Source organism: Inquilinus sp. KBS0705, assembly GCA_005938025.2.
Lineage (GTDB): Bacteria > Bacteroidota > Bacteroidia > Sphingobacteriales > Sphingobacteriaceae > Mucilaginibacter.
Genome location: VCCI02000005.1, coordinates 57,672 through 173,014, shown reverse-complemented (window position 1 = coordinate 173,014; position 115,343 = coordinate 57,672). Strand labels below are relative to the sequence as shown.

General features: G+C 43.0%; 90 protein-coding genes and 1 riboswitch (2 of these 91 cut by a window edge). Of the genes, 58 read left to right on the top strand and 32 right to left on the bottom strand.

The window, feature by feature from the left end; genetic code table 11:
- The 6 genes from FFF34_018900 to FFF34_018875 form a co-directional block, all read right to left on the bottom strand.
- Positions 1 to 1,015: the 5' portion of a hypothetical protein gene (locus FFF34_018900; GenBank protein ID TSD63019.1), read on the bottom strand. The gene continues 758 nt to the left of window position 1, outside the view; 1,015 of the gene's 1,773 nt are visible here — the first part of the coding sequence; its start codon is at positions 1,013 to 1,015; the stop codon falls past the left edge of the window.
- Between the two features lie 120 nt (positions 1,016 to 1,135).
- Entirely contained in the window at positions 1,136 to 2,419 is a 1,284-nt protein-coding gene (locus tag FFF34_018895) for an MFS transporter (protein TSD63018.1), read from the bottom strand.
- A 57-nt stretch (positions 2,420 to 2,476) separates the two neighbouring features.
- A complete protein-coding gene (locus FFF34_018890) occupies positions 2,477 to 3,862 on the bottom strand; it encodes a M20/M25/M40 family metallo-hydrolase (protein TSD63017.1) in 1,386 nt (461 codons plus the stop codon).
- A gap of 49 nt (positions 3,863 to 3,911) precedes the next feature.
- The gene (gene recG / locus FFF34_018885; GenBank protein ID TSD63016.1) at positions 3,912 to 6,017 is read right to left on the bottom strand and encodes an ATP-dependent DNA helicase RecG; all 2,106 of its coding nucleotides are present in this window, start codon (positions 6,015 to 6,017) and stop codon (positions 3,912 to 3,914) included.
- A 12-nt stretch (positions 6,018 to 6,029) separates the two neighbouring features.
- Positions 6,030 to 6,410: a RidA family protein gene (locus FFF34_018880; GenBank protein TSD63015.1), complete on the bottom strand. Its 381-nt coding sequence runs from the start codon at positions 6,408 to 6,410 to the stop codon at positions 6,030 to 6,032.
- 217 nt (positions 6,411 to 6,627) lie between these two features.
- Positions 6,628 to 8,004, bottom strand: coding sequence for an OmpA family protein (locus FFF34_018875; GenBank protein ID TSD63044.1), 1,377 nt, complete (start codon positions 8,002 to 8,004; stop codon positions 6,628 to 6,630).
- 147 nt (positions 8,005 to 8,151) lie between these two features.
- Here FFF34_018875 and FFF34_018870 point away from each other — a divergent pair, with 147 nt between their 5' ends.
- On the top strand, positions 8,152 to 9,441 hold the full coding sequence (locus FFF34_018870; protein ID TSD63014.1) for a M24 family metallopeptidase: 1,290 nt from the start codon (positions 8,152 to 8,154) through the stop codon (positions 9,439 to 9,441).
- Positions 9,442 to 9,458: 17 nt separating this feature from the next.
- Here the strand turns inward: FFF34_018870 and meaB are convergent, their stop codons facing one another.
- The gene (gene meaB / locus FFF34_018865; GenBank protein ID TSD63013.1) at positions 9,459 to 10,352 is read right to left on the bottom strand and encodes a methylmalonyl Co-A mutase-associated GTPase MeaB; all 894 of its coding nucleotides are present in this window, start codon (positions 10,350 to 10,352) and stop codon (positions 9,459 to 9,461) included.
- A 115-nt stretch (positions 10,353 to 10,467) separates the two neighbouring features.
- On the opposite strand from meaB, the gene FFF34_018860 reads away from it, so the two are divergent.
- The 5 genes from FFF34_018860 (at position 10,468) to FFF34_018840 (ending at position 16,448) form a co-directional block, all read left to right on the top strand.
- Positions 10,468 to 11,346: a glycosyltransferase family 2 protein gene (locus FFF34_018860; protein ID TSD63012.1), complete on the top strand. Its 879-nt coding sequence runs from the start codon at positions 10,468 to 10,470 to the stop codon at positions 11,344 to 11,346.
- Positions 11,347 to 11,361: 15 nt separating this feature from the next.
- Positions 11,362 to 12,345: a glycosyltransferase family 2 protein gene (locus tag FFF34_018855; protein TSD63043.1), complete on the top strand. Its 984-nt coding sequence runs from the start codon at positions 11,362 to 11,364 to the stop codon at positions 12,343 to 12,345.
- Positions 12,342 to 13,277 carry a glycosyltransferase family 2 protein gene (locus tag FFF34_018850; GenBank protein TSD63011.1) on the top strand — a complete coding sequence of 312 codons (936 nt, stop codon included), beginning with the start codon at positions 12,342 to 12,344 and terminating at the stop codon, positions 13,275 to 13,277. Before FFF34_018855 ends, FFF34_018850 begins: the two co-directional genes overlap by 4 nt.
- Before the next feature lie 364 nt (positions 13,278 to 13,641).
- Positions 13,642 to 14,553 carry a glycosyltransferase gene (locus FFF34_018845; protein TSD63010.1) on the top strand — a complete coding sequence of 304 codons (912 nt, stop codon included), beginning with the start codon at positions 13,642 to 13,644 and terminating at the stop codon, positions 14,551 to 14,553.
- 65 nt (positions 14,554 to 14,618) lie between these two features.
- A complete protein-coding gene (locus FFF34_018840) occupies positions 14,619 to 16,448 on the top strand; it encodes an ABC transporter ATP-binding protein (protein ID TSD63009.1) in 1,830 nt (609 codons plus the stop codon).
- Positions 16,449 to 16,512: 64 nt separating this feature from the next.
- On the opposite strand, the gene FFF34_018835 is transcribed toward FFF34_018840, so the two are convergent.
- Positions 16,513 to 17,187 (bottom strand): PorT family protein, encoded by a 675-nt coding sequence (locus tag FFF34_018835; protein ID TSD63008.1) that lies wholly within the window; start codon positions 17,185 to 17,187, stop codon positions 16,513 to 16,515.
- A gap of 196 nt (positions 17,188 to 17,383) precedes the next feature.
- Between FFF34_018835 and FFF34_018830 the strand changes: the two genes are divergently transcribed.
- A complete protein-coding gene (locus FFF34_018830) occupies positions 17,384 to 19,108 on the top strand; it encodes a glycoside hydrolase family 3 (protein TSD63007.1) in 1,725 nt (574 codons plus the stop codon).
- 60 nt (positions 19,109 to 19,168) lie between these two features.
- Entirely contained in the window at positions 19,169 to 19,501 is a 333-nt protein-coding gene (locus tag FFF34_018825; GenBank protein TSD63006.1) for a hypothetical protein, read from the top strand.
- On the opposite strand, the gene FFF34_018820 is transcribed toward FFF34_018825, so the two are convergent.
- Complete coding sequence (locus tag FFF34_018820; protein ID TSD63005.1) at positions 19,498 to 21,087, bottom strand: S41 family peptidase; 1,590 nt, start codon at positions 21,085 to 21,087, stop codon at positions 19,498 to 19,500. The genes FFF34_018825 and FFF34_018820 overlap by 4 nt on opposite strands.
- 108 nt (positions 21,088 to 21,195) lie before the next feature.
- Here FFF34_018820 and murQ point away from each other — a divergent pair, with 108 nt between their 5' ends.
- The 6 genes from murQ (at position 21,196) to metF (ending at position 29,228) form a co-directional block, all read left to right on the top strand.
- Complete coding sequence (gene murQ / locus FFF34_018815; protein TSD63004.1) at positions 21,196 to 22,014, top strand: N-acetylmuramic acid 6-phosphate etherase; 819 nt, start codon at positions 21,196 to 21,198, stop codon at positions 22,012 to 22,014.
- A gap of 2 nt (positions 22,015 to 22,016) precedes the next feature.
- Positions 22,017 to 22,664 carry a DUF4240 domain-containing protein gene (locus FFF34_018810; GenBank protein ID TSD63003.1) on the top strand — a complete coding sequence of 216 codons (648 nt, stop codon included), beginning with the start codon at positions 22,017 to 22,019 and terminating at the stop codon, positions 22,662 to 22,664.
- 11 nt (positions 22,665 to 22,675) lie between these two features.
- Positions 22,676 to 23,242 (top strand): hypothetical protein, encoded by a 567-nt coding sequence (locus tag FFF34_018805; GenBank protein TSD63002.1) that lies wholly within the window; start codon positions 22,676 to 22,678, stop codon positions 23,240 to 23,242.
- 110 nt (positions 23,243 to 23,352) lie between these two features.
- Positions 23,353 to 24,084 carry a Bax inhibitor-1/YccA family protein gene (locus tag FFF34_018800; protein TSD63001.1) on the top strand — a complete coding sequence of 244 codons (732 nt, stop codon included), beginning with the start codon at positions 23,353 to 23,355 and terminating at the stop codon, positions 24,082 to 24,084.
- Positions 24,085 to 24,214: 130 nt separating this feature from the next.
- Positions 24,215 to 24,328, top strand: a riboswitch (SAM riboswitch).
- A 138-nt stretch (positions 24,329 to 24,466) separates the two neighbouring features.
- Positions 24,467 to 28,186 (top strand): methionine synthase, encoded by a 3,720-nt coding sequence (metH, locus tag FFF34_018795; GenBank protein TSD63000.1) that lies wholly within the window; start codon positions 24,467 to 24,469, stop codon positions 28,184 to 28,186.
- Between the two features lie 85 nt (positions 28,187 to 28,271).
- The gene (metF, locus tag FFF34_018790) at positions 28,272 to 29,228 is read left to right on the top strand and encodes a methylenetetrahydrofolate reductase [NAD(P)H] (protein ID TSD62999.1); all 957 of its coding nucleotides are present in this window, start codon (positions 28,272 to 28,274) and stop codon (positions 29,226 to 29,228) included.
- A gap of 40 nt (positions 29,229 to 29,268) precedes the next feature.
- On the opposite strand, the gene FFF34_018785 is transcribed toward metF, so the two are convergent.
- From FFF34_018785 to FFF34_018775, 3 genes are all read right to left on the bottom strand, one after another.
- On the bottom strand, positions 29,269 to 32,571 hold the full coding sequence (locus FFF34_018785) for a T9SS type A sorting domain-containing protein (GenBank protein ID TSD62998.1): 3,303 nt from the start codon (positions 32,569 to 32,571) through the stop codon (positions 29,269 to 29,271).
- Positions 32,572 to 32,742: 171 nt separating this feature from the next.
- Positions 32,743 to 34,383 carry a S8 family serine peptidase gene (locus FFF34_018780; GenBank protein TSD62997.1) on the bottom strand — a complete coding sequence of 547 codons (1,641 nt, stop codon included), beginning with the start codon at positions 34,381 to 34,383 and terminating at the stop codon, positions 32,743 to 32,745.
- Between the two features lie 26 nt (positions 34,384 to 34,409).
- Positions 34,410 to 35,951 carry an aldehyde dehydrogenase family protein gene (locus FFF34_018775; GenBank protein TSD62996.1) on the bottom strand — a complete coding sequence of 514 codons (1,542 nt, stop codon included), beginning with the start codon at positions 35,949 to 35,951 and terminating at the stop codon, positions 34,410 to 34,412.
- A 236-nt stretch (positions 35,952 to 36,187) separates the two neighbouring features.
- On the opposite strand from FFF34_018775, the gene FFF34_018770 reads away from it, so the two are divergent.
- Entirely contained in the window at positions 36,188 to 37,591 is a 1,404-nt protein-coding gene (locus FFF34_018770) for a tetratricopeptide repeat protein (protein TSD62995.1), read from the top strand.
- Positions 37,592 to 37,769: 178 nt separating this feature from the next.
- Complete coding sequence (locus FFF34_018765; GenBank protein ID TSD62994.1) at positions 37,770 to 38,528, top strand: phosphosulfolactate synthase; 759 nt, start codon at positions 37,770 to 37,772, stop codon at positions 38,526 to 38,528.
- Positions 38,529 to 38,690: 162 nt separating this feature from the next.
- Here FFF34_018765 and FFF34_018760 read toward each other — a convergent pair whose 3' ends face one another.
- Positions 38,691 to 42,347 (bottom strand): FtsX-like permease family protein, encoded by a 3,657-nt coding sequence (locus tag FFF34_018760; GenBank protein ID TSD62993.1) that lies wholly within the window; start codon positions 42,345 to 42,347, stop codon positions 38,691 to 38,693.
- Between the two features lie 239 nt (positions 42,348 to 42,586).
- Here FFF34_018760 and FFF34_018755 point away from each other — a divergent pair, with 239 nt between their 5' ends.
- The 3 genes from FFF34_018755 (at position 42,587) to FFF34_018745 (ending at position 44,499) form a co-directional block, all read left to right on the top strand.
- Positions 42,587 to 42,838, top strand: coding sequence for a hypothetical protein (locus tag FFF34_018755; GenBank protein TSD62992.1), 252 nt, complete (start codon positions 42,587 to 42,589; stop codon positions 42,836 to 42,838).
- Between the two features lie 125 nt (positions 42,839 to 42,963).
- Complete coding sequence (locus FFF34_018750) at positions 42,964 to 43,866, top strand: sensor histidine kinase (GenBank protein TSD62991.1); 903 nt, start codon at positions 42,964 to 42,966, stop codon at positions 43,864 to 43,866.
- 3 nt (positions 43,867 to 43,869) lie between these two features.
- Positions 43,870 to 44,499 carry a response regulator transcription factor gene (locus FFF34_018745; GenBank protein ID TSD62990.1) on the top strand — a complete coding sequence of 210 codons (630 nt, stop codon included), beginning with the start codon at positions 43,870 to 43,872 and terminating at the stop codon, positions 44,497 to 44,499.
- Positions 44,500 to 44,708: 209 nt separating this feature from the next.
- Here the strand turns inward: FFF34_018745 and FFF34_018740 are convergent, their stop codons facing one another.
- The 9 genes from FFF34_018740 to FFF34_018700 all read right to left on the bottom strand — a co-directional run bounded on the left by FFF34_018740 (position 44,709) and on the right by FFF34_018700 (position 60,942).
- Complete coding sequence (locus tag FFF34_018740; protein ID TSD63042.1) at positions 44,709 to 45,482, bottom strand: prolyl oligopeptidase family serine peptidase; 774 nt, start codon at positions 45,480 to 45,482, stop codon at positions 44,709 to 44,711.
- Between the two features lie 117 nt (positions 45,483 to 45,599).
- Positions 45,600 to 46,952, bottom strand: coding sequence for a DUF3131 domain-containing protein (locus FFF34_018735; GenBank protein TSD62989.1), 1,353 nt, complete (start codon positions 46,950 to 46,952; stop codon positions 45,600 to 45,602).
- A gap of 57 nt (positions 46,953 to 47,009) precedes the next feature.
- On the bottom strand, positions 47,010 to 48,665 hold the full coding sequence (locus FFF34_018730) for a beta-glucosidase (GenBank protein TSD63041.1): 1,656 nt from the start codon (positions 48,663 to 48,665) through the stop codon (positions 47,010 to 47,012).
- A 110-nt stretch (positions 48,666 to 48,775) separates the two neighbouring features.
- The gene (locus FFF34_018725) at positions 48,776 to 49,609 is read right to left on the bottom strand and encodes a LamG domain-containing protein (GenBank protein TSD62988.1); all 834 of its coding nucleotides are present in this window, start codon (positions 49,607 to 49,609) and stop codon (positions 48,776 to 48,778) included.
- A gap of 19 nt (positions 49,610 to 49,628) precedes the next feature.
- The gene (locus tag FFF34_018720) at positions 49,629 to 51,095 is read right to left on the bottom strand and encodes a RagB/SusD family nutrient uptake outer membrane protein (GenBank protein ID TSD62987.1); all 1,467 of its coding nucleotides are present in this window, start codon (positions 51,093 to 51,095) and stop codon (positions 49,629 to 49,631) included.
- A 20-nt stretch (positions 51,096 to 51,115) separates the two neighbouring features.
- Positions 51,116 to 54,133: a TonB-dependent receptor gene (locus FFF34_018715; GenBank protein TSD62986.1), complete on the bottom strand. Its 3,018-nt coding sequence runs from the start codon at positions 54,131 to 54,133 to the stop codon at positions 51,116 to 51,118.
- Positions 54,134 to 54,392: 259 nt separating this feature from the next.
- On the bottom strand, positions 54,393 to 57,278 hold the full coding sequence (locus FFF34_018710; protein TSD62985.1) for a transcriptional regulator: 2,886 nt from the start codon (positions 57,276 to 57,278) through the stop codon (positions 54,393 to 54,395).
- A gap of 64 nt (positions 57,279 to 57,342) precedes the next feature.
- Positions 57,343 to 58,314: a rhodanese-related sulfurtransferase gene (locus tag FFF34_018705; protein ID TSD62984.1), complete on the bottom strand. Its 972-nt coding sequence runs from the start codon at positions 58,312 to 58,314 to the stop codon at positions 57,343 to 57,345.
- A gap of 147 nt (positions 58,315 to 58,461) precedes the next feature.
- Positions 58,462 to 60,942 (bottom strand): carboxypeptidase-like regulatory domain-containing protein, encoded by a 2,481-nt coding sequence (locus FFF34_018700; GenBank protein TSD62983.1) that lies wholly within the window; start codon positions 60,940 to 60,942, stop codon positions 58,462 to 58,464.
- A gap of 125 nt (positions 60,943 to 61,067) precedes the next feature.
- Here FFF34_018700 and kbl point away from each other — a divergent pair, with 125 nt between their 5' ends.
- The 6 genes from kbl to FFF34_018670 are packed head-to-tail and all read left to right on the top strand — an operon-like array spanning position 61,068 to position 65,027.
- On the top strand, positions 61,068 to 62,258 hold the full coding sequence (kbl, locus tag FFF34_018695) for a glycine C-acetyltransferase (GenBank protein ID TSD62982.1): 1,191 nt from the start codon (positions 61,068 to 61,070) through the stop codon (positions 62,256 to 62,258).
- Between the two features lie 46 nt (positions 62,259 to 62,304).
- On the top strand, positions 62,305 to 62,589 hold the full coding sequence (locus FFF34_018690) for a hypothetical protein (GenBank protein TSD62981.1): 285 nt from the start codon (positions 62,305 to 62,307) through the stop codon (positions 62,587 to 62,589).
- A complete protein-coding gene (locus FFF34_018685; protein ID TSD62980.1) occupies positions 62,579 to 62,998 on the top strand; it encodes a PIN domain-containing protein in 420 nt (139 codons plus the stop codon). Before FFF34_018690 ends, FFF34_018685 begins: the two co-directional genes overlap by 11 nt.
- Positions 62,995 to 64,032: a phenylalanine--tRNA ligase subunit alpha gene (gene pheS / locus FFF34_018680; GenBank protein ID TSD62979.1), complete on the top strand. Its 1,038-nt coding sequence runs from the start codon at positions 62,995 to 62,997 to the stop codon at positions 64,030 to 64,032. The genes FFF34_018685 and pheS overlap by 4 nt, the downstream gene beginning before the upstream one ends.
- Positions 64,029 to 64,442, top strand: coding sequence for a hypothetical protein (locus FFF34_018675; protein TSD62978.1), 414 nt, complete (start codon positions 64,029 to 64,031; stop codon positions 64,440 to 64,442). Before pheS ends, FFF34_018675 begins: the two co-directional genes overlap by 4 nt.
- A 3-nt stretch (positions 64,443 to 64,445) precedes the next feature.
- Entirely contained in the window at positions 64,446 to 65,027 is a 582-nt protein-coding gene (locus FFF34_018670; protein ID TSD62977.1) for a TetR/AcrR family transcriptional regulator, read from the top strand.
- A gap of 12 nt (positions 65,028 to 65,039) precedes the next feature.
- Here the strand turns inward: FFF34_018670 and FFF34_018665 are convergent, their stop codons facing one another.
- Positions 65,040 to 65,753 carry a hypothetical protein gene (locus FFF34_018665; protein TSD62976.1) on the bottom strand — a complete coding sequence of 238 codons (714 nt, stop codon included), beginning with the start codon at positions 65,751 to 65,753 and terminating at the stop codon, positions 65,040 to 65,042.
- 114 nt (positions 65,754 to 65,867) lie between these two features.
- Between FFF34_018665 and FFF34_018660 the strand changes: the two genes are divergently transcribed.
- The 5 genes from FFF34_018660 to FFF34_018640 all read left to right on the top strand — a co-directional run bounded on the left by FFF34_018660 (position 65,868) and on the right by FFF34_018640 (position 71,955).
- Positions 65,868 to 66,500, top strand: coding sequence for a hypothetical protein (locus tag FFF34_018660; GenBank protein TSD62975.1), 633 nt, complete (start codon positions 65,868 to 65,870; stop codon positions 66,498 to 66,500).
- The gene (locus FFF34_018655) at positions 66,497 to 66,802 is read left to right on the top strand and encodes a transcriptional regulator (protein TSD62974.1); all 306 of its coding nucleotides are present in this window, start codon (positions 66,497 to 66,499) and stop codon (positions 66,800 to 66,802) included. The genes FFF34_018660 and FFF34_018655 overlap by 4 nt, the downstream gene beginning before the upstream one ends.
- 49 nt (positions 66,803 to 66,851) lie before the next feature.
- Positions 66,852 to 68,204, top strand: a complete 1,353-nt coding sequence (gene creD / locus FFF34_018650) for a cell envelope integrity protein CreD (GenBank protein TSD62973.1) — start codon at positions 66,852 to 66,854, stop codon at positions 68,202 to 68,204.
- Positions 68,205 to 68,546: 342 nt separating this feature from the next.
- Complete coding sequence (gene rlmD, locus FFF34_018645) at positions 68,547 to 69,968, top strand: 23S rRNA (uracil(1939)-C(5))-methyltransferase RlmD (protein ID TSD62972.1); 1,422 nt, start codon at positions 68,547 to 68,549, stop codon at positions 69,966 to 69,968.
- A gap of 199 nt (positions 69,969 to 70,167) precedes the next feature.
- Positions 70,168 to 71,955 carry a response regulator gene (locus FFF34_018640; GenBank protein ID TSD62971.1) on the top strand — a complete coding sequence of 596 codons (1,788 nt, stop codon included), beginning with the start codon at positions 70,168 to 70,170 and terminating at the stop codon, positions 71,953 to 71,955.
- A 182-nt stretch (positions 71,956 to 72,137) separates the two neighbouring features.
- Here the strand turns inward: FFF34_018640 and FFF34_018635 are convergent, their stop codons facing one another.
- A complete protein-coding gene (locus FFF34_018635; protein ID TSD63040.1) occupies positions 72,138 to 73,109 on the bottom strand; it encodes an NAD-dependent epimerase/dehydratase family protein in 972 nt (323 codons plus the stop codon).
- Between the two features lie 152 nt (positions 73,110 to 73,261).
- Here FFF34_018635 and FFF34_018630 point away from each other — a divergent pair, with 152 nt between their 5' ends.
- The 4 genes from FFF34_018630 (at position 73,262) to FFF34_018615 (ending at position 78,427) form a co-directional block, all read left to right on the top strand.
- Positions 73,262 to 74,137, top strand: a complete 876-nt coding sequence (locus FFF34_018630) for an alpha/beta hydrolase (protein ID TSD62970.1) — start codon at positions 73,262 to 73,264, stop codon at positions 74,135 to 74,137.
- 464 nt (positions 74,138 to 74,601) lie between these two features.
- A complete protein-coding gene (locus FFF34_018625) occupies positions 74,602 to 75,783 on the top strand; it encodes a formimidoylglutamase (GenBank protein ID TSD62969.1) in 1,182 nt (393 codons plus the stop codon).
- A 51-nt stretch (positions 75,784 to 75,834) separates the two neighbouring features.
- Positions 75,835 to 77,010 (top strand): AhpC/TSA family protein, encoded by a 1,176-nt coding sequence (locus tag FFF34_018620; protein ID TSD62968.1) that lies wholly within the window; start codon positions 75,835 to 75,837, stop codon positions 77,008 to 77,010.
- A 286-nt stretch (positions 77,011 to 77,296) separates the two neighbouring features.
- Positions 77,297 to 78,427 carry an AhpC/TSA family protein gene (locus tag FFF34_018615; GenBank protein TSD62967.1) on the top strand — a complete coding sequence of 377 codons (1,131 nt, stop codon included), beginning with the start codon at positions 77,297 to 77,299 and terminating at the stop codon, positions 78,425 to 78,427.
- A 122-nt stretch (positions 78,428 to 78,549) separates the two neighbouring features.
- On the opposite strand, the gene purD is transcribed toward FFF34_018615, so the two are convergent.
- On the bottom strand, positions 78,550 to 79,824 hold the full coding sequence (purD, locus tag FFF34_018610; GenBank protein TSD62966.1) for a phosphoribosylamine--glycine ligase: 1,275 nt from the start codon (positions 79,822 to 79,824) through the stop codon (positions 78,550 to 78,552).
- 76 nt (positions 79,825 to 79,900) lie between these two features.
- Here purD and FFF34_018605 point away from each other — a divergent pair, with 76 nt between their 5' ends.
- From FFF34_018605 to FFF34_018585, 5 genes are all read left to right on the top strand, one after another.
- Positions 79,901 to 80,449 carry a hypothetical protein gene (locus FFF34_018605; protein ID TSD62965.1) on the top strand — a complete coding sequence of 183 codons (549 nt, stop codon included), beginning with the start codon at positions 79,901 to 79,903 and terminating at the stop codon, positions 80,447 to 80,449.
- A gap of 125 nt (positions 80,450 to 80,574) precedes the next feature.
- Positions 80,575 to 83,883, top strand: a complete 3,309-nt coding sequence (gene secA / locus FFF34_018600) for a preprotein translocase subunit SecA (GenBank protein ID TSD62964.1) — start codon at positions 80,575 to 80,577, stop codon at positions 83,881 to 83,883.
- Between the two features lie 127 nt (positions 83,884 to 84,010).
- On the top strand, positions 84,011 to 84,487 hold the full coding sequence (locus FFF34_018595) for an SPOR domain-containing protein (protein ID TSD62963.1): 477 nt from the start codon (positions 84,011 to 84,013) through the stop codon (positions 84,485 to 84,487).
- Positions 84,480 to 85,664 carry an amidohydrolase gene (locus tag FFF34_018590; GenBank protein TSD62962.1) on the top strand — a complete coding sequence of 395 codons (1,185 nt, stop codon included), beginning with the start codon at positions 84,480 to 84,482 and terminating at the stop codon, positions 85,662 to 85,664. The genes FFF34_018595 and FFF34_018590 overlap by 8 nt, the downstream gene beginning before the upstream one ends.
- Positions 85,664 to 86,599 (top strand): hypothetical protein, encoded by a 936-nt coding sequence (locus FFF34_018585; GenBank protein ID TSD62961.1) that lies wholly within the window; start codon positions 85,664 to 85,666, stop codon positions 86,597 to 86,599. Before FFF34_018590 ends, FFF34_018585 begins: the two co-directional genes overlap by 1 nt.
- 29 nt (positions 86,600 to 86,628) lie before the next feature.
- On the opposite strand, the gene FFF34_018580 is transcribed toward FFF34_018585, so the two are convergent.
- The 3 genes from FFF34_018580 to FFF34_018570 all read right to left on the bottom strand — a co-directional run bounded on the left by FFF34_018580 (position 86,629) and on the right by FFF34_018570 (position 89,318).
- Positions 86,629 to 87,111: an SRPBCC family protein gene (locus tag FFF34_018580; GenBank protein ID TSD62960.1), complete on the bottom strand. Its 483-nt coding sequence runs from the start codon at positions 87,109 to 87,111 to the stop codon at positions 86,629 to 86,631.
- A gap of 41 nt (positions 87,112 to 87,152) precedes the next feature.
- Positions 87,153 to 88,589 (bottom strand): asparagine--tRNA ligase, encoded by a 1,437-nt coding sequence (gene asnS / locus FFF34_018575; protein ID TSD62959.1) that lies wholly within the window; start codon positions 88,587 to 88,589, stop codon positions 87,153 to 87,155.
- Positions 88,590 to 88,832: 243 nt separating this feature from the next.
- Positions 88,833 to 89,318 (bottom strand): hypothetical protein, encoded by a 486-nt coding sequence (locus FFF34_018570; GenBank protein TSD62958.1) that lies wholly within the window; start codon positions 89,316 to 89,318, stop codon positions 88,833 to 88,835.
- Positions 89,319 to 89,459: 141 nt separating this feature from the next.
- Between FFF34_018570 and FFF34_018565 the strand changes: the two genes are divergently transcribed.
- From FFF34_018565 to FFF34_018545, 5 genes are all read left to right on the top strand, one after another.
- Complete coding sequence (locus FFF34_018565; protein ID TSD62957.1) at positions 89,460 to 90,323, top strand: EamA family transporter; 864 nt, start codon at positions 89,460 to 89,462, stop codon at positions 90,321 to 90,323.
- 257 nt (positions 90,324 to 90,580) lie between these two features.
- Complete coding sequence (locus FFF34_018560; GenBank protein ID TSD62956.1) at positions 90,581 to 91,255, top strand: hypothetical protein; 675 nt, start codon at positions 90,581 to 90,583, stop codon at positions 91,253 to 91,255.
- A gap of 49 nt (positions 91,256 to 91,304) precedes the next feature.
- Positions 91,305 to 93,248, top strand: coding sequence for a DNA primase (locus tag FFF34_018555; protein ID TSD62955.1), 1,944 nt, complete (start codon positions 91,305 to 91,307; stop codon positions 93,246 to 93,248).
- The gene (locus FFF34_018550; protein ID TSD62954.1) at positions 93,249 to 93,617 is read left to right on the top strand and encodes a YraN family protein; all 369 of its coding nucleotides are present in this window, start codon (positions 93,249 to 93,251) and stop codon (positions 93,615 to 93,617) included.
- Between the two features lies 1 nt (position 93,618).
- Positions 93,619 to 94,704, top strand: coding sequence for a glutaminyl-peptide cyclotransferase (locus tag FFF34_018545; protein ID TSD62953.1), 1,086 nt, complete (start codon positions 93,619 to 93,621; stop codon positions 94,702 to 94,704).
- Between the two features lie 143 nt (positions 94,705 to 94,847).
- Here the strand turns inward: FFF34_018545 and FFF34_018540 are convergent, their stop codons facing one another.
- Entirely contained in the window at positions 94,848 to 95,834 is a 987-nt protein-coding gene (locus FFF34_018540; GenBank protein TSD62952.1) for a helix-turn-helix domain-containing protein, read from the bottom strand.
- Between the two features lie 152 nt (positions 95,835 to 95,986).
- Here FFF34_018540 and FFF34_018535 point away from each other — a divergent pair, with 152 nt between their 5' ends.
- A complete protein-coding gene (locus tag FFF34_018535) occupies positions 95,987 to 96,550 on the top strand; it encodes a dihydrofolate reductase (GenBank protein TSD62951.1) in 564 nt (187 codons plus the stop codon).
- A gap of 8 nt (positions 96,551 to 96,558) precedes the next feature.
- Entirely contained in the window at positions 96,559 to 97,146 is a 588-nt protein-coding gene (locus FFF34_018530; protein TSD62950.1) for a dihydrofolate reductase, read from the top strand.
- On the opposite strand, the gene FFF34_018525 is transcribed toward FFF34_018530, so the two are convergent.
- Positions 97,121 to 98,767, bottom strand: a complete 1,647-nt coding sequence (locus FFF34_018525) for a glucose-6-phosphate isomerase (GenBank protein TSD62949.1) — start codon at positions 98,765 to 98,767, stop codon at positions 97,121 to 97,123. The genes FFF34_018530 and FFF34_018525 overlap by 26 nt on opposite strands.
- Positions 98,768 to 99,016: 249 nt before the next feature.
- Between FFF34_018525 and FFF34_018520 the strand changes: the two genes are divergently transcribed.
- The 3 genes from FFF34_018520 to FFF34_018510 all read left to right on the top strand — a co-directional run bounded on the left by FFF34_018520 (position 99,017) and on the right by FFF34_018510 (position 101,722).
- Complete coding sequence (locus FFF34_018520; GenBank protein TSD62948.1) at positions 99,017 to 99,454, top strand: hypothetical protein; 438 nt, start codon at positions 99,017 to 99,019, stop codon at positions 99,452 to 99,454.
- 86 nt (positions 99,455 to 99,540) lie between these two features.
- A protein-coding gene (locus tag FFF34_018515) for a peptide chain release factor 2 (protein ID TSD62947.1) occupies positions 99,541 to 100,633 on the top strand; the annotation gives its coding sequence in 2 pieces (ribosomal slippage) (positions 99,541 to 99,600 and positions 99,602 to 100,633; 1,092 coding nt in all).
- A 183-nt stretch (positions 100,634 to 100,816) separates the two neighbouring features.
- Complete coding sequence (locus tag FFF34_018510) at positions 100,817 to 101,722, top strand: alpha/beta hydrolase (protein ID TSD62946.1); 906 nt, start codon at positions 100,817 to 100,819, stop codon at positions 101,720 to 101,722.
- 70 nt (positions 101,723 to 101,792) lie between these two features.
- Here the strand turns inward: FFF34_018510 and FFF34_018505 are convergent, their stop codons facing one another.
- Positions 101,793 to 102,650 carry a hypothetical protein gene (locus FFF34_018505; GenBank protein TSD62945.1) on the bottom strand — a complete coding sequence of 286 codons (858 nt, stop codon included), beginning with the start codon at positions 102,648 to 102,650 and terminating at the stop codon, positions 101,793 to 101,795.
- Between the two features lie 45 nt (positions 102,651 to 102,695).
- Here FFF34_018505 and FFF34_018500 point away from each other — a divergent pair, with 45 nt between their 5' ends.
- Positions 102,696 to 103,481, top strand: a complete 786-nt coding sequence (locus FFF34_018500; protein TSD62944.1) for a class I SAM-dependent methyltransferase — start codon at positions 102,696 to 102,698, stop codon at positions 103,479 to 103,481.
- A gap of 108 nt (positions 103,482 to 103,589) precedes the next feature.
- Here FFF34_018500 and FFF34_018495 read toward each other — a convergent pair whose 3' ends face one another.
- Positions 103,590 to 104,726: a polymerase gene (locus FFF34_018495; protein TSD62943.1), complete on the bottom strand. Its 1,137-nt coding sequence runs from the start codon at positions 104,724 to 104,726 to the stop codon at positions 103,590 to 103,592.
- A 115-nt stretch (positions 104,727 to 104,841) separates the two neighbouring features.
- Between FFF34_018495 and FFF34_018490 the strand changes: the two genes are divergently transcribed.
- The 8 genes from FFF34_018490 to FFF34_018455 all read left to right on the top strand — a co-directional run.
- Positions 104,842 to 105,822: a deoxyhypusine synthase gene (locus FFF34_018490; protein TSD62942.1), complete on the top strand. Its 981-nt coding sequence runs from the start codon at positions 104,842 to 104,844 to the stop codon at positions 105,820 to 105,822.
- Between the two features lie 254 nt (positions 105,823 to 106,076).
- Positions 106,077 to 107,348 carry a c-type cytochrome gene (locus tag FFF34_018485; GenBank protein ID TSD62941.1) on the top strand — a complete coding sequence of 424 codons (1,272 nt, stop codon included), beginning with the start codon at positions 106,077 to 106,079 and terminating at the stop codon, positions 107,346 to 107,348.
- Positions 107,349 to 107,389: 41 nt separating this feature from the next.
- The gene (locus tag FFF34_018480) at positions 107,390 to 110,467 is read left to right on the top strand and encodes a 4Fe-4S dicluster domain-containing protein (protein ID TSD62940.1); all 3,078 of its coding nucleotides are present in this window, start codon (positions 107,390 to 107,392) and stop codon (positions 110,465 to 110,467) included.
- A 22-nt stretch (positions 110,468 to 110,489) separates the two neighbouring features.
- Positions 110,490 to 111,959, top strand: coding sequence for a hydrogenase (locus FFF34_018475; protein ID TSD62939.1), 1,470 nt, complete (start codon positions 110,490 to 110,492; stop codon positions 111,957 to 111,959).
- A gap of 1 nt (position 111,960) precedes the next feature.
- The gene (locus FFF34_018470; GenBank protein ID TSD62938.1) at positions 111,961 to 112,497 is read left to right on the top strand and encodes a DUF3341 domain-containing protein; all 537 of its coding nucleotides are present in this window, start codon (positions 111,961 to 111,963) and stop codon (positions 112,495 to 112,497) included.
- Positions 112,481 to 113,065 (top strand): cytochrome c, encoded by a 585-nt coding sequence (locus FFF34_018465; GenBank protein ID TSD62937.1) that lies wholly within the window; start codon positions 112,481 to 112,483, stop codon positions 113,063 to 113,065. Before FFF34_018470 ends, FFF34_018465 begins: the two co-directional genes overlap by 17 nt.
- 12 nt (positions 113,066 to 113,077) lie before the next feature.
- Positions 113,078 to 114,358 carry a quinol:cytochrome C oxidoreductase gene (locus FFF34_018460; GenBank protein ID TSD62936.1) on the top strand — a complete coding sequence of 427 codons (1,281 nt, stop codon included), beginning with the start codon at positions 113,078 to 113,080 and terminating at the stop codon, positions 114,356 to 114,358.
- A gap of 49 nt (positions 114,359 to 114,407) precedes the next feature.
- Positions 114,408 to 115,343 carry the 5' portion of a cytochrome c oxidase subunit II gene (locus FFF34_018455; GenBank protein TSD62935.1) on the top strand. It continues 258 nt past the right edge of the window, so 936 of the gene's 1,194 nt are visible here — the first part of the coding sequence; the start codon lies at positions 114,408 to 114,410; its stop codon lies beyond the right edge, outside the window.

Sequence of the window (115,343 nt, the reverse complement as noted above, 5' to 3'; positions counted from 1 at the left end):
CATAATATTTTACCCTTTGCCCAAGCACATCCTCGGGTGTTTTAAGCAAAATGGCATCGGTAGTATCAAGTTGCAACTCTGCTTTTTTAAGCTGGTTCCTATCAATGCTTATTTTTACCAAACGCAATAAAGCGATAACCGAATTTTGCATCTGCCTATATTTTAACGACTGACGATAATCGGTTTCAATCAAGGGCACCGCCTTATCATATTGCTGTAGGTTAAAATATATCGACCCAATGTTGCCCGACGTTATAGCTATCCAAACACTATCTTTTTGAGTAGTAGCCAACTTTAAAGCATCATTAAAGTACCTCATGGCGGTAGTATAGTGGCCATCGTTGCGGTAAGTTAGCCCTATCGTATTTATAATGTTTATACGATTGCCAGTACCAGGCTTTAGGTATTTTAAGGCGAGCGAAAGGTTATAGCGCGCATCTTCAAAATCGTTTAGAGAATAGTAGAAATTTGCTGCTTCGGTAAAAAGTTTGCTTACAAAGGGCACTTTTTCAAATCCAACTTCCCTAAAATTAGCCTCAGATAATAGAAAATAACGGCAGGCCTCGGTATTACGCTTATAGCCAAAATAATAAACAGCTTTACGGTGCTGGTATATGCCTTTTTCTAAAGTCAAGCCGTTTTTATCGGCAAGTGCTATAGCTTTATCAAAATAGGAGGTGCTTAAATTATTGTATCCCCTGTTTACCGAATAATAATCGGATTTCATGTCAAATACGGCACATTCCAGTGAAAGATTATTAAGATCGTGTGCGATGGCCGTTAAATCGCCGAGGCTTTTTAAGGCATCTTGTTCGGACATTTTTCGGCAATTACCTTTGTATAATTTGCGGGCAGCTTCAACCTTATCACTATCCGGCAGGGTTTTTACTGATGCGAAGAGATTAGGATGGTATATGGGTGTAGCAATGTCCTGTGCCTGGCTGATGAATGGAGACAAATAAAATGACATCCATACCACTACAGGGTACAGCAACTTTGCAGAGTTAATATTCAAACGCCTTACAACCAATTGGTTTAATTAATAGTTATTAAAGGTAAATATTATTTCCTGCTTTAATGATGGAATAATCCATATAAAACCATTGTTTAAAAATAAGCTGCAATTTACTAAAGGTTATTCAACAGCCGCCGGAACCTGTATTTGATTAAGCGAAAGTGGTATCAACTTTTTAGTTTTGAAATAGGTGATGGTTACAATGGCTAAAGTCATGCTGCCGCCAAATAATACGGCCGGTACAGTACCTAAAAGCCGCGCTGCCGTGCCCGATTCAAAGGCACCTATCTCGTTAGAAGAGCCGATGAACATGGAGTTTACTGCAGATACCCGCCCGCGCATATGATCGGGAGTTAGCAGTTGCATAATTGTGCCACGTATAATAACGCTGATGCTATCAAACGCACCCTCGGTAAATAAAAACACCAACGACAGATAAAAGCTTTTTGATAAGCCGAAGCAAATAATAGATAATCCAAAGCCGGTTACTGCTATAAGTAAATTGCGCCATGGTTTACCCATGGGCGAAAACCGCGCCATGGCCAGCATAGTTAAAACTGCGCCCAATGATGTAGTGGCACGCATAATGCCCAACCCTTCGGCACCTACTTTTAGTATCTCGTTGGCAAATACGGGGAGTAATGCTACTGCACCGCCAAAAAATACCGAGAACAGATCAAGGCTCATGGCACCTATCATCATTTTATTATGAAACACAAAATGTATACCTTCTGATAAGCTTTTCCAGATACTTTCTTTGGGTACAAAAACAGGCGGATATGATCTTAACAAGTATATCAGCACTAACGATACCACTAAAAAGAAGAGTATAACTAAAAACGTTACGGTAATGCCAAAAAAGCCATAGATAAGGCCGCCTGCCGCAGGGCCTAAAATAGAGGCAATTTGCCAGCTGCTGCTGCTCCAGGTGCTGGCATTTGGGTAAATTTCTTTTGGTACGCTTTGGGTATAAATTACAAAGGTTGCCGGGCCGTAAAAAGCACGGGCTATGCCATTGCAAAATATCATTACATAAATTACAGGCACTATCCAGCTTACATTTATGTAGTTGCCCGCCTGCTTTAGCGTAACCAAAAACATAACAAACGACGATATAAACACCCCGATAAATATCAGCAGCAGCATTTTGCGCTTTTCAGATTTGTCGGCAATATAACCGCCATATAAGGCAATACCCACCGCGGGGATGGCCTCGCATAAACCAACCAAACCTAAAGCAAAGGCGCTTTTGGTAAGGTGATAAATATAAAAGCCAATAATAACGGCTTGCATTTGATAAGCAAACGTAAAGCAAAAACGCATACCTACATACGAGCGAAAATCTTTGTATTTGAGGGCTGCGAATGAATCTATACGTTGGCTTATGGGTTCGGAGTCTGGCACTATTAAATGTTGTTTTTAAATTTAACGTTATGTTTTAAGCGGGTAGTGTAGCCTGCTCTAAAAATTTAAACCATGCTGGTCTATCAGATACACCAATGCTGACATGGCGGCCGCACCTAATTCCAGCTCGCGTTTATTTACATTCTCAAACACATCGTTTGGTGTATGGTGAATATCAAAATAACGTTGCGAATCGGGGCGGAAACCAATTAACGTAACGCCAGGGCCAGTTGTTTTTAAAGGGCCAATATCTGCACCGCTGCCACCGGCAATTAAGTGGTCGGCTTCGTATGGCTCAAATAAAGGTTTCCATTCTTTGTTCAGGTTTTTAATGAATGAGGATGATGCGCCTTCAAAGCTAAAGCCACGCGGGGTAAAGCCACCTTCGTCGCTTTCAATAGCGGCAATGTGCTTTTCTTTGTTGGCAATTGCAATTTCGGCATATTTTAAACCGCCTTTGCCGCCATTTTCTTCGTTCATAAAAAATACGGCGCGTACCGAATTTTTAGGCTTATAGCCGGTAGCCTTAAATATCCTTAATACTTCTAAGGCCTGTATTACACCGGTGCCATCGTCGTGCGCACCTTCGGCCAGGTCCCACGAGTCCAGGTGACCACCAACGGTGATAAACGAATTGGGGTTTTTACTGCCTGTTATTTCGCCAACAACGTTGTATGATTTGGCATCGGGCAAGGTTTCGCAGTTTTGTTTAAAGTAAAATTTGATCAAAGGCAGTTTGCGCAATTTTAGCATGGCGCTCAATTTATTTGCCGCCAGGGTTGATATAGCAGCTGCGGGTATTTGTTTGCCATCTTTTGCATAAACAGTTGTACCTGTGTGCGGGTAATCATCTAATGCAGGTGTGATCGAGCGTACAATAACGCCAATAGCACCATATTTGGCAGCAGCAGCAGGGCCGGCAAAGCGCTGTATGCCCGCAGCACCATATCCATTACCGGTTTCGATAAACCGTGGATCGAAAGCACCGTTAAAGAACACTATTTTACCCTTTATCACACTTTCGCCCAGTGTTGCCAGCTCTTGTAAGCTTTTAACCTCAACAATGTTTGCCGTTAGGCCAGCCTTTGGCGTAGCTACCGACATTCCCAAAGCAGCAATTGGTACAGCAATGCGTTTATTGCCATCAATAATATAGCCTTGTTCTTTTGCCCCGCGTACCCAATGCGGTACCATTACTTCTTGCAGGTAAACCTTATCAAAGCCGTAGCTTTCCATCAGTTTTTTGCTCCACTCTACAGATTTTTGCGCACCGGCCGAGCCGCTTAAACGCGAGCCTATTTTTTTACACATATAACGCAGGTTTTCGTAGGCCTGTCCGTTAACTAAGGCTTCGTCATATAGCTTGCGAATTTGTAACGAATCCTGGGCTTTTAAGCCGGTAACCGAAAATAAAATTGTGGCAAATAGTAAAATTTTTTTCATTGATGAGGGAGTTTGAACAAATGTAATATTTGTAGCCGAAAAATTGCTATCAGGATATTTTATCCCAGCTTAATCCTGCGTTTTTTGGCTGAAAGGCGATGTTCAGTATCTGGTTTTCGGGCGCGGTCAGCTGTGGGTCTTTCTCAAAAATCTCTTCCACACACTTGCGTGCCTGTATTAGTATATCCTGGTCGGTAGTCAGGTCGGCTACCTTTAAATCGAGTACGCCACTTTGTTGAGTGCCCTCTATATTACCCGGGCCACGCAGTTGCATATCAATCTCGGCTATCTCGAAACCATTGTTAGTTTTTACCATCGTATTAAGGCGTATACGGCCATCATGGCTTAACTTTTCGTTGCTCATTAAGATACAATACGACTGCTCGGCACCGCGGCCAACCCTACCGCGTAACTGGTGCAGTTGTGATAGCCCAAAACGCTCGGCATTTTCAATGATCATAACCGATGCATTGGGAATGTTTACACCCACCTCTATTACAGTTGTGGCTACCATTATTTGCGTTTCGCCTTTTACAAAGCGCTGCATTTCAAATTCTTTTTCGGCAGGTTTTAATTTGCCATGTACAATGCTAATGCGATACTGTGGCAGCGGAAATTCGCGCGCCATTGTATTGGTGCCGTCTTCCAGGTTTTTCAGGTCGAGCTTTTCGCTTTCCTTTATAAGCGGATATACTACATATATCTGTCGGCCTTTAGCAATCTCCTGTTTCATAAAGCCAAACATCCGCAGTCGTTGTGCTTCGTAATAATGCAGGGTTTGTATAGGTTTGCGCCCGACGGGTAATTCGTCAATAACAGATATATCCAGATCGCCGTACATCGTCATGGCAAGGGTACGTGGTATGGGGGTGGCCGTCATTACCAAAATATGTGGTGGCACTAAGTTTTTACGCCAAAGCCTGGCCCGTTGCTCTACACCAAAGCGGTGCTGCTCGTCTATCACCACTAAGCCTAAATTTTTGTATTGTACCGCATCTTCAATTAATGCATGGGTGCCTATTAATATATTGAGGCTACCATCTTCTAAGCCCTCATGAATAGCTTTCCGTGCTTTTTTTGGTACCGAGCCAGTTAGCAGGGCTACGTCTACAAAACCATCGCCTACCAAACTTTTTATAGTTTGATAATGTTGATTAGCCAAAATTTCGGTAGGCGCCATTATACAGGTTTGGAATCCATTATCAATAGCTATTAGCATGCTCATTAAAGCGACTACCGTTTTACCGCTGCCCACATCGCCTTGAAGCAAACGGTTCATTTGTACGCCGCGCTGCGTATCAATACGTATCTCTTTAAGCACCCGTTTTTGTGCGTTGGTAAGGGCAAATGGTAGCCTGTTGTGATAGAACTCGTTAAAATGGGTACCTACCGATTCGAATATATTGCCCTTGAATTTTTGAGTGCGAAGCAATTTATTCTTTAATAGCTTTAGTTGTAAAAAGAAAAGCTCTTCAAACTTTAAACGGTATTGCGCCTCTTTTAGCTGGTTAGCATTATCGGGGAAATGAATATTGCGATAGCTTTCGGCCCTGGGGGCAAGTTTAAAGCGGTTGAGTATATAAGCCGGTAAGTTTTCATGTATATCTTTAGCGCATTGTTCAAGTAAACCGGCGATCAATTTTTGCAGGCCTTTACTGTCTAAGGTAAACGTTTTTAATTTTTCAGTTGAGCTGTAGGCAGGTTGCAGGGTAAGGTTGCCTTTTTCCTTTATTGCGGCCGGGTTATACAGATCAATTTCGGGGTGTGCCATTTGGGCCTTGCCATTAAAAAAGCCGGGTTTGCCAAATATCACATATACCTTGCCGGGTAGCAATGTCTTCTCGGCCCATTTAATGCCCTGGAACCATACCAGTTCTATAACGCCGGTATCGTCTTTTGCTTGTGCAACCAGGCGTTTTGTGCGTTTATCGCCAATAATTTCTTTACTGCTTAGGCGTACCAGTACTTGCACGTAGGGCAGGTCGGGCTGTATATCTTTTATTTTATAAAACCGGGTACGGTCTATATACTTATAAGGGAAGTGTTTAAGCAGGTCTTCAAAATTGTATATGCCCAGTTCTTTTTTAAGAACTTCCGCACGGGATAGTCCCACACCTTTTAAATACTCAATGGGTGTTTGAAACTGGCTGTTCAATTTTTATTCAGATCAGGGCTTTAGGGCAATTACAGATATTTCTACATTTACCCCTTTTGGCAAGCCCGATACTTGTACGGTTTCGCGAGCGGGAAAATCGGTTGTAAAGTATGAGCCATACACCTCATTTACCTGGGCAAAGGCTTGCATATCCGTCAAAAAAATAGTGGTTTTTACTATTTTATCAAAACCGCTGTTGGCCTCTGTTAAAATAGCTTTTAGGTTTTCCATTACCTGTTTAGCTTCGGCTTTGATATCTGTCGAAATGATATCGCCGGTAGCTGGGTCCATAGGTATTTGGCCCGAAACAAATAAAAGGTTGCCGGTAGCTACTGCCTGGCTGTATGGGCCAATGGGCGCCGGTGCGTTAACGGTATTAATAATAGTTTTCATTTACTTTTTTAAGATAAACCACTGAATAAGTTTCCAGATAATGCCAAGCAAAAACATGCTTATTGCAATGGCATTAATAACATGCATTACCTTAAGGTTAAAGCTGGTGGGCCGGTTAGGATCCTTTTTTCTGAAAAAGTACATAATACAAAAATAGTTAAAAAAAAGAAAAGCCTCCGGGTTATCCGGAGGCTTTCTTAATATTATCTGTTAGATATTATTTTTGTTTGAAAGAAACACGACGGTTTGCGATACGTCCTTCTTCAGTTGAGTTATCAGCTATCGGGTTAGTTTCACCGTAACCTTTAACTTTTAATTTTGATGCAGCAACACCAGAGTTAACTAAGTAAGTTTTTACTGAGTTAGCACGGTCTTTAGATAAAGATAAGTTGTGAGCAGCAGTACCTTCTGATGAAGCGTAACCATCTATTTCAACAGTTTTACCAGATGAACGTAAGTCAGCAGAAGTAGCATCTAACACTGGGTAAGATGAAGTACGTAATACTGAGCTATCAAATTCAAATTGGATGTTAGAGTAAGCTACAGCAGTAGTTGCAACAGTATCCGCTACTTTAGGGAATACAATAACGCAACCAGAACCGTCAACTACGCTACCAGCAGGAGTGTTAGGGCATTTGTCAAATTGATCAGATACACCGTCACCATCAGAATCTTTCTTAAGATCAGTAACTGCGTTTTCAACGTTAGTTACACGGCCTTTAAGAGCTTCAACTTCCTGACGTAAAGCTGCATCGTATAATTCGTCATACATCATAGCAACTGGGTTAACCCAATCCAGGTTCGGTTTGTCTTTGCCACCTAAAGTGAACTCTAAACCACCGTAAGCGTAAGACCATTTGTCTTTGCTTGGAGCAGTTCTGTATAAAGCGTCAAAGTTGTCACCGTCTAAGAAGTTAACAGTGTAACCAAAGTTAAGGGCTACAACATCGCTTAAGCGGAATTTAACACCAGCGCCTACAGGTATAACTAATTCTTTAACCATTTTGTCGGTTTGATCTTTGTATTTGATCAAAGTACCACCTGGTGTAGTAGTGTAACCTGGGTTGTACCAAGCTAAACCAGCACCTGCGTTGATGAAGAAGTTAACTGCATTCTTACGACGGATAAAGTCGATAGTTGCAACGTTAACAACACCACTTAAAGTAGCACTGTAAAAATCTGTTTGGAAAGAAGCTTTACCATTACGAACGCCGTTTGGAGCACCGCCAACGCCAACAACACTGCTGTTGTCACCTTCAACGCGACCACCACGTACATCTAATTGTAAACCGAATGAGTGAGCTAATTGCTCTCTGAAAGAGATACCGTAACCGTAAGATACTTTCCAGTCAGTGTAGTCCATAGTACCACCAATTGCAACAGCTGGTGAAGTAACACCACCGTTGATACCGATACTGAAAGTTTTGTACTGTCCTCTACCGCCAAATACCTTAGCAGTAGTAGTTCCAGATGACATCATTGTTGTATCAGTAGTGGTTGTTTTAGTAGAGTCTGTTTGGGCAGATACCATACCAGCAACCAGCAAAGAAGCAAACGATAATGCAGCTGATTTCTTTAATGTAGAATAATTCATAGTTTTAAGATTAAACGATTTAATTGTGATTTTTTTCAAAATTAGTAATTATGTTTGAACCATTACCAAACTTTGTTCCAATTTTTATAATATCTACTACAAACAATAAAATAAAATTGTTTTTAAAATTCTAAAAATACTTCAAGTATGAAATATCTTCCCATTGACGAACAGTTATTTACAATTAATAGAAAAAATTTCGTTTCTCGAATAAAATCCAACTCTATCGCTATATTTCATTCTAATGACGAATATCCGCGGAACGGAGATCAAAACTTTTTATTTAAACAAAACCCTGACATTTTTTACCTTTCAGGTATAGATCAGGAGCAAAGTGTACTGATTTTATACCCTGATTGTCCTAATCACCAATACAAAGAAGTACTTTTTTTAAGACAAACCAATGAACATATTGCTATTTGGGAAGGACACAAGTACACAAAAGAAGAAGCACGTAAAGCTTCGGGCATACAAAATATACAGTGGCTGCACGATTATGACAGTATATTACATACTATAATAAACTACGCAGATAATATATATATAAATACAAATGAGAACGACAGGTATGTACATACGGTGCCTTACCGCGACCTTAGGATGTATGAAGCCTTGCGGATTAAGTACCCGTTACACAACTACGAACGATCGGCCCCTATACTGCGCGATCTGCGCGTGGTAAAATCCGAAATAGAGATACAACTTACCCAAAAAGCGTGTGATATAACAAACGATGCCTTTAAACGTGTACTTAAATTTGTACACCCTGGTGTAACCGAGTACGAAATTGAGGCCGAAATAAGCCACGAGTTTTTAAGGCAGCGTGCAACAGGCCATGCCTATAGCCCAATTATAGCATCGGGCAAAAATGCCATAGTATTACATTATACCGAAAATAACCAGGTTTGTAATGATGGCGATATTATTCTTTTTGATTGGGCCGCCGAATACGCTAATTACAATGCTGATATGAGCCGGTCAATACCGGTTAACGGCCGTTATACCAAACGCCAACGCCAGGTATATGATGCCGTTTTGCGTGTAATGCGTGCCGCTACCGCAATGCTGGTGCCGGGTACCGTATGGAATGACTATCATGATGAAGTTGGTAAGATAATGACAGGCGAACTAATAGACCTTGGCCTGTTAAAGAAACACGAGGTAGAAAAGCAGGACCCTAAAAATCCATTGTATAAAAAGTACTTTATGCATGGCACATCGCACCACTTAGGTTTAGATGTGCACGATTATGCCAGCCGCTACAAAAAATTCGAGGCTGGTAATATATTAACCTGTGAGCCGGGTATATATATACCAGAAGAAGGATTTGCTGTACGTATAGAAAACGATATACTAATAACTAAAGATGGTAACCGTGATCTGATGGCGGATATACCGGTAGAGGCAGAGCATATTGAAGAGTTGATGAATGCTTAACGGTAAGAGGTTGTAAATCAACTTTTATATCTCTCAGCAAATTCATAAATATTAAATCCGGGATCTTTTAAAGCTTTAGCAATATCTTGCTGAAGCTTTTTTTTGTTGATACCGGCCATTTTTCGTTGCTGTATTATACTGTATACTTTTTGGGTAAGCAGTAGCTCGCGGCGGGTGTTTTTTATTGGTGGGCTGGCCAAAATAAAATCAGTAACCGCATCAATACCTTCGTTGTTTGATGCTATAGTTTTGTATACCGGTATGGTAGCATCCTTATTTTGATGCAGTATCTTTTTTAGGTTGTTTACAAAAAGGTCGGCACCATCACGGTCGGCTTTATTAATAATAAAGGCATCGGCAATTTCCATTAAGCCCGATTTAATGTTTTGTATCTCATCACCGGCCTCGGGCACCAGCATCACAAAAGTGATATCGGCAAGGCCTGCAATTTCAACCTCGCTTTGGCCAACGCCAACCGTTTCAATAATAATATGATCAAAGCCTGCCGCACGCAGTACATCCGTCATTTCGATGGTTTTGGCAGACAGCCCACCAAGCGAGCCGCGTGTAGCCAACGATCGTATAAAAACATCGGGATGGTTAAAGTGTGACGCCATACGTATCCTATCGCCCAGTAACGACCCAAAGTTAAACGGAGATGTAGGATCAATAGCCAGCACGGCCACCTTTTTATGCTGTTGTACCAGGTTAGTAATAATGGCATTTACAAAGGTGCTTTTACCAGCCCCGGGCGGGCCGGTAATACCTATAATAGTAGCACCTATATTATAAGTAAGGCTTTTTAACAAGTCGACAGAACCGTTAAGATTGTTTTCTACTACGGTTAAGGCACGCGCAACCGAGCGAAAATCGCTGCTGCTAACTTTAATATTTTTGCTGCCGGCCGCCATATAATAGGTATGGTATAAAGTAACAAAAATAGAAGTTAAATAAACAAGCCGTAATATTATAAAATGGGCAGGCTTAGATAATTATATTTGCCCTGCAAAACCATACATATATTAAATGAAGGTATCGGGCTTTACGTTTATTCGCAACGCGGTAAAAAATGATTATCCAATTGTCGAGGCCATAACCTCGATATTACCGCTGTGCGATGAGTTTATTGTAGCCTTGGGCGATAGTGAGGATGATACCGAAAAAATGATAACCGGTATTAATTCGCCAAAAATAAAGGTCATACGTACTTTATGGGATACAAGTGTGCGCGATGGAGGTAAAGTTTTTGCCGATGAAACTGATAAGGCTTTTGCTGCTATAGCGCCAGATACCGATTGGGCCTTTTACATACAAGGCGACGAGTGTGTGCACGAAAAATACCTGCCATTGATAAAAAAAGAAATGCAGGATAACCTTGCCGATAGTAAGGTAGAAGGCCTACTGTTTAAATACCTGCATTTTTATGGATCGTACGATTATTACGGGCACTCGCGCAGGTGGTACCGCCGCGAAATACGTATACTACGTAACAATAAAGCTATCCATTCTTACCGCGACGCTCAAGGTTTTAGATGGGCCGGGCGTAAAATTAACGTGAAGCTTATTGATGCGTATATATATCATTATGGTTGGGTAAAGCCACCAGGAGGACTAAAAAATAAGGTGCGCAACTTTAACCAGTTTTACCACGATGATGCCTGGCTGCAGCAAAACCTCCCTGAAACCTTCGAGTTTGATTATAAAAATGCCGACCGTTTATTACCTTTTAACGGCGACCATCCGGCGGTGATGAAAAAGCGCATAGCCGCTACCAACTGGAAAATTGATATAGATATGGACGCCTTGCGCAAAAAAATGACGTTTAGGCGCAAAGTGCTGCAAAAAATTGAGGACCTTACAGGCTGGCGCATTAGCGAGTATCGCAACTATAAAATTATTAAGTAAGCAACATTGGCCGATATTAAAAAAAGTGTTTCGATAATTATACCTAACTATAATGGCAGGCAGCTGTTAGAGGCCTATTTGCCGTATACAATAGAGGCTATCAAAAACGCCGGCGTTACTTACGAAATAATAGTAGTAGACGATCAGTCGAAAGATGAATCGGTAAGCTATTTGCAAAACAATTACCATCAGGTAAAACTTATTGTTAATGCCGAGAACAAAGGATTTTCTTACACCTGTAACCGAGGCATAGATGCGGCACAGTACGATTTAATATTGTTACTAAACTCGGATGTAAAACTTACTGCCGATTATTTTGAGCACCAGTGGAAGTACTTTACAAAACCCGATATCTTTGGGGTGATGGGTCGTATCATTGATATGGAAGGCGACCACATACAGGACGCTGCACGCATCCCCAAATTTAATGGCCTTAAATTAAAAACAGCCTACTTTTATTATTCCGACAAGCCCGGTGATGAATTATATACCTTTTACCTATCGGGTGCTAATGCGCTGGTAGATGCCAAAAAGCTAAAGCAACTGGGCGGGTTTTACGAATTGTTTTCTCCGTTTTATTGCGAGGACATTGAGCTTAGTTTGCGTGCCTGGCGCATGGGGTACAAATGCTACTACGAGCATCGGGCTATTTGCCGCCATCAAATGTCGGCAAGTACCAAAAATTACCAAACCGCCCGATGGGTAAAAAGCGTGTACTATCGCAACCGATTTTATTTACATGCCTTGCACTTAAGCGGGTTGGCCCGCTTAGGTTGGTTTATGCAAATTACATTTATTGATTTGCTGCCTAAACTACTTGTTGGCCAAATCTGGATATGGAAAAGCTATACCGGATTATTTAGAAATAGTAAGCAAATAAAAAGCTATCAAAACCGATTGGAAAAGTTATTGGGGGATAAGCATCAAAGCATATTTGATGTGGTTAAATACCTGAAAAAATCAGTTGAAAGCAAACAGATAACGCGTTTTAAGCCATGAACAAACCACTGGTATCAATAGCTTTATGTACCTACAATGGCGAGCAGTATCTTAAGCAGCAACTCGACTCGTTGGTAGCGCAAACCTATTCCAATGTAGAAATTGTGGTGGTTGATGATGGTTCTACAGACCAAACTTATACCATACTTGCCGATTATGCAGCACGGTTCCCACAGTTTAATATCTATCAAAATGAGCGAAACCTGGGCTTTGTAAGCAACTTTGAACGAGCGGTTAAACTATGCAAAGGTGATCTGCTGGCCCTTTGCGACCAGGACGACATATGGCACCCCGATAAAATTGCCTTGCAGGTTGATGCTATAAAAGATAATATGTTTGTTTATCACGATTCGGAATTTATACATGAGGATGGATCGCCAATGAGTAAAAAAATGTCGGATGTGGTTAACCTTTATCGGGGCGACCAACCCGAAGTGTTTTTGTTTTTCAACTGTGTATCGGGCCATACCATGCTTATTAAGCGCGAATTGCTTGATGCAGCGCTCCCCTTAAAAGTAGGCTATTTTCATGATTGGTGGCTGGCATACGTGGCTACTAATATAGGTGCTATTGATTTTATACCTGAATGCCTGGTACAATACCGGCAGCACGATAAAAGCGACACCAATATATTACGCTTACAGCGAAAGGTAGATAAATACAAATTTTCATCGGGCGAAAGGTTTGAGCGCAACAAACAATGGCTCGAGCTATGTTTAGCCTTCCCTCGCAATAAGCACCCCGAATTTATAGCTCAACTTTATAATGCCTTTGTTAAGCGGGTTACTTCATACATTAGTTTTGAATTTGCTTCCTTACTCTATAAAAAGCGCGAATGCATTTTTTACGTTCAAAAAAAGAGTACCCTAAGTAAGCTTAATTATATATACAAGCAAATTTGGGGTGCTAAATTTAAAAAGGCGGGCAAATAGCTCATCTATATCCCTGTCTCCAACGCACGTTATATTCCTTTACCAATTTCACCTGTTCCTGGGTGATTTTTTTAGACTTTATATTCCTTCATAGAAGATGATTAAGCCCGAGGCAAATTGGTAGAAACTATAGTTATATTTTTTATCCTTTAGTTGTCGCAAAAGCAATATTTGCCTCGTAATTAATTTATACGATAGAACAACAAGAAAAGACTTAAACGTTGGCATGTTTTTAGTGCTATTATATTTTAGTTGCAAAAAAATCGTTAAAGTGTTGTATCATTTTCATAAATTGTACGTAATTGTTATAAATAGCCTAATAAAAAAGGCGTTTTGTAAACAATAAAGTAATAGCTATCTACATATGGACCCTACTACAGTATCAATAGCATTATGTACTTATAATGGCCGGCTTTTTTTACCGGAGCAGTTGGATAGTATTATAGATCAAACACATCAGCAACTCGAAATTATTATTATAGATGATTGCTCTACCGATGGCACCTGGCAGATAATTGAAGAGTATGCCGCTAAAGACAGTCGCATAAAGTATTATAAAAACGAAACCAACCTGGGGTTTAATAAAAATTTTGAACGCGCTATAAGCTTATGCACCGGCTATTTCATAGCTATTAGCGATCAGGATGATATTTGGGAACCCTTTAAAGTAGAAAGACTGCTGGCTAATATTGGCAACAACTGGCTTATTTTTTCAAACTCGGCATTAATATATCATAACGGTGCTGTTAAACAAGGCAAACTGCTTTATAAATTTAAGTACGGTAAGCGCAACTACCGTAGCATACTGCTGCAAAACTTTGTAACCGGGCACACTTGTTTAATGACACGCGAATTTGTGCAGCGTATTATACCCTTTCCGGCAAATGGATACTATGATTGGTGGATTGGCTTTATTGCCTTATACCACAATAAGCTGGTTTACTTAAAAGAGATGCTGACCAAATACCGTGTGCACGAAAACTCGGTAACGCAAATTGAGTTTAACGACGAAGAAAGGCAGCGTATACATTTTAACCACTCCATAACAATGCTCGATAGCTTTTTGCAGTATAAAAACCTGCAGGCAGACGGTAGTAAGTTTATAAAGAAAGTACGCGATGCCTATATCAAAAAACAGGAGCGATCTGGCGGCTTTAACTTTGCTTTGATGCATATTGTAGGGAAGTATTACCGCGAACTTTTCCCTAACATGAAAGAGCGGACCTTTTTATCTAAATACAATTACGCGCGTAAGTTTGCCCGCCGCTTTACTTAGCTTTTATTAATCCGCATTATATCAAAATGGGTTTAATAAATTTAAACACTAACTTTGGTGATTAAATGAAAACCTATTTTCGCCTGTTATCTTTTGCAAAGCCAATTGAAAAATTTGCTATACCATATATAATAGCTACTTTATTTGCTGTCATATTCAGCACTTTAAACCTTGCTTTGCTTGCGCCATTGCTTACAACTCTTTTTGCCGGTAAACAAAGTAGCATAGTTACGCCTTTAGGTGCAAAGCCGCACCTTATAGATATTATGGGCACTTTTAGATATTACGTGCAGTATGCCATAAATAATTACGGTACATGGGTGGCGCTACAGTTTGTTTGTGCAAGCATTGTTGTTTCAGCCCTGTTGGGTAATCTTTTCCGCTACCTGTCGCAGCGAACAATGGAAAACTTACGAGTATATACTCTTTTAAACCTGCGCCGTACCGTATTTAATAATGTAATGAACTTGCACCTGGGGTTTTTTAGTAACGAGCGAAAGGGCGATATCATTTCTAAAATAGCATCAGACGTGCAGGTAGTGCAATATTCGGTTACGGGCACCCTACAGGTCATTTTTAAAGAGCCATTAACACTTATAGCGTTTTTAGCCACGCTGTTTGCCATATCGCCTACGCTTACCTTATATTCATTTTTAATTATCCCTCTTTCTGCGTTTGTAATATCGCGTATTGTAAAAAGGTTAAAGCAGCAGGCCATTGCCTCGCAGCAAACCTATGGTAACATGATAAGTTACCTTGATGAGGCACTCTCGGGTATAAAAATTATAAAAGCCTTTAATGCTACTAACTTTATTAAAAACAGGTTCGATAAAGAAAACACCAAATACTCCTCCATTACCCGTTCTATGGCGCGCAGGCAGCAATTGGCATCGCCGGTATCTGAGTTTTTCGGCGTTACTATGGTTGCAGGCATCGTATTATATGGCGGGCATTTGGTGTTAAATAATACATCCGAATTAACTGCCCCCGAGTTTATTACTTACATCGCGTTATTTTCGCAGGTAATGCGCCCGGCAAAGGCCATATCCGATTCGTTTAGCAATATACACCAGGGTATAGCAGCCGGCGAGCGCGTATTAGAGCTGATAGACGAAAAACCTTTAATTACGGATGTCGCTAACGCTACTGATATTGACGGCTTTAATGATGCTATCCGTTTTGATGATGTAAGCTTTGCTTACCAGGAGAAGACGGTGCTTAACCATATCACCTTATCGGTGCCAAAAGGCAAAACGGTAGCATTAGTTGGCCCTTCGGGTGGTGGTAAATCTACCATGATGGACCTGATCCCCCGCTTTATGGACCCCCAATCGGGAGCTATTTTGATAGACGGGCATAATATTAAAGATGTAACAGCCGATTCGTTACGCGCCTTGATGGGTATTGTTAACCAGGAGTCGATCTTATTTAACGATAGCATATATAACAATATAGCTTTTGGTAAAACAGATGCAAAGCCCGAGGATGTGGAGGCCGCAGCACGTATAGCCAACGCCCATAACTTTATTTTAGAGACCGAGAATGGTTATGAAACCAATGTTGGCGATAGGGGTACCAAACTATCCGGCGGGCAAAGGCAGCGTATTTGTATCGCACGTGCGGTTTTAAACAATCCGCCTATCATGTTGTTAGACGAAGCTACCTCAGCCCTGGATACCGAATCGGAAAAACTCGTGCAGGAGGCTTTGAATAACCTGATGAAGAACCGCACATCGCTTATTATAGCTCACCGATTAAGCACTATACAAAATGCCGATATTATTGCGGTTTTAGAGAATGGTAAATTAGTAGAGCAGGGCACCCACACTGAATTAATAGCCCAAAACGGATTATACCGCAAGCTGATAGACATGCAAACCTTTACCGAAAATTAAGGAAAGGCAAAACCATAAAAAAGCCCGCCAATGTGTATACCGGCGGGCTTTTTATTTATACTGTTTATTGTATCCTAAAGTTTAACCCCAGTTGAAATACCTGGTTGCGGTAATCAGGTATTTCCGATCCGTACTCGGCACGGCTTTGGTTTAAATCAATGGTATAGCGTCCGCGCAATTCAATATTACGGTTAAGCTCGATACCCACACCTAAAACACCGCCAATAAAAGCCCTATCGCCACGGTTGTTATAGCTTTCTTCATAAACAGTGTTAAACCCGTTGTCGTAAATGTTTTTGGTTGATGTTAAAAAACTAACCTGAGGGCCAATAACAAAGTTAAAGCCGGGCACCAGTTTAATTTTAGCTAAAAGCGGTATATCAATAAAATTGGTACGTTGCTTAAAGTTGCCATAAGTAGTTTCGGCCTCATATCCTTTTTGCGAAAACAATACTTCGGGTGCAAAAGATACCTGGCGTGCCAGTGGTACATCAAGCGTTAGCCCTACATGTAAGCCAGCAATGGTACTGGTACTAAAATTAGAATTATAAGCATCTACAGTGTTTGAAAAGTTTACACCACCGGCAATGCCAATTTTAACCTGGTTATCGTAAATAGGGCGGCGTGGCGGGGCCTGCCTAACATAAACACGGCGCGGCGGGCGGCGCTGATAACGTTGCGCGCTTGCCGTACCTGCTACAAATAGCGTTGCTATTGCCAAAAAGAGAATTTTTTTCATGGTATTTGTTTAGTTTGATAATAATGAACTTACTGTAAGAATGTTTCAAATTCTAAATCAGTAATTTCACTTTAGTTATATTTATAAACTATAGAGCGATTTCTGCATCAAAAGTTTATTCGCCTTTTTAATAATATTTCCAAAATCGCTAAAACAATTATTAAAAATTTAGATTTAAGCTACATTTACAACCACAATGCAGCCTAAAAAGTACCTCGTATCCCTCCTGTTTTTTGCACTTAGTTTTATAACCGAAACCAGCCTTGCACAAAAGGCTGATTTTATAACCGCTATAAACCAACAAAACAAGTGGGTAGATTCGGTATATAACAAACTGAACAGGCGCCAGCGCATTGGGCAATTGTTTTTTGTGCGCGCGCATACCAACCTTGGGCAAGCCTATGAAGACTCGGTAGGGAGGGTAATAAAGGATGAACATGTAGGCGGCCTGGTGTTTTTTCAGGGTGGGCCGGTAAGGCATAGTAATTTGATAAACGTTTATCAAAAGCTGTCGCGCGTGCCATTGCTTATTGCTATGGATGGTGAGTGGGGGCTGGGTATGCGTTTAGATTCTACTGTGTCGTACCCTTATCAAATGACACTGGGTGCCATACAGGATAATACATTGATATATAAAATGGGCCAGCAAGTAGCTTACGACTTTAGGCGATTGGGTATGCACATTAATTTTGCACCCGATATGGACGTAAATAATAACCCTAATAACCCGGTTATTAACTACCGTTCTTTCGGCGATAACAAATACAACGTTGCACAAAAGGGTATAGCCTACTTTAAAGGCATGCAGGATGGCGGGGTAATTACTTTTGCCAAGCACTTCCCCGGCCATGGCGATACCAATGTTGATTCGCATTTTGATACCCCGTTGCTTCCCTTCACAAAGGGCCGCTTAGATTCATTGGAGGAATATCCGTTTAAAGAAGCGGTTAAGGCAGGGGTAAGCGGTATAATGATAGCCCACCTGGCCATACCGGCTTTAGATACAACCAAGAATTTACCATCCAGCTTATCAAGGCCAATTATAACCACCCTGTTAAAAGATTCGATACGTTTTAAGGGTATAGTAGCCTCGGATGCGATGGAAATGAAAGGCGTTACCAAATACTTCCCTAACGGCGAGGCCGACCTTAAGGCATTTTTAGCGGGCATGGATCTGATAGAACTATCAGTAAATTCAAAGAACGCAGCAAAGCTGATACGCAAGGCCGTGCGGCAGAAAAAAATATCGCCCGAGGAATTTGAAGCTAAAGTGAAGAAAATATTAGCCGCCAAATATTGGGCAGGCTTAAGCGAGTATAAAGAAACATTGCCAACCACCATAATGGCCGATATTAACCGCCCGGCAACCAATACCTTGATACAGCAGCTAAGCGATGCCGCAATTACCGTGTTAAAAGGTGATGAACGCAGCATAAGGCAAGACCCTATCCGCAAAACGGCCATCGTTAGCGTGGGGGTTGATAAGGCAACCGTTTTTCAGCAGGAGCTATCGCGCTGGTACCCCAACAGCAGGCTTTTTATAGTAAATAAAAACACCCCCCTAAACGAGTTGAACCAAATGCTGACTAACCTAAAGCAGTACGAGCAGATATTTGTAAGCATACATGATACCCGCACCCGCCCTGCCAGTAAATTAGATTATAGCAGCGATGTAAAGCTTTTAATAGCCGAACTGGCTGCAAGGCAAAATGTGGTGGTTAGTGTTTTTGCAAATGCCTATACAATTGCAGGGCTGCCCGGTATCGAAAAAAGCACGGGGCTTATATTGGGGTATCAAAAAGATGATACTATGCAGCGCTCGGCTGTAAAAGTAATTACGGGCCAGTTAAAACCCGGTGGCCGCTTACCGGTGAGTGTTAATATGTTTTTCCCTACAGGTACGGGTGTGCGTTTTAATTAAAAATGCGTGTAGCGTTTGGCTATCACTTAGCGTAATTATATCATCATCAAAATGCTGATCATGAAGAAAGCGATATGTTTTTTGTTGTCCTGGCTATTGGTTACTTCATGTGCTAAGGTATTGTTAGATAGCGAAAGCTGCATTAGCGAAATAAAACGCACGTTTAGCGTGCTAAACCCCGATTTGCAAAATCAACAGCAATCAGTTACGCTGCAACATGCCAATTCAGTGCCTTTGTTTAATACTAACCTTGGCTATAACTTAAAAGGCGATGTATATCCAACCAATATCAATGCAAAACACAGCAGGGTTTACTTTCCGGTTGCTGTCATCATAACCGACAACAGCAAAACGCAGCCCTACTTTAACGGCATATTTACCCCTACGAATTAGTTTTGTGCTATTGCCGTTTTAAACGTGGCATCATCGTTATTTACTACGCGGTAATAGGCATTGTTGCCCCACTTAAAGCGTGCTGCATTTGCCTTTAGCAAGGTTTTTATATTTTGGCGGGCCAACACTACCTCTTGCTTATCAATGTTACCCAACGTTTGCGACGAATACGCGATAAAGGATTGCAGGGTATCGTCGGTAACCGAATATTGTTGTATAAAATCGGCTTGCATAGGGTATTTGGCCAATACAGGTTGCAGCTTATCTATTACATAAGCAGTAAAAAGTTGGTTGTCGGTTAGGTCATCCAGCAACTGCGAGTTTAGTGTGGTATCGGCTGGTACAAAAACATCGGGCATAATACCACCCTTGCTAAATACCTTGCGCCCTTTTGTGGTATGGTAAGCCGATGAGCCTAAAAAGGCGCTATCGTTTAAGTTACTGCCGGCGGTTAATAGTTCGCCTTTGCGCACACGGTCGGCCAATTCATTACGGTAGTTTTGAACACCATTTTTATATGATTTTTGAATGGAGCGGCCCGAGGGGGTGTAGTACCTGGCTACGGTTAAGTTTACCGCTGTACCGTCGCCAAACGGAAACTGCTGCTGCACCAGGCCCTTACCAAACGACCGCCGGCCTACAATGGTGGCCCTGTCCAGGTCTTGCAAAGCGCCTGCCAGTATCTCACTTGCCGATGCCGAATATTCGTCGATCATCACAGTTAAGGGGCCCTTTTCGTAACTACCCGAGTCGGTGGCAAAGTAGTCGGTGCGGGGCTCGTGTATGCCCATGGTGTAAACTATCAGTTTGCCGCCGGGTAAAAATTCGTCGGCCATTGCCGTAGCAGTGTTAAGGTAGCCGCCGCCATTGCCACGCAGGTCAAGTACTAGCTTTTTCATGCCGTCTATCTTTAGCTTGGCTAAGGCATCCCTAAAGTCCTCATCGGTGGTTGATGCAAATTTGCTTATTTTTATATAACCGGTGTTACCTACTACATAGGCAGCGTCCAGGCTGCTTAAGTCAACATGCCCGCGTTTAATAACAAAATCTTTAACGGTGTTACTTTTATCGGTTGCAATGCCCAGCGTTATGCGGGTGTCTTTATCGCCTCTAAATGTTTTGCTAACGCGCTTTATGGTAAGGTTGGTGCCCGAAAACGGTTTGCCATCTACATTAATTACCTTGTTGCCAACGTTGATGCCCGCTTTTGCCGCCGGCCCGCCTGCGTTTACCTGGGTTATTACCAATGTATCGCGCAGCAACTGGTACTCCAGCCCAATGCCGGTAAAGCCACCCTCTAACCGTTCGTTAATTGATTGCGCTTGTTGGGCAGGTAGGTAAACCGAGTGAGGATCGAGGTTTTGCAGCATCTCGTTTACGGTAACACCTGCTACACTATCGGTATTTACCGAATCGACATATTTGTTGTTTACCAGGTATAAAACTTTTGATATTTTATCAGGCGTTGTAAAGTTAAGGCCCAGCTTACGCCCCGTAAAATTATCACCACTTATAAATAACCCAATCCCTACCCCTATCAGTAGCAGTATTAACGTCCTGAAAATAATTCCCGCGGTCCTTTTCATCTAATATTTAACAGTACAAATCTAATCATTAGCCTTTATTGCTTTATAATTTATATCACCTTCTTTGCTTTAATGTTTTTTATTCAATTTTGCTAAATAATAAAGCATATGGAATTTACTACCGAGAGAGATTCGAAATACAACGGCCTGGAAAACATGGCGGTAACCGAGTTGCTTAAAAATATAAATAACGAAGATAAAACAGTGCCATTAGCGGTAGAAAAAGCCCTGCCACAGCTGGCCGAATTGGTTACTGTAGTTACCGACCGCATGCGCAATGGTGGCCGCCTTTTTTACATAGGCGCGGGTACCAGTGGTCGCCTGGGCGTGGTAGATGCATCAGAATGCCCGCCTACATTTGGTGTGCCTTTTGATATGGTAGTAGGTATAATTGCCGGTGGTGACGGTGCCATACGCAAAGCTGTTGAATTTGCCGAGGATGATGCCGTGCAAGCCTGGAAAGATTTGCAGGAGTATGATATCAACAGTAATGATGTTGTGGTAGGTATAGCGGCATCGGGCACTACGCCATATGTTATTGGCGGCCTTAAAGCAGCAAACGATAACGGCCTGGCTACCGGATGCATAGTGTGCAATAGTGGCAGCCCCGTAGCAGCCGAAGCCCAATATCCCGTTGAAGTAGTTACCGGCCCCGAGTTTGTAACCGGATCTACCCGGATGAAGGCGGGTACCGCGCAAAAGCTGGTATTAAACATGCTTAGCACAAGTGTAATGATACAACTGGGCAGGGTAAAGGGTAATAAAATGGTGGATATGCAGTTAAGCAATAATAAGCTGGTTGACCGCGGAACACGGATGATAATGAGCGAAACAGGGATTGACGAAGCTACTGCCGCTGCATTGTTGAAACAGCACGGAAGCGTTAGAAAAGCGGTAGAGGCATACACAAGTAAGGAATTAAAATGAGTATGAAATATTTTAAGCTTATTTTAATTTCGATTATGTTTTTTAACGTAGAGTGTTCATCATCTCAAGAAAAGCATATAGCTAATATAATCCCCGAGTTTACAAAGAGCAATATAATGGACGAGAAAGAGTTTTGGAAAATAATAGATTATTCATATAATGTTGCCGGTGATGACAAACACCGGCAAGATGAAATTATAACTCAAAAACTCTCAGCATATACGCCCGATCAAATAGTAGAATTTGAAATAATATTAAGGAAGAAGGTTATAGAAGCCAACGATTTTAAGATTATGGCAGCTGATAAAATCATTGACGGGGTAGTTACCGATGATCCCTACCTTTATTTCAGGTTTTGGCTGATTGGGTTAGGAGAAAAAGCATTTAAAGAAACATTAAAAAATCCTGATTATTTAGCTGGCTTTATTGAAAAGGGAATTGAGCCGGATTTTGAAAGCTTATTATACGTATCCACAAAGGCGTATATGAATAAAACAGGGAAAAAGACTGAAGATGATTCATTCCCCAGAAATGTAGCATTCAAAAAGGGCCTTGACTACGATTTTGGCAGCCCTGCCACTACTGGTAAAGATTGGAAAGAAGAAGACCTGCCGAAGTTATATCCAAAGCTTTGGAGTAAATTTAACTGAGAAGAGGACAAATGCACGAGATAGAACCATATTACAAATGGCGCGATGATTATGTAGCAGCAGAAGACGAGTACTCGCCTTTTTATGCAACGCAATACAACGAGTTTGAATTTGATAAGCAGATATATAATTACCTGTTGCATCCGCAGTGGGATTCATTTGGATCAAACACACTGTACCTGAAAATATTGTTTGTTGATTATGACCGGGGGTATAGCATTATAGAGTTTATAGGCGAATGGAACGATGCCATTAACAACGATATAATGTTGATGAAGCGGGAGTTGTACGATTTGATGATAGACCAGGGCGTAAACAAGTTTGTGCTGATAGGCGAAAATGTGCTCAACTTTCACTCGTCAGACGATTGCTACTACGAGGAATGGTTTCAGGAGGTTGAGGATGGCTGGATAGCCGGCGTTAACTTTCAGCCGCACGTAATAGCCGAATTTAAAAATAGTAACATTGATTATTACATTAACTTTGGCGGCCAGCTGGACGAGCTGAACTGGCGCGCGCTTAAACCATTGCAAGTATTTAAAAAGGTAGAAGAGCAGCTTCAAAAACGCTTAAATTAGCATATGCTACATCCAATTGTAAGCTTTATTAATACCTACAACATTTATTGGCTTTATAACGTTTTCAAGCTAAAACAACTATATTCGTACTAAAATAATCCTGATTAAAAATGGAAACTAAAACAACTGATTACACTTACGATAATGTAATTCAAATAGGAGATGATGCAGCTGCCCGGAAATATTTAGGAAAAGTATTTACATGGATGTTTGTTGCATTGGGCGTTTCAGCACTGGTCGCTTTTGAATTTTTTTCGAATGCCTGGCTAATGAATTTAATCATTGATCCAGTAGTTGGCGGATTTACAACCTTAGGATATGTTGCCGTGTTTTCGCCTCTTGCCTTTAATCTAGTACTTAATTTTGGTTTTAACCGTATATCCTATCCGGTTATGATTGCGCTTTTCTTTGGCTATTCAGCTGCTATTGGTGTTACATTAAGTATTCTTGGCCTTATATATACTGCCGGGTCAATAGGGGCAGTGTTTTTAAGCGCTTCGTTGATTTTTGGCATTATGGCTGTTGGAGGGTATAAAACCACAATGGATCTTTCAAAATTCGGCACAATACTTTATATGCTATTTATCGGAGCATTCGTTGTTGGTTTAGTCAATTTCTTTATCGGCAGCTCACAGCTTGATTATATAATTAGTTTTGTGTTTGTTGCAACTATGATAGGTTTAACGGCGTTTTATATCCAAAAATTAAAGCGAATAGGCGAGGGTTTAGAATATGGATCGGCCGAGTCTAAAAAGTTAGTAATAATTGGGGCTTACATCCTTTATACTACTTTTATCAATCTATTTGTATCTATGTTGCGAATATTTGGCAACAGAAGATAATAAACAATATTTCAATCAGAAAGCCATCCGCATACCGGGTGGCTTTTTTTATAAAGTTGTCATAAGGCAACTTCAATGCGGCGTGCTATGCACCTATTGCACAATACAACATTAATATTCATATTTGTAATGCTTATGGAGAAAGACGGAGGGATTAGACCCTGCGATGTCTTAGCAACCTGTTACTTAACAAGGTGCTACATTCTACTCAGATCAACAACAATTGATTTGAGACAGATAAGTGAAAGTCAATAATTGCCCGCCCGACTTTTCGAAATAAGCTTTTTTGCGATTACACAGATTGTATTTGATTACACCGATTGACCGGTTTAATTATTATGAATGATCTGTGAAATCATCAAAAATCGGTGGAATCATAAAAATGGATATTAGAAAAGAATTACAGAAGCGTATATTGGTTATTGACGGAGCAATGGGTACCATGATACAGCGGTACGAACTTACCGAGGAGGATTTCCGCGGAGAGCGTTTTCGCGACCATGCATCGGACCTGAAAGGTAACAACGACCTGCTGAACATTACCCGCCCCGATGTGATAAAGGCCATCCATGCCGAATACCTGGATGCCGGTGCGGATATTATAGAAACCAACACCTTTAGCACCCAGCGCATATCCCTTGCAGATTATCGCCTGGAAGAACTGGACTACGAACTAAGCTACGAAGGTGCCCGCATAGCCCGCGAAGTAGCCGACGAATACACCGCTAAAAATCCTGCCAAGCCACGCTTTGTAGCCGGTGCAGTTGGTCCAACTAACCGCACGGCATCGCTGTCGCCCGATGTAAACGACCCGGGTTACCGTGCTGTTACTTTTGACGACCTTGCCCAAGCCTACTACGAACAGGTGAGAGGACTCGTAGACGGCGGATCGGACGTATTGCTGGTAGAAACCATATTTGATACCCTTAACGCCAAGGCGGCACTGTTTGCCATACAGCGTTATAAAGACGAGTGCAAAGCAGCCGGAAAAGATTACCCGGCCTTTAGAGATACCGGCGGCATTATGATAAGCGGTACCATAACCGATGCATCGGGCCGCACGCTTTCGGGCCAAACGGTGGAGGCTTTTTGGAATTCTATCAGCCATGCCAATCTGTTATCAGTTGGTTTAAACTGCGCTTTGGGAGCCAAAGAGATGAGGCCCCATTTAGAGGAACTTTCCGAAAAGGCCGGCGTATACATATCTGCCTACCCTAATGCAGGCTTACCAAACGAATTTGGCGCTTATGACGAAACCCCGCACGAAACTGCCCACCAGGTTGACGATTTTATAAAAGCCGGGCTGGTAAATATAGTTGGCGGTTGTTGCGGTACTACGCCTGAGCACATTAAGTGCATAGCCGATAAGGCTGCGAAATACCCGCCGCGACAGTTACCCTATATTGAGCCTTATTTGCGCTTAAGTGGCCTGGAAGCTGTTACCCTAACCCCCGAAACGAATTTTGTAAACATAGGCGAGCGTACCAATATCACCGGGTCGCCAAAATTCTCTAAACTCATCCTTGCCGAAGATTACGAGGCTGCCTTAACCGTTGCTTTGCAACAAGTTGAAGGCGGCGCGCAGGTTATCGATATCAACATGGACGAGGGCATGATAGACTCGGAAGCGGTGATGGTGAAATTCCTGAACCTTGTTGCCAGCGAGCCGGATATTGCCAAACTGCCCATCATGATAGATTCATCAAAATGGACGGTGATCGAGGCGGGACTAAAATGTTTACAAGGCAAGGGTATCGTAAATTCTATCTCGCTAAAAGAAGGCGAGGAGAAATTTAAAGAATACGCCCGCAAAATATTAAGCTACGGTGCCGCCGCAGTTGTTATGGCCTTTGACGAAACTGGCCAGGCCGATTCGCTGGAGCGCCGTAAAGAGATATGCGAGCGCAGCTACCGTATTTTGGTTGATGAAGTTGGTTTCCCTCCGCAGGATATCATCTTCGACCCGAATATATTAACCGTAGCTACCGGTTTAGAGGAGCACAACAACTATGCGGTAGACTTTATTGAAGCCACCCGCTGGATAAAACAAAACCTGCCTTACGCCAAAGTAAGCGGTGGGGTAAGTAATATTTCGTTCTCGTTCCGTGGTAATAATGTGGTGCGCGAGGCCATGCACTCGGCTTTCCTTTACCATGCCATAAAGGCTGGTTTAGATATGGGTATTGTAAATGCCGGTATGCTGGAAGTATACCAGGAGATACCAAAGAATCTGCTGGAGCTGGTGGAAGACGTACTACTAAACCGCCGCGATGACGCTACCGAGCGATTAGTAGAGTTTGCAGATACCATAAAAAGCAAAGGTAAAGAGATAGTACGCGATGAGGAATGGCGCAAAGGGACTGTAGAAGAACGACTATCGCATGCGTTGGTAAAAGGAATTATTGAATACCTGGACGATGACGTAGAAGAGGCCCGACAAAAATTCGCCAAACCTTTAGAGGTAATAGAAGGCCCGCTAATGGATGGCATGAACGTAGTAGGCGACCTGTTTGGCGCCGGTAAAATGTTTTTGCCGCAGGTGGTAAAATCCGCCCGTGTAATGAAAAAGGCGGTGGCTTATTTATTGCCTTTTATCGAGCTGGAAAAACAACGTGTAATTGATGCCGGCGAAGATAGCAGCGGCAGCCGTGCCAACGCGGGTAAAGTATTAATGGCCACCGTTAAGGGTGATGTGCACGATATTGGTAAAAATATAGTGGGCGTGGTGCTGGCGTGTAATAACTTCGAGGTGATAGACCTTGGGGTGATGGTACCAGCCCAGCGCATTATCGAAGAAGCAAAAAAACACGATGTAGATATTATAGGCCTAAGTGGTTTGATCACCCCGTCGTTAGATGAGATGGTGCACTTTGCCAAAGAGATGGAACGCCAGGAATTTACCATTCCGCTTATTATTGGCGGGGCTACCACATCGCGCATACATGCGGCGGTAAAGGTAGCACCAAACTATTCGGGCCCTGCTATACACGTGTTAGATGCATCTCGCAGCGTAACAGTTTGCAGTAGCCTGATGAATAAGGATGGCCGGGATGCCTATATACAAGGCATAAAAGACGAATATGCCAAAGCCCGCGAGGCACACCTGAACAAAAAATCGGATAAGCGTTTTGTAAGTATCGAAGAGGCCCGCGCCGGTAAATTCCAGATCAGCCTGGATGGTGATGTAGCGCCGAAACCTGCCATTACCGGCACCAAAATTTTTGAAGCCTACCCGCTGGAGGAACTGGTGCCTTATATCGACTGGACGCCTTTTTTCCATACCTGGGAGTTAAGGGGCAGTTATCCGAAGATATTTAACGATAAGTATGTAGGCGTTGAGGCCAAAAAGCTTTTTGATGATGCGCAGTTATTGTTAAAAAGGATCGTCGACCAAAAATTACTTCGTGCCAATGGTGTGATAGGTTTTTGGCCCGCCAATAGCGTAGGCGACGATATTGAGATATATACTGATGATACGCGCAAACATTTGCTCACCCGCATCCATACACTGCGCCAGCAGGCCGAAAAGGCCAAAGGCGAGCCCTATTATGCCCTGGCAGATTTTATCGCCCCTAAGGGCAGCGGAGTGCCTGATTACTGGGGTGGCTTTGCCGTAACTACCGGTATTGGCTGCGACGAACTGGTGGCCGAATTTGAAGCCGACCACGACGATTATAACAGCATTATGGCTAAAGCCCTTGCCGACCGCTTCGCCGAGGCATTTGCCGAAAAAATGCACGAGTTAGTACGTAAAGAATACTGGGGCTACAGTAAAGGCGAGCAATTAGGCACCGAGGAATTGATAAAGGAAGAATATCAGGGTATACGCCCGGCGCCGGGTTATCCCGCCTGCCCGGATCATACCGAAAAAACAACTTTGTTTGAAATACTGAAGGCCGAAGACAACGCCCGTATGCACCTTACCGAAAGCCTGGCCATGACACCGGCCGCATCCGTAAGCGGGTTTTACTTTGCGCACCCGCAGGCAAGATATTTCGGGCTTGGCAAGATCAGCAAAGACCAGGTAGAAGATTACGCGGAACGCAAAAATATGAGCGTTGATACTGTTGAAAGATGGCTTGGGCCGAATATTAATTATTAAAAGCCCCCCGCCCCTGAAGGGGAGCCATTATAAATTATATATTTGAAACTAAAACAAAATTCCCCCTTTAGGGGGTAGGGGGCTAATGAAAATTACCGAACACATCGCAAATGCCAACGGCAAAACGCTTTTTTCTTTTGAACTGATACCGCCATTAAAAGGCCAAAGCATACAAGGTATTTATGATGCTATAGACCCGCTGATGGAGTTTAAGCCGCCTTTTATTGATGTAACATCGCTGCGCGAGGATTATATTTATAAAGAGCAGGATAACGGCTTGTTAGAGAAACTGGCCTACCGCAAACGCCCCGGTACTATAGCCATTTGCGCGGCTATCATGAATAAGTATAAGGTAGATACCGTGCCGCATTTACTGTGCGGTGGCTTTACTAAGGATGAGACGGAAAATGGCCTTGTTGACCTGCAATTTTTAGGTATCGAAAATGTGCTGGTGTTGCGTGGCGATGCCCGCCGCGGCGACTCATCATTTGTGCCAACACCAAACGGGCATTGCTACGCCACCGACCTGTTGCAGCAAGTAGTAAACATGAACAACGGCATATACCTGCACGAGAACTATGAAGATATCATGAAAACGGATTTCTGCATAGGCGTAGCTGGGTATCCCGAAAAACATTTTGAAGCGCCAAACCTAAAAACCGACTTTAAATACCTAAAACAAAAGGTGGATATGGGCGCTAATTTTATAGTGACCCAAATGTTTTTTGATAACCAAAAGTACTTTGATTTTGTAAATAACTGCCGGGCCAATGGTATTAATGTGCCTATTATACCTGGGCTAAAACCTATTACTACCAGCAAGCAATTGGTTAACCTGTCAAAAACCTTTCATATTGATATCCCCGAAGATTTAAGCGACGCAATACACGATTGCAAGGTGGAAAAAAACGTAAAAGATATAGGGATAGAGTGGATGATAAACCAATGCAAAGAGCTGGTTAAATTTGGCGCGCCGGTACTGCACTTTTATACCATGGGTAACCCCGGCCCTACAAAACGAATAGCAGAAGCTATATTTTAACAAAAAAGCCGGACATGATGCCCGGCTTTTTTGTTGAATCTTAATTTTTCTTGATGATCTTGTACATGGTGAGCACTCCATCCAGCGTAATATTAAGCGTGTAGGTGCCATCGTTAAGCATCGACAAATACAACGGTACAACGCCGGATTGGTTACTTAGTGTTTTTGAATAGATTACCTTGCCGCTGGAAATATTGTATACTCTGGCCGACATTGCCGTAACCACTTTGCTGCCAATATTTACATATAAAACGCTTTGAAACGGATTAGGGTAGGGTGCTATTGATGTGTTATCTGCTAATATGTAGTTAAACCCGGCTATCGCATCACTTCCATACGGTGTGGTTACGCTAATTTTACCGGTAGCACCATTGCCAACCACGGCAGAAATAGTAGTAGCTGATAATACTTTAAATGATGCTGCAGGCGTATTACCAAAGCTAACAGCAGTGGTGCCTGTAAAGTTTTTACCCTTTATTGCAACGGTAGTGCCTTTTTTAGCACTTGCGGGTGTAAACGCCGTAACTTCCGGCAAAGGCAGGTAGGTAAAACCGTTTATGCTGGCATTGCCTTTTGGTGTTTTAATTGCTATGGCACCTGTATTTCCATCACCTATTACCGCCGTGATACTGGTAGCCGAATTTACGGTGAATGATGAGGCAGCCGTGCCCCCAAAACTAACCGCGGTAGTGCCGGTAAAGTTGCTGCCTTTTATAGTTACGCTGGTACCTTTTGCGCCGGATGCAGGCGAGAACGAACTGATAGAAGCAGTAAGATCAGGAATGGCAGCATCGGTAACGGCTAATGAAAATATTCTTAGCGCAAGTATATTGGTCCCGTTCATTTTTGCCACTACTGTTTTGGTACTGCCGGTGGTAACCACCTGCGGTTGCTGCCAGTTGGCGGCACCTGTGTAGGAATAATTGTAGTTGCTATGTATAAATCCTATGTGATTTGTTGCCGGCATGCCCGGATAAAATGGTACTTCCAATTTGGCATCCAATGTACCGGTTTCGTTTTGGTAGGTATTAGGCTCAACCTGCCAATTGTAGTAGTAAAGGTTAGATTTTACAGCTACACCATTTATTTTTGTATTGCCAAACTGGGGTGTACTTGGCGGAGGCACCATTTTTAAAGTAATGGAAGTGGTTGTGGTATTGCCCGCAAAATTTAATGTAAGCGGCGCGTAAATATCGTTTTTAACCGGGAAAGTATAGGCTCCCTCATTACCCACCGCGCGTGTTATAGTTGAGCTTATAAAACGTGCGGCGCTGTAACCGCTCAGCGCATCTGGCGAATCACTTAACACAATTACCGATGCATTGTCCACTTTATCAGGATCGGTAAATATCGAGCCGCCATTCATTTGAATCTCGTTAGCGGTCATGGCCGAACTTAAAGTTATGCGTGCAATATTATTTAATACCAGTTTTTGCCTTATTATAGCAGTTGCATCCCAGTTAAGCTCATTTTTGCTGTTTATGTTGGTTACTCCGCTGCCTTCAATATCAACATCTGAATAAAAAGCACCTTCCGTTAGGTATGTAAGCTCGCCGTTGTTGCGGATGATACCTTTTACCTGCACGGTTTGCGGCAGTGTTAAGGTTGCCTTGTTAGCTATTTCAAGGATGCCTGCATAAAACACTGCTGGATAAATTTTAGGGTAGTTAGTTAAGCCTGCGGGTATAATAGCATGGCTTAATACCGTAGGTACGCCATTGTTCCAGTTGCTGCCAACGGCCCAACTTTGGCCACTTTTCCCTGTCCACGTTGTTGTGGGTGTAAAGCCAAATCCTTTAGGATCAATAGACAACAAAAAGCCATCATACTCATTAGCGCTCTTATAAGTTGCGTTGCCTATTGTTATTGGCTCTGCCGGGCCCGATTCCGGGCTATCCCGCGGAGTAGGGCCTGCCAAACCTGCCAGTACCAGGTTGCCTGTAGGGGTAATCGATAATGACGGTACAGCCACAGCCGCGGCATTTTTAATGCATATAAGACCCCCAGCTTCGGTAAGGTTGGTGCTATATTTCAGCATAGCAATATAATGCAGGTGATCTTCGGCAAAAAACGTAAAATCGCCGTGTACTAATGCCCCGGTCTTTTGCGAGTCGTAAAAATATTTGTCGGTAAAGTCAGTAGCCAGGTACACTTCGCCATTAACCTTATTAACAGTAAGCAGGGCATTTCGGGTAAGGTTAATATTAATGTATTTACTACTAATAAGGCTGCCGTTAGCTCCAATTTTTATGATTGGAGATTTTCCAAGCCTGAAGTCCACGTCAACGCCATATGGGTTTTTACCAATTTGTTCCTCATAGGCATTTGCTTGTATAAAATATCCGTTGCCGGCATTGTCTATCAAAGGCGCGGGTAGTTCACTATTCTTAAAAATAGTGGTGAAATTTGCTTTACCGGCAGCATTAAAATTATACAACAAAGCTTCTTGCTCCATCCGCCACGAGTATGCTTTTTTATCGATAATATAATTTACGGTATCAAAGTCTTTATGATAACTTAATTTGAAGCCGATAAGCATAGTGCCCGAAGCATTAACGCTGCCGCCTAATACATCCACGGCTTTGCTTAAGCCTTTTTCCCAAACTAAACCCAACGAGACATTCATTTTTCTTACTGCGCCGGGCTGGTCCGAAAAAGGTTCAGTATGATCAATTGCTCCCTGTTCAGATGGGGCATCCTGGCTAGTGGCCATGTATATATTGTTAGCAGCATCGGCATCTAGCATCTTAACGTACAGCGGCTTGGTTTTGGTAAGGTCGAGTGTTTTTATATACAAACACGAGCCATTGCCATTAAATTTGATAGCCACAATACCTCTTAAATCCGTTATGGTTTTACTGCCTAGGGTAATGTCGGGCCCATCTGCATCTGTGTTGGTATATGTGCCGGCCACAACCGGATTTTTTGATGCATCAAGCGTAAGTTTTACCCGCTGAAGCATTTTGCGGCCTGCGGTGTAAAGGGGCCGTGCCCATAAAAAGGTGCCGGTTTTGTTATATTTTATCAATATGGGCACCGAGTGGTGTGCTGCATTGGGTGCTGTGTAAGTAGTTGTACCTAGTTTAACTGACCCCCATAATTCAAGCAATACGTAAGTATTGTTATCGTTGTCACTTACAGAAGATGTTACCCGGGTTTCCCCGGAAGTTTGCCTGGTTGGGCTTTGTGAGTTTTCGTTGTCTGGCCCATCTGTTGCAAATGCGCCAGCGCCTGTGCCAGCAAAGTGTACCGCCCAGTTAAACGGTGCTCCGGGTGTTTGGGCGAATAAAGTGGAAGCACTGCTTAGCAACATTATAAGCAGTAAGGTTTTTAATAGTTTCATAATTAGGGCTTTATAAACGAGTAATAATTGCAGTTAACTACTGTTAAAATAAATCAATAAGCAGGGGCGGCTTATGTGCCTTTAAAGATAATAAAACCATTGATATTTCGTTGCACAAAAAAAACCGGGCAGATGATACCCGGTTTTTGATAAATAGCGCCCTTTAAGGTACTAGATGGCTCTTTCGCCTTTTAGCTTTGAGGCTATTAATAATGCTTTGTAGGCGTTAACGATCCCGCCTGTTTTTGACAGGCTTGTAAAAGCCACCTTTTCTTTAGTGCCGGGTTTTAGCACCATGGTGCCCGGTAGCGGCGTTGCCGAGTCCAGTATCACCTGTTTTAATTGCTTTGCGCTCAGGTTTGGGTAATACTCCAATACCAAAGCGGCAATACCGGCTGTAATTGGCGATGCAAAGCTGGTGCCGTCGGCAGTGTTAAATTCGGCATCCATGTTAATCGATGTAACCTTAACACCCGGTGCAAATACATCTACATTTTTTTTACCGTAGTTGCTGAACGATCCGGCCAGTTCTTCGTTTGGCTTATCGCCCGATGCGCCAACGCTTATCACATTATCCGCATCCATCACCGATCCATCGGCAAACATATCGTTCGGGAACTCGGGCTTGGCATCCATGTCCTGGTTATCATTACCTGATGCCTGTACCAGCAATACATCTTTAGCGGCTGCATATTTAAAGGCCTCGTCAACCCAGGCCTTATGCGGCGATATTTTTTTACCAAAGCTCATGTTTATGATCTTGGCACCATTATCTACCGCGTAGTGAATGGCGTTGGCAATATCCTTATCGTACTCGTCGCCGTTTGGTACGGCCTTAATACTCATGATGCGCACATTATCTGCTACGCCATCAATACCATATTTGTTGCCACGTACCGCGCCAATAAGGCCGGCTACACCGGTACCGTGCTCGGCATCGGCAAATTTTAATAGGTTGCTGCCATAGGGTTTGCCGTCGTTTACATTAGGGTCGTCACCAACAATACGTTTACGGGCATCCAGGTCGGGGTTAACATCGTTGTTTAACTTGGCCAGGTACTCGCTCAGGTCGTTTATGATTTTGGCATTGGTTTCGTTGCCGCCTTCCTGGTCAAAAACCGATTCCCACACCGCTTTGCTTTGTTTTACTGTATCGCTTGCAGCGGTAATTTTAGCCAGGTCGGCCTTTTTAAATGAGCCGTCTGATTTTAAGTTCAAGGCCCTTTTAACATAACCGCTGGTTGCCATTAAGGCATTCATTATGGGTTGCAGTTGCTGTATTTCTTCTTTTGATTTAGCCAGGGTAGCATCGTGCTGGGTGCGTACCTTAACCCAGTACTCCATTTCTTTAGGGTCGGCACCTGCGGCGTTACCGGTAAGGTATTTATCTTTTAGCCTGTTATATTCGCGCACTTCCTCGGTAGTTTCAGTAAAATCGCATTTACCGCCCGGCCCGCCTAAAAAGTTCCAGCCGTGTACATCATCAACATAGCCATTTTTATCATCGTCTATACCGTTGCCGGGTATCTCTTTGGTGTTTACCCATAAAACAGGTTTCAGGTCGGCCTGGGCGGTATCAATACCGCTATCTATGGTAGCTATAACAACTGTTTTGCTTTTTTTGCCCTTAACCAATTGATAGGCCTGGTTTAAGCTGATGCCGAAGTAACCATCGGTTTTAAGGTCCATCAGGTGCCAGTTTTTTGGCAGTTCGGCAGCCGGCTTTGGTGCCGTTTGGGAATAGCCGTTAAAAGTAGTAAGCACCGTACCGCACAATATGGCCCCGGCTAAAAATTTGCAGATTTTATGCATAAAATAAATTTTCTAAAAAATAATAACTACAGGTCGAATTTTATGCCCTGCGCTAAAGGCAACGTTTTTGAATAGTTTATAGTATTGGTTTGGCGCCTCATGTAAACTTTCCATGCGTCTGAGCCCGATTCGCGGCCACCGCCGGTCTCTTTTTCGCCGCCAAATGCCCCGCCAATTTCGGCACCAGATGTACCGATGTTTACATTGGCAATACCACAATCAGAACCCGCATACGAAAGGAATGTTTCTGCCTCGCGCAAATTACCGGTCATGATGGCCGATGATAAGCCCTGCGGCACCCCGTTTTGCAGGTCGATGGCTTCTTCGATGGTATTGTATTTGATAAGGTATAAAATAGGGGCAAAGGTTTCGTGCTGTACAATTTGGTAGTGGTTTTGCACCTCGGCAATACAAGGCCTAACGTAACAGCCCGATGCATAGGCATCGCCGATTAACTGGCCGCCCTCTACCACAAAGCTGCCGCCTTCGGCTTTACATTTCTCTATCGAATCAAGGTAGGCGTTCACGGCGTCGGTATCAATCAGCGGGCCCATGTGGTTGTTTTCGTCAAGCGGGTTGCCAATTTTTATTTGCTTGTAGGCGTTAACTAGCTTTTGCTTAAAGGCCTCGTAAACGCTGGCGTGGATAATTAGCCTGCGTGTACTGGTGCAACGTTGCCCTGCTGTACCTACCGCGCCAAACACCGCGCCAATAAGCGACATATCCAGATCGGCATTTTCGGTAATAATAATGGCATTGTTGCCGCCCAGTTCTAACAGGCTTTTACCTAAGCGTGCACCAACCGCGGCACTAACCGCCTTACCCATACGGGTGGAGCCGGTGGCCGATACCAGCGGCACGCGGGTATCGTTGCTCATTAATTCGCCAATGTGGCGGTCGCCTATTACCAGGCAGCTTACGCCTTCATCAATATTGTTGCGTTTAAAAACTTCTTGTGCTATGTGCTGGCAGGCAATGGCTGTTAACGGCGTTTTTTCGGACGGTTTCCAGATGCATACATCGCCGCATACCCAGGCCAGCATGGCATTCCAACTCCACACTGCCACCGGGAAGTTAAAGGCCGATATTATACCCACAATACCCAGCGGATGGTATTGTTCATACATGCGGTGCTCGGGGCGCTCGCTGTGCATGGTTAAGCCATACAACTGGCGGCTTAGGCCCACGGCAAAATCGCAAATATCTATCATTTCCTGTACCTCGCCGTAGCCTTCCTGCAGGCTTTTGCCCATCTCGTACGATACGAGGGTGCCCAGCTGCTTTTTATTAGCGCGCAGCGAGTCGCCTATTTGGCGAACGATCTCGCCTCGTTTAGGTGCAGGTATGGTGCGCCAGGTTTTAAAGGCCTTTGCGGCGGTTTGTACTACAGCGTCATATTCATCGGCGGTAGCAAAATTAACTGACGCTATTTTTTTGCCATCAACCGGCGACAGGATGTCTTTAGCCTGCGCATTGGGGCTGCTGCCCCAGTTGCTGCCTGTACTAAAAGCGTGGTTAATGTCGTTTATATGTAAATGATCAAGAATATCAGAAATTACTAAGCTCATAATTGTTACTTTTGTCAAAGGTAAAAATCTTTAGGGCAAATAATATCAACTCCTCTATTGCCGGTTAAATTGCTTCATATTTATTATCAAGTACTTGCACTAACCGGTGTTAACAATGTGTGTATGTTGAAAACTAATTTGCTATTAAGAATGTACTAATTGTAACTTGAACACAAGTTAAGCCTTGCGGATTAACCATCCGTAGGGGAAATGAGGTGTTCTGCAAATAAACTTGAATGGAAGAAGAATTTGAATTTGGTTTTACCGAAGATCCAAAGTTTTCGGTAGAACGGTACGAAGAAATGATACGCAATCATGATCAGTACTTTTTTGATGCGCAGGCGTTTGAGAACATCATAGACTATTACATCGAAAAGAATGACCCGGCCAAGGCGCTGCAGGTATCAGAATATGCCCGTAACCAGCACCCTTTTGCTGCCGTATTCTTAATAAAGCAAGCCCAGTTATTAGTGGTTACCAACCGCGCCACCGAGGCCTTTGCCGCGCTAGATAAGGCTGCTATGCTGGAAGCATCAGATGCCGATATATACATCATTCGCGGTAACCTGTACGAAAGTATGGAGCGTAACGCCGAGGCTTTAGAGAACTATGAGAAAGCATTGGAGCTTGCCGAAGAGACCGACGAGATACTATTGCACATTGCCTACGTTTATCAAAACATGGGCGATTACGATACCGCTATAACCTACCTTAAGCTATGCCTTAAGCAAAACATGGAAAACCAGGATGCCCTGTACGAACTTGCATTTTGTTACGATGTGTTAGACAATCAGGAAGAAAGCGTTCAGTTTTATCAGCAGTATATTAATAACGAGCCCTACAGCTATGCCGCATGGTATAACTTAGGTAACGCCTACACCAAATTAAGCCTGTTTGAAAAAGCTATTGATTCTTACGACTACGCTATATTGATAAAGGACAGCTTTGCATCGGCTTACTTTAACAAGGGTAACGCCCTGGTTAACTTAGAAAAATATGCCGAAGCCATAGACGTTTACCGTCAAACTTTTGAGTACGAACAGCCCAACGCCGATACCTATTGCGCGATAGGCGAGTGCTACGAAAAACTGGAGCAAATGGACGAGGCGCGTTCATTCTACAAAAAATCGGTTAAGATGGACCCTAAGCTGGCTGATGCCTGGTTTGGTATTGGTGTAACGCTTGATTTTGAAGAACGCTACTTTGAGGCCCTGCACTTTTACAAAAAGGCTTTAGACCTTGATATTGCCAATGCCGACTACTGGTTTGCCATTGCCGATGCCGAATACAAACTGGGCCACCTGCCGGAGGCCGAGCATGCTTACGAAAAAGTGGTTGAGCTTAACCCCATTGATGTGGATGCATGGCTGGACTATTCGTCGATATTGTACGAGCAGCAACGCCTGGCCGATGCTATCGAGGTCATGTCATCAGCGATAAAAAACAACCCCGACGCGGCCGAGCTTTATTACCGCATGGTGGCATATTTATTTGCCAAAGGCGAGTACAGCGAGGCGCTTAACTTTTTAGAGATGGCCCTGGCATCGGACCCGGAAAAGCATTACATTTTGTTTGACTACCTGCCACAATTGCAAAAAAACAAAGTGATAGTGGATATTATAAACCGTTACACAAAATAAACAACAGTAACAGGCATATAAGCTATCGTTATCGGCAATAAACCTGAAATAAACCGCTGCTATTATCGTTTACTTGACGGAACGGTAACAGTATAATAACCATATTAAAAGCCAGACTATTTTTAGTATTGGCTTTTTTTTTGAAAATTTGCCGCGTTATTACAGATAAGCGATATAGATGAATTATCATATAAATGATCTTCCGGAGCGTACAGCAAAGCCCCGTAACAGCGGCCTAACCATGGTAATGGATAAAGGCTTAAGCTTGCGGCAAGCGGAAGATTTTATTGAAATGGGCAGCCAATACACCGACCTGGTAAAGCTTGGCTGGGCAACATCATTTGTTAGCCCTAATTTGGATGCTAAGCTAAAGCTTTACAAGGATGCCGGCCTGCCGGTTTACTTTGGCGGCACCCTGTTTGAAGCGATGATAGTTAGGGGACAGTTTGATGATTATTGCCGACTGCTGGATAAATATCAACTGGAATACGCCGAAGTATCTGATGGATCTATCACCATAGAGCATGATGAAAAATGCGAATACATCCGTAAGCTGAGCAAACAGGTAACAGTAATATCGGAAGTTGGCTCAAAGGATATACAAAAGATATTTGCCCCCTATAAGTGGATAAAGCTGATGCTGGCCGAGATTGAAGCCGGCGCGTGGAAGGTAATAGCCGAAGCTCGCGAAAGTGGCAACGTGGGCATCTACCGCGACTCGGGCGAGGTGCGCCAGGGCCTGGTTGATGAGATTCTGACCCAAATACCCGAAGAAACCATTATTTGGGAAGCCCCGCAAAAAGCACAGCAGGTATGGTTTATTAAACTGATAGGCGCTAATGTAAGTTTAGGCAACATAGCCCCGGCAGATATCATCCCCCTGGAGACCCTGCGCCTGGGCATACGTAGCGATACCTTTGAGCACTTTTTGAAGTAGAACCCCTTAGGAGATCTTTGGCTAAACAGCTTAAGCTTTTAATTTTTAATATCGAATGTCCAATATTGAATTATGAAGTAAAGGTTTTGTATTTGACTGGCTGATTTACTTCGATATTCTACATTCAAAATTCATAATTCGATATTATCCTCCGGCTGGAGTCTATTCGCTCCGCAAGCTCTTTACCGGGTTGGCCCTTGCCGACCTTATAGCCTGGAAACTGATAGTGGTTAATGCAATGATAACAGCAGCCAGGCCGCCCATTACAAACAGCCACCAGCTAATACTGATGCGATAAACATAATATTGCAGCCATTGGTGCATGCAATACCAGGCAATGGGCGTGGCAACGGCAAAAGCAATGGCAATAAGCATTACAAATTCTTTCGAAAACAGGTATACAATACTGCCCGCAGTAGCGCCCAATACTTTGCGTATGCCCACTTCTTTTATACGCTGCACGGCCATAAACGATGCTAAGCCATATAAACCCAGGCAACTTAGAAATATGGCAATAGCAGCGAATATTTTATATAAAGCGGCTAATTGGTTTTCCTGTTTATAAAAGCTGGCAATTTTATCATCTAAAAACTGGTATTCGTATACATAATCGGGGAATGTACGCTTCCATATTTTTTCGATGGCACCCATGGTAGAAGCGATGTTTGTGGTCGAAAGCTTTATAGACACCTGGCGATACATGGTGTTGTTGGTAGCAATAAGTAAGGGCGCCAGATCGTTACGGAACGAGCGGTTATTAAAATCTTTAACCACGCCAACAACCGGGCATTTTATCAGGCCGCCCATTATGTTCACTTCTTTATTTAATATGTCTTCCGGTTTTTTAAGCCCTAAGCTTTTTACAAAAGCTTCATTTACTAAAAACTCCCTTGTCCAGCCGGAGGGTTGCAAGTTTCTCCCCGCTACCAATTTTAGTTTATAAGTAGGCACATAATCTTCATCAGCAAATTTGGTTATGGCCTTAAAGTCGGCGTCTTTTATGGCATTGTCAAATTTAAGGGTGGTAAACATATTATTATCATCCTCAACCGGGCTGTTCGAACTAAAACTTGTCGCCTTAACACCATTTATCTGCAATAACTGTTGCTTTAAATATTCGCCTCCACTACCGGGCCGGTACGAAACATTTACTATCGCATCTTTATCAAAACCCAGTGGCTGATGTATAAAAAAGTTCATCTGCTGTACAATGATGAGTGTACCGATGATCAATACCTGTGCAATGATGAATTGAAAAGTAACCAACCCCCTGCGTAACGAAAACCCATTGGGTGTATTGGTGCTAAGCTTATTTTTTAAAGCATTAATGGGGTTAAAGCCGGATAAAACCATGGCCGGATAAAAACCGGCCAATGCCGTTACAACAATTGTTACGATTAAAAGAAACGGAATAATTGCAGGGTTATTGAGTATGTTGAAGGAGAGCGAAACCTCTAAAAGCTTATTTACAGAAGGCAATACAAGCAGCGAAATACCGGAGGCAAGTATAACGGCAAACGTAACTATCAAAAACGTTTCGATAATAAACTGTATCTGCAACTGCGCTTTATTGCTGCCCAACACTTTTCTTACACCAACCTCTTTCGCCCGGTTAACCGCCTGCGCGGTAGATAGGTTGATAAAGTTTACACAGGCAATTAACAGTATAAATGCCCCGATGAGCCATAACACATTAATAAGCTGGTGACTGATGGTTTTTTTGCTGTAATTGCCCGCCTCCGCATCGTAATGTACATCGCTTATGGGTTGTATAATGTAACTGTCCTTATTGTCGGCAGCCCGTGTTTTTTTGGCATACGCGCTTAATTGTTCATTAAAACCGGCGGCGGTAACATTAGGGGGCAACAAAACATAACAACCGAAATCGGGTGCCAATGCATTTACAATAGGTTGTTGAAAGCCATATTGTTTATCGCCGGTAAAATCGGTACCATAGGCAACAACCAATTTTAGCTGAAAGTCGGAATTAGCGGGTATAGTTGCCAGGATGCCCGAAACCGTGAGTGCTGTTGCCGGAAACTGAAACAACCCCGCGCCAATATTGTAGTAGCCTGTTATTTTAATGGTTTTACCCATTGCTGCTTTCCAATCACCAAAATAGGTTTCCGCTATCTCTTTCGTAAGTAATACATTGTTGGGGTCTTTTAGCGAGGCGTACGAGCCCTCCAGCAGCGGGAAATTAAACATGTTAAAGAACGAAGGCGTTGTGTAAAACACACCGTTGCGCTCTTTAAAATTTTTTAGGGGTGTTCCGTTAGCATCTATTACCTGTAGCTCGTCGTTATGGCTGGCATACACCGGGGCTACCTGCTCTAATTGCGGGAAAGCCACGGGTAATGCCGTGGGCATTTGAAAAGGCACATTTTTAGCGTAGGATATTTCTGACGATTCGGCATGATGGTACTCGGTCAATACCCTGTAAACCCGGTCTTTTTTGGGATGGAAACTATCAAAGCTTGTTTGGTATTGTATAATGATAAATATAACCATACAAACGGCAATACCAACGGCCAGGCCGGTTACATTAATAGCGGCATAACTTTTATTGCGTGTAAGGTTGCGCCAGGCAATCTTAAAATAATTTTTAAACATAAAGTTGCGGTTTAATTGTTTATGAGACCATTTAACCGTGGTATCATGCATCGAATTTACCGCCGCAAAACGGGTAGTACGCCCCAAATTATAATATGGGCTTTCTTTTTTAAGATGATCTTTATACTCAGCAGGGCTTTTGCCGGTAATTTGCTTAAAAGTACGGTTAAAGGTGGTTTTTGAATTAAAGCCCGACTCGAACGCAATACCCAGCAGGGTAATATGGTTATAAGCAGGGTCCTGCATTTTTTGCACCACGCCTGCTACCCTGTATTCGTTAACAAAATCGTTAAAGCTTTTTTTGAGTACCGTGTTAATGATACGCGATAACTCGTGCGGGCTCATCTCCAACTTTTCTGCAAGCGAGCTTAGGCTTAATTCCGGGTCCTGGTAATAGCCGCCGGTTTGCATAGTTCTTTTTAGCCAAATGCCTTTTTGCTTCAGTTCGGCAGGGAGCAATGGTTTTAAAACAGTCGCGCCGGCTGGCGGCATGCTTATTTGCGGCCCTAAAAAGGCCCTTGCCGCCATCCATATCATCATTAACATTAAAAGCAGGTACAAAGGGTTGTAAACCTGCGGGTAATGATAATAAAAACTATTTGCCAGGGTTAAGGGTAACCACAACAGCCATAACAGGCCAAACGCTATTAGTAAGCGATGCAGCCACCGCAGCTTATTGCGGTATCTATCGCCGCTGTTAAATTTTTGCTGCCGGTAAAAGTGTAATATCTGGCCATGAGACAGGTAAATATAAAGAGCAACAGAAACAAAGGCTGTTAAATGCACTATAGTGCTCAGTTGCTCAAACGCGGGTGTTTGATAAGTAGTTAAGCCGGTTTTTATACTATCACCAACTTTTAATGCGTGTGCACCTAACTCGAGCATTAGGGGGCTAAAATGCAGCAGGTGTTTATACTTAAACTGAAAATTGGGCCGGGTTATTTTAACTACATAAAAGTAAATGAAAGGGCCAAGCGCAAGCGCAAACTGCAGCGGTAGCCTGCTCCAATAAGGCAGGTAGGCGGTAAGGCCAATATCAATGGCCACCAACCGGGCCATCCACAAAACAGCAACAGCCAATGCCATTGCCAAAAAGCGGTTTGCCTTTGTTGTGAACCATAAAAGCAGCATAAGTGTGATGCTGATAAATATCGCCCCAAAAAAAGCTATATCGTAGCCGTTGATATGTAATGTGTAGGTGTTCAATTGAAATAAAAGGGTGTTGCTATTCCCAAACTTATAAACTATTGATCTATATTGAATTATATAAAATGAAATTTAAGCTTTTGTGCCGCAGATGACTGGAGTGCGCACTGCGGATATGCGGGAGAATGTGAGGGATGCATTATGATATACTTCGATATTCTACATTCAAAATTCATCATTCAATATTACCCCTCCCTCAAACAACCCCTAAAAGCAACTGTTATCTAATAAAACAGAAGATGATGAGTGCGAACCCAAACAATACCCCGGCGCCAAACCCGCCCGGCGACCCAAAAGTTAATACCACCGAAAAGGAAGTGATAACCAATAGCGATGAGGCAGAAAAAGTAGTGAACCAGGATGATGTGGTTGCCGATATGGATGGTATAGAAGAAGCCCTTACACCATCCGATCCATCCTTTGATCTGAACGCGGATAAGGATATTACCAATAGCGATAAGGCCGGCGGCAGTACCGATGAAGTGCTATAAGCTGTAAACGGCTTTATTTAATAAGTGCAAATACGCAGCTGTAAATACGTGTTTTACGGTATATGCCAAAAAGCTGCGGCAGCTTAAATTTATGCACCTGTATTTATTAAATATGGGTGTATAAAATGTTAAGAATTGTAACAGCCATATTAATAACCTTAGGTGTTACCTGCAGCAATTTGCTTGGTCAATATCTGTATGATATGCGCGACAGCTACGTTATCCCCGGTTCGGGCATAAAGCCCCTTATGCTTAACTTCGAGCAACTATCTGCCAACCTTAACATTATTTTAAGCGCGGTAATTATGTTTATAGCCCTGGGCTATTTATACTACAGGTTTTACAGCCTTAAAAAACAAACCCTGCTGCAGGCCGAAATTATTTTACAGCAGGAAATTGTAACCAAGCGCATTATTGCCGCCGAAGAGAACGAGCGCAGGCGCATTGCCGCCGATTTGCAGGACGGGGTGGGGCAGTTGCTATCAACCACCCGCATGAACCTGGACACGCTGATGGAACGCATAAAAACCAACCAGCCCGATAACCACCTGTTGGCCGTAAATACCATGGCTATAGTTGATGAAGGCTGTAACGAAGTGCGGGCCATTGCCCATCAAATGATGCCGGGCGTGTTACTTAAAGCCGGCTTGGTTGCTGCATTACGCGATTTTTTGAATAAATTGGAATCGCAAAAGCTGAAAATAGTTTTTGAAACATCGGGCTGGGACGAGCGCATCAACAACAATACCGAGATAGTGCTTTACCGGGTGATACAAGAAACAGTAAATAATGTAATTAAACACGCCGGAGCGTCGCAATTAGATGTGCAGCTGATAATGGAGGACGACGAAATATCTGTCACTATCGAGGATAACGGAAAAGGCTTTGACCATTATGCCGAAAAGAAATTTGAAGGCATCGGCTTAAAAAATATGATCACCCGTGTTGAATATTTGAAAGGAACTGTCGATATTTCATCATCGCCGGGCAAAGGTACGCTGGTGGCTATATTAATACCCCTAAACTAAACTATGGATACTTTTAAAAGTATTTTTATTGTTGATGACCACCAAATGGTTATCGACGGCCTTAAGCTGATCATCAACACGATTGACGGGTTTGAAATAGTTGGCGAAAGCAATGGCGCTTTACAGGCTTTAGACAAGCTGGAGCATGTTAGCCCCGATATATTGCTCACCGATGTTAGCATGCCCGAAATGAGCGGCATCGAGCTTACCCGCATTGTGAAAAAGAAATATCCCCATATTAAGGTGATTGCCCTATCCATGTTTAGCGAAAGCCAGGTAGTAGCCGAAATGATAGATGCAGGTATTGCAGGCTACATATTAAAAAATACCGGCAAGCAAGAGCTGATAGAGGCGTTGAACAAGGTAGCCGACGGTCAGAACTACTTTGGGCAGGACATTACACTGCAGCTCATGAAATCCTTTAAACGCAACCAGGAGGAATCGCGGTTAACCGATAGGGAGATAGAGATCATCAGGATGATAGAGCAGGATTTTGGCAACAAGCAAATTGCCGACATCCTTTTTATCAGCGAGCGCACCGTTGAAACCCACCGCAAAAATATCCTGCGCAAAACCAATACCCAATCGGTGGTGGGCCTGCTAAAATATGCCTACGAGCGAAAGATAATTTAGCGCCCGCGCAAACTTTTCTTTCTTAAATGCTTGTATTTGTGACTGATAATGTTATATTAGTAAACCACCCCAAACGAATTAAAACGAAAAAAAGAGAAAATTTTGCGCATGGCAGCGAAAAAAGTGAAATGCCCTGAGTAAGGGTATGGAATGTAAAATGCTGATTAAAACAAACGAGGCTATATTTTAGGGATAGCCTCGTTTGTTATTTATTTGGTTTTGCTGTGGGCAAACAACCAGGGCATAAACTGCGGCTCGGCAAAGGCGTCATCCCAGCTGTTATGGTCGTCGTTAGGGTATACGGTGAACTTGGGGTCGCCACCGGCATCCTTAATAGCGGTAACCATCACCTGCGAATGATCGAACGGCACTACGCTATCCTTAGCCCCGTGAAATATCCACAAAGGGGTCTTTTTAGCGTATTTTACGGCATTATTGGTGTTATCACCACCACATATGGCAAAGGCCGCTGCAAAGGTATTAGGCATCCTTCTGATGATCTCAAATGTACCCATGCCACCCATAGAAAGGCCGCCCACATAAGCTTGTTTTTTGTTTACATAAGGCTTGTCAAGTATCTGATTCACAAGGCCCATCAGAGCTATCATGGCCCGTGTAGGGTCACCGCCCTCCTGGAAAATGAACTTCAATTTAGCGCCCGAGGTGTCAATCTTTACGTTAGACCAAAAGCTATTGGCCGGGCATTGCGGCACCACTACAATGGCAGGGTATTTATCGCGAATAGTATCGTTTAAAAACAATTTTGGGCCATATTTAAGCTGGGCGACGTTGTCGTTACCACGCTCGCCGGCGCCGTGAAGTACAAATATAACCGCGTATTTTTTGGTAGGATCAAACCTTTGCGGGAAGAGTATGCGGTAGGGCAGCGTGTCTTTTTTACTAATAAAGGTACCCCTGTCAAATGCAGAATTATCCTGCGCCCGGGCTAAAAAAGGAAATGCCAGGTATAACATACCCAGCATCCCTATTATGGTTAATTTTTTAAGTGTCATTAAAATAAGTTATTTCGGTTGATGTTATTTGTAAACGTAACAATAACGAAAATTAATTCAACCTATTTTAAATTATTTTTTAGGCAATTAGTTTCTGGCAATAGCCGGGCTCTGAAAATCAAGCTTTTTTAGGCCGCGTTGTATTTCGGGGCAGCTCATAAATAAGTTCCAAAGCAGGCCGCTGCGGTAGTTTTCTATCATTACTACTATAGGCCCCTGGTCAATAGCCAGGTACGATTTGGCGTACCAGTTATGCGATTCGCTAAAGGCATCTGTAAAGCCATATTCGCCCCATATTTTATCACCAAGGTCATAGTAAAAATGGCGTAGCGCTTTCATAGAATACTCCGGCGTGTACGGGAATGCGGATAATGCCGCTGTAGGTGTAATTACCCCCAGGTCATTATCAGGCGAGTGCGCATTATACCCTTCGTAGTTGTCGCTGGCGGTAAGGCCCCAGCTGTTTTCGCCATAGCCTTTGTACTTCTTAGGGTTATCTACACAGTAATCGTGATTGATGAGGGTATGGTTTAAGTTTTGTTCCCAGTAATCTGCATAGCGATCCTTTAACCCTTTAGGGTTTAAACCTAAAAATGAATACTGTGAAAAGAACAGCGGCCCACCGTACGGAAAGCCCAGCGGTAATTTGTGGCCATAGTATGTGTTGCCGTTTTTAAAGAAATCGCTTTGTGCCCAGCCGTTTCTGTATACATTTTCGCCAACGGGATACCTTTCGGCGCTCTCGGCAAGGATGTAGGTTATCAAACACTCGTTAAACCCGCGAATTGCAAAGTTCATGGCCCATCCATTGTTAGGGCTCCAGTGCCAGTAAAGGTTATCGCGCCCCTCGCGGGTATACCAGTCCCACTCTACTTCGCCCCACATCCAGCCTATTACATCGCGTATGCGGCGTTCTTTTGGGGTGTTGGCAGTATAGTACTGGCGTGCGCATAAAAGGCCCTGAAACAGGTACGAGGTCTCAACCAGGTCGCCGCCATCATCCTTACGGCCAAAGCGTATGGTTTTACCGGTTTCGCCGTTAAGCCAGTGCGGGAAAACACCATGATAAGCATCGGCCTTGTATAAAAAATCAACTATCTTCAGCATGCGATCAGCAGATTGCTCGTGGCTGATGAATTTACGGTGATCGGCAGCTATCATGGCCATAATACCAAAGCCGGTACCACCTGTGGTAACTACCTCGTCGCCATAATCAAACGATCTGTTGCTGCGTTCGCGGGCCATGCCGCTAACCGGGTGTCCAAAATCCCAAAAGTAACGGAAGGTTTGGCGCTGTACCACGTCTAAAAGTGCGCTATCGCTTAAGTTTTTTATAATACCTACCGGTTTAATGCCATCTTCTTTTGCCATAGCGGGCTTTTGTGCCATACAGTAAGCAGATGTTATTACCATAAAGGCAAAAAGTAATATCTTCTTCATGTTTATTAGTTTAAATTAGTTTGTTAAGGTGCTGCGCATTATGGCAGACCCTTTGTTTTATAAGTTTGGCGATGTAAAGCCCAAGCCCTTCATGCCGGTTTTTACCTCGGGGCAACTCATAAATAATTTCCATAATAAGCCGCTCCTGTAATTTTCTATCATTACAATTATCGGGCCCTGGTCTATAGCCAGGTACGAGTTGGCAAACCAGGTATCATTTAAATTAAATGCATCGTAAAAGCCATACTTGCCCCACATCTTATCGCCCAGCTTGTAATAAAAAAAGCGCAGCGCATTCATAGATTGTGTTGGCGTGTAGGGTAAGGATGATATAGCCGCCGTTGGCGCAATTACCCCAACATCATTGGTTGGCGAACTTGCGGTGTAGCCGTTTTCGATATCGCTTGCGGTTAAGCCCCAGCAGTTGGCACTATAGCCATAATAGCCCTTAGGGTTTGCCACGCAATAGTTATAATTAATTAAACTATGCGCCTTGTTTTGCACATCATAACTGGCGTAGGCATCTTTTAAGCCATTAGGGTTGATGCCCAGGAAAGAGTAATGCGCAAAAAACAGCGGCCCGCCTTGGTCTGGGCCTAAAGGCAGTTGAACGCCATAAAAGGTTTTGCCATTTTTTATACCACCATTTTGTGCCCAGCCGTTATCATACACCGTTTTAGGGATACTGTGAGTTGGCGACGATGCCCCAAGCGTGTAAGCGATAAGGCCTTCGTTCCAGCCGGTTATTTTCATGTTGATGGCCCAACCGTTGTTAGGGCTCCAGTGCCAGTATAAAACATTCTGGTTGCCTTGCCTAAACCAACCCCACTCTACATTATGCCAAAGGGTATTAATATCGGTGCGTAAAGCAGTTTCGGCAGGGGTAGACTGGCTAAAATACTGGCGTGCAGTTAACAGGCCCTGCATCAGGTACGAGGTTTCTATCAGGTCGGCGCCATTGTCCTGGTCGCTAAAGGGTTGCACCGCGCCTGTAGCGCCATTTAACCAATGCGGAAAAGCACCATGAAAAGTAGCAGCCTTGGTTTTTAAAAAGCCTACTATTTTTTGCATACGTGCCAAACCTTCGGCACGGCTGATAAAGCCACGATTGACCCCTACTACCATAGCCATAATGCCAAAGCCAGATCCACCGGTGGTTACAATATCACCCGACGTATTACGCTCGCGGGCAAGGCCGCTTACGGGGTGTCCAAAATCGTAGAAATACTTAAAGGTTTGTTTTTGTACCAGGTCAAGCAGTTGATTATCAGAAATAGCAGCGAATTTATTTGCCGAGTCGATACCTGTTGTCAGGTTAACGGTAACCTCAGATCCAAGTGTAGTGTTTTTGGATGATTTAAGCCCCGTTGAAACCGCTACCGTATATTTGGTAATAGCAGCCAGCGTTGGCTTTATTACTACGGTGCTATCGTTATTTTCGTAGCTGGTGGTGTAGCTAACGGCACTGCCGGCCTTATTGGTTACATTTACCGCGCTGCTTACCGATGCATGGTTAATAGCCGCCGAAAATGATATTTTTATAACCGGCTTTTTGTTTACGTTGTAGTAAGTAAAGCCATTGTATAAACCATTTACCTTTAGGGCATCAAAACTAAATGATGACGGTGGTGGAACCGGCGGAGTTGGGGTAGGTGCAGGATCTGAGCCTTTACAGGCGTATAGCAAACCAAACAAGCATATCCCGGCAATCATCTTAAACGCTCTCATATCCATACTTTTTTATATCGGCCAACCCGTAAAATCAATTCATAAAAAAAGGCTGCCCGGCTTTACACCGAACAACCTTATACTCAATCAAATGTTTATTTTCCTCTGCCCTCAAGTTTAACAACTGCGTTTACTTCGGCATCAGCCAAAGCTTTATTGTAAATGCGCACCTCATCTGTGCGGCCAACAAGATAGCTTGCCCAATCCTGAGCACCTGTAGCTGTAGTTTGGCTTGGCGTAGTCATAAACTGCACACAACCAAATACAATTTTACCAGTGTTATTAAAGGCCAATGGTCCGCTAAGCCCATCTACAGTACCTGTAGCTATGCGCGAACCGTTAACATACAATTTTACATTTGCAGATGCTGCATCGTAAGAGATGCCTATATTAACCCATTTGTTAAACAGATTAACTACATTATCAACCGCAAAGGTTTTATCATCAACACCATTAGAAATGTGGATTCTTAACTTTCCATTGTCATTGGTACTTCCATTCTCAACAAAAACTTCAATGTTGCCCCAAAAGGCATCAGTTTTGGCAAGTGTGAACAAGCCTAAAATACCTGTTGATGGTGGTGGGGTATTTACCCATTCGGTAACAGTAAAGCTTTTTAGGCCGGTAACAGCCGGCGATGGTGTAGCCAGCACGTAGCCTTTTAAAGCCCCCTGTAACGATTTACCTTTTATGCCGGCATTGAAAGTGGTGCCGGTAGATGTGCCTGCTGTATTTGATATACTATCAAGTAGGTTATCATCAAAGGACCAATGTGCCACCAGGTTTGATGTTGCAACAGCGTTAGAGCTGGTGTATCCACCAATATCTAAAGCAGGGGCATAACTTTTAGGGTCGAAGTTTTTTTGGCATGCCGACAGCCCTAAGCCAAATGCGGCGACAGCTATCAATTTTATATTTATTTTTTTCATGATGATTGATCGTTAATAATTAATAGCCAGGGTTTTGAGTTAATACGCCAACCGCCAGGTCGATCTCGTTTTGCGGAATCGGCCAAACTTCGTTTTTGCCGGCTTTCCAGCCTTTAGGGCCAAATACTTGAGCAGCACGCCCCTGACGAATTACATCAAAGTAACGGTCAAACTCCATCGCCAGCTCTACCTGGCGTTCGTGCCATATTGCAGTACGCAAAGCAGATTGATCGGTAGTAGTTACTTTTGGCAGTATGGCATTATTGCCACCGCGTGCCCTTGCACGTACTTTTTCTAAAGAAGCCAGGGCTTGTGGTGCGTTACCCATTTCATTTGCAGCTTCAGCATTCATTAATAATACCTCGGCATAACGAATTACCCTTACATTTTGATCCTCGCCCTGGTTTTGTACAAAAGGCACATTAAAAGGCACATACGATTTTTGATTGTAACGGGGATTAGGGCCAATTAACGATATGGCATCACCCTCAGGTGTAGTTTCGCCCCTAAAAATAATGGTTGCATCTTTACGCGGGTCGCCGGGTTCAAAAGCATTTACTAAAGCATCGGTTGGTACGTTAAAGCCCCAGCCACCATTAGGCTCGCCGGCAACGCCTTGTATCTGTGAATACTGGCTGGTTGCTGCACCACCAGGAAGGCTTTGGCATTGTATCTCGAAAATTGATTCGGTGCTGTTTTCGTTAGCGATCCTAAATAGTTTTTCAAAATCAGGAAACAGGCTATAACCCATACCCATTACCTGATTGGTGTAGGTTAATACATCAGCCCATTTCTTTTGATACATAGCTACTTTAGCATGTAATGAAAGCGCAGCACCCTTTGTAGCACGGCCAATATCTGCCGAACTGTAACTTTGCGGTAATACTGCAGCTGCTTCTGTTAAATCCTTTTCAATAGCTGCGTATACCTGGGTTTTAGGTGTGCGTGGCAAATTGTACTCGGTAGCATCCTTAGCTATATGCAAGCGTAATACAACATCGCCAAATGCGCGCACTAACCTAAAGTAGTTGTAGGCGCGTACAAATTTAGCTTCGGCCAGATAACGGTTTTTTAAGTTTTCGTCCATTGTAATGTTAGGCACATTATCCAGCACCTGATTACAAAGGTTAATACTTTGATATTGCCCGTTCCAAAAATCCTGAAGCTGGCCATCGGTTGCGGTTACGGTAAAATTGTCGTACCCGTTCATAAAGCTGGCATCGCTTGGCGTACTGCCTTTCTCTGTTTCGTCAGATCCTAAGCTTTCAACAGCCATAGGCGCAAAAGCGGTTTCTTTCCATTCGCGTAAATTTCCGTATATCGAGTTTACGGCTTTAGTAGCATCGTCCTGAGTTTTAAAAAACTCTACGCTTGGCTGCTGCGCCTGTGGTGGTACATCCAGGAAGCTTTTTTTGCACCCCTGCATCAACACCAACACAGCACAAGTGCTAACAAAAAGTGTGTTTTTAATATTTTTATTAAACATGACCTTAATATTTTTAATTGTTAAAATGTAACGTTTACACCAAAATTGTAGGTAGCATACAGTGGGTAAACACCGTTATCAATTCCTGCGTTTGTTGGAGAACCGCCAACTTCGGGATTAAAGCCTTTATAGCTGAATGAGTTGAATGCATTTTGCGCGTTCGCAAATATTCTAAGCCTTTTCATGAATACTTTTGAAGCCACTGCCGATGGAAGCGTATAGCCCAACTGCAAATTGCGGATACGGAAATATGCGCCGCTTTCAACAAAGAATGAGTTGGGTTTGTAGTTGTTACCACCACCAACATTGGCCGATGGGTAGGTAGTTGAAGTACCTTCGCCATGCCAGCGGTTGTCATAAAAATCTTTTGTAAAGTTTTCTGAACCATAACGCAGACCTTTATTGGCATTGTAAACATCAACACCGGCTACACCTTGCAAATCAACAGTAAGGTCAAACTCTTTATAGTTAAAGTTGGTGCTAAAACCATACAGGTATTTAGGGTTTGGATTGCCTATTACAGTACGGTCTTTCGCATCAATAACCTTATCACCATTTAGATCCTTAAATCTAAAATCACCGGGTTTTGCATCAGTTTGGTTAGATGCAGCAATTTCTGCTGCATTTTGGAATACACCATCAACCACTAAACCGTAAAACTCGCCAATTGGCTGGCCTAATATAGTACGTGTACTTAACTGGCCACCGGTTGCGGCAGCGCCGCCACCATAAATTGGGTTAGCACCTGTAATGGTAGATAATACCTTGTTGTTGTTGATGCTGAAGTTACCGCTTAAATTATAAGAAAAATCAGATCCGATTTTACCGCGCCATGAAGCTGCAAATTCAAAACCGTGGTTTTCAAACGTTGCCTGGTTGCCAATAATAGTACCACCATCGGTACCTAACGAACCTAATACAGGTATGGCAAATATGGCTTGCTCCGTTTTCTTTTGGTAATAGTCAGCCTCGAAAGTTAACCTGTTGTTTAGAAACGCCATCTCTAAACCAATATCAGTACCAACACCGCGCTCCCAATAAGTAATAGGGGGTACAATTGCAGTAATGTTGGCGCCTGTTGCAGACTGGCCATTGTATACGGCTATAAAGCCAGCAGAGTTGTTAACGGTTAAGGTAGACAGGTTTGCCGGAACCGATGCGTTACCTATTTTACCCCAGCTGCCTCTTAGCTTTAAATTGTTAAAGATGGTTTGGTCTTTCATAAAATCTTCGTTGCTGATAACCCAGCCGGCACCTACCGATGGGAAATAGCCCCAGCGCTCGCTGCCTAAAAATTTTGATGAACCATCTGCACGGATAGATGCATTTAACAAGTACCTGTCGTTAAACGAATAGTTTACCCTGCTAAAAAAGGATTGGTATGTTGCAAGTGCGCCACCATCAGTTACCGAGCGTGGGTTGGTTGCATCATTTGAACCTAAAGCAAGATAAAGGTCGCCATTGCTGGTGTTTGGTACATTTTGAGCAGTAGCACTTATGTTGTACGATTTATAGCGTTGAGCTGATTGCCCTGCCAGTACAGTTAAGTGGTGCTTGCCAAATGTTTTATCAAATGTTAAAGTATTCTCCCATATCCAGTTTCTTACTTCGGCCCTTGAGACATTTAAATCGCTTATCTCATTAAATTGTATGGAGTTTGCTTTATAAACCGGGTTATAACCTAATACTTCCGCCTGGCCAAATTCGCCGCCAAAGCTGGTATGGAAAGTTAAATAGTTGGTAAATTTAACATCAGCAAACATATTACCGGTAAGGCGATAGTTATTTGATTTCTGGTTAAAGTAATCTATTTGTGCCTTCGGGTTATTAGTTGCATTACCAATAGGAAAATCACCCGGGTCGCCGTAGGTACCATCATTATAATATACCGGCACAATTGGCGCCGCGGTAAAGGCCTTATAAATTACCCCACCGGCGGCATCCTGCGATTTACTTCCTTGCAGTACTGCATTGTATCCTAATTTTAAAAATTTTGTTGCTTGTACATCCTGTTGTAAGTGGGCGGTTATACGGCTGTAATCATTGCCTTTAACAACTCCCTGCTGCTCTAAATATCCAGCAGAAAAGGTATAAGTTGATTTTTCGGTACTACCACTCACGGTTACATCATGCTTCATGGTAAAAGCATTGCGCAAAACAACGTTTAACCAATCTGTACCCTGGCCAAATTTAGCCGGATCAGCAAATGTTGGCGGGTCGCTTGGGAACTGTATTGCGTTTAGTTCGTTAATAAGCGTAGCGTATTCGGTACCGTTTGCCAGTTTTGGCTGGTTGGTAACTCGCTGCCAACCAGCATATGCGTTGTAGCTAATGCTTGGTGCACCTTTACCCTTTTTGGTGGTTACTAACACAACACCGTTAGCGGCCCTAACACCATAAATTGATTCGCTTGAAGCATCTTTAAGGATACTAATATTTTCTATATCGTTAGGGTTTAAAAAGCTGATATCGTCAAACCATACACCATCTACTACATATAATGGGTTGGCATTGCCATATACAGTCCCTAAACCACGAATGCGTATCTCTGGCGATGAGCCCGGCGAACCACTGTTGGTTATTTGCACACCGGCAACTTTTCCCTGTAACGAACTTACCGCATTGGTTGAAGCTTGTTTGGCAATATCATCACCTTTTACAACACCAACTGAACCGGTAACGTCCAGTTTGCGTTGTGTGCCGTAACCTACTACCACCACACCTTGTAATTCGTTGGTGCTTGGCTGTAGTTTAATATCAATATTAGTTTGCCCGTTTACCGGAACTGTTAAAGTGGTATACCCTAAATAGGATACCTGTAGCGTTGCGTTAGAGGCTACATTTAATGAATACGTGCCGTTAACATCTGTTTGGGTGCCTGTTGTTGTACCCTGAACACCTACGGTTACGCCTATAAGCGCCTGGCCGTTGGCAGCATCTGTTACTTTACCTTTAACGGTAACGTTTTGTGCAAATGCCGCACTGGTGAAAAAAGTAAACAATAGCAATAACCCTGAGATCGTGTAAATTCTCTTCATAGTGGTTAAATAATTTAAGTACTTGGAACTAATTGGTTTTTGTAGAGTCGAAATTGAGGAGATAATACAATTTTAACAAATAATGTAACTCTACATTAATACATCATGCCTTGAAACACTTTCTCAAAAATTAATACTCAATAATATAATTTACTGTGAAGCAATATGTTATGATTGGTTAGTGTGGACAATACATACTACATATTTAACATATTGATCAATTGTAAAAATAAGAGCTATGAGAGGTAATGATGTAGTATTAAAGCTCGATGAGAAACTCCACAAGATTTTTGTCATGCTCTAAATTAAGCTTTTTGCGCAACCTGTAGCGCCTTATCTCTACCCCGCGCAGCGAAATGTTTAATAATGAAGCCATCTCTTTACTACTCATATTCATACGCAGGTATGCGCAAAGCTTTAAATCGTTCGGTACCAGGTCAGGATGGCCGTGTTTTAATTTTTTGAAGAAGTTTTCATGCGCTTCATTAAAACTTGTTTCAAACACATTCCAATCCCGCTCATCGCTCATGCCTTCACTAATAACCTTATGTATTTTTTTGAGCTGTTCTTCTGACAGCTTTTTACCGGCGCTATCCTTAAAATTATCTATCTCATCACTTATTTTTTGCAGCAACTCATTCTTATAAACAATGTTCATGGCCGAATTTGCCAGCTCGCGGTTTTTGCTGGCCAGGTCGGCTTGCAACTGCTCATTTTTAATGGTTACTATATGTTGTTGGTTGGCAATAGCCTCTTGCCTTAAAAATTCTTCTTGTTCAATGCGGAGCTTTTCCTGTATCTCGTGCTGGTGGCGTTTTAGCTTGAGGTGATAATAATGCCTGATGATGTAATAAATGAAGAAGCCTATGATAAGATAGATGATCATGGCTATTTTACTTAAATACCATGGCGGCAGTACCTCAAAGCTAAAAATAGTTATAGCAGATACACTTTCATTATTAATTTTTGCCCTTACCTTAAACTGATAGGTGCCCTGGTTTAAATTAGTAAACTCCTTTTGGCTTTGTACAGACCATTCTGACCATTGCCTCGAATACCCCTCTAAATAATACTGATACTGTATTTTTGCCTGCCGGTAATAGGGCAGCGAATAGGCTATGCGTATATTGTTTTGATTATATGGTATGGCAATTTCGTTGCCGGCAATATTCATGTTGCTTATCACTGATGTTTTGTCGGTGATGTTCTCCACATTGCGTATCAGCACCGCAGGTAGTTGCATGCGGGGCTGGTGCATGGCGTCTTTATCGCTTAATATTACAAAGCCATCATCAACACTTATTAAATAAATGAGGTTGTTAATCAGGTTGATGTTTTCGTAATTCTGCACCATTTGACCGTTAAGCATGCTAAAGCGATTGGAGTCGATAGATAACTTTCCGGGTACCGATAGGTCGGCCAGCGCCACTCGGCCGTGATTAATAAACCAGTATTTTTTACCTATAGCCGCTATAACCTTATTTGAAGATGCAAACGTATGCAGCCGGTTATTTAATTGCTGGTATTTATAAAACCTGTCGGTAATATCGTCATAAACATAAAAGCCAGAATCGGAAGAGAAAACAATGCGGTTATCCAGGTTAAATACACCCACGTTATAGCTATCGGGCAGGCCCGATCTTTTGTCGTAGTATTTTTGAGATACCACGCGTTTATTATCTAAACTCAGTGTAACCTTGTATATGCCTTTATAGGCATGGCTTACCCATATCTGGCCCTTGCTATCCTGCTCAACATAACGCGATGGTTCGCTAAAGCCTTCTATTTTATGGTCGAATACCCAATTGCCTGATGCATTTTTACTGTATATGATAAGGCCGGTATAGGTGCCTTGTATTAGCTGATTGGCATTAAATTTTTTTATGGTCCACCCGCCGCTAAGGGATGTTATTTTGGTGATGCTGCTGCCATTTACCTGAAAAGTGCCATCGTTATGCCCGCAAAGCAGTTTGCCGTCCTGTAAGGATAGATCCCATACCTGGCCCTGCGAGCCCGGGATGAGCTGAAAATCGAACGATTGAAACAAACGCTGGGTGCCCGTTCCTATCCATTCGCTGTAATATAGCCCCTGGTTGGTGCCCAGGTAAATTTTATTGTTAAAAATAATGCTGGAGTATACGGTACCAAAGCGGCCTGTTTTGTCAAAGTAAAAGTATAGGGGCGAATTCACTTCTATGCGGTCTATACCATTATCAAGTCCGGCCCATAGGTTTTGCTCGTTATCAATAAAAAGGCTTAATACCGTGTTGTTTTGTAAGCCGCTTGATTTGTTGATATGTTGTATTACATTACCCGTGGTATCAATAATTATGATACCGTTTAAAATAGACCCATAGGCAAAATACTTGCCGGGTATTACTACACCATTATTAAGCTGATAAGTTTTTAAAAAGTTATTGGCCTGATTTTGCCAGACCTTAAAGGTTGTGCCATCGTAAATAAACAAGCCGTTTTTGGCTGTTCCAATTACATAGCGGCCTTTGCCAAATGGCAATACCGAAAGTACCCGGCTGCCCAATATATTACTACCCTCTATGTAACTTAGCTTATCGCCCTTTAATTCAAACAGCCCGGCATCAACCTGCTCAACAAAATAGCGGTTGCCGGTTTTAAATAAAAACAGGAATGGTTTGGGTGCTTTTACCACACTTACACGGCCCTTTGCGTAAATGTATATCAAGCCAAACGATTGGAATATCACCCTGTCTTTTTCGATATATATTTTCCAGGTTTCCTCTTTAACGGGTTGGTATTGTTTGGGTAAAAGATGAGTGAGCGAGTTATACTTTAAGAAGCCTTTGCTGTTGTTTTGCCAGTAGCCAAATTCGCCAAAGCCACCCGAGTATATTTTGCCTTTGCCATCGGCAGCTACTGAGCGGACGATAAGCCCGTTTGGCATGCGGTTAAGCTGCCAGTATTTACCATCGAAAGAGAGCAGGCCCTCATCGTTGCCAAAATACATAATGCCATGCTCGTCGCGCGTTACCGACCAGTTTTGATTGCCCGACTGATACTGCGCCTTAGTGTAGTTTTGCACATAAGGCACACCAATGCTTTTAATATCGGCACTATAGGCGCATATATTCAGTAGTATAAAAAATGCAAACAGGAGATGTTTACGCATAGGTTAATTAACACGAACTGCACGAATTTAAGCGAATTACCCGAATATTCGCGCCATAGCTACGCTAATTCGCCAAATCTGAATCTATTGATGAAAGTTGGTGCTTTTTTACATTAACCGGTTGCGGTACTTTTACATAGTATCCGGTGCCATCATAAATACGCTTGCGTGGGTGCGCTTGGCAGGCATCGCTACAGCAGCCATCCATTTTTGTGCCGCACTCATCGCATTGGGTAAAATGCTCGTTGCACTCGGGGTTGGCGCAATTGATCATCTTTGGGGTAACCGTGCCGCAATTACGGCAGGTTGATATCACTACCGGGTTTACGCTGTTCACATCTACCGAAAGGCGGTTGTCAAACACATAACATTTACCCTCAAAATCCTCACCGCCGGTTTCTTTACCATATTTAATAATGCCGCCATGCAACTGGTATACATCGCTAAAGCCTTCGTGCAGTAACAGGGCCGATGCTTTTTCGCACTTGATGCCACCGGTGCAGTAGGTTAATATCTTTTTATCCTTGTATTGTGCCAGTTCGTTGATCATCGCGGGGAAATCGCGGAAGTTCTCGATATCAAGCGTTACGGCGTTTTTAAATTTTCCCAGCGAGTGTTCGTAGTTCGATCGTACATCCAATATCACCACATCATCACGGTCTTTCATAGCTAAAAACTCTTTTGGAGCCAGGTGCTTACCTGTTTTTAGCTGTGGGTTAATAATGTTTGGATCGCGCAGGCCCGAGTGTACAATTTCGGATTTGTAGCGGCAGTGCATTTTAACAAATGATGGCTCTGCAACCTCATCCACTTTAAAGTCGATACCGGCAAAGCGTTCATCGGCATGCAGGGTTTCCATATAGGTTTTGCAAGCTTCGGCAGTACCCGATACGGTGCCATTTAAGCCTTCGTCGGCCACAATAATGCGCCCGGTTAAGCCTAATGATTTACAAAATTTTAAATGATCGGCAGCAAATTGCTCACCATCGACTATTGTTGCGTAACAATAGTAAAGGAGTGTATTGTATTTTATCATAACATCATTGATACTGCTGTAAACAGTGTTAAATGAGGTGCAAATATAAGGATTTGAGGTTAAAGGTAAAAGGATAAAGGTTTGAACCTGTTTCAAAGGCTCAATTAGTCTTAAAGATAAGCACAACGCCTTTCGCCTTTAACCTCTCTATCTTATCCCGTAAAATATCCTTATGCCCTGGATGTATTTTTTGTTGCCGGCATATGATATACCATAATCAACCCTGAATATAAGGCGTTGCAGCCCTACATAAAACTCGCGGTAGTTGGAGTTGCCTTTGGTAGTTAGGAAGTTGGCACCAATTATTTCTTCCAGCTTTAGCTTACGCATAAACGGTACTTTGCCAAGCAGCGAACCGGCGAAATTATGCTGATAATGCGCCTCGAAAAATGCGCCATTGGTACTGTAGGTATAAAAAGGTAAAAAATGGAAACTGCCGATATAAGTAGGGTCGAAGGTGGTACCCTGGTTACCTAAGTAGTGGTAGTAATCCATAAAATACAGGGTTTTGTTGTTAAAGTAATCGCCACCGGTTAGTTTAAATGACGAAAAGCCCGATAACCCTATGCGGATATTATACTGAGAAATATCGGCCGAAGCGAAATCGTAATCTACGTCAGATCCCAGCACCTTGCTTATGCCTTTGCGATAGTTAAGCGTAAGCGTAGGATATTTTGATGGCAAATTAAATTTACCGGTAGGGCGGGTAATATACTTTTGATCGAACGTAAAGGCCACCGACGTGTTAAAGGTTAATGCCTGGTTGGTAGGGAACAAAATAGAGCGGTCATCTGCCGGGGTTCCCGGCGGCGCTAATGGGTTGTTAGATGTGTACTCCCTATCCTTCGAATTAAAAATGTGCCCATAAGCGGTGTTATATAACTGGCTGCGGCTGGCATAGGTTAAGCCGGCTGTCCATAAAATGCCATTGGCCAGTTCGCGCTGGAAGCCAACGCCACCGTATTGCGAGCGGTAATACTTAACATAATTGTTTTCGCTTAGCAGGGTACTTAGCGTATTAAAATATAACGACCGTGTGCCCACGTTATTTAGGTCGAGCACATCGCTGCCAAAACTTAACCAAAGCTTACTGTTATGAAAAGGATCATACTTGTATTCGGTAAGCATATTGGCGCTAAAAAGCTTGTTGCTAAAGCCATAGCGCAGGGCGGGGGTAACGCTTAACGAATGCAGATCATCTATAGTGCGGGTATAGCGCACCTTTGCATTTATACCAAAGCCTTCAACTGTGTTGTAATAAAACGTCTGTAAAAAGGGATAAACATAAAGCGAGTCGCGGTTGCTGCGGTTGCTGGCGTAATAGCCAAAAATTAAATAACCCGGGTAATTAATACCGTTTTTGGTATGCTGTAGGGCATCCAGGTATTCATCAGTTTTTTTATAGGCGGCAATGCTGTCTTTTTTCTCATAGTCGCGGCTCTCCAGCCGGGTTAAAGGCACAGGGCGGTTATCTTCCCAGTAGCTTTTTGATTTTAAAGTGGCAGCTGTATCTACTTTTAACAGTTCGCCGGTAAAAAAGCCATCGGCAAAGGGCGGGTTAATTTTATAGTTATTAAAAATACCTTCGTAGTAACCCCCAAACTTAAAGCCCAATACCGAACCAACAAAGTTAAACTGCACCGATACCGGCATCCAAACACTATCAGTTATAGGCACATATTGCTGCTTTATTTGCAGCGTATCTACAAAGTTTAGCGATGTGGTTTTGCTGCTTAAATAAAGGTCAATACTATAAATGCGCCAGTCGCTCTCTACAATATATACGTTGCCCCTAAAAAACTGGCCGTACTGCCTGCGCGGAATAACCTCTATCTTATCAATAGTAAGCCCGTTTTGCACGCTGCTGCCAATTAGTTTATATCTGTAGTAAAAGAACGCGTTACTCGCAAACGGCGATACAAAGCCGCGGCTGCTCAGGCCATCAATAGTGATTACGTTTTTGTAAACATTCAATTGCAGATCTGATGCTTTGGTATAGCTAAAAGCCGTGTTGGTACCTGTTGTTTTTGAGGCAATGGTTATCTCTTTAATTTTGCCCGGCCCGCCATAATTAAAATTAGCCAACAATTCCGACTGATAAAGTATGCCGCGGCCGTTCGAGTCGAGGTCGAGCGCTTTGGTTACTGCTTTACTGGTTAACGATTTAGGTGAGCTTAAAAGCGTTTGCACGCCTTTTACGTATGCCGCACAGGATAGCCCTTTAAACTCCTGTATGCGTGCCTTGTTATTATTTATTACCCTGCGTATAATGGTATCGCCGGGGTCGCGGTTTATTTTCCATTGGTTAGATACCTGGCTAAAACGAAATACCTCGTCCTGTAACTGTACATTGTGCACATCATCATGGTCGGTAATGGTGATGGTTTCGCTTTGTTCCTGCTGGCCGGGGTGCCTGTAAATTACAGTATAGGTGCCGGGGTTTAGCTTTAAACGATAGCGGCCATCCTGGTTGGCCGTAGTGCCATAGGAAGAGTTGCGTATATATACTGATGTGAAGGATATATCCTCGTTTTTTGAGCCCGTAATTTGGCCCGATAGTGTATACTGCTGCTGTGCATATGCGCTATAAGTAGTTATAAATAACACTAATAGTAGGTATCTCTTCATAAGTTTCTACATAATACCGTTTTAGCTTAAAATGTTTCGTTAAAACCATTAATATATTAAAAGTTACATATAAACCAATCAATTGCGGGTTTATGCTTAATTTTGTACCCTTAAATTCATCTAATATGTATAAAACACTGCAGCCGGTTTTACAGCAGGAACTGGCAGATATTGAAACTGCCGGATTATATAAAAAAGAACGTATCATCACCTCGCCACAGGGCGCGGATATTACCGTACAGGGCGGGCAGGAAGTAATAAACTTTTGTGCCAATAACTATTTAGGCTTATCGGCCCATCCAAAAGTTATCGCGGCAGCAAAAGCTACTATGGATACCCATGGTTACGGCCTTTCGTCGGTGCGTTTTATATGCGGCACGCAGGATATACATAAACAATTAGAACAAAAGATATCGGAGTTTTTAGGCACCGAAGACACCATACTTTACGCCGCTGCATTTGATGCCAACGGTGGCGTGTTTGAGCCCCTTTTTAACGAGCAGGATGCCATTATATCTGACGAGCTGAACCATGCGTCTATTATTGATGGCGTGCGCCTGTGCAAGGCCCAGCGCCAGCGCTACAAGCATGATAACATGGCCGACCTGGAAGAAAAACTGAAAGCTACTCAGGAGTTACGCCACCGTATAATAGTTACCGATGGTGCGTTTAGCATGGATGGCACCATTGCCCAACTGGATAAGATTTGCGCCTTAGCCGAGCAGTACAACGCTTTGGTAATGATTGACGAGAGCCATTGCAGCGGCTTTATGGGTAAAACCGGCCGTGGCACGCACGAGCACCACAACGTAATGGGTAAAATAGATATCATTACCGGTACTTTGGGTAAAGCATTGGGTGGCGCATCGGGCGGGTTTACATCGGGGCGTAAAGAGATCATTGATATGCTGCGCCAGCGCTCAAGGCCATATTTGTTTAGCAACACATTAGCCCCGGCCATTACAGGCGCATCAATTGCGGTATTGGATATGCTGAGCGAAACCACCGACCTGCGCGATAAACTGGAAAGCAATACCCAGTATTTTCGCCAAAAAATGACTGAGGCGGGCTTTGATATAAAACCGGGCGTGCACCCTATAGTACCGGTAATGTTGTATGATGCCAAGCTGGCCCAGGAGTTTGCCGCAAAAATGCTGGAGGAAGGCATTTATGTAATAGGCTTTTATTACCCGGTTGTGCCGCAAGGCAAGGCGCGCATACGTGTTCAAATATCTGCCGCGCACGATACCGCGCATTTGAATAAAGCCATTGCAGCGTTTACCAAGGTGGGTAAAGAACTTGCCGTGATTAAATAAATGTTACGTATAAGTTTTTTATATTTGTACGTATAAAAAGATTGATATGGCAACAACAAAATTAACATTGAGCGCAGACGAGCAAACCGTTGAATTGGCGAAACGGATAGCTTTGGAAGACAATATCAGTGTTTCTAAGCTTTTCAAGCAACTTTTAAATGATTTCTCAAGGAAAAGAAAGAAGGATGATCCTTTAATGGAGCGATACAAAACAATGGAGTTCTCTGAAGATATTAAAGCACTTAGAGGAATATTGAAAGGTAAGGTTCCGGATGATGTGGATTACAAAGACTTGAAATGGGAATATTTGAAAGAACGACATGGGCTATAAGCACTTATTTATAGATAGTGACATCATATTAGATATGTTGGTAACACGTAAGCCATTTTCTATGTATGCAGAGATGTTGCTTGAAGAAAAAAAGTTGAGTGGGATTACATTAAGTACATCAACACTTATAATTGCCAATATTAATTATATCCTCACCAAAGCAATAGGAAAACCGGAAGCAAAAGAAAGTGTCAAGCGAATTACAAATCTGTTAGAGATATTTTCTTTTGAAAAAGATGCTATTGAAAGTGCTTTAAGCGGGGCTTTTACAGATTTTGAAGATGCTATTGAAAATCATATTGCTCTTAAGCATAAGTGTGACGTTATCATCACCCGTAATATTAAAGACTACAAACAAGCTACCATACCGGTATTAACTGCCGAACAATTTTTAAGAACAATATTATAATGCAAGCTAAAATAGACCAATATACCGCCGAGATAAAAGCATTTGCCGCTACAAAGGCAGATGAACTGGAGGCGTTCCGGATAAAGTTTTTGGGTACCAAGGGAATTATAAAAGACCTTTTTGAAGAATTTAAAACCGTTGGCCCCGAAGAGAAACGCACCTTTGGTAAAGTGCTTAACCAGTTTAAGCAACTGGCCGAAGCTAAGTACAACGAGCTAAAGGAAGCAACCGACTCGGGACTTAAGACGCAAGACTTAGACCTTGACCTAACCTTACCTGGCGACGGTTTTGAGGTAGGCTCGCGCCATCCTTTATCGCTGGTACGCATAGAGATAATTGATATATTTAAGCGTTTGGGCTTCGTAGTGGCCGAAGGCCCCGAGATTGAAGACGACTGGCATAACTTTTCAGCACTTAACTTCCCGCAGGAACACCCGGCGCGCGACATGCAGGACACCTTCTTTATCCGTAAAGGCGATGGTACAGATGATATTGCCCTGCGTACACACACCTCATCGGTGCAGGTACGCATGATGGAGAACGGTAAACCACCATTCCGCGCTATTATGCCCGGTCGCGTGTACCGTAACGAGGCGATATCTGCCCGTGCGCATTGCTTTTTTCACCAGGTAGAGGGTTTATATGTAGATGAGAATGTATCCTTCTCCGACCTTAAACAAACCTTGTATCATTTTGTGCAGGAACTATACGGCGAGGGTACAAAAGTGCGTTTCCGCCCATCATACTTTCCGTTCACCGAGCCGTCGGCCGAAATGGATATATCGTGTACCATATGTAAAGGCTCGGGCTGTAACATGTGTAAATACAGCGGCTGGGTTGAGATATTGGGCTGCGGCATGGTTGACCCTAACGTATTAGAGAATTGCGGTATAGATAGTAAAAAGTATACCGGCTTTGCCTTTGGTATGGGTATAGAGCGTATTACAAACTTAAAATATGTGATACGCGACCTGCGTTTATTCTCTGAGAACGATGTTCGTTTCTTAAAACAATTCCAATCAGATATTATATGAGGCAGGCGCTGGCACTAATTATCATCGGTATGGTATTTTTATCATGCGGTAAAGCGGGTGATGTGGTGCCCAGTGTTCCGGTTAATTTCCGTATTCCCAAAACCGACCCACGCATGGCCGCGCTTAACAGCGCAGGTGGGGCAGTGCTTATATCTGGCTATGGCGTTGCAGGTTTAATTATTTACCGGCAGGCCAGCGGTGCCTACTCGGCTTACGACCGTTGCAGCAGCTACCAGCCTGCCAAACAATGCGCCGTAACCCTTGATGATACCGGTTTTACCGTAACCGACCCATGCAGCGGCTCTAAGTTTTCGCTTACAGATGGTACCCCCGTTAAGGCCCCGGCTACCAAATCGCTCAGATCGTATGCTGTTAATGTATCGCAATTTGAGATAAATGTGTATAATTGATAAATGGAAGCCGATAAAATTAAAGATAGTATTAAGCGGGCAGCGCAGGAACTGTTCCGTAAATTCGGTTACCATAAAACAAGCGTAAACGAAATAGCCAAAAAGGCCAAAATAGCCAAGGCTACTATTTACAAGTATTTTGATAGCAAAGAGGCCGTTTTGCACGTGTTGCTGATGGATTATATAAAGGTGAGTGTAGATGACTTGGTACACGCCAATACCGCCGATATGGACGAAGAGGCGCACCTGAACAGCCTGATCATGAAAACCTGCCGCCTGTCGTACACGGTGTGTAACGAGTTTATCGGTTGGGATTTTATCCGTGAAAGTACCAACTCGCAGGATTTTTTAAAAAGCCTTTCAAACGAACTGGAAGAACTGCTCATCCAATCGTTTACCCAAATGCCGGGCATACGCAAGCACGATACCTACCAGCAACGCCTGCGGTTTTTAATTAAATGCAGCAAAAGCATCGTATTCAGTTTCGCGTTCACCTCGGTAAGCGATGCCGACGTGCGCAAAAACTTTGTATCCTTCCAAAAAGAAATATTGCCTTATTTGGTGAAGGCGGCGGTGACTATTTAGATATGCAGGTTATTAAAAATACACCAAGCTTGCAGGCTTGTCTAATTCGGCATAAGTAAAAACATCATATATTATTCTTGATAACAATATTTTAATAGCAATAGCATCTTTAAAATGCTTCATGTCATATTTATAAATCAATTTATTGCCTGTTGGGTTTAATATAAATTCTAAACCTTTAAATTTATTTATAGGGCCTTCATCCTCGTCATCATCTTCAAAAAAATATTCGACGTTTAATACGCTTTTTACGTCGATTGAAATACTTAACACATCTAATTGTGTTAATTCAAATGTGAAACCAAGATTGTCCTTAACATTTAAATAAAGAATAAATCCGTTGTGATGTCCGGCCCGGATATTAAATATTGCATCGTCTAGTTTTTGATCGTCATACTGAGGTAGGTTGTCCAATTCATCAAGTTTTTTTAATTGCTCTGTAATTTCAGCAATTTGTCTCTCAAAATACATATCTACCGATGAGTCAAAATCTTCATTCCATTTCTTATAAAACTCTAATTGCCTTTCAAGGTCAGTCTTTTTATTATAGAACGGATCTTTTAACTGCTTTAGATTTTGTAGTTGTATATTTAATTTGGTTAAAGCCTTGGCATGGATGTGCGCGTGCAGGTACTCCAACTCGGCAATATTATTTTTTATATATTGTTCAATAAAAAACTTTTCTTCCTCTAACAATTCAATAAGCTTGTCAATATCCGATTGCATAGCATAAAGTTAGGTTAACATCCCTATAATTAAATATAAATATGCAAGCGAACAAAAATATTATTTGCATCCTATCTTTTTAATAGCTTACTTTGAATAACAAAGTACTTTTAAGTGAAAGAAAAAGAAATACAGGACGAGCTGACCTCCATACGCAGTTTGATGGAGCGCTCCTCAAAATTTATCTCGCTCAGCGGTCTTTCGGGTGTGCTGGCAGGTGTATTCGCGCTTATTGGCGCGGCATTAGCCTACAACATTATTTATGGCAGCGGTGGCTTTTTCACCTATCGTGTATATGTGAGCCATGATGTTGGCCAGTTTCCTGATAATGCCCTTAAGCTGGTACTAATAGCATTGGTGGTATTAATAGCCTCGTTAACTGCAGGTGTATTGTTAACCATGCGTAAGGCAAAACAAAAAAGCCAGAATGTTTGGGGCGCTACAAGCAGGCAGTTATTGTTTAACATGGCTGTGCCGCTTATAAGCGGCGGGTTGTTAATTATTATTCTGATCATTCGCGGGTATTATGGTATAGCATCGCCGGCTTCGCTTATATTTTATGGGCTGGCGCTTATTGGCGCAAGCAATTTCACTTTTAAGGATGTTAGATATTTAGGCATTTGCGAAATTGTTTTAGGTTTGCTGGCCGCTTGCCTGCCGGGCTACGGCCTGTTGTTTTGGGCCATAGGCTTTGGTGTGCTGCACATTGTTTATGGTAGTATAATGTATATAAAATACGATAGGTGAAAATTCCCTTTGAAAAACTTGATAAAGCCTTTGAAAACCGCCTGCGCCTGCAAATTATGAGTGTGCTGGTAGTAAACGAGCGCTATGATTTTAACTCGCTGAAGGAGCTGCTGGACGTTACCGACGGTAACCTGGCATCGCACTTAAAGGGCTTAGAGAAAGAAGAGTATATTATGGTGCATAAAACGTTTTTGGGCCGCAAGCCCAATACCAACTATGAGGCTACCGCTCGTGGCAAACAGGCGTTTAAGCAACACCTTGATGCGCTGGAGCAATTGATAAAACAGCAAAAAAATATATGATGCTTTTTTTTGCCCATTAACTTTGAAACACAAAGTACTTTTAAATAAAATGATACAACAACAAGAACAACCCAAAGGGTTTATGGACTGGCTCAAGGAGTCGGTTACTGTTAAATTGGTTTTTATAGGCGCGCTTATTATTGTACTGCTTATACCATCGGCATTAATAAGCGACTTGATTAAAGAACGGGCCGGACGCCAAACCGAAATGATGGACGAGATTGCCGGTAACTGGGCGGGCAGCCAGCTGATAAAAGGCCCCGCGCTGATTATACCCTACAAAAAAAACATACAGGTAAACGATGCCAATGGCAAGCAAACCACACAGCAGGTTACCGAAAATTTGTACCTGCTACCCGAGAGTTTGAACATAAAGGCCAGCCTTAGCACCGATGTTTTGCACCGGGGAATATTTGATGCCGTGGTTTACAATTCGGTAGTACGTGTAACAGGCAATTTTAGCAAGGCCGATCTGGCATCGCTGTCAATTTTGCCGGAGCAACTGATGCTGAACAAAGCTAAAATAGCTTTCAGCATATCCGACTTAAAGGGACTAAAAAACAACCCCCTTATAAAAGCAGCCGGGCAGCAATTAAAGGCCGAGCCGGCACTAAATAGCCAGGCCCTGTTTGCTAACGGCCTGGAAGCTGCTATAGACCTATCGGCAGTGCCGGATAACGCCTTTAGCTTCGATTATACGCTGGATATGAAAGGCAGCGACGAACTGCACTTTTTACCATTAGGCAAAACCACCGATGTAGAGGTAAGCGGTAACTGGGCGTCGCCAAGTTTTGATGGTCATTACCTGCCCAACACCCGTACGGTAAATAAGGATGGCTTTTTGGGTAAATGGCGCACCTTGTATTTTAATAGACCCTACCCGCAACAATGGGTGGTAGATAACACACTTTTTAACGATGCAAAAAAAGAAGCCGAAACCGTGTTTGGCGTAAAGCTGCGCATGCCGGTAGATCAGTACCAAAAAACCACGCGCACCAGCAAATACGCCATCCTCATCATACTGCTCACCTTTGTATCACTGTTCCTTACCGAGATTATCCGCAAAAAGCCGGTACATGTATTTAATTATGTATTAATAGGTGCCGCCATGATAGTGTACTACACGCTGCTACTTTCATTTTCAGAGCAGGTTGGCTATAACATTGCCTACCTTATCGCCTCTGTTGCAACGGTAGGGCTGGTAACGCTGTTTATCGCGTCGTTGTTAAAAAACAAGGGCGCGGCAGGCATCTTCGCACTTATTTTAAGCATTATTTACGCTTTTATCTTCGTTATTATCCAGTTAGAGGATCTGGCTTTATTAATGGGCAGTGTCGCTTTGTTTGTCATTATCGCCTTACTAATGTATTTCTCCCGCAAGATTGATTGGGATAAGCGATAAGTAATTATTTCCCGGTAGGCTATACCTGCCGGGAAATAATTTTAATCTATTTTCAAAATACCGTTTTGGTTTTCGGTATAAATTTATTATGTTTGCATAGTAAATTTTATTGCCATGAGTCGCGAACTGCTTGAATTTTCGGACCTTATTGATGAGCATTTTAACATGGAAGACGTTGAGCCCGAAAATTTCTGGCAGCAATTGATCAACATGTTTATCTGAACAGGACTTAGCCCGGTGCTCTTTTATACCTTTATCCGTTGTTGAGCTTAACGGTAGGGGGAGTATATGTCTTGATTCTTGCTTCCTTATTCCTGCTTCTTTCTTTACCTTTGCAGCCAGATGAGTAGATCTGTAAAAAAGAGTAAGTTCTTTGAGAACGTTACCGTTATTGATATTGCCGAAGAAGGCAAAGGGGTTGGCAAGGCCGAAGATTTTGTGATATTTATTGAAAAGGCCGTACCCGGCGATATTGCCGACGTTGAGGTTTACCGCAGCAAAAAAAGCTTTGGCGAAGGAAAAATAACCCGTCTTATTCAACCATCAGAACACCGCACCCAGGCATTTTGCGAACATTTTGGCACCTGCGGCGGCTGCAAATGGCAACACATGACCTACCCCGCGCAGCTACAGTTTAAACAAAAGGCCGTGCACGATGCGCTAACCCGCATTGCCAAAATAGAAGTGGCCCATATGGACCCTATTGTGCCATCGCCTGCCGACCGCTACTACCGTAACAAACTGGAATATACCTTTAGCAACAAACGCTGGCTGTACGACGGCGAAAACCGCGAAGACGAAACCCTGGATATGAATGCCCTTGGTTTCCACATCCCCGGCCGGTTTGATAAGATATTGAACATTAACCACTGCTACCTGCAGGCCGAGCCTTCAAACGATGTGCGTAACAGCATCAATGCTTTTGCCAAACAAAACGGCATCAGCTATTACGATGTGCGGCAGCATACCGGTGCCTTGCGTAACCTTATTATCCGTACCTCGTCTACCGGCGAAATAATGGTGATCGTAGTTTTTGCGCACGCGGATGAAGAAACAGTGAGTAATCTGATGGCCTATGTAGATGCCGCTTTCCCGCAGATAACGTCGCTGCTATACATTCTAAACACCAAACTTAACGATACCATTTTTGACCAGGAGGTATTCAGCTACCACGGCCCCGAGTTTATTCACGAAGAAATGCCCGCCGCCAATGGCAAGGTGGTGCGTTTTAGGGTCGGCCCAAAATCGTTTTACCAAACCAACTCTATACAGGCCCTGCGCCTGTACGAAATTACCCGCGACTTTGCCGATTTTAAAGGCGACGAGTTGGTTTACGATTTATATACCGGCGCCGGTACCATTGCAAACTTTATTGCCGGCCATGTAAGGCAGGTGGTAGGGGTGGAGTATGTGCCATCGGCTATTGAGGATGCTAAGGTAAACTCGCAGATTAACGATATTACTAACACCAAATTTTTTGCCGGCGATATGAAAGATGTGCTGGTAGCCGAATTTGTGGCCGAGCATGGCAAGCCCGATGTGATCATTACCGACCCGCCCAGGGCAGGTATGCACGCCGATGTGGTTGCCCGCCTGATGGAAATTGAGGCCGATAAAATCGTATATGTAAGCTGCAACGCCGCTACACAGGCCCGCGACCTGCTGGTGCTTAAAGAAAAATATGACACGGTGAAAATACAGCCGGTAGATATGTTTCCGCATACACAACATGTAGAGAATGTGGTACTGCTTAAATTGCGTTAGGCAATAATAAATTACTTATATATTATTTAAGGCGCTGTATAGCGCCTTTTTGCTGGCCTTAATTGTACATAAGTATTTGTTAATAAACACACATCATTGCTTTTAAAGCACAATAAATAATATTATTCATAAATCTTTTTAATAAATTTATGCCGTTATTACATCCCTACTTAGCCGCAATTAATTAAACTGATATATTATGATATCAAAATTACCTTTTTTTAATTTTTCTATAAAAAAGGTATTGGCTCAGGAGCCGGACAATCTGCACCGCGCACGTATTAAAATTGTATATACCACCTTATTATTATGGCTGTTAAAATTAGCCTTAATAGTTCCAGTAAACTTTCGTTCCCTGCAAGACCATCAGCTATGGCGCGCTTCTTTTGTTTTTGTATTGTACATAGGGCTTACCAAATTACTGCTTTACAGGCCGCAGCGCATAAATATTATTTCGCATACTATTATACTTACAGGTGTGGTAACCGTGTGGACGAACCTCATGGTCTTTTCGCAAAGCCTAAACCTGGTAACCATCCAACTTGCATTTATGGTGGTATTTGTGGGGTATTACCTTATAGATAGCCGCTTTGCTATTTTTTACAGCGCGCTGGCCATAGCACCGATATTGATATACCTGTTTTTTACGCATAAACCTATATTGCATCTGAACATGACGCCTGCCGACCTCCCGTCGCCGTCGTTTCAGATAGTGGTTACCATGAATTTTATTACCATGGTGCTTATCAATTACCTGTTTTATAGGGCTTTTAGGGATAGCGTGGCCGAAAAAGAGGCGCTAAACAAACAACTGGAAGCTACCATTGCCGAAACCAAGGCGCTGGCCGATTCCCGCTCGGTGTTTCTATCTACCATGTCGCACGAGCTGCGCACGCCTTTAAACGCGGTGATTGGAATGACCAACCTGATAAAAGATACCGCCACCCCCGAACAAACCGAGAACCTGGATATATTGGAGTTTTCGGCAATGGGGCTGCTAACGCTGGTGAACGATATATTGGATTACAACAAAAGCGAGAACGATAAAATTGTACTGGAAGCCATAGCCGTTAACCTGCCCGAACTGCTGCATAAGGTATGTTACGGCCTGCAGCAAAAGGCTGCCGAAAAAGGCTTTGGCCTGGTGCTGCAGGTAGATGATAAACTGAAAGACCAACTGGTAGTTACCGACCCTACCCGCTTAACACAAATAATATACAACCTGGCCGGTAACGCCATTAAATTTACCGAACGCGGAGAAGTATTGGTAAAAGCCATGGCCGGCGCAACCGATGAGGAAAGTATGACGGTCCATTTTTCGATATCAGATACAGGTATAGGCATCCCCGAGGACAGGCAAACCATCATCTTCGACCCATTTGTGCAGGCATCGGCAGATACTACAAGGCATTACGGTGGTACAGGGCTTGGCCTTGCCATTGTTAAACGCCTGATAGCCCTTTTTGATAGCGAAATTGTATTAAACAGCCGGCATGGCGAAGGTTCGGTATTTGCCTTTGCCATAAAATTGCCGCTGTATAAAGGCGGCACTAACCCTATTGCCCTGCAATCGGCACTTAAAAACAGCCTGGAGGGCTTAAGGATATTGATTGCCGAAGATAACTCGGTAAACGCCTTGTTACTGGTTAAAATATTAACCCGCTGGAATATTAATGCCGATATCGCTGTTAACGGGCAGGAGGCTGTAAACGCTGTTATAGCAGGCACCTACGATGTAGTACTGATGGACCTGCACATGCCTGTAATGGATGGCTACCAGGCTACTGCCAGCATAAGGGCGCTTGATAATATTGTAAAGGCAAACATCCCTATTATTGCGTTAACCGCCTCGGTATCGCACAACATACACGATAAGATCAAAGAAGCCGGTATGTACGATTATATGTCTAAACCATTCCAACCGGCAGCCCTGTACCAAAAGTTAGAGCGCTTAAACATTGCAAAAGAGGGAAGAACGCTGGCTTAATTAAGATCAGCTGAAAGCTGACCTGATGCACACCACGAGCTGAAAGCTCGCGGCAGCTGAGCAGCGAAAATTTTATTTCTTCACCCTCTTTCCGCTTGCGGAGAGAGGTCGAACAGCGAAGCGCATTCGGGGTGAGTCAATTCACCTGTCTGCAATGACCCAATGATAGCGCAGCCAATGACTCAATTACCCTTAAACGCCCCGCAAATCTCTTTAAGCGTTTCGCTTAGCAGTTTAAACTCAAAGCCTATAGCCTGTTTAATTTTACTGTTATCAAAGTTGCGCGTAACCGATGCGGCGCGCGCGCTGGTTTTATCTAAGGCGGGGGCTTTGCCGGTTAATGCGCCTGCTATTAGCGCACCGCGCCAGGCCAGTTCCATCATCCATGGTTTGGCCAGTGTGGCAGGTGGTTTTACGCCCATGTTTGTAGCAATTTCGGTAAATATTTGTTGGTAGGGGCGGTTTTCGGCATTAATAATGTAGCGCTCCTCGCTTATGCCGCTATCCATCAGGGCAATCATACATTTAGCTACATCCTGCACATCAACAAAGCCAATACTGCCCTCGGTATAAAATTTAAGGCCCTTGCGCACGGTCTCAAAAATTTGGCCGCTGCCTGCAGTGCCCGCGCTTGCGCCAATTATAATGGTAGGGTTTACAATAACGGCATCAAGGCCCTCGGCAATGCCGCGCCAAACTTCCATTTCGCTTTCCAGTTTTGATATGGCATACCCGTCGTTTTCGGTAGTAGGGTCAAGGTGGTTGCTTTCATTTATCATTTCGCCGGGCTTGGCCTCGCCCACGGCAGCTACCGAGCTGGTATGCACCATACGGATGCCCTTTTCGTTACAAAGATCAACCAGTGTGGCTGTTCCCCTTACGTTAGTGCGTATCATAGGAGCCTTGTCGGCTTGTTTTAACGATACAAAGGCGGCGCAGTTATATACTTGTGTAACCCCATCCAACGCGGCCTCCAAAGCGTCGGCATCCATCAGGTCGGCGTTTACCCACTCAATTTTAGCGGCATAGGGCACCAGCAAGGCAGGGATCTTTGACGATGCCCTTTTGCTGCAGCGTATGCTGTTGCCGCGGCTTATTAGTTCCTTAGCTAATTCGGCCCCTAAAAAGCCTGTTGCACCCGTTACCAAAATCATGCGCCAAATATGACGATAGATGTGCAGATGTGCAAGCAGATATCCCATGTCGCTATACACCCCTCTATTGTCGCTTATGCACAGCGTAAAAGCCTTAACAACCGATCATATTTGTATTGTCAATAATTCACAACTATTAAAATAACGCTTATATGAAAAAACTATTAAAAGATCTTAACGCCATTAGGGCCGTAGCAACAATAGCTATGCTTTTGTTTGGGGTATGCATTTGTAATGCACAGCAGCTTAAGCCTGCCGAAAAGGGTTTTGTACCTGTTAATGGTATTAAAGTTTATTACGAAGTGTACGGCCAGGGGAAGCCGCTGGTTTTGCTGCACGGCGCTTTTATGACCATTGAAACAAACTGGGCAGAATTAATACCCGAACTATCTAAAACCCGCCAAGTAATTGCCATGGAGATGCAGGGACACGGGCATACACCATATTCGGACAGGAAGTTGGACCTGGCTACCATGGCAAGCGATGTAGAAGGTGTGATGAATTATTTAAAAGTGGATAGTGCTGATGTGGTAGGCTATAGCATGGGTGGCAGCATAGCTTACCAGCTAATTATCAACAGCCCAAAACGGGTAAATAAATTAGTTATCATTTCATCTACCTACAAAAGTACCGGCTGGTTGCCCCAAATAAACACCGCCTTTAAAGGGATGAAGGCCGAAATGTTTGATAATAGCCCTATGAAGACCGCCTATGATGCAACAGCGCCCGACAAAACAATGTGGACAAAATTTATGGCGCAGATGCTTGTTTTTATAAGCGACCAGTTTGATATGGGCGATAGCAACATTGCAAAGATCGCCTCGCCGGTATTGATCATATCGGGCGATAATGATGGGCTGGATAAGGTGGAGCTGATGAAAACCTATCAATTGCTGGGCGGTGGCGTATCTGCAGATATAGCCCCGATGCCAAAATCGCATTTAGCGGTAGTTCCTTCGCAAAGCCATGTTAGTTTAATGATGCAATCAAAAACTATATTAGATTACCTGAATGGGTTTTTAAAATAGAAAGGATAGATGTGCAGATATGCAAATTTCAGATGTGCAGATGCCGGCAAAGCGGTTATGTGATGCCTTTGTTGGTTTGTCTCCAACAACCTTTAGTACAAGTGATAAATCGGCAGGCGTAATGCATGGCGGCGTGTTGGTGACAACACTATAGGTGTTTGAAAGATAAAATAGTGCCGGGAATGTGCGATTCCTTCCCTGGGGAAGGAGGGGGTAGGGGTTAAATCAGGCGTCAAGCAAATGTAACCCATCGCTTATATAAACCCCTCCCTGCCTTTACGCTCATTTCTAACCGCACCCTCCCCGAGGAGGGAATTAAAGGTCTTCCGAACACCTATGGTGACAACACCAACATGGGCTGAAGCATGCATTTTTATCATCTGCACATCTGAAATCTGCACATCTATATCCCCGCATCAAAATAATCTGCATATTTGCATATCTGCACATTTGCACATCACAATATGTCCTTATCCGATTTTTTTACACCTATCGATCTTAAAAAGATCAGCCCCAAAAACGGGTTTTACACCAGTCAGCTTGGCGACAAGATAGAGCACCATTCGGTGGCTTTCCCCGATCTGGAGCAAAAGATAGATATAGCCATAATAGGGGTAATGGACGACCGCAACGCCGTTAACAATCCCGGCTGCGCCTTAGGGCCCGATTATGTGCGCGAAAAACTTTACCAGCTAAACGAAGGTGCTTACACCACCAAAATAGTAGACCTGGGCAATATTGCCCGCGGCGAAAAAGTGACCGATACCTACTTCGCGCTGAAAACCGTGGTAGAAGAATTGGTGAAAAAAGATATCATCCCCATTATTATTGGCGGCGGGCAGGATCTTACCTACGCGCAATACATGGGCTACGAAGCATCTGAGCAAAAGGTAGACTTGCTGGTGATCGACTCGCATTTTGACCTGGAGGAAGACGAGTTTGCCGAAACCATCGAAACTACATCGGCATCGTACCTTAACAAAATATTTTTGCACGAACCTAACTACCTGTTTAACTATAGCAACCTGGGTTATCAAACCTATTTTGCCAGTCAGGATAGCCTTAGGGTAATGGACAAGTTGTATTTTGATGTACACCGCCTGGGCGAAATAACCGGCAATGTAGCCGTTGCCGAACCTATTATTCGTAACGCCAACGTAGTAAGCTTTGATATTGGGGCTATTCGCTCATCAGATGCGGCAGGCAACGCCAATGCCAAACCTAATGGTTTTTACGGCGAAGAAGCCTGCCAGATATGCCGCTACGCGGGTTTTAACGATAAGCTAAGCTCGATAGGTTTTTATGAATTTAACCCCGCATACGATAATAACGGCCAAACGGCTATGCTGCTATCGCAAATGATATGGTATTTTATTGATGGGGTATATAACCGCAAAAAAGATTTCCCGCTAAACCCAAAATCGCAGTACCTGATATACAAAACCAGCCTTAAGCATGATGAGCATGAGGTGGTATTTGTAAAAAGCAAAAAAAGCGACCGCTGGTGGATGCAGGTACCTTACCCATCAGGTGGCTCAAAAAACGAGCGCTTCCATTTGGTGCCCTGCCGCTACGAGGATTATAAAACCGCGGTATCCGGCGAAATGCCCGACCTGTGGTGGCGCACCTACCAAAAATTAAACTGATTTACAATTCATTGCGCGTTTGGGCGTTATGTAAACTTACTATTGATATAAATGAAAAGATTATTTTTTGCACTGGCCCTGTTGCTGCCGGTATTAACCTTTGCTCAAAACTCACAAACATTTACCATAAAAGGTAAAATAGGCAAGCTTAACGCCCCTGCCAAAGCTTATTTGGTTTATAACCTGGGCGGTGCCAATAACGTAACCGATTCGGCTACCTTTAACAACGGCACATTTACCTTTAGCGGCCTGGTGATGAACCCGGTAAGCGCATCGCTTTTTGTTGATTATAAGGGCCTTACTTTTGGCAAATACGTAGCGGCCAACTTCCCTGATGGCGGCCCTTCAAAAACAGCCGATATGCTTAACTTTTATATCGAGAAGGGTGATATCAACATCACCTCGCCTGATTCGGCTGTAAAAGCGGTAGTAACCGGCAGCAAAACCAACGAAGAGAATAATATACTAAAAGCGGCCTTAAAGCCCGTATTAGATAAGGCGCATAACTTAGCTGTTGAGGCGCAAAATGCCCCGGCAGATAAACAGCGTTCGGCAGCATTTCAAAACTCGATACAGGCCAAATACAAAGCCCTGCAAACCGAGCAAAAAACAGCCCTTAAAGGCTTTATACTGGGCCACCCGGATAGCTATTTAAGCTTACTTGCCCTAACCAGCGTTGCCGGCCCTTCGCCGGATGTAGCCGAGGTGGAACCGATATTTAATTCGCTGTCGTCTGACTTGCAAACGTCAGACCAGGGTAAACAGCTTAAAATGTCTATTGATGCCTTAAAGCTAACCGCTATTGGAGCCATGGCCCCCGATTTTATACAAAATGATGTAAACGGCGTGCCGGTAAGGTTATCGTCGTTTAAAGGCAAATATGTACTGTTAGATTTTTGGGCATCGTGGTGCGGCCCATGCCGCCAGGAGAACCCCAACCTGGTGCGTACCTTTAACAAATACAAAGGCAAAAACTTTACCGTACTTGGTGTATCGCTCGATAGGGAGAACGGCAAAGCCGCATGGCTGGCAGCCATCAAAAACGATGGCTTGACCTGGACACATGTATCTGACCTGAAATACTGGAACAACATGGCGGCAGGCCTGTACGGCGTGCAATCTATCCCCCAAAACTTTTTAATTGACCCAACCGGTAAAATAGTAGCTAAAGACCTGCGCGGCGACGACCTGGACAACAAGCTGGAAGAATTGTTAGGAAAAATATAGAAGGCGAGTGCTTGATTAAGTGAATGGCTTTGCCGGTTTTTAATAACCTGCTATTTTGTCATTCATTTATCATGCCCGGATACTTTTAGTTTTTTTGTATAAAATCCTCATTTATTTTTCGTAAATTAAGTAGATCGCGAGCAACAAAAAAATGGAAAATGCTACAGCGGGACGAACAAAAAAAACGAAAAAAGTGTAAAATTTTAGCTGTAAGGTGTAAAATTACCGCAATGCGTTTTGATGGGTTTTTAAAAATCCGTAGTATTAGGCTTTTAACATCACCCATATGAAAAAATTAGCACTTAGTGCCATAGCACTTTTACCGGCATTGCTATTTGCCCAGGATAAAAAATTTACCGTTCAGGGTAAGGTTGGTACCTATAACGCCCCTGCAAAAGTGTACATGCAATACCGCTTGGCAGGTAAAACCATAGTCGATTCGGCGGTATTAAAAAACGGCGAGTTTAAATTTACAGGCGAAGCAAGCGGCTCGCCATCAAGTGCTTACCTTTTATTAAATAATAAAGGCACCGGCCTAAACGCCTCGCGCGATTACAAAAGCTTTTATGCGGAGCCGGGCGTTATTACCATAAACAGCGCCGATGTTTTAGAAAAAGCTACCGTGGCCGGCCCGAAAACTAACCAGGAAAATGAGCTGTTTAAAGCCGCTATAAAGCCTGTTTATGATGGTTACGATGCTATAGAGGCCAAAGAAAAAGGCATGACCGAAGAGCAGCTAAAAGCGACTGAATATGTTAAGCAAAAAAAGTTGATAGAGAAGGGTTTAGATGAGCAGGAAAAGGATATCAACAAGAAGTTTATAACCGCCCACCCCGACTCGTACATTAGCTTAAACGCGTTGCAATCATTCGCTTACAGCGCTGATTATGTGGATATTGCGCCACTGTACAATGCACTTTCGCCGGAGGTTAAAGCATCAGAGCAGGGTAAAGAGTTTGGCGAGTTGCTACCAAAAATTAAGGCCGTAGCATTAGGCGCCACTGCCCCCGAATTTGCCGAAGCCGATACAGCAGGCAAAATAGTTAACCTGTCGTCGTTTAGAGGGAAGTATGTGCTGATAGACTTTTGGGCATCATGGTGCGGCCCTTGCCGCCAGGAAAACCCTAACGTGGTTAAGGCCTACAACGCTTATAAAACCAAGAATTTCACCATCTTAGGGGTATCATTAGACAGGCCAAACGCTAAAGAAGCATGGTTAAAAGCCATCCATAAAGACGGCCTTACCTGGACACAAGTGTCTGATCTTCAGTTCTGGAAGAGTAAAACTGCCGGCCTATACGCCGTACGCGGTATTCCTCAAAACTTTTTGATTGACCCTAACGGCAAGATCATCGGTAAAAACCTGCGTGGTGATGATTTGGAAGACAAATTAGCCGAGCTATTTGGGAAGATATAATTGGTTCAATAGTTCACTAGTTCATTTGTGCTCTTAGATAAAAGAAAAGGCCGTCAGTTGGTTAACTGATAGCCTTTTTTATGAATTACTCTAATGAACAAATGAGCTAGTGAACGAATGAACTACAATAGATCAAAGCCTATATCCTTGCGGAAATATACACCATCGTAGTAGATACGGGCTGCATCGGCAGTGGCTTGTTGCAGGGCATCAAACATATTGTTTTGCAGACTGGTAATAGCTAAAACGCGGCCGCCTGTAGCGTGCACATCCTGGCCAACCAACGATGTACCGGCCTGGAAAACATGCGAATCGCGTACGTTTTCGATGCCGCTAATGGCTTTATCTTTTAAATATTCGCCGGGGTAACCACCTGCTACACAAACAACTGTGGCAGCGGTTTTGTCAGAAATGATCAATTCTTTCTCGTTTAAATTACCATCGGCAACACCTAACAGTAAGTCTACAAAGTCCGACTGTATACGCGGCATAACGCTTTCGGTTTCGGGGTCGCCCATGCGGCAGTTATATTCAATTACCCAGGGCTCGCCATGGGTATTCATCAGGCCAATAAAAATAAAGCCTTTATAAGGGATGCCTTCCTGTTGTAAACCTTGCACAGTAGGTATAATTACCTTTTGTTCAACTTTTTGCATAAAGGCAGCATCGGCAAATGGTACCGGCGAAACCGAACCCATACCACCCGTGTTAAGGCCGGTATCACCCTCGCCAATACGCTTGTAATCTTTAGCTTCCGGTAAAATTTTATAGTTGGTGCCATCGGTCATCACAAATACCGATAGCTCTATACCTTGCAAAAACTGCTCAACCACCACCTTCGAACTGGCATCGCCAAACTTGGCTTCGGTAAGCATTTCTAATAGTTCCTGGCGGGCTTCTTCAAGCGTAAGGCATATTAAAACCCCTTTTCCCGCTGCCAAACCATCGGCCTTTAAAACTACAGGCAAGCCTGCTGTTGCCAGGTAATCAAAGCCTTCCTGCAGGGTATCACGGGTAAATGTTCTTGAAGCTGCGGTAGGTATGTTATGCCTTTGCATAAATGCTTTCGAATAATCCTTACTGCCCTCTAACTGAGCAGCTTCCTGTTGTGGTCCTATAACCGGGATACCCTTTAACTGCTCATCGGCCAGGAAAAAATCGTGGATGCCTTTAACCAGGGGCTCTTCGGGGCCAACCAATACCAAGCTGATGTTATTGGCCAGGCAAAAAGCTTTAATACCTTCAAAATCGGTAACTTTTAGGCTAATGTTGGTACCATACTGGCTGGTACCGGCATTGCCGGGCGCTATAAAAAGCTGCTGGCATTTAGGGCTTTGTGCAATTTTCCAGGCGAAGGCGCTTTCCCTTCCGCCCGAACCAAGGATCAGGATATTCATAGGGGCAAAGATAGTATTTTTGATGTGCGGATGTGCAAATATGCCGATATGCAAATGAAATGCTAAATTTACCATTATGGCTAAACGGTTAGATAAAATGAGGAAGCTGCCAGTTTATCGTGCGGCAGAAGAAATTTATGAGCTGGCAAACGTAATTGTTGAAGCTATTAAGGAAACCGAACGGAAAGAATACTTTGTTACAGAGATATTGAGCAATGCTATGCTGATTCAGGGGAAAATTGCGGGAGCATCAGCTATGAATCTTTATTCGTTAAGGATGTATAATGCGGTGATTATAAGACTTGCTATACAAAATATGATGAATGCAGTTATATGTACCGAGATGTTTGGTATAAACGAAGAAGACTATGTGCAATTGATGCGAGATAAGGTAGAAGAGTTTAGGATAGTATTTGTTGAATGGATAAGAGGGTTTGATAAAACAAACGATTTACCGGATGACTGGGGTATTAGGTTTGATACGAGCACACCAGAACAGGAAAAGCTTGAAGAATTAATGTTTGATGAGGATAAGTTTTATGAAAGCCTGAAAGATGACATGGATTGGGATGAGGATGATGAGGCGAATGAAGATGGTGATGATACCCCTTATGACATTAAGTAGCACAGCCAAAACCTTTCGCCTTTTACCTTTCAGCTTTAAGCCCAAAAATGTACCTTTGCCTGTCAAAATGACTTTATAATTACCATGGCGCAATTATTGAGTTTACTGCATCATACAAAAACAATATGTTAGATTTTTTTAGTAAGCTTTTTGGAAGCAAATCAGAACGTGACGTAAAGGGTATAACCCCTATAGTTGAAAAGGTAAAAGCTGCGTTTGAAAAGCTTGATCAGTTAAGTAACGACGAGCTAAGAGCTAAAACCATATCATTTAAAGAAACCATAGCAGCCGGGCTGGAAAGCATTGATGCCGAGATACAGGCTATTAAAGCACGTACGGAAACCGAACTGGATATGGAGGTGAGCGAAAAGGTTGAGCTATACACCCAACTGGATAAGCTTGAAAAAGACCGCAATAAAGAGCTGGAAGTTATATTAATGAATATACTGCCCGAAGCATTTGCTGTGGTTAAAGAAACCGCTAAACGCTTTACAAACAACAAAACCATTGAAGTTACCGCAACCCAGTTTGACCGTGAACTGGCCGCGCGTAAAGGCAATGTTATTATAAAAGGCGATAAAGCCACACACCACAACACCTGGCTTGCTGCCGGCAACGAGGTTACCTGGAACATGGTACACTACGATGTGCAGCTGATAGGCGGTGTTGTATTACACCAGGGTAAAATTGCCGAAATGGCGACTGGTGAGGGTAAAACGCTGGTAGCCACGCTGCCTGCATACCTTAATGCGCTTGCCGGCCAGGGTGTACACATTGTAACCGTGAACGATTACCTGGCGCGCCGTGATAGTGAATGGATGGGGCCGTTATACGAGTTCCATGGTTTATCGGTTGATTGTATTGATAAACATGAGCCAAATTCAGAAGAGCGCCGCGCCGCTTACCTGGCCGATATTACCTTTGGTACCAATAACGAATTTGGTTTTGACTACCTGCGTGACAATATGACACGCAGCCCCGAAGAATTAGTGCAACGCAAGCTGCATTTTGCTATGGTGGATGAGGTGGATTCGGTATTGATTGATGATGCGCGTACGCCGCTTATTATATCGGGCCCTATACCGCGTGGCGATGAACATGAATTTTATGAGTTAAAACCACGTATAGAGCGTTTGGTAAACGCGCAAAAAAGCTATGCCAATACCGTGTTAAACGAAGCTAAAAAAGCTATTAACGAGGGTAATACCGGCGTTGAAGATGGCGGTTTGGCTTTACTTAGGGCACACCGTGCATTGCCGAAAAATAAAGCGCTGATCAAATTTTTGAGCGAAGGCGCTAACAGAACGGTATTGCAAAAAACCGAGAACCACTACATGCAAGACCAGGGCAAAGAAATGCCTAAGGTAGACTCGGAACTGTTTTTTGTGATAGACGAAAAAAATAACCAGGTTGAATTATCTGAAAAAGGTATCGAACTGATAACCGCATCGGGCGAAGACCCTGCGTTTTTTGTGATGCCGGATGTAGGTACAGAGATATCTGAAATTGAAAAATCAAATTTATCTGCCGAAGAAAAAGTAGCCAGAAAAGATGAATTGATGCGCGATTTCTCGATAAAATCTGAGCGTATACACTCTGTTAATCAGTTATTAAAAGCATACACCTTATTTGAAAAGGATACCGAATACATCCTTGATGAAGGCAAGGTTAAAATTGTAGATGAGCAAACAGGCCGTGTATTGGATGGCCGCCGTTACTCTGATGGGTTACACCAGGCTATCGAGGCTAAAGAGAATGTAAAAGTAGAAGATGCTACGCAAACCTTTGCAACCATTACTTTACAAAACTACTTTAGGATGTACCACAAGCTTTGCGGTATGACGGGTACTGCCGTTACCGAAGCAGGTGAGTTTTGGCAGATATACAAATTGGATGTTGTTGAGATACCAACCAATACGCCAACATCGCGTGCGGATATGCAAGACCTGGTATACCGTACCATCCGCGAAAAATATAACGCCGTTGCCGACGAGATAGTAAAACTTACACAAGCCGGCAGGCCGGTATTGGTGGGTACAACATCGGTAGAGATATCTGAACTATTGAGCCGCATGCTTAAGCTGCGTGGTATTAAGCACAACGTGCTGAATGCCAAGATGCACCAAAAGGAGGCCGATATCGTGGCCGAAGCAGGTCAAACCGGTACTGTAACCATCGCTACCAACATGGCCGGCCGTGGTACCGATATAAAATTAGGGCCAAATGTTAAAGAAGCCGGTGGTTTAGCCATTGTTGGTACCGAGCGCCACGAATCGCGCCGTGTAGACAGGCAATTACGTGGCCGTGCAGGCAGGCAGGGCGATCCGGGTTCGTCTCAGTTCTTTGTGTCGTTAGAGGATAACCTGATGCGTTTATTCGGATCGGAGCGTATATCAAACCTGATGGTGCGTATGGGTATCGAAGAGGGCGAAGTAATTCAGCACTCTATGATATCAAAATCAATAGAGCGCGCGCAAAAGAAAGTAGAAGAGAACAACTTTGGTATACGTAAACGTTTGCTGGAGTATGATGATGTGATGAACTCGCAGCGTACCGTTATTTACGCTAAACGTAAAAATGCCCTGTTTGGCGAGCGTTTGGATGTAGATTTGAACAATACCATGTTTGATGTGGTTGAAGATGTAGTAACCGAGTATAAAGAAGCCAACAACTACGAAGGCTTCCAGATGGAGGTTATCCGTATCTTCTCGGTAGATATAGAAATGACCGAGGATGAATTTGCAGCTACATCGTTAAATGCATTGGTTGATAAAACCTTTAGCGCGGTAATTGATTTTTACAAACGTAAAACCGAAAATATTGCGCAACAGGCATACCCTGTGTTAAAAGATGTATTTGATACCCGCGGCCAGTATGTAGAAAACATAGTGGTGCCATTCTCTGATGGTGTACATGGCTTACAAGTAGCTGTACCACTTAAAAAAGCCATCGAAAATAAAGGTTTAGAGGTGTTTAAATCATTCGAGAAAAACGTAACCCTTTACCTGATAGATGATGCCTGGAAAGAACACCTGCGCGAGATGGACGAATTAAAGCAATCGGTGCAAAACGCGGTATACGAACAAAAAGACCCATTATTGGTTTATAAATTCGAAGCTTTTGAATTGTTCCGCCAGATGCTAGCAAATGTGAACAAAGAGCTGGTAAGCTTCCTTTTCAGAGGTGGAATTGCTGTACAGCAACAACCCGACGAAATACGTGAAGCCAGGCCCGAACCAAAGCTGGACCTTAAAAAGATGCGTACATCAAAACCAGAGCTGGTTGGCGAAGCTAACGGCATGCCAATGGATGATATGCGCGAAGTACAAAAAGCAACACCTGTACGGGTAGAGCAAAAAATTGGACGAAACGACCCTTGCCCATGCGGTAGCGGTAAAAAATATAAAAACTGCCACGGCGTAGGCCAAAATTAATTTCCTGCGCTCAGTAACCAAACGTCATTGCGAGGTACGAAGCAATCTCCCTTTAGGCATATCGGCTATGCATAGTTTTGAGATTGCTTCGTACTTCGCAATGACGGTTAAAAGGAATGATACACCAATGAAAAAAGCAATATTTGATAACAAAGCAGTAAATAGCCTCATCAAATATTGCTTTTTTTGTGCGCTGCTGTTTTTATCGGTACAAGGCTTTGCTCAAACGCGCGGTAAGGTACAGGTAATAAGAGATCCTTTGTTTGATACGCTGCTAAACAAGCGCGCTGACCTGAATAAAGGCCTTATCAGTAGCGGTGATGCAAGCGGCGCGGCCTATACATCATCTTTTGGCTACCGGGTGCAAATATATAACGGCAGCAACCGTAACGCGGCCTACGCGGCCCAGGCAAAGTTTAACCGCGAGTTTCCGGATATGCGTACGTATATTAGCTATCGCGAACCAAACTTTAAGGTGCGTGCCGGCGATTTTAGAAGCCGTATTGAAGCCGAGCGGATGAAAGAGCAATTACGAACATTATTTTCGGCAATGTTCATCGTGTCAGAAAAGATAAACCCACCAAAAACGGTTATAAATGATTAAGGAAAAGATACAGCAATTATCGCAGGATATTTTTAACGATGTGGTAGCAACGCGCAGGCATTTGCATGCTAACCCCGAGCTTTCTTTTCACGAGGTAGAAACATCGGTATTTGTAGCCAAAAAATTAGAGGAACTTGGCCTGGAATACCACAAAATGGCCGATACCGGGCTGGTGGCCATAATAAAAGGCGACAAACCATCTGATAAAGTAATTGCCCTGCGTGCAGATATGGACGCCTTGCCCATTACCGAAGCAAACGATGTAGCCTATAAATCAAAAAATGTAGGTGTAATGCATGCCTGCGGGCATGATGCGCATACCTCGTCGCTGTTGGGCACCGCCAAAATATTAACCGAATTAAAAAGCGAGTTTGGCGGCACCGTTAAACTTATATTTCAACCGGCAGAAGAGAAATTGCCGGGCGGCGCAAGCTTAATGATAAAAGAGGGGGTGTTAGAAAACCCTAAACCCCATGCTGTTTTAGGGCAGCACGTTATGCCCCTGATAGAGGCCGGTAAAGTAGGTTTCCGTGCGGGTAAGTACATGGCATCAACTGATGAATTATATGTAACTGTACGCGGTAAAGGGGGCCATGGCGCGCAACCACAGCAAAATGTTGACCCGGTAATTATTACCGCGCACATATTAACCGCCCTGCAAACCATTATAAGCCGCTCGGCCGATCCTAAAAGCCCGTCGGTGCTGTCGTTTGGTAAGGTGATTGCCAATGGCGCAACCAATGTTATACCCAACGAGGTATACCTTGAGGGCACCTTTCGTACGATGGATGAAAAATGGCGCAGCGAGGCACATATCAAGATTAAAAAGATGGCCGAAGGCATTGCCGAAAGCATGGGCGGCAGCTGCGAGTTTAATATTATGCGCGGCTATCCCTTCCTGATAAATGAGGAAGTGTTAACCGCTGCCACACGCGGCCATGCCGAAGATTACCTGGGTAAAGAAAATGTGCTCGACCTTGATATATGGATGGCAGCCGAAGATTTTGCCTATTACTCGCAAGCGGCAGCCTCTTGTTTTTATCGCTTAGGGACCCGTAACGAAAGCCGGGGTATTACCTCATCGGTACACACACCAACTTTTGATGTAGAGGAAGACGCCTTTAAAATAAGCACGGGTTTAATGGCTTACCTTGCCATAAAGCAGTTGGGTAACTAATGATAAAAAAAGCAATTCTCGTCTTTGGGTTCTTGCTTTTTGCTTTGAGCTCTTATTCGCAGCAAATACAGCGGTTTAACCCCGATACCATACGCACCATTGTGATTGATACTGCAGTTGCCAATATCGTATCGCACCGATTACGCGCCCAGGACTTTATTGATGCCGTACTGGCCGACACCAGCTTTTACAAAGCTTTTCAAAACATGAAACGGTATGCCTTTACTGCCGAGAACCGCATTTATACCTACAATAAAAAGAATAAGGTTGATGGGAAGATATACCGTAAGCTGATACACAGCAATGTAAACGGCAGGCATAAAATTGAGTATGTAGCCAAACAGGATACAGGCGCGGTGTACAAAACAAACGGCAAATACCAGCTATACACCGTAGAAATGTTCGACTATATTTTTATGAATGCCTATAACTCCGACTTTGTAAAAAGCAGCGGCTTGCCCGGCGATGCAAAAGGGAAGAATGAGGGATATAAGGCTAAGCTAAAGCAACTGATATTTACCCCCGGACGTAAGATAACCGGTATACCATTTATTAGCAGCAAGACCGAGATATTTGGCAAGGATATGCGCCAATATTACGAGTATCAGTTTGCACGCGGAACGTATGTTGATAGCATCCCGGTATATAGGTTTAAGGTGATACGCAAGCCAAGCACCGCTGACGATGATGTAATGATCAAAGAGATGACCACCATATTTGATGCCCGTAACTTTCAGATACTGGGCCGGTATGTGGATATGAAATACAGCAATATGTTGTTTGACTTTAATGTACAAATGAACATTGAGCTAAACAACTTTAACGGCGAACTATTACCCACCAAAATAACCTACCAGGGCAACTGGGATGTACCCTTCCACAAAGAGGAGAGGGCCAGCTTTTTAATAGTGCATAAAGATTATAAGAAAGAATAACACGATTAAGTGATGGATGGATGAACAGATCATTCTGATTCTGCTACCTTTTTTATGACGGTATTCCTTCTCTCTAAAAGATCGGTCATGTATCGCTTTAGAAACAACCAATTGGCAAATTTACCTAAAATGCCTAATGGCGACTCAAACACAAATACATCAAGCATAGTGGTTTTGTTGCCTTGCGGAGAAAAGTGATGCCCATGGCTGAAGCCCTTAAATGCACCGCTTACCATTCTATCTTCAAAAAAGGCAGCTGTTGTAGTTCCATCTACATTAAAAACAGGAGGTTGAAACGCTGTGATCTTTGAGGTTAAGGTTTGCCAGATCCCAAAATGCTTAGCCCGCCAGGTTACTGTTTCTCCAAGTTCTATTAGTCCGCTTGTACGACCCGCAATAGCGGTTTCACCGGTATGCGCGGTAGATACCAGGTGTATATCAATGTTTCTGGCAATATCAAAGCACCGCTGAACAGGCGCATTAATATCTGTTGAGAGAAAAATTTTCGCCATGCTAAATCAGTGACATCAAAAAGATCATTTTAATCAGCGGTCTAAAATTCCGCGTTCTTAGGGAATCTTGGGAAAGGTATCACATCGCGGATGTTACCCATGCCCGTAACAAACAGCACCAAACGCTCAAAGCCCAAACCAAAGCCGGCATGCGGGCAGGCGCCAAACTTGCGGGTATCTAAATACCACCAAAGCTCGTCCTTAGGGATGCCTATCTCGTCCATACGGGTCTCCAGCTTATCCAGTCTTTCCTCACGTTGCGAACCACCTATTATCTCGCCTATGCCCGGGAAAAGGATATCCATAGCGGCAACCGTTTTACCATCATCGTTTTGGCGCATGTAAAAAGATTTGATCTCTTTAGGGTAATCTGTAAGTATAACCGGTTTCTTAAAGTGCTTCTCTACCAAATAGCGCTCATGTTCCGATTGCAGATCGGTGCCCCAGCCTTCAACAGGGTACGCAAATTTTTTCTTTTTATTCGGGGTCGAGTTTCTTAATATTTCAATAGCCTCGGTATAGGTCAACCGCTCAAAATCGTTGTCAAGGCAAAACTGCAGTTTCTCTAATAAACCCAGTTCGGCGCGTTCGTTTTGTGGTTTTTGCTTCTCCTCGTCCTGTAAACGCTGGTTTAAAAAATCAAGGTCTTCTTTGTTTTTATCCAGGGCATAGCTTATCACATATTTCAATAACTCCTCGGCCAGGTTGGCGTTGTCGTTAAGGTCATAAAAAGCCATCTCGGGCTCTATCATCCAAAACTCGGCCAGGTGGCGGGTAGTGTTTGAGTTTTCGGCACGGAAGGTAGGGCCAAAGGTATAAATGTCGCCAAGGGCCATTGCACCCAATTCACCCTCTAATTGCCCCGAAACGGTTAAGTTGGTCGAGCGGCCAAAAAAGTCCTGCTTATAATCTACCTCGCCCGTATCGGTGCGCGGGATGTTCTCAAAATCAAAATTAGTTACGTGGAATGCTTCGCCAGCGCCCTCGGCATCAGATTGCGTGATGATAGGGGTATGCAGGTAAACAAAGCCTTTCTCTTGAAAGAACTGGTGCACCGCAAACGATAGCGTATTGCGCACTCTGAATATAGCGCCAAAGGTATTGGTACGGAAACGCAGGTGGGCGTTCTCGCGCAAAAACTCAAGTGTTTGCTTTTTAGGCTGTAACGGAAATTCGTCCGGGTTGCAATCGCCCAATATCTCAATAGTACCTGCAATAACTTCAACACTTTGGCCCTGCCCTAATGATGGTGCCAGGGTACCGGTTATGCTTACTGCCGCGCCAAAGGTGATGCGTTTAAGTAAAGCAGGGTCGGTATTTTCAAAATCGACAACAATTTGCAGGTTGCTATTGGTTGAGCCATCGTTTAAAGCAATAAAACGATTTTGGCGAAATGCACGCACCCATCCTTTTACTATAATATCTCCGTCGGTTCTACCGCTTTGTAATAATGCTTTAATTTTAATTCGCTGGCTCATATCAATATATACTTGAGCGGCAAAAATACAATTATTTGCTAAACCTCTAAGTAGGTAATGTTAGTTCTTAACTAACCACTATTAAAGTAAATGGTAATAGGCGGAGGGGTATTGTGGGATTAGCTAATTGCATCTAACTATCTCCTGTTAGGGAGTACCGCTTTGTAGAAAGAACACAGATTTGTTTTTTGCGCCTTTCTACAAAGCGGTAGCACCTGATGGAGTATTTTTGGGATGACAGTATTAATTTTTAGGCAGGTATAATGCAAACTGGCCCCTTGTAATTCTGATGCTGTCCGGATAACCCGCTACCGCCGGCGAAACACGTTTAAAGTTTAATTTAAAAACACCCTGCGCTACTTTTTTAATAGTATCAGCCAGTTCTATCTGTACTTTGTTGGCCGTATCGGCTTTAAGGTTATAGCTAATTACAGATGAGCCTGTGCCCTTAATGTTAAACCTGGCCTGGTTGCCTTGCAGCGCGTATTTACCATTGCCGGTATATTTTACATGCATGGTTAGCTTAGCATCAAAGTTATCGCCGGTAATCTCCAACGAGTCGGTACCTACCTTTTTTGCGTCAACATCGGCGTAGCGTACAGTGCCGTTTATTTCATAACCAATATAGGGTTGAAACGGCGTGGTGCAACAATCCTTGCCATCGTTTTTAAGGCACGAAGAAAATAAAATTGATAATGCGGAAAGTGTGATTAAAGATAATTTTTTCATAACGAGATCTATTTTTAACCTATACGTTAAGTAAATTAATTACGCTACATATGGCCTGCAAAAAATTACCCTGTGGTAATAAGCAGGTTATTTACAAAGGGTTAAATTGCTATTGATATACAATGCTTAAGTTTGCCCTAAATGAAACCTAAACTTAGCCTGGCCATTGGCATACTTTGCATAGCATTTTCGCCAATTTTTGTAAAGCTTGCGCATTCCCCTGCCATCACATCGGGCTTTTACCGCATTTTTATTGCCTGGATATTTTTATTACCCTACTGCCTGTTTACAAACAAACTAAAAATTACCCGCCGCGCATTAATTATTACCGTAACCGGCGGGTTGGTTTTTGGTGCCGATATAGCCATGTGGAACGTATCGTTATTAAAAATAAGTGCTACCGTATCTACATTGCTGGCCAACCTGGCGCCGGTTTGGGTAGGGCTAATGAGTTTTTTGTTTTTAAAGAAACGGTCGGGCAGGTTGTTTTGGATAGGCACCGCTATTGCCATTGCCGGTATGGTAGTGCTGGTAGGCTACCAAAGCGTTATTAGTATGCAGTTTAACGAGGGCATATTGTATGCCATTGCCGCAAGCATCCTTTACGCCATTTACATCATGATCACCAAAAATGTGCTGCCCTATATTGATACTTTTACCTTTATGTTTTACAATATGCTGGGTGCAAGTGTATTGTTGCTTGCCATAGCCATTTTTAAAGGCGACCCTATTACTGGGTTTGATACCAATACCTGGCTATGCTTTGCAGGCATGGGGCTGCTTTGCCAGTTGGCAGGCTGGCTAACCATCAACCATTCTTTGCGCTATCTCGATTCTACCCGCGTTTCTATAGCCTTATTGGGCCAAACAGTTATAGCCGGTTTTTTAGCCATTGCCTTTTTAAACGAGCAATTGCACTTAAAAGAAGTTATTGGTAGTATAATAGTACTGGCAGGCATAGCCATATCGTTTTTAAAGCCAAAGCAAGGGGCAATATCTGCGTAGTTAATACCAGCGCGGCCCGGTGCGATTCCCTCCCACGGGAGGGTGTAGGAAGGGGTTGAAGCGCCAGGTATTTAGGCAGGTTTACTATTGGGATATGTTCACAAACCCCTACCTGCCCTTCCCCAGGGAAGGAATCGCACATCCCCCGACTTGTTTTGATCGTTCTTACAACTTATTAGCAACACCACATTGATGATGACCACCGGCCATCGCCACTTTGCTTATGTTTTTCTATATTTAAAAAAAGAACCATCTAAATGAGACCCATAATAATATTTGCGTTTTTATTAATATCTACTTTATCAGCATCGGCCCAAAATGATATTGGTCCAACAGAGATTGAACAGGCAAAGCAAGAGATGTTATTATATAAAAAAATGTATGCCTATGCAGACTCGATAAAAACCAGAACACCAGGGTTTTTGGATAAAACGATATTTAGTATTGCTGATTCATTGGATGCACTCCATCCATCTAATTATTTTTTAAAATCTGCGGAAATATTTAAAATGTCTAAATATAACGAAAGTGCTTTCTTGTTTTATCTCGGAGCTTTGCGATACCGTTATTATAACCTTGTAGATCCTAATTATAAAGAGAGCGATGGTGGTGCCTTGGCTTCAGCGTTGCGAGTAACCCTTGGCGAACCTATCAATACGTATCTCAAATGTAATATCGAAAATTACATTCAAATTTTAAAGGAAAGCGCCGATTGGTATATAAAACATGACTATAGGTTTATGTCGCGTACAAAAAACCCTGAAATGTATTCGGAACAATATTCCAACGTTATCAATGCTGCCGATGAAATAGAAAAGAATAAAACCAAATATCAATCTGAATGGGGTGATGAAAGAGAAGAGTTTAAAAAGCAAATGAAACAAATGTTTGATGAAATTAACAAAATGGAAAAAAAACTAAAGCATAAATAACCAAGCACCTTTCAAAAACTTACTTTTGTAGCTCGCATTTTTTTTAAGCATGATCACCAAACCCACCGTAGACCGTATAATGGAAGCCACAGATATTGTGGAGGTGATAGGCGAATTTGTGCAATTAAAAAAGCGCGGGGCCAATTATGTGGGCCTTTCGCCATTTGCAAACGAGCGCACACCATCATTTACGGTATCGCCGGCAAAGGGCATTTTTAAAGATTTCTCGTCGGGTAAAGGGGGCAGCGCCATTACCTTTTTAATGGAGCTGGAAAAATTTACCTACCCCGAAGCTTTAAAATGGCTGGCAAAAAAATACGGAATTGAGGTAGAGGAAACGGTTGATACTACCGAAAACCTGGAGGAGCAAAATCATCGCGAAAGCCTGATGCGAGTTACTAAGTTTGCTGCTAATTTTTTCCATAATAGCTTGCTAAATACGGAAGAAGGCCAAATTATAGGATTAAGCTATTTTAAAGAGCGTGGATTTAGCAAGGAGACGATAGAAAAGTTTCAACTGGGATATTCACCTGACCAATGGGAAGCATTTAGTACAGAGGCAGTCAAACAAGCCTTCCAAGAGCAGTTTTTGGTTGAAAGTGGCCTTTCCGTTAAACGAGACAATGGCGCATTGTATGATAGATATAGGGGGCGTGTTATGTTCCCAATATTTAGCGCAACTGGGCAAATTGTTGGTTTTGGCGGACGGACATTAAAGACTGATAAAAATGTACCTAAGTATGTTAACTCACCAGAGTCGGAAATATATAGCAAATCGAAAGTCTTATACGGATTTCATTTAGCTATAAAGGCAATTCGAGAGAACGACAATTGTTATTTAGTAGAGGGCTATGCAGATGTATTATCGGTACACCAATCAGGCATTCATAATGTGGTTGCTTCGTCAGGAACAGCTTTAACTGAGGAGCAAATAAGGTTAATAGGCCGTCAAACCAAAAGGCTAACTATTTTATACGATGGAGATACTGCTGGTATCAAAGCAGCAATACGCGGTTTAAGCCTTCTTTACAAAGAAGGGTTTAATGTGAGGATTGTTTCTTTTCCAGATGGAAATGATCCCGATTCGTTTATTAAAAGCAAAGGGTCTACTGCATTTAAGAATTATATAGAAAGTACCTCTAAAGAAATTGTAGAGTTCTATTTATCTACTATTAATGAAGATGAATTAAAGGACCCAATTAAGAAAATAAAGGTTGCTGATGATTTGGCTGAAATCATATCGAACAACTTAGAGCCTGAATTCAGAAGTGCTTATATAACAAGAGCTTCTCACAAGCTGAAGATAGATGAACGGGCTTACTTGGGGGTTGTAAATAAGGCTTATACGGCGAAGTTAAAAAAGGCAACTCCTCTAAGGAGAATTGAAGAATCAGAAGAACCGACTAACATCGAGGCAGTTAAAAGCACAGACATACTCGATGAAGATGCATTGCATTTGCTTTACACCGATTCCACACAGGAAAAAGAGATAGTGCGCCTGTTACTGCTTTACGGCAATAAAATGATAGATTGGGACGGCATCGCTAATACTTATATAGGCCCGTTTATGATAGCCGAATTAAGTGATGTTGACTTTGAACACCCCGCCAGTAAGCTGTTCATGGAGATTTACAGGCAAGAGGTAGAGAACGGCGTTTTACCCGAAGAGCAACACTTTATACATCACCCGGATAAGAACATTGTAGACCTGGTGGTTACCCTTTTGGCAACCAAATATACCCTGAGCGAAAACTGGTACGAGATGCACAAGATACTGGTACCCGATGAGCAGGCCAATATGAAAGCTACCATATTGGGCGCCATATTTCACCTAAAAAAGCAAAAAGTGGGCAAGATATTGGAAAAGCTGCGCAAGGAATTGCAAACCACCACAATTGAGGCCGACCAGGAAATATTGCTGAACCAATATGTGCATATGAAAAAGGTAGAGAAAACCATATCTGATTACTTAGGGTCGGTAATATTAAAATAGATGGCAACCCACAACGACCTGGGCCGGCAAGGCGAAGCATTGGCAAAAGCACACCTGGAAGCAGCGGGCTACGAAATAATGGACGAGAACTGGGTATTTGGCAAAGCCGAGATAGACCTGATAGCCTATAAAGACCGCGTTATTATATTTACTGAAGTAAAAGCACGTACCGGTAACGGCTTTGGCGAACCGGAAGATTTTGTGGATGCCCGCAAGCAGCGCTTGCTGGTTGAGGCTGCCGACGAGTATATTTATTTGATGAACCACCAGGGCGAAGTGAGGTTTGATATAATATCTATCCTGTTCGACCGTAATAACAACTATAAACTTAAACACATTGAAGATGCCTTTTGGCCTTCTGCCATTTAATATGAATAAAAGGATAATATTTTTAGCGCTGATAGCTTTAGTGGCATACGGCTGTAAAGACAATAAAAAACAGGATGATTTTGTGATCAGTCCGGATGCGGGCAGCACGTACAAAGCCGGCGAAACCATCAGCCTTAAATTAACTTATGCCAATTCTATAAAACCCGATTCGATAGTGTTCCTGTTAGATTCGGCACGCGTTGGTTCGGTTAAAGATTCATCGGCCCTTAACCTAAAAACCGATACCATGGCTTTAGGGGCAAGGGTAATAACGGCCAAGGTTTACCAGGCAGGCAAAAGCCAGGAGGTAACCACCAATATTGTATTATATCCCGCCAAAGCACCCGAGGAGCTTACCTACAAAGTTGAGAAGACCTTTCCGCATGATATTGGCAGCTATACCGAAGGCCTGGAGTATCACGATGGCGCATTATATGAAAGCTCGGGCGGGTATCTTGATCCGCCGCCCGGCCAGAGTAAAGACCAGCAATCGAGCCTGATAAAAGCCGACCTTACTACGGGTAAAATACTAAAAAAGGTGATGATAGACCCCAAAGTGTTTGCCGAGGGCATAGCCATAATTGGCGATAAACTGATACAATTGACCTATCACGAAAAAAAGGGTTTTATATATGATAAGAACACCTTTAAAGTGCTGGGTAATTTTAGCACCGAGTTTGCTCCCGAAGGCTGGGGAATGTACTTTGATGGTAACAAGATATATATGGACGATGGCACCAACCGCATATGGACACTTAACAAAGATACCTACAGGCCTACTGGTTACATAGATGTTTATGATGACAAGGGCGCGGTAGATTCGATAAACGAGCTGGAAATGATAAATGGTAAGCTATATGCCAACGTTTACCAAAAAGATGTGATATTGGTTATTGACCCTAAAACAGGTGCCGTATTGCAAAAGGTAGATATGACCAACCTTTGGCCCGAAGGTGCCCGCCCACCGGGGTATGATAACCTTAACAACGTGTTAAATGGTATAGCCTATGATAAGGCAACCGGTCGCATTTTTGTCACCGGCAAAAAATGGCCCAAACTGTACCAGGTAAAATTTGTAAAAAAATAAACGGGCGTAAAGGGTGTAAAACTTTTTTATATCGAAAAAAATTTTATATTAGTAAGCAGGGGGTGACGAAAAAAGTGGAAAAGTTTCCGCTGTAAGCAACAAAGAAGTGGAATAATTTATAGCTAAGGGTGCAAAGCCTACAGCTATACGTTTACCCCGTTAGCGCGGTTGTTATATTTGTTCCGATACTCAACCGGCGATAGCCCGGTAATCTTCTTAAACACCGTCCGGAAGGCTTTTGTATCGGTGTAACCGACGTCGTACATCACCTCGTTAATATTTTTTCGGGTATGCTCTAAATGTTTCTTAGCAGCCTCAACCTTAACCCTTTGTATGTATTCTACAGGGGTATTATTGGTTGCTTTTTTAAAACGGCGCTCAAAATGTCGCTTACCAATAGCATACTTCAGGGCAAGGTCTTCAACCGATATTCTTTCAGCAATATTGGCTTCTATGAACTCCTGGGCCTTTTTTATGGGTTCATCCTCATGTGTTTTTTGCCCGTTAAACATTATAAACGGCGACTGGCTTTTGCGGTCAATTTCCAGCGCAAACACCTTGGATGCCAGTATGGCCATATCGCGCCCGGCATGCTTCTCTACCAGGTATAAAAGCAGGTTCCAGTACGAAGTGGCCCCACCGCTGCTGTATAAGCCCTGTTGCTCGGTAACAATACGGTCATCAACCAGGGTAACCTCCGGGAACATCTCCCTAAACTCGTTAGCCGTACGCCAATGGCTTGAGCACTCCTTGCCGTTCAACAGCCCGGTTGATGCTAATATAAAGGCCCCTATACACAGGCTGGCCACTTCGGCGCCTTTGCTGTATTGCTTCACTATCCAGGGTAAAAACTCCTCATTTTTACTTATAGAAGCCGATAATTCGCCTGTAAACGCGGGAATAATAACAAGGTCTGTTTTAGCCACATCCTTAAGCAAAGCATCCGTATGTACCGAAAATAACCCCCCATGCAGCTTTACTTCGTTAGCGAGGCCTATAAGTTGCACCTTAAATATGGGCGGTTTACCCGCTGCCTGCAAAAAATCGTTAACACCGGTAAACATTACACGCGGGTCGGCAATGCTGGCTAAAACGGCATCGTTAATAATAAGAATAGATACATGCTTCATATAAGTTGCAATTGGTAATGCAATATAATGCTCTTGTTGTTAAAATTAAATTTATAGGATAACAATGTCGTAAATAACCCCTTATTTAGTACTTTTTGCACCTTACAGGGTGGTTTAAACAGGTATACCTTTGTATTATATAAACGAAAGCAATGAGAAAGCTAAAATTTCAAATACAAATGAGCCTTGATGGCTTTATAGCAGGCCCTAACGGCGAAATGGATTGGATGACCTGGAACTGGGATGAAGAATTGAAGAAATATGTGCAGGGTATAACAGCCCCTGTTGATACCATTTTGCTTGGCCGTATTTTAGCTGAAGGTTTTATACCGGTATGGAAGGAGCGTTCTGCAGCAGCCGATGCTGATGAGTTTACACATAAAATGGTGAATACACCCAAGATGGTATTCTCTAAAACGTTAAAGGATAACCCCTGGGAAAACACCACGCTTGCTGAAGATATGGTAGGCGAAATAAAAAAATTAAAAGAGCAGGATGGAGGCGACATCGTAGCCTACGGCGGTGCCCGCTTTGCAGCATCGCTTATAAAATATAATTTAATAGATGAATATCACCTGTTTGTAAACCCGGTTGTGATAGGTAAAGGGATGTCTATATTTAACCTGGTTGAAGATAAATTAAACCTTAACCTGGTTAGCTCACAGGCATTTGAATGCGGTATAACTGTGCTTTGCTACACTCCAACAGCCAAATAATATGATTTATGCGTAAGCTGGTGGTATCAATGAATATGACTCTGGACGGCTTTATGGCCGGCCTGCATGGAGAGCTTGACTGGCACATTCCCTATTGGAACGAGGAAATGGCAAGAACCGCCGCAGAGCAATTGGGGCGTGCAGATACGATACTATTAGGACGCGTTACTTACCAAATGATGGCATCGTATTGGCCATTGCAGCAAACGGCCGCTTATTCCCCAAGAGAGGATGCCGACTATGCAGCTATGATGAACAGGTACGAAAAGGTAGTAGCCTCAAAAACGATGTTACGGGCTGCAAATTGGCAAAACTCCAGGTTAGCTAAGCGTAACATAGCTAAAGAGATAAGTGAATTAAAGCAGCAAGTTGGTAAAGAAATAATAATATATGGTAGCGGTAAACTGGTTACAGCACTAACCAAACTAAACCTTATTGACGAATACCGCTTATGGATACACCCGGTAGCTATAAAAAAAGGCAGGCCCCTGTTTAAGGGCCTGCAAAATTTAAAAATATGTAATAAAACCGAATTCAGCTCCGGGGTGGTATTGATGTGTTATACGGTAATTATCTCCAGGCCTTGTACTGGTTGATCAGTCCGTTGGTTGATGAATCGTGTGAGCTAACTTCTTGATCATCTTTTAGTTCGGGCAATATTTTGCCAGCCAATTGCTTGCCTAATTCTACGCCCCATTGGTCAAAGCTGTATATATTCCAAATGATGCCCTGTACAAATATTTTGTGCTCGTACATGGCAATTAACGAGCCTAATGTACGTGGCGTTATCTTTTTAACCAGGATGGAATTTGTTGGGCGGTTACCTTCAAATACTTTAAAAGGTGCAATGGCTTTTATCTCTTCGTCAGATTTTCCGGCTTTTTTTAGTTCAGCTATTACTTCTTCTTCGGTTTTACCATTCATCAGCGCCTCAGTTTGTGCGAAGAAGTTAGATAACAGCATGTTATGATGCTCGCCTAAAGGATTATGCGACTGTGCCGGAGCTATGAAATCGCAAGGGATCAGTTTGGTCCCCTGGTGTATCAATTGGTAAAAGGCATGCTGTCCGTTTGTACCCGGTTCGCCCCAAATAACAGGTCCGGTAGAGTAATCTACATGCCTGCCATTACGGTCTACGTGTTTGCCATTGCTTTCCATATCGCCTTGTTGAAAGTATGCGGCAAAGCGGTACATATATTGGTCGTAAGGAAGGATAGCCTCTGTTTCAGCTTCAAAGAAGTTATTGTGCCACACCCCTATAAGAGCAAGTATCACAGGTAGGTTTTCTTCAAATTCAGCGGTTTTAAAATGCTCGTCCATTGCATGGGCACCGGTAAGCAGTTCAGCGAAATTATCAAAGCCGATGCTTAAAGCGATAGATAAGCCAATGGCGCTCCATAACGAATAACGGCCGCCTACCCAATCCCAAAATTCGAACATGTTTTTGGTATCAATGCCAAATTTGGCAACACCCTCAATATTAGTAGATAAAGCTGCAAAATGTTTAGCTACATCTTCATCCTTGCCGCCATTGTTAATGAACCAATCGCGGGCGCTGTGGGCATTGCTCATGGTTTCCTGGGTAGTAAATGTTTTAGATGCGATGAGAAACAAGGTAGTTTCGGCATCCACTTTCTTTAATGTCTCTGCTATATGTGTGCCATCAACATTAGATACAAAGTGCAGATTTAAGCGTGTTTTATAAGGTTTCAGAGCTTCCGTGACCATTACAGGGCCCAAATCAGATCCGCCTATGCCAATGTTTACCACATCAGTAATTTGTTTGCCGGTGTAGCCTTTCCACTCGCCGGATATAACCGCTTCGCTAAACTCTTTCATGTGGTCGAGCACGCGGTTCACCTCAGGCATTACATCCTTGCCTTCGGCATACATAGGTGTGTTACTGCGGTTACGAAGCGCAACATGCAGTACAGGGCGTCCTTCGGTAACATTGATCTTTTCACCGGAAAACATGGCTTCAATTGCCTTGTTTACACCACACTCTTTGGCCAGTTGTAGCAAAAGGGCAAGAGTTTGCTCATCAATACGATTTTTAGAATAATCAAGCAGGATATCTTCAAATTGCAGGGAAAATTTTTCAAAGCGTTCATTATCAGCATCAAATAGTTCCTTTAGGCTTTTTTTAAGGATATCTATATAATGGTCGGTTAAATATTTATAAGCCTGGGTGCTGGTAGGGTCGATGTTTGGCAACATAATTGAAATGATTTTATAAGAGTGGCAAGTTACAAATTGAGGTGTAATTTTAAAGTTAAATTCCCCTTATAACTGTCATTTTAACACATCAAAGATAGTGTTTGTTTTACACTAATAAATTGTCATTATTATAACATATAATGTAAATTATTTTGAACTTTAAAATAAACATTATTTATATTTGTGGTGTTGTTAAATAAATCGCCTTTTTTTAATCGATTTCTTAATTTTTTCTAAATACATTTTATCATGTTCGAAAAACTTTTTTTACTCGTAAAAAATAACGCTGGTTTGGCTGTTATTAATAACCCGGCCATCAATGAAAGTAGCCGCGATGCGGTTATAAATGATGCCACCAGCTCGATTATCGAGGTGTTAAAAAACCAGGTTGAGAGCGGTAAATTAAAGGATATGGTTAAGTATTTCCAGTTTTCGGGTGTGTATGATAACCCGCTAATTACCAGTGCTGTGAACAGATTTGCCGGCAAACTAAACATGTTTTATAGCATGGATATGGATACAGCTAATGTTACTGCTAACCAGCTTATACGCCCGGTAATGCAGGAGCTGATAAGGCAATCAAAAGAAGATCAGAATAAGGAATTTGGCTTAAGCGCATTGTTAGCAAAGCTGAGTAGTAATGTGGCCGATATGGGCCATTTGTTAAGCCAGCTGCGTATAGCTTAGTTTTTAAAAATATATTACAGAAGCCTGCATATAAAATTGCGGGCTTTTTTGATTTTCGCTGTATTGTATTTTAATATATTTGCTACATGACAAAAGAGAATATACAAAATTTAAGGGATAGAACAAATTCCCTGAGGAGGCATCTTTGACATCGACAAGAAAAATGACGCCATACAAACCGAACAGGAAATAACCATTGGCCCTAATTTTTGGGACCACCCCAAAGAAGCCGAAAAGGTTCTCGCATCTATCAAAGCCAAAAAGATATGGACCGACGCTTTCCAAAAAGTAGTATCGGTTGTTGAAGATACCAATGTGCTTTTCGAATTTTTCCAGAGTGGCGATGCTACCGAGGCCGAAATGCTGGAGCAGTATGCCCTTGCCGTAAAAGCCGTAGAAGAGCTGGAGTTTAAAAATATGCTCAGCGCCGAAGAAGACCAGTTTAACGCCGTACTGCAAATTACCGCCGGTGCCGGTGGTACCGAAAGTTGCGACTGGGCCGGTATGCTGATGCGTATGTATATTATGTGGGCCGAGAAAAATGGCCACAAAGTAACCGAACAGGATTACCAGGAAGGCGATGTAGCCGGTGTAAAAACGGTTACCCTGCAAATAGAAGGGGAGTTTGCCTATGGATACCTTAAAGGCGAAAATGGTGTGCACCGCCTGGTGCGTATATCACCGTTCGACTCTAACGCCAAGCGGCATACGTCGTTTGCATCGGTGTATGTGTACCCGCTGGTTGATGATACCATTGATATTGAGGTAAAGGATGCCGATATCGAGTTTGAAACCTTCCGTGCCGGCGGCGCGGGCGGGCAAAACGTAAATAAGGTTGAAACCGCTGTACGTTTATATCACAAGCCATCGGGTATTATCATCAAAAACCAGGAGTCGCGCTCGCAGTTACAAAATAAAGAGAATGCCATACGCTTACTAAAATCGCAGTTATACGAAAATGAGATGCGTAAGCGTGCCGAGGCATCAAGTGCTGTTGAGGGTAACAAAAAGAAGATAGAGTGGGGGTCGCAGATACGTAACTATGTGTTGCATCCATACAAGTTGGTTAAAGATTTGCGTACCGATTACGAAACTTCAAACGCGGCCGCTGTTTTAGACGGCGACCTGGACGAGTTTTTAAAAGCTTATTTAATGGAGTTTGGCGGGCCTAAAAGCTAACATACGGTCATCCCGAATTCATTTCGGGATCTCACATGCAATCTATGTGCTTTGCGTATACCAGATGAGATGCTGAAACAAGTTCAGCATGACTGGATTAAAAAAACGGTATTGCATTAGCAATGCCGTTTTTTGTTTTAAGCAGAAATTGTAACTTGGCTAACCTTTTATATGCCTTTATTTATGAAAAATATTTTATCCGGATTGATCCTGATGGTTACCACTACACTGGCCTACAGCCAAACACCTATGCCTTTATACCCTAATGGGGTGCCTAATAGCAAAGCAACGCCGGCTGATTATGTTGAAAAACGTGATAAAGACTGGATAACCAACGTAAGCATACCTACCCTTACACCATACCTGCCCGAAAAGGGAAAGGCTAATGGTGCAGCAGTGGTGATATGCCCCGGTGGGGGCTATGGCGGTTTGGCTTTTAACCACGAAGGCGAGGCCGTAGCTAAAGAATTTGCTAAAATAGGTGTTGCGGCCTTTGTACTCAAATATCGTTTACCTACCGACTTGATTATGGCCGATAAAACCATTGGCCCATTACAGGATGCGCAACGCGCCATACAAATAGTTAGACAAGGCGCGGCGGGTTTTGGAGTTAACCCCAGTAGGATAGGTATTATGGGCTTCTCGGCAGGCGGGCATTTAGCCTCAACGGAAGGGACGCATTTTGATAAAGTGGTTATTGAAAATCCGGCAAATATTAGTGTTCGCCCTGATTTTATGATGCTGATATACCCGGTTATTACTTTTGGCGATTTCAGGCACGATGGATCAAGGGAAAACCTGATAGGTAAAAATCCACCGCAGGCAGCTATCGATCTATACTCAAACGAAAAGCAGGTTACGGCTAATACACCGCCTACTTTTATCATACACGCCGAAGACGACACCACTGTTCCTGTTAAAAATGCTTTGATGATGTATGAAGCATTGGTGAATGATAAAGTAAAAGCCGAAATGCATCTATTCCAGGCCGGGGGGCACGGCTTTGGTATGCCTAACCCCACCACAAAAGACCGCTGGTTTGATTGGGCCGCCGCCTGGATGGAAAGTAACGGATGGTTAAGTAAGTAGTATAGGCCCAGAAGGGATATCTAAGTTTTGGGTGAGCTATTCCTTTACAAACAAGGGGGGGGCACCTATCTTATCCTAACAACTCCAACAATCCATTCAACTCGTCTACCTTTTCTGATGAGCCTAAATGCTCGTAGGCGCTAATTAGGTTGCGGATAACACGTTTAATAATGTCGGCGTTTGAGCAGGGTTCGTAAAACTGCTTGTCAAATTTTAGGTTAAGCTGTTTTAAAAACATATCTACATCGCGGCGACCAAAAATGAAGCCCTTGTTAAAAGCATTAATGTAAAAGAGTATTCCGCCTTCAAACTCGTGCTCTAAGCTTTCATCTAAATAGGCCAGTATAAAATGCTGCGGCAGGTTTACACCGTAAACCGGGATATCCAACTTTTGGGCGATGATAGAGTAAATGATGGCCAGCGATATTTGGTTGCCTTTTTTAGTTTCGAGTACCTGGCTAATAAAGCTGTTTTGCGGGTCGCGGTGGTTGCTGGTATTGCCGCTAAAACCATGTATATTATAAAAAACATGGTTTATTAGTTTTACCTGCTCTACAGGGCTGGCCTCGTGCATCATTTGCAGCCATATATCGCGCTTTATGGCTTCTATCTGGTTAATTACCTTTTGCTCGTCAAGGTCGGGGTATTGGTAGCGGTTAATAATAAGTATGCCTTGTAAAAGGTCAAATGCCCCACTCTGATACCAAAGCTGTAGGTCGGTTTTAAGTGTCGAAAATTGTATTTCGTGTACCAGGTTCGCTATACGTTCCTGTTGTACGCTATCAAAAGCCTGTTCAAAAGCATTCTCTAAATATTGTATGGCTTCCGGCCCATACGAAAGCAGCTTTTGATGAACATGATCGTATATTTCACCATCCGGATCATCAAGCAGGCGGATCAACGAATTTACTTCTGTAGGATTAATCATATCTGGTAACGCTAAAATACTAAACCTTTATATATTTTTACGGCTATGTTTAACTTAACGTTTGCACGCGATTTTCTGTTGCATAAACTAAAGTCAAAAAACCGTCATGGTTTGCATTCGCCCTTTGTATACCATTTGGTTGATGAGGTTATTTACGATACCAAACCTCAGCCGGAATACACCGAGGCAGAACAGCAACGCGACCGTTTACTTGTAGATAGCCGTACAATAACCGTCACTGATTTGGGCGCGGGCTCACAGCTAAACAAAAACAGGCAAAAAAAAGTAAGTAATATCACTATAAATGCCTTAAAAGCACCAAAACTGGCGCAATTGCTTTATCGCCTGGCCAAATTTACCAACCCATCAACCATTATTGAGCTAGGCACCTGCCTGGGTATTACTACCCTTTATCTTAAAAAAGCGGTACCCGGTGCAAAGGTGTACACGCTGGAAGGCTGCCCTGCAACCGCCGGCATAGCGCAGGAAGTTTTTGACCGATCGGAATTAAAGGATGTTAACCTGGTAGTGGGCAATTTTGATGATACCCTGCAAGGTATTTTAAACAACCAGGAAAAGCTGGATTTTGTATACGTAGACGGCAACCACCAAAAAGAGGCTACCCTACGTTATTTTGAATGGTGCCTGCCCAAAGTGCACGAGGGCACTATGCTGATATTTGACGATATATACTGGAGCCGGGGCATGAAAGAAGCCTGGGCGCAAATAAAAAGCCACCCCCAGGTAAGGGTTACCGTAGACCTGTTTTGGATAGGCCTCGTTTTTTTTAAAACCGACCAGGCTAAGGAAGATTTTATGATAAGATTTTAGCCCGGATGTGCAGATGTGCAAATATGCAGATGTGCAAATGCTTGGATGATATATAAACGCGCAGTGCTTTTCATCTGCATATATACACATCTATAATCTGCACATCTACTAAAACGCTTCCCCAAGCCCGATATATACACCACTCTGCCTGCTTTCACCGGGGCGTTTTTCGCCAACGCCGTAATCAATACGTATGCTAAGGCCCTTTTCAGTATCGAAGAAGTAACGCAAACCCCCGCCGTAGTTAGGCTTTAGTTGGTCAAGGCTAAAGGTGCTGTTAAACACTTCGCCTGTGCCTAAAAAGCCAACCATGCCAATACGATCGCTTAAACGATAGCGTAACTCCGTTTGGGCGGCTATGTAATTACGGTCGCGAAAGCGGCCGTTGTAATAGCCACGCATAATTTCGTCGCTGCCCATGGCCGGCAAAAAATAAAATGGCGACTGGGTTCCTGTAAGGCTTTGTTCCTGCATGTTTAGTCCTAATACAAAGCGCTTACTTAGCTTAAAAAATTGAGCATATTCAAAGTTAAATAGCCCGCCGCTATAGCTGCTGTTGCTGCCAACGCCCTTCATAAAGTTTAAATAGGTAGTAATGTGTACACCGCGGGTGCTGTAAGTATTGTTATCGCGGTTGTCAAAAACAAGGCTTGGCCCTATGTATAGGGTTGTACCGCCATGCCGCCCTTCAATTGTAGGGTCTATTTCAAAAATGCCGTCGGTTTCTACGTCATTAAAGCGGTAATCAAAGGCCCCGGCGCCAAGGCCTATGTACAGGCTGCTACCCACCTTTTTTTCGGCGGTAAGGGCCAGTCTAAAGCGGGTTTGCCCCAGCCGGTCGGCATCGGCTTTGCGGGTATTGTTGCCAATGCCATAAAAATCAAAGGGGAAATTAATGTAACCTATAGCCGCTGTGTAATGATAGCGGTTTTGGGGCGCCCAGTAATTGGTGCTTAAATTAATACGGCTTTGGCCCTTTGTGGTTAGGGTAGCATAGCCAAATATATTTGATATACGGGTGTTCGCGCTAAGCGTATCGGTATAAAAAGAGTAAAGTGCCGATCCGCCAAGCTCCAGCCCGGTTTCCGGGGCCGAACTGATCACAGGCAGCAAAACAAAGCTTCCTTTTTTAGTGCTATCCCTGCTAAAATACATATCGTATAAAAACTTCGGTAAAAACTTTCGTTGTGCAAATACAGGCTGAAAGGCAATAAGCAGTAACAGGGCGGTGATAAGTTTTTTCATACAGTTTACGAGAGGCTAAAGGTATATTTTAACTTATTGTTTGTCGAATTTGGAATTTAAAAAATCTGTGTACTCAAAATACCTACTTTTGCAAAATAATAAGTTTAATAAAAACATGAGTACACAAAGAGGCCCTATATCTCAATTCATAGAGAAAAACTACCTGCATTTTAATGCGGCGGCGTTAATGGATGCAGCAAAAGGTTACGAAACGCACTTAACCGAGGGCGGCAAAATGATGGTGACCATTGCCGGCGCTATGAGTACTGCCGAATTAGGTATTTCGCTTGCCGAAATGATACGCCAGGATAAGATAGACATTATATCGTGCACGGGCGCTAACCTGGAAGAAGATATCATGAACCTGGTAGCGCACTCGCATTACAAACGCGTGCCCAACTATCGCGACCTGAGCCCGCAGGATGAGTGGGATCTGTTAGAGAACCACTATAACCGCGTTACCGATACTTGCATACCTGAGGAAGAAGCTTTTCGCCGTTTACAAAAGCATATCTATAAAATATGGAAAGATGCTGATACTGCCGGCGAGCGTTATTTTCCGCATGAGTTTATGTACAAAATATTGCTTAGCGGCGAGCTGGAGCAATATTATGAGATAGACCCCAAAAACTCGTGGATGCTGGCCGCTGCCGAAAAAAACCTGCCGATAGTAGTACCAGGATGGGAAGACTCAACTATGGGAAATATATTTGCATCGTACGTTATTAAAAGCGAAATAAAAGCAACTACCATGAAGAGTGGTATTGAGTATATGGCATGGCTGGCCGGTTGGTACCCCCAAAATGCGGGTGGCAAAGGCGTCGGCTTTTTCCAGATAGGTGGTGGTATAGCAGGCGATTTCCCGATATGCGTTGTACCTATGCTTTACCAGGATATGGAGATGCCCGAAATACCTTTCTGGAGCTATTTTTGCCAGGTGTCTGATTCAACCACATCATACGGTTCATATTCGGGGGCGGTACCTAACGAGAAAATAACCTGGGGTAAGCTGGATATACATACACCAAAGTTTATTGTAGAATCTGATGCTACCATTGTTGTTCCGTTAATATTTGCATGGATATTAAAACAATAATTTATATTTGAATACGCTTGTATACATCCTGATTTACAGCACACTATGTTTGTGAAGAAATAAAGCCCTTTTTTAAAAAAATCAGGGCTTTTTCCAATAATTTAGAACGATTATAAATTAGATATTAGTGTCACATATTTGTCAGCGATACTGTAATAAATTTTACTTTTGTGGCTGTAAAAATGGGTAAAACGTACACCTTCACGTCTGTTCAACCATTGTAGTATAAAAATTATTTAGCATAAATACACTTTATGAGAAATATCTCATTCCTTTTTAAGAAGCTTTCAAAGTCGGTTTTGCTTGTTGCCGGTTTGGCTGTAATGGGTCTTTCGGCTCATGCGCAGGCAGATGCAGCAAAGGGCGAGGCTATATTTAAGGCCAAATGTACCGCGTGTCATAAAATAGACGTGCGTATGACCGGCCCGGCTTTAGGTCCGCAGTTAACATCAGAAACTGATGATGCTTACCTGACCAAGTGGATCCAGAACAACCAGGCTTTAATAGCTGCAAAAAATCCAAAGGCGCTCAAAATTTACAACGAGTTTAACCAGGCCGGCATGACAGTATTTGCCGAGCTTAGCGATGCTGATGTTGGTAACATTTTAACCTACGTGCGTGGCGAATGGAAAACCATGCAGGATGCAAAAGCTAAAGGCCCTGTGGGTGATCCAGGTGCTGCCCAAACCGGCCCAAGCAACCTGGTTATATGGGGTTTATTAGGCGTTATTGTTATTGCCTTTATTGTAATACTGGTATTAAACAAAGTAATTGCCACGCTTGAGCGTTTGTTACTAAACAAACAAGGCTTATTGCTTGAAGAAGAAACCGCTGTTGAAGAAAAAGCACCTGTTGACCGTTTAGCAACCGTTAAAAAACTGGCCAAGAATAAAAAATTAGTATTCTTTGTTGTAGTATGCGGCACAATTGCTTTAGGCAGCTGGAGCTGGGTAACCATGTGGAACACCAATGTTCACCAGGGATATCAGCCGGTACAACCTATTAAATACTCACACAAATTGCATGCAGGTGCCATGAAGATAGAGTGCCAGTACTGCCACACCGGTGCATTCAAGGGTAAAAACGCTTCTATACCATCATTAAACGTTTGTATGAACTGCCACAAATCTGTTAAAACAGAGTCGCCGGAAATACACAAGATATATGATGCATTAGGTTACGACCCTAACACCGCCAAATACGATAGTACTAAAGCTAAACCTATACAGTGGGTGCGTATACATAACCTGCCAGACTTGGCTTACTTTAACCACTCGCAACACGTTACCGTTGGTAAAATTGAGTGCCAAAAATGCCATGGTCAAATTCAGGAAATGCAGGAAGTATACCAATACTCGCCGCTAACCATGAAATGGTGTATACAGTGCCACAAACGTACCGAGGTTAACGCCAAAGGAAACGCTTACTATGATAGCATACTTGCCGCTCATGATAAAATTAAAAAGGGCGAGAAGGTTACCGCAGCAGTTTTAGGCGGTATCGAGTGTGCTAAATGCCACTATTAATAAACGATTTAGAACTTAGCATTACAGTTTATATAACTTAAATGGATAGCAATAAAAAATACTGGAAAGGTTTAGAAGAACTAAACAGGACGCCAGAATTTGTTGAGAAGAATAAACACGAATTTGCGGAGCCAATCCCCATTGAAGATGTTTTAAGCGGAGGCGGTCTGTCATCAAAAACCCCTCGTCGCGACTTTTTGAAAGCGCTGGGCTTTGGTGTAGGTGCAGTTACTTTGGCAGCTTGCCAAAAAGTGCCTGTGCATAAATCTATACCTTACTTAATTAAACCCGAAGAGGTAACCCCTGGTGTAGCCAACTACTATTCATCAACTTATGATGGTAGCGCTATATTAGTTAAAACTCGCGAAGGAAGACCTATTAAGGTTGAAGGTAACCCAAATGACCTTTTAGGAAAAGGTGGCTTAAGCGCACAGGCGCAAGCATCGGTGCTTGACTTGTATGACAACAGCCGCGTAAAAGACCCAATGCTTAACGGCACCGACGCCGGATGGGCACAGCTTGACTCTTATGTAAAAAACCAGCTTGCAGCAGTTAAAGCAAGTGGTAAAAAAATACGCTTAGTAACATCAACTATACACAGCCCTTCTACTTTAGCTGTTATTACCGATTTTATTGCTGCTTACCCAACTACCAAACATGTTAGCTACGATGCGGTATCATACACCGGTATTATACAGGCCAACCAAAATAGCTTTGGTAAAGCGGTATTGCCTCACTACAATTTTGATAAGGCAGATATTATAGTAAGCTTTGGAGCTGATTTCCTGGGTACCTGGATATCTGGTGAAGAGTTTACCCGCCAGTATGTAAAAAACCGTAACAACAAATCGCTTGAGGCTAAAAAGATGTCGCGTCACATCCAGTTTGAAAGCGGTATGAGCCTTACAGGTACCAATGCCGATGTACGTTTAGCTATTAAACCTTCAGAAGAAGGACCGGCCCTGATAAACCTGTACAATGCTTTAACAGGAACAACCTTACCAGGATCAAAAAAATTAACCACAGCAAATGCCGATAAGGCAATTATACTGGTAGCAAAAGAACTTCAGGCTGCTAAAGGTAAAGCCTTAGTTGTTGCAGGTTCAAACGATGTTGCTACACAAATATTGGTAAATGCCATCAACTCCCTTTTAGGTAGCTACGGCACTACTATTGATCTGGACAATCCATCACGCCAATACGCGGGTAACGATGCCGAGCTTGTTGAATTTATCAACGAAGCAAAACGTGGCGAAGTTGGCGCAGTATTATTCCTGGATGCAAACCCGGCCTATGATTATTTTTCGGCGAAGGATGTACAGGATGCCATTAAAAAGGTAGCGTTAAGAGTATCTTTCTCTGATCGTGCTGATGAAACTGCTGCTTTATGTAACGTAGTTGCACCAAACCATCACTATTTAGAATCTTGGGGTGATGACAGCGCGATAGAAGGTTACTACACTGTTATGCAGCCAACCATTAACCCGGTTTACAATACCCGCCAGGCTGAACAAAGCTTGCTGGTATGGTCTGATAACCCTATAAAAGATTATTACAGCTACGTTAGAAATAACTGGGACAAAAACTTATTAGCTAAAGGCGGTTTGGCAGGCCAGGCTGGTTGGGAAAGCCTGTTACAAACAGGCTTTATACTTGCAGCACCTGTTGCAGCAGGTACTTATACCTTTAACCGCGATCTTAATGCAGTAGCACAAACTATTATTGACCATAGCAACCAGCTTGCCTCGGGTAATAAAGTAGAACTGCAGATATACCAAAGTGCTGCTATACGCGATGGTAAACATGCCAACAACCCATGGCTACAGGAGCTGCCAGACCCAGTATCTAAAGTTACCTGGGATAACTTTGCAGCTATGTCTCCGTCAGATATTAAAAAGATGGGACTGGATGAATTTGAAGTGGTTACTATCGAAGCAAACGGATACACTATATCATTACCTGTATTATCACAACCGGGCCAGGCACCCGGCACTGTATCAGTAGCTGTAGGTTACGGCCGTACCGCTGCGGGTTTAGTAGGTAATAACGTAGGTAAAAATGCATATCCTTTCCATAGTTTCCGCAACGGTACATTGCAAACTACAGCAGCTGCAACCGTAACCGGAACAGGAGATATATTCCCGCTATCGCAAACACAAACACACCACTCATTTGAGGGCCGTAATGTAATTCGCGAAGCTACATTTAAAGAATACGTTAAAAACCCTGCATCTGGTAGTGGTAACGAAGGTGAGAAAAAGTACGACCTTTGGGAAAACACTAACGAAGATCGCATACACGCCCGCCCTGTTTATGACTGGGTAATGGCTATCGACTTAAATGCCTGTACAGGTTGCGGCGCTTGCGTTGTAGCATGTAATGCAGAAAACAACATACCTGTTGTTGGTAAGGTAGAAGTAGGCCGTCGCCGCGAAATGCACTGGATACGTATTGACCGTTACTACAGCTTTGAGCAAAGTGGTGATGCTAAAGTAGACAATCGTTCGGGCAAGGTAACTCAGGAAAAAGAAATTGATAAGCTTAGCGATTTTAGCAACGTAACAGTTGTTCACCAGCCAATGCTTTGCCAGCACTGCGACCACGCGCCTTGCGAAACAGTTTGCCCTGTATTAGCTACCGTACACTCAAGCGAAGGTTTAAACCAAATGGCATACAACCGTTGCGTAGGTACACGTTATTGCGCAAACAACTGCCCTTACAAAGTACGCCGCTTTAACTGGTTTAACTATTGGAACGATTCGCGCTTTGATAACTACCTAAGCAACGAGCATACCCAATTAGTACTTAACCCTGATGTTACTACACGTTTCCGTGGGGTTATGGAAAAATGCTCGATGTGCGTACAACGTATACAAGCTGGTAAACTGAAAGCTAAAATAGAAAAACGCCCGCTTGTTGATGGCGAAATTAAAGTTGCCTGCCAGCAAACATGCTCTGCAAACGCTATAATTTTCGGTAACAGAAACGATCCTAACTCTGAAGTTTCAAAGGCTTTGAAGAGCGAAAGAACGTATTATGTACTGGAAGAATTAAACGTACAGCCGGGTATAGGTTACCAGGTAAAAGTTAGAAATACATCATCAGAATTACAGGCTTAATTATACAAGAGATATATAAAATATGGCATCTCACAGTGAATCAATAATCAGGGAACCGTTAATAACCGGCAAGGATATTACCTATGCTCAAATTACTAACGACGTATTGCGCCCTGTTGAAAATAAACCAAATAAAGCGTGGTGGATAGGTTTTACCGTATCATCATTAGGCGCTTTGCTTTGGGTTGTTTCTATCAGCTACACCTTTTGGTTTGGTTTAGGAGCATGGGGGTTAAATAAAACAGTAGGCTGGGCCTGGGACATCACCGGTTTCGTGTGGTGGGTAGGTATTGGCCACGCGGGTACGCTTATATCTGCGGTACTGTTAATATTCCGTCAAAACTGGCGAAATTCCATTAACCGTTCTGCCGAGGCGATGACCATTTTTGCGGTAATTTGCGCGGCTACCTACATTGTAGCGCACATGGGCCGCCCATGGTTAGCTTACTTTACTTTGCCATTGCCAAACCAGTACGGCTCGTTATGGGTAAACTGGAACTCGGCACTGATGATGGACGTGTTCGCTATCTCAACTTACTTCTCGGTATCATTAGTATTCTGGTATACAGGTTTATTGCCTGATATCGCATCAATACGTGACCGTGCTGTAGGTTTACGCCGCCGTATATACTCTATACTATCATTCGGTTGGACAGGTTCGGTAAAAACCTGGCAACGTTTTGAAACTGTATCGCTGATATTAGCAGGTATATCTACACCACTGGTACTTTCGGTACACACCATTGTATCATTTGACTTTGCTACATCATTGGAGCCTGGATGGCACACTACCATATTCCCTCCATACTTTGTGGCAGGAGCTATATTCTCGGGTTTTGCCATGGTGCAAACCTTATTATTGGTTACCCGTAAGGTATTAGGATTAGAGAATTACATCACCATGTTCCACATCGAGTCGATGAATAAGATCATCATGCTTACAGGTTCAATTGTGGGAGTGGCTTATATCACTGAGTTCTTTATAGCATGGTACTCGCAGGTTGAATACGAGCAATACGCTTTTATTAACCGTGCAACCGGGCCATACTGGTGGGCATACTGGAGCATGATGTCATGTAACGTGATATCACCACAGTTGTTCTGGTCTAAAAAATTACGTACCAGCATCAAGTTTTCATGGTTCCTGTCAATCATCGTTAACATTGGTATGTGGTTTGAGCGTTTTGTAATTATCGTTACCTCGCTACACCGCGATTACATCCCCTCAAGCTGGGCAATGTTTTATCCTACCTGGGTAGATGTAAGCGTATTTATTGGCTCAATAGGTTTATTCTTTACCATGTTCCTGTTATTTCTTAGAGTATTACCATCGGTTGCAATGGCCGAGGTTAAATTATTGCTGAAAACATCAAGTGAGCAGGCTAAGAAGAAACTGATAGACGAAGGCCATTTAAACCCTGACGAGGTTCAGTATTACAAAGAATCATTAGTTAAGTACGACAGCGTTGACATGGCTGATTACGAAAAATAAAATGAGCAAGACAAAATTTATATTAGGCCTATTTGACGATCCTGATGATATGATGCACGGGATTGAGAAGTTGCAAAAAAGCAGCGTTCCGATTTATGACGTGTATACACCGATGCCTATCCACGGTATCGAAGATAAATTAGGTGTTAAAGAATCAAGATTAGGTTACGCGGCATTTTGCTTTGGCTGCCTTGGTGCTTCGGTAATTTTCAGCATAGTGTATTATACACTGGTACACGATTGGCCGATGAACGTAGGTGGTAAACCAAGTTTTGCAATACCCAACTTTGTACCATTTACATTTGAGTGGACTATATTATTTACAGCGTTTGGTATGACGTTTACATTTTTTGCCGCTACGCACCTTTTTCCGGGCCGTGCGCCACGTGTAATGGACCTGCGTGCAACAGATGACCGTTTTGTTATTGCTATTAATGCAAAAGGCAATATACCACACGACGAAATAACCAATTTATTAAAAGAAGCAGGAGCAGTAGAAGTAAAGCATAACGATAGAAAATATGTTAGCTATGAATAAATTTAGAATATTGGGCACAACGGCTATAGTTATCGCTGCATCGCTTGTAATTACATCGTGCAAAGATAAACGCAGTACCGGCTGGGAATATGCCCCCAATATGTACGAACATACCGCATACGATCCGGATCAGCCAAATCCGAATTTTAAAGATGGCAAAACGGCTCAGGTGCCACCTGCAGGTACTATACCAATTGGTTTTAAGCGCTTTGATTATCCTAACACAAAAGAAGGTTACGAAAAAGCAAGCCTTGAAGTAACCAGCCTTATTTCGCAAACGCCAAATCATTTAGCAGAAGGTAAAAAGTTATTTACAACTTTTTGCTCGCCGTGCCACGGTGTTACCGGGCAGGGTGACGGTTTAGTGGTTCAGCATGGTTATCCGCCGCCGCCGTCGTATTCAAAAGGCCAATCGTCTCGTGGTGGTGCTATGAAAGATCTGACAGATGGTAAAATATATCATACCATAACTTACGGTGTTAACGCGATGGGTTCATACGCTTCGCAAATTGCGCCTGAGGATCGTTGGAAAATAGTTATGTATGTACACCATTTACAAAATTTATAAGAATTAATTTTAATGAAGACTCATAATAGTTTCGAAGAAAGATTTGAATTCGCCGGTAGCGCCAAAACCTGGAGTTTGGTTGCTATTATAATTGGTGTATTGGCCATAGCTTTTGGATTTATTTACAAGGGCGGCGAACATATAGCTAACGAACATATACAACGCACATATAGTAACTTGTTGCTAATGTCGTACTACTTTGTGTGTATTTGCACTGCGGGCGTATTCTTTTGCGCTTACCAATACGTTGCACAAGCAGGCTGGTCTGTAGCTTTTATACGCATACCGCAGGCATTTGCTAAAACCTTACCTGTTGCAAGCGTTATTTTATTAGTAGTAGTAACCGCAGGTTTATTTCAAACACACGAGGTGCTTGAAAACGGCCGCAAAGAAGTTGTACCTTATTTATACGCACACTGGGCAACACATGGTTTAACAACAGTAGGCAGCGAAAATTTTGATGCTATAATAGCCGGTAAAGCGCCGTTCTTAAACATCAAATTCTTTTATGCGATGTTGGTTATACTGCTGGGCGCTTACAGCTATTTTGGAATTAAACTTGCAAAATGCTCAGAAGATGAAGACAATTTAGGTGGTATGTCTAACTACGACAAAAGCTTTAAACTGTCTTGTATATTTCTGGTAATATTTGGTTTCACTTTCCCAATATTTGCGTTTGGTGTGATCATGTCGTTAGAAGCTCATTGGTTCTCGACCATGTTTGGTTGGTATAATTTAGCAGCTATGCACGTAAGCGGTTTAGCAATTATTGCCTTGACACTTATATTGCTGCAAAAAAAGGGTTACTTCTCATGGACATCTGAAAACCACGTACACAGCTTAGGCAAACTAATATTTGGTTTCTCTATATTTTGGACGTATGTATGGTTTGCCCAATTCTTCCTTACCTGGTATGCCAACATTCCCGAGGAGTCGGTTTATTTCTATGTAAGATGGGAGCCTCAATATAAATTCTGGTTTTGGTTAAACATTGCCATGAACTTTTTAGCACCATTGTTATTACTGATGTCTCGTGACGCCAAGCGTTTAACAAACCGCATGATGTGGACCTGTATATTATTAATAGCCGGCCACTGGCTTGATTATTACCTGATGGTGATGCCGGGCACGGTAGGTACTGAAGGAAGAGGTTTTGGTGTAGAAGAAATAGGTATTTTCCTGGGATTTGCGGGTTTATTTACATTCCTGATGCTGAATGCTTTAAGCAAAGCGCAATCGCTGGTACCTAAAAAACATCCATTCCTTGAGGAGAGCCTGCATCATCACATATAATAATTGTTAAATTTGCAAACTGAATACAGCAATTCAAATAACCAATAAAATGGGATTAAAATTTTTATTACGTTCTAAAAAAATGCTTTCGCTTGTAGCCGCGTTTGTGCTTTTGGGCACCAGCCAGTTATTTGCTCAGGCTACAGATGCAGCTGCTGCAACAACAGCTACAGATGCCCCTGCAGATAATGGCTTGCTAACCGCAGGTTACTATATCTTGTTGTTTGTTATAGTATGCTTTGTTGTTGGCATAGTAGGTAAAATACTGCGTGTATTTGACCTTACCCAGCAAATTCAGGGTAAAAACCCAATGAACTGGCATAACATAATGGGCGTGTGCTGTTTGATATTCCTGGTTGCCGGTATGTACGGCGCTTATTGGGAGTTTACAGTACAAGGCGCAATGATACTGCCCGAATCAGCATCAGTACATGGCGTTAAGATAGACGAGATGTTTTGGACAACTACGGTATTAACGATGATCGTATTTGTAATTACCCAAATATTGTTGTTTACCTTTTTATTCAGATACCGTTATTCAGAAAAACGCAGAGGCCACTTTTTACCACATAATAATACCATTGAAAAAGTTTGGACAATTGCCCCGGCTATCGTTTTAACTATACTGGTTATATTCGGTTTCTTTACCTGGCAGCAAATAACCAATACGGTTGATGCTAAAGGTGAGCCGGCATCTATTAATGTTGATGTTACCGGCCACCAGTTTGCATGGGAATTACGTTATCCCGGAGCAGATGGCAAGTTAGGCCAAACCAACTACAAGCTGGTAAATGCTTCCAATAAATTAGGTATCAACTTTAAAGATAAATATAGCTACGACGATTTACAGGCAGATACTTTAGTTATACCTGTACGTAAATCAATTAAGCTAAACATACACGCGCAAGACGTTATACATAGTGTGTATATGCCTCATTTCCGTGTACAGCTAAACGCGGTACCGGGATTACCTACCTACTTTAAA

What these genes read in the sequence shown, in the direction of transcription:
- FFF34_018510 (TSD62946.1), top strand. Translation starts at nt 100,817, where the DNA reads ATGAAAAATATTTTATCCGGATTGATCCTGATGGTTACCACTACACTG.
- FFF34_018565 (TSD62957.1), top strand. Translation starts at nt 89,460, where the DNA reads ATGAAACCTAAACTTAGCCTGGCCATTGGCATACTTTGCATAGCATTT.
- FFF34_018520 (TSD62948.1), top strand. Translation starts at nt 99,017, where the DNA reads ATGTTCGAAAAACTTTTTTTACTCGTAAAAAATAACGCTGGTTTGGCT.
- FFF34_018875 (TSD63044.1), bottom strand. Translation starts at nt 8,004, where the DNA reads ATGAATTATTCTACATTAAAGAAATCAGCTGCATTATCGTTTGCTTCT.
- murQ (TSD63004.1), top strand. Translation starts at nt 21,196, where the DNA reads ATGGAATTTACTACCGAGAGAGATTCGAAATACAACGGCCTGGAAAAC.
- FFF34_018500 (TSD62944.1), top strand. Translation starts at nt 102,696, where the DNA reads ATGTTTAACTTAACGTTTGCACGCGATTTTCTGTTGCATAAACTAAAG.
- FFF34_018495 (TSD62943.1), bottom strand. Translation starts at nt 104,726, where the DNA reads ATGAAAAAACTTATCACCGCCCTGTTACTGCTTATTGCCTTTCAGCCT.
- FFF34_018580 (TSD62960.1), bottom strand. Translation starts at nt 87,111, where the DNA reads ATGGCGAAAATTTTTCTCTCAACAGATATTAATGCGCCTGTTCAGCGG.
- FFF34_018685 (TSD62980.1), top strand. Translation starts at nt 62,579, where the DNA reads ATGGGCTATAAGCACTTATTTATAGATAGTGACATCATATTAGATATG.
- FFF34_018725 (TSD62988.1), bottom strand. Translation starts at nt 49,609, where the DNA reads ATGAAAAAAATAAATATAAAATTGATAGCTGTCGCCGCATTTGGCTTA.
- FFF34_018560 (TSD62956.1), top strand. Translation starts at nt 90,581, where the DNA reads ATGAGACCCATAATAATATTTGCGTTTTTATTAATATCTACTTTATCA.
- FFF34_018890 (TSD63017.1), bottom strand. Translation starts at nt 3,862, where the DNA reads ATGAAAAAAATTTTACTATTTGCCACAATTTTATTTTCGGTTACCGGC.
- FFF34_018850 (TSD63011.1), top strand. Translation starts at nt 12,342, where the DNA reads ATGAACAAACCACTGGTATCAATAGCTTTATGTACCTACAATGGCGAG.
- FFF34_018780 (TSD62997.1), bottom strand. Translation starts at nt 34,383, where the DNA reads ATGCATAAAATCTGCAAATTTTTAGCCGGGGCCATATTGTGCGGTACG.
- FFF34_018615 (TSD62967.1), top strand. Translation starts at nt 77,297, where the DNA reads ATGAAAAAATTAGCACTTAGTGCCATAGCACTTTTACCGGCATTGCTA.
- purD (TSD62966.1), bottom strand. Translation starts at nt 79,824, where the DNA reads ATGAATATCCTGATCCTTGGTTCGGGCGGAAGGGAAAGCGCCTTCGCC.
- FFF34_018720 (TSD62987.1), bottom strand. Translation starts at nt 51,095, where the DNA reads ATGTTTAATAAAAATATTAAAAACACACTTTTTGTTAGCACTTGTGCT.
- FFF34_018635 (TSD63040.1), bottom strand. Translation starts at nt 73,109, where the DNA reads ATGATTTTGGTAACGGGTGCAACAGGCTTTTTAGGGGCCGAATTAGCT.
- FFF34_018880 (TSD63015.1), bottom strand. Translation starts at nt 6,410, where the DNA reads ATGAAAACTATTATTAATACCGTTAACGCACCGGCGCCCATTGGCCCA.
- FFF34_018665 (TSD62976.1), bottom strand. Translation starts at nt 65,753, where the DNA reads ATGCAATCGGATATTGACAAGCTTATTGAATTGTTAGAGGAAGAAAAG.
- FFF34_018860 (TSD63012.1), top strand. Translation starts at nt 10,468, where the DNA reads ATGAAGGTATCGGGCTTTACGTTTATTCGCAACGCGGTAAAAAATGAT.
- FFF34_018805 (TSD63002.1), top strand. Translation starts at nt 22,676, where the DNA reads ATGCACGAGATAGAACCATATTACAAATGGCGCGATGATTATGTAGCA.
- FFF34_018810 (TSD63003.1), top strand. Translation starts at nt 22,017, where the DNA reads ATGAAATATTTTAAGCTTATTTTAATTTCGATTATGTTTTTTAACGTA.
- meaB (TSD63013.1), bottom strand. Translation starts at nt 10,352, where the DNA reads ATGGCGGCCGGCAGCAAAAATATTAAAGTTAGCAGCAGCGATTTTCGC.
- asnS (TSD62959.1), bottom strand. Translation starts at nt 88,589, where the DNA reads ATGAGCCAGCGAATTAAAATTAAAGCATTATTACAAAGCGGTAGAACC.
- FFF34_018830 (TSD63007.1), top strand. Translation starts at nt 17,384, where the DNA reads ATGCAGCCTAAAAAGTACCTCGTATCCCTCCTGTTTTTTGCACTTAGT.
- FFF34_018690 (TSD62981.1), top strand. Translation starts at nt 62,305, where the DNA reads ATGGCAACAACAAAATTAACATTGAGCGCAGACGAGCAAACCGTTGAA.
- FFF34_018770 (TSD62995.1), top strand. Translation starts at nt 36,188, where the DNA reads ATGGAAGAAGAATTTGAATTTGGTTTTACCGAAGATCCAAAGTTTTCG.
- FFF34_018470 (TSD62938.1), top strand. Translation starts at nt 111,961, where the DNA reads ATGAGCAAGACAAAATTTATATTAGGCCTATTTGACGATCCTGATGAT.
- FFF34_018745 (TSD62990.1), top strand. Translation starts at nt 43,870, where the DNA reads ATGGATACTTTTAAAAGTATTTTTATTGTTGATGACCACCAAATGGTT.
- FFF34_018845 (TSD63010.1), top strand. Translation starts at nt 13,642, where the DNA reads ATGGACCCTACTACAGTATCAATAGCATTATGTACTTATAATGGCCGG.
- FFF34_018675 (TSD62978.1), top strand. Translation starts at nt 64,029, where the DNA reads ATGAGGCAGGCGCTGGCACTAATTATCATCGGTATGGTATTTTTATCA.
- FFF34_018705 (TSD62984.1), bottom strand. Translation starts at nt 58,314, where the DNA reads ATGATAAAATACAATACACTCCTTTACTATTGTTACGCAACAATAGTC.
- FFF34_018785 (TSD62998.1), bottom strand. Translation starts at nt 32,571, where the DNA reads ATGAAACTATTAAAAACCTTACTGCTTATAATGTTGCTAAGCAGTGCT.
- FFF34_018775 (TSD62996.1), bottom strand. Translation starts at nt 35,951, where the DNA reads ATGAGCTTAGTAATTTCTGATATTCTTGATCATTTACATATAAACGAC.
- FFF34_018700 (TSD62983.1), bottom strand. Translation starts at nt 60,942, where the DNA reads ATGAAGAGATACCTACTATTAGTGTTATTTATAACTACTTATAGCGCA.
- FFF34_018555 (TSD62955.1), top strand. Translation starts at nt 91,305, where the DNA reads ATGATCACCAAACCCACCGTAGACCGTATAATGGAAGCCACAGATATT.
- FFF34_018835 (TSD63008.1), bottom strand. Translation starts at nt 17,187, where the DNA reads ATGAAAAAAATTCTCTTTTTGGCAATAGCAACGCTATTTGTAGCAGGT.
- FFF34_018540 (TSD62952.1), bottom strand. Translation starts at nt 95,834, where the DNA reads ATGAAGCATGTATCTATTCTTATTATTAACGATGCCGTTTTAGCCAGC.
- FFF34_018640 (TSD62971.1), top strand. Translation starts at nt 70,168, where the DNA reads ATGATATCAAAATTACCTTTTTTTAATTTTTCTATAAAAAAGGTATTG.
- FFF34_018475 (TSD62939.1), top strand. Translation starts at nt 110,490, where the DNA reads ATGGCATCTCACAGTGAATCAATAATCAGGGAACCGTTAATAACCGGC.
- secA (TSD62964.1), top strand. Translation starts at nt 80,575, where the DNA reads ATGTTAGATTTTTTTAGTAAGCTTTTTGGAAGCAAATCAGAACGTGAC.
- FFF34_018735 (TSD62989.1), bottom strand. Translation starts at nt 46,952, where the DNA reads ATGAAGAAGATATTACTTTTTGCCTTTATGGTAATAACATCTGCTTAC.
- creD (TSD62973.1), top strand. Translation starts at nt 66,852, where the DNA reads ATGATACAACAACAAGAACAACCCAAAGGGTTTATGGACTGGCTCAAG.
- FFF34_018625 (TSD62969.1), top strand. Translation starts at nt 74,602, where the DNA reads ATGTCCTTATCCGATTTTTTTACACCTATCGATCTTAAAAAGATCAGC.
- FFF34_018750 (TSD62991.1), top strand. Translation starts at nt 42,964, where the DNA reads ATGTTAAGAATTGTAACAGCCATATTAATAACCTTAGGTGTTACCTGC.
- FFF34_018730 (TSD63041.1), bottom strand. Translation starts at nt 48,665, where the DNA reads ATGATTGCCGGGATATGCTTGTTTGGTTTGCTATACGCCTGTAAAGGC.
- FFF34_018800 (TSD63001.1), top strand. Translation starts at nt 23,353, where the DNA reads ATGGAAACTAAAACAACTGATTACACTTACGATAATGTAATTCAAATA.
- metH (TSD63000.1), top strand. Translation starts at nt 24,467, where the DNA reads ATGGATATTAGAAAAGAATTACAGAAGCGTATATTGGTTATTGACGGA.
- FFF34_018870 (TSD63014.1), top strand. Translation starts at nt 8,152, where the DNA reads ATGAAATATCTTCCCATTGACGAACAGTTATTTACAATTAATAGAAAA.
- kbl (TSD62982.1), top strand. Translation starts at nt 61,068, where the DNA reads ATGTATAAAACACTGCAGCCGGTTTTACAGCAGGAACTGGCAGATATT.
- FFF34_018590 (TSD62962.1), top strand. Translation starts at nt 84,480, where the DNA reads ATGATTAAGGAAAAGATACAGCAATTATCGCAGGATATTTTTAACGAT.
- FFF34_018525 (TSD62949.1), bottom strand. Translation starts at nt 98,767, where the DNA reads ATGTTGCCAAACATCGACCCTACCAGCACCCAGGCTTATAAATATTTA.
- FFF34_018765 (TSD62994.1), top strand. Translation starts at nt 37,770, where the DNA reads ATGAATTATCATATAAATGATCTTCCGGAGCGTACAGCAAAGCCCCGT.
- FFF34_018825 (TSD63006.1), top strand. Translation starts at nt 19,169, where the DNA reads ATGAAGAAAGCGATATGTTTTTTGTTGTCCTGGCTATTGGTTACTTCA.
- FFF34_018715 (TSD62986.1), bottom strand. Translation starts at nt 54,133, where the DNA reads ATGAAGAGAATTTACACGATCTCAGGGTTATTGCTATTGTTTACTTTT.
- FFF34_018630 (TSD62970.1), top strand. Translation starts at nt 73,262, where the DNA reads ATGAAAAAACTATTAAAAGATCTTAACGCCATTAGGGCCGTAGCAACA.
- metF (TSD62999.1), top strand. Translation starts at nt 28,272, where the DNA reads ATGAAAATTACCGAACACATCGCAAATGCCAACGGCAAAACGCTTTTT.
- FFF34_018490 (TSD62942.1), top strand. Translation starts at nt 104,842, where the DNA reads ATGAGTACACAAAGAGGCCCTATATCTCAATTCATAGAGAAAAACTAC.
- FFF34_018570 (TSD62958.1), bottom strand. Translation starts at nt 89,318, where the DNA reads ATGAAAAAATTATCTTTAATCACACTTTCCGCATTATCAATTTTATTT.
- FFF34_018710 (TSD62985.1), bottom strand. Translation starts at nt 57,278, where the DNA reads ATGCGTAAACATCTCCTGTTTGCATTTTTTATACTACTGAATATATGC.
- FFF34_018740 (TSD63042.1), bottom strand. Translation starts at nt 45,482, where the DNA reads ATGCTGGGTATGTTATACCTGGCATTTCCTTTTTTAGCCCGGGCGCAG.
- FFF34_018535 (TSD62951.1), top strand. Translation starts at nt 95,987, where the DNA reads ATGAGAAAGCTAAAATTTCAAATACAAATGAGCCTTGATGGCTTTATA.
- FFF34_018485 (TSD62941.1), top strand. Translation starts at nt 106,077, where the DNA reads ATGAGAAATATCTCATTCCTTTTTAAGAAGCTTTCAAAGTCGGTTTTG.
- FFF34_018840 (TSD63009.1), top strand. Translation starts at nt 14,619, where the DNA reads ATGAAAACCTATTTTCGCCTGTTATCTTTTGCAAAGCCAATTGAAAAA.
- FFF34_018820 (TSD63005.1), bottom strand. Translation starts at nt 21,087, where the DNA reads ATGAAAAGGACCGCGGGAATTATTTTCAGGACGTTAATACTGCTACTG.
- FFF34_018670 (TSD62977.1), top strand. Translation starts at nt 64,446, where the DNA reads ATGGAAGCCGATAAAATTAAAGATAGTATTAAGCGGGCAGCGCAGGAA.
- FFF34_018605 (TSD62965.1), top strand. Translation starts at nt 79,901, where the DNA reads ATGGCTAAACGGTTAGATAAAATGAGGAAGCTGCCAGTTTATCGTGCG.
- FFF34_018480 (TSD62940.1), top strand. Translation starts at nt 107,390, where the DNA reads ATGGATAGCAATAAAAAATACTGGAAAGGTTTAGAAGAACTAAACAGG.
- FFF34_018595 (TSD62963.1), top strand. Translation starts at nt 84,011, where the DNA reads ATGAAAAAAGCAATATTTGATAACAAAGCAGTAAATAGCCTCATCAAA.
- FFF34_018585 (TSD62961.1), top strand. Translation starts at nt 85,664, where the DNA reads ATGATAAAAAAAGCAATTCTCGTCTTTGGGTTCTTGCTTTTTGCTTTG.
- FFF34_018545 (TSD62953.1), top strand. Translation starts at nt 93,619, where the DNA reads ATGAATAAAAGGATAATATTTTTAGCGCTGATAGCTTTAGTGGCATAC.
- FFF34_018460 (TSD62936.1), top strand. Translation starts at nt 113,078, where the DNA reads ATGAAGACTCATAATAGTTTCGAAGAAAGATTTGAATTCGCCGGTAGC.
- rlmD (TSD62972.1), top strand. Translation starts at nt 68,547, where the DNA reads ATGAGTAGATCTGTAAAAAAGAGTAAGTTCTTTGAGAACGTTACCGTT.
- FFF34_018620 (TSD62968.1), top strand. Translation starts at nt 75,835, where the DNA reads ATGAAAAGATTATTTTTTGCACTGGCCCTGTTGCTGCCGGTATTAACC.
- FFF34_018755 (TSD62992.1), top strand. Translation starts at nt 42,587, where the DNA reads ATGATGAGTGCGAACCCAAACAATACCCCGGCGCCAAACCCGCCCGGC.
- FFF34_018465 (TSD62937.1), top strand. Translation starts at nt 112,481, where the DNA reads ATGTTAGCTATGAATAAATTTAGAATATTGGGCACAACGGCTATAGTT.
- FFF34_018505 (TSD62945.1), bottom strand. Translation starts at nt 102,650, where the DNA reads ATGATTAATCCTACAGAAGTAAATTCGTTGATCCGCCTGCTTGATGAT.
- FFF34_018530 (TSD62950.1), top strand. Translation starts at nt 96,559, where the DNA reads ATGCGTAAGCTGGTGGTATCAATGAATATGACTCTGGACGGCTTTATG.
- FFF34_018550 (TSD62954.1), top strand. Translation starts at nt 93,249, where the DNA reads ATGGCAACCCACAACGACCTGGGCCGGCAAGGCGAAGCATTGGCAAAA.